This is a genomic window from Pseudomonas fluorescens (assembly GCF_001623525.1).
Taxonomy (GTDB): domain Bacteria; phylum Pseudomonadota; class Gammaproteobacteria; order Pseudomonadales; family Pseudomonadaceae; genus Aquipseudomonas; species Aquipseudomonas fluorescens_Q.
Genome location: NZ_CP015225.1, coordinates 4,329,991 through 4,445,333 on the forward strand (window position 1 = coordinate 4,329,991; position 115,343 = coordinate 4,445,333).

The 115,343-nt window shown below is 61.8% G+C and carries 98 protein-coding genes and 5 pseudogenes (2 of these 103 only partly in view); 46 read left to right on the forward strand and 57 right to left on the reverse strand.

The features are described 5' to 3' along the window. The 15 genes in view from TK06_RS18580 to TK06_RS18650 are tightly spaced (at most 42 nt apart) and all read left to right on the forward strand, a layout consistent with a single transcriptional unit that may run on beyond the window. Positions 1 to 352: the 3' end of a glycosyltransferase family 2 protein gene (locus tag TK06_RS18580; protein ID WP_063323267.1), read on the forward strand. The gene continues 383 nt to the left of window position 1, outside the view; only the last 352 of its 735 coding nucleotides appear in the window; the start codon falls outside the window, past its left edge; the stop codon is at positions 350 to 352. After that, positions 349 to 1,293, forward strand: coding sequence for a glycosyl transferase (locus tag TK06_RS18585; RefSeq protein ID WP_063323268.1), 945 nt, complete (start codon positions 349 to 351; stop codon positions 1,291 to 1,293). Before TK06_RS18580 ends, TK06_RS18585 begins: the two co-directional genes overlap by 4 nt. Continuing rightward, positions 1,274 to 2,818, forward strand: coding sequence for an HAL/PAL/TAL family ammonia-lyase (locus tag TK06_RS18590; protein ID WP_063323269.1), 1,545 nt, complete (start codon positions 1,274 to 1,276; stop codon positions 2,816 to 2,818). The genes TK06_RS18585 and TK06_RS18590 overlap by 20 nt, the downstream gene beginning before the upstream one ends. Further along, positions 2,811 to 3,236 (forward strand): acyl-CoA thioesterase, encoded by a 426-nt coding sequence (locus TK06_RS18595; protein ID WP_063323270.1) that lies wholly within the window; start codon positions 2,811 to 2,813, stop codon positions 3,234 to 3,236. The genes TK06_RS18590 and TK06_RS18595 overlap by 8 nt, the downstream gene beginning before the upstream one ends. Then, positions 3,233 to 3,826, forward strand: a complete 594-nt coding sequence (locus TK06_RS18600; RefSeq protein ID WP_063323271.1) for an outer membrane lipoprotein carrier protein LolA — start codon at positions 3,233 to 3,235, stop codon at positions 3,824 to 3,826. Before TK06_RS18595 ends, TK06_RS18600 begins: the two co-directional genes overlap by 4 nt. After that, positions 3,810 to 6,149, forward strand: coding sequence for an MMPL family transporter (locus TK06_RS18605; protein WP_063323272.1), 2,340 nt, complete (start codon positions 3,810 to 3,812; stop codon positions 6,147 to 6,149). Before TK06_RS18600 ends, TK06_RS18605 begins: the two co-directional genes overlap by 17 nt. Continuing rightward, entirely contained in the window at positions 6,146 to 7,303 is a 1,158-nt protein-coding gene (locus tag TK06_RS18610) for a hypothetical protein (RefSeq protein WP_063323273.1), read from the forward strand. The genes TK06_RS18605 and TK06_RS18610 overlap by 4 nt, the downstream gene beginning before the upstream one ends. After that, positions 7,290 to 8,537: an NAD(P)/FAD-dependent oxidoreductase gene (locus TK06_RS18615; RefSeq protein WP_063323274.1), complete on the forward strand. Its 1,248-nt coding sequence runs from the start codon at positions 7,290 to 7,292 to the stop codon at positions 8,535 to 8,537. The genes TK06_RS18610 and TK06_RS18615 overlap by 14 nt, the downstream gene beginning before the upstream one ends. A 10-nt stretch (positions 8,538 to 8,547) precedes the next feature. Then, the gene (locus TK06_RS18620; RefSeq protein WP_063323275.1) at positions 8,548 to 9,276 is read left to right on the forward strand and encodes a class I SAM-dependent methyltransferase; all 729 of its coding nucleotides are present in this window, start codon (positions 8,548 to 8,550) and stop codon (positions 9,274 to 9,276) included. Then, a complete protein-coding gene (locus TK06_RS18625; protein WP_063323276.1) occupies positions 9,273 to 9,755 on the forward strand; it encodes a DUF3261 domain-containing protein in 483 nt (160 codons plus the stop codon). The genes TK06_RS18620 and TK06_RS18625 overlap by 4 nt, the downstream gene beginning before the upstream one ends. Next, the gene (locus tag TK06_RS18630) at positions 9,752 to 10,948 is read left to right on the forward strand and encodes a beta-ketoacyl-[acyl-carrier-protein] synthase family protein (RefSeq protein WP_063323277.1); all 1,197 of its coding nucleotides are present in this window, start codon (positions 9,752 to 9,754) and stop codon (positions 10,946 to 10,948) included. The genes TK06_RS18625 and TK06_RS18630 overlap by 4 nt, the downstream gene beginning before the upstream one ends. Further along, positions 10,945 to 11,412, forward strand: coding sequence for a hotdog family protein (locus TK06_RS18635; protein ID WP_063323278.1), 468 nt, complete (start codon positions 10,945 to 10,947; stop codon positions 11,410 to 11,412). Before TK06_RS18630 ends, TK06_RS18635 begins: the two co-directional genes overlap by 4 nt. Continuing rightward, on the forward strand, positions 11,409 to 12,137 hold the full coding sequence (gene fabG, locus TK06_RS18640) for a 3-oxoacyl-ACP reductase FabG (RefSeq protein WP_003197011.1): 729 nt from the start codon (positions 11,409 to 11,411) through the stop codon (positions 12,135 to 12,137). The genes TK06_RS18635 and fabG overlap by 4 nt, the downstream gene beginning before the upstream one ends. Continuing rightward, positions 12,137 to 13,363, forward strand: coding sequence for a beta-ketoacyl-ACP synthase (locus tag TK06_RS18645; RefSeq protein WP_063323279.1), 1,227 nt, complete (start codon positions 12,137 to 12,139; stop codon positions 13,361 to 13,363). The genes fabG and TK06_RS18645 overlap by 1 nt, the downstream gene beginning before the upstream one ends. A 42-nt stretch (positions 13,364 to 13,405) precedes the next feature. Beyond that, positions 13,406 to 13,852 carry a hypothetical protein gene (locus TK06_RS18650; RefSeq protein ID WP_063323280.1) on the forward strand — a complete coding sequence of 149 codons (447 nt, stop codon included), beginning with the start codon at positions 13,406 to 13,408 and terminating at the stop codon, positions 13,850 to 13,852. Between the two features lie 75 nt (positions 13,853 to 13,927). Here the strand turns inward: TK06_RS18650 and TK06_RS18655 are convergent, their stop codons facing one another. Continuing rightward, positions 13,928 to 14,560, reverse strand: coding sequence for a PAAR domain-containing protein (locus TK06_RS18655; protein WP_238992555.1), 633 nt, complete (start codon positions 14,558 to 14,560; stop codon positions 13,928 to 13,930). Positions 14,561 to 14,894: 334 nt separating this feature from the next. Here TK06_RS18655 and TK06_RS18660 point away from each other — a divergent pair, with 334 nt between their 5' ends. The 3 genes from TK06_RS18660 to queC all read left to right on the forward strand — a co-directional run bounded on the left by TK06_RS18660 (position 14,895) and on the right by queC (position 21,050). After that, a complete protein-coding gene (locus tag TK06_RS18660) occupies positions 14,895 to 15,854 on the forward strand; it encodes an alpha/beta fold hydrolase (RefSeq protein WP_063325180.1) in 960 nt (319 codons plus the stop codon). A 172-nt stretch (positions 15,855 to 16,026) separates the two neighbouring features. Continuing rightward, positions 16,027 to 20,091, forward strand: coding sequence for a dermonecrotic toxin domain-containing protein (locus TK06_RS18665; RefSeq protein WP_063323282.1), 4,065 nt, complete (start codon positions 16,027 to 16,029; stop codon positions 20,089 to 20,091). Positions 20,092 to 20,354: 263 nt separating this feature from the next. Then, a complete protein-coding gene (queC, locus tag TK06_RS18670; RefSeq protein ID WP_063323283.1) occupies positions 20,355 to 21,050 on the forward strand; it encodes a 7-cyano-7-deazaguanine synthase QueC in 696 nt (231 codons plus the stop codon). Positions 21,051 to 21,100: 50 nt separating this feature from the next. Here queC and TK06_RS33565 read toward each other — a convergent pair. Continuing rightward, positions 21,101 to 21,190, reverse strand: a pseudogene (locus TK06_RS33565) (queuosine precursor transporter); the annotation flags it as partial. Positions 21,191 to 21,418: 228 nt separating this feature from the next. Beyond that, entirely contained in the window at positions 21,419 to 22,324 is a 906-nt protein-coding gene (locus TK06_RS18675; protein ID WP_063323284.1) for a LysR family transcriptional regulator, read from the reverse strand. Between the two features lie 140 nt (positions 22,325 to 22,464). Here TK06_RS18675 and TK06_RS18680 point away from each other — a divergent pair, with 140 nt between their 5' ends. After that, the gene (locus TK06_RS18680) at positions 22,465 to 23,721 is read left to right on the forward strand and encodes an MFS transporter (RefSeq protein WP_428993588.1); all 1,257 of its coding nucleotides are present in this window, start codon (positions 22,465 to 22,467) and stop codon (positions 23,719 to 23,721) included. 219 nt (positions 23,722 to 23,940) lie between these two features. On the opposite strand, the gene gspM is transcribed toward TK06_RS18680, so the two are convergent. The 24 genes from gspM to TK06_RS18800 form a co-directional block, all read right to left on the reverse strand. Then, positions 23,941 to 24,387, reverse strand: a complete 447-nt coding sequence (gene gspM, locus TK06_RS18685; protein ID WP_063323286.1) for a type II secretion system protein GspM — start codon at positions 24,385 to 24,387, stop codon at positions 23,941 to 23,943. Continuing rightward, positions 24,387 to 25,490: a type II secretion system protein GspL gene (gene gspL, locus TK06_RS18690; protein ID WP_063323287.1), complete on the reverse strand. Its 1,104-nt coding sequence runs from the start codon at positions 25,488 to 25,490 to the stop codon at positions 24,387 to 24,389. The genes gspM and gspL overlap by 1 nt, the downstream gene beginning before the upstream one ends. Next, the gene (locus TK06_RS18695; protein WP_063323288.1) at positions 25,487 to 26,335 is read right to left on the reverse strand and encodes a type II secretion system protein GspK; all 849 of its coding nucleotides are present in this window, start codon (positions 26,333 to 26,335) and stop codon (positions 25,487 to 25,489) included. The genes gspL and TK06_RS18695 overlap by 4 nt, the downstream gene beginning before the upstream one ends. After that, positions 26,332 to 26,865, reverse strand: coding sequence for a type II secretion system protein GspJ (locus TK06_RS18700; protein WP_063323289.1), 534 nt, complete (start codon positions 26,863 to 26,865; stop codon positions 26,332 to 26,334). Before TK06_RS18700 ends, TK06_RS18695 begins: the two co-directional genes overlap by 4 nt. Next, complete coding sequence (gene gspI / locus TK06_RS18705) at positions 26,858 to 27,244, reverse strand: type II secretion system minor pseudopilin GspI (RefSeq protein ID WP_063323290.1); 387 nt, start codon at positions 27,242 to 27,244, stop codon at positions 26,858 to 26,860. Before gspI ends, TK06_RS18700 begins: the two co-directional genes overlap by 8 nt. Further along, entirely contained in the window at positions 27,237 to 27,704 is a 468-nt protein-coding gene (gspH, locus tag TK06_RS18710) for a type II secretion system minor pseudopilin GspH (RefSeq protein ID WP_063323291.1), read from the reverse strand. The genes gspI and gspH overlap by 8 nt, the downstream gene beginning before the upstream one ends. Before the next feature lie 2 nt (positions 27,705 to 27,706). Then, entirely contained in the window at positions 27,707 to 28,162 is a 456-nt protein-coding gene (gene gspG, locus TK06_RS18715; RefSeq protein WP_063323292.1) for a type II secretion system major pseudopilin GspG, read from the reverse strand. A gap of 3 nt (positions 28,163 to 28,165) precedes the next feature. Then, a complete protein-coding gene (gene gspF, locus TK06_RS18720) occupies positions 28,166 to 29,374 on the reverse strand; it encodes a type II secretion system inner membrane protein GspF (protein WP_063323293.1) in 1,209 nt (402 codons plus the stop codon). Positions 29,375 to 29,378: 4 nt separating this feature from the next. Then, positions 29,379 to 30,851 carry a type II secretion system ATPase GspE gene (gene gspE / locus TK06_RS18725; protein WP_063323294.1) on the reverse strand — a complete coding sequence of 491 codons (1,473 nt, stop codon included), beginning with the start codon at positions 30,849 to 30,851 and terminating at the stop codon, positions 29,379 to 29,381. Further along, a complete protein-coding gene (gspD, locus tag TK06_RS18730; protein WP_063325181.1) occupies positions 30,848 to 32,770 on the reverse strand; it encodes a type II secretion system secretin GspD in 1,923 nt (640 codons plus the stop codon). The genes gspE and gspD overlap by 4 nt, the downstream gene beginning before the upstream one ends. 8 nt (positions 32,771 to 32,778) lie before the next feature. Then, positions 32,779 to 33,303: a type II secretion system protein N gene (locus tag TK06_RS18735; RefSeq protein ID WP_063323295.1), complete on the reverse strand. Its 525-nt coding sequence runs from the start codon at positions 33,301 to 33,303 to the stop codon at positions 32,779 to 32,781. Continuing rightward, positions 33,300 to 33,845 (reverse strand): cytochrome b, encoded by a 546-nt coding sequence (locus TK06_RS18740; RefSeq protein WP_086936793.1) that lies wholly within the window; start codon positions 33,843 to 33,845, stop codon positions 33,300 to 33,302. Before TK06_RS18740 ends, TK06_RS18735 begins: the two co-directional genes overlap by 4 nt. A 67-nt stretch (positions 33,846 to 33,912) precedes the next feature. Further along, complete coding sequence (gbpA, locus tag TK06_RS18745; protein ID WP_063323297.1) at positions 33,913 to 35,376, reverse strand: N-acetylglucosamine-binding protein GbpA; 1,464 nt, start codon at positions 35,374 to 35,376, stop codon at positions 33,913 to 33,915. Between the two features lie 341 nt (positions 35,377 to 35,717). Continuing rightward, positions 35,718 to 36,785 (reverse strand): uroporphyrinogen decarboxylase, encoded by a 1,068-nt coding sequence (gene hemE, locus TK06_RS18750; RefSeq protein WP_063323298.1) that lies wholly within the window; start codon positions 36,783 to 36,785, stop codon positions 35,718 to 35,720. A 220-nt stretch (positions 36,786 to 37,005) separates the two neighbouring features. Continuing rightward, positions 37,006 to 38,424, reverse strand: coding sequence for an FAD-dependent oxidoreductase (locus tag TK06_RS18755; protein WP_003196992.1), 1,419 nt, complete (start codon positions 38,422 to 38,424; stop codon positions 37,006 to 37,008). A gap of 33 nt (positions 38,425 to 38,457) precedes the next feature. Further along, the gene (gene gltB / locus TK06_RS18760) at positions 38,458 to 42,906 is read right to left on the reverse strand and encodes a glutamate synthase large subunit (protein WP_063323299.1); all 4,449 of its coding nucleotides are present in this window, start codon (positions 42,904 to 42,906) and stop codon (positions 38,458 to 38,460) included. Between the two features lie 350 nt (positions 42,907 to 43,256). Beyond that, positions 43,257 to 44,837, reverse strand: coding sequence for an AAA family ATPase (locus TK06_RS18765; protein ID WP_063323300.1), 1,581 nt, complete (start codon positions 44,835 to 44,837; stop codon positions 43,257 to 43,259). A gap of 9 nt (positions 44,838 to 44,846) precedes the next feature. Further along, on the reverse strand, positions 44,847 to 45,947 hold the full coding sequence (aroB, locus tag TK06_RS18770) for a 3-dehydroquinate synthase (protein ID WP_063323301.1): 1,101 nt from the start codon (positions 45,945 to 45,947) through the stop codon (positions 44,847 to 44,849). 178 nt (positions 45,948 to 46,125) lie between these two features. Beyond that, complete coding sequence (gene aroK, locus TK06_RS18775) at positions 46,126 to 46,644, reverse strand: shikimate kinase AroK (RefSeq protein ID WP_003196983.1); 519 nt, start codon at positions 46,642 to 46,644, stop codon at positions 46,126 to 46,128. A gap of 4 nt (positions 46,645 to 46,648) precedes the next feature. Continuing rightward, positions 46,649 to 48,739, reverse strand: a complete 2,091-nt coding sequence (gene pilQ, locus TK06_RS18780; protein ID WP_063323302.1) for a type IV pilus secretin PilQ — start codon at positions 48,737 to 48,739, stop codon at positions 46,649 to 46,651. Positions 48,740 to 48,752: 13 nt separating this feature from the next. Continuing rightward, positions 48,753 to 49,280 carry a pilus assembly protein PilP gene (locus tag TK06_RS18785; protein WP_063323303.1) on the reverse strand — a complete coding sequence of 176 codons (528 nt, stop codon included), beginning with the start codon at positions 49,278 to 49,280 and terminating at the stop codon, positions 48,753 to 48,755. Then, a complete protein-coding gene (gene pilO / locus TK06_RS18790; RefSeq protein WP_063323304.1) occupies positions 49,277 to 49,900 on the reverse strand; it encodes a type 4a pilus biogenesis protein PilO in 624 nt (207 codons plus the stop codon). Before pilO ends, TK06_RS18785 begins: the two co-directional genes overlap by 4 nt. Continuing rightward, positions 49,897 to 50,463: a PilN domain-containing protein gene (locus TK06_RS18795; RefSeq protein WP_063323305.1), complete on the reverse strand. Its 567-nt coding sequence runs from the start codon at positions 50,461 to 50,463 to the stop codon at positions 49,897 to 49,899. The genes pilO and TK06_RS18795 overlap by 4 nt, the downstream gene beginning before the upstream one ends. Next, positions 50,463 to 51,527 (reverse strand): pilus assembly protein PilM, encoded by a 1,065-nt coding sequence (locus TK06_RS18800; RefSeq protein ID WP_063323306.1) that lies wholly within the window; start codon positions 51,525 to 51,527, stop codon positions 50,463 to 50,465. The genes TK06_RS18795 and TK06_RS18800 overlap by 1 nt, the downstream gene beginning before the upstream one ends. Positions 51,528 to 51,735: 208 nt before the next feature. Between TK06_RS18800 and TK06_RS18805 the strand changes: the two genes are divergently transcribed. After that, entirely contained in the window at positions 51,736 to 54,180 is a 2,445-nt protein-coding gene (locus tag TK06_RS18805; protein WP_170862058.1) for a penicillin-binding protein 1A, read from the forward strand. A gap of 302 nt (positions 54,181 to 54,482) precedes the next feature. On the opposite strand, the gene TK06_RS18810 is transcribed toward TK06_RS18805, so the two are convergent. The 3 genes from TK06_RS18810 to rpmE all read right to left on the reverse strand — a co-directional run bounded on the left by TK06_RS18810 (position 54,483) and on the right by rpmE (position 56,984). After that, positions 54,483 to 55,751, reverse strand: coding sequence for a malic enzyme-like NAD(P)-binding protein (locus TK06_RS18810; protein WP_063323308.1), 1,269 nt, complete (start codon positions 55,749 to 55,751; stop codon positions 54,483 to 54,485). 184 nt (positions 55,752 to 55,935) lie between these two features. Next, on the reverse strand, positions 55,936 to 56,718 hold the full coding sequence (locus TK06_RS18815; RefSeq protein ID WP_063323309.1) for a thermonuclease family protein: 783 nt from the start codon (positions 56,716 to 56,718) through the stop codon (positions 55,936 to 55,938). Between the two features lie 41 nt (positions 56,719 to 56,759). Further along, positions 56,760 to 56,984, reverse strand: a complete 225-nt coding sequence (rpmE, locus tag TK06_RS18820; RefSeq protein WP_003196965.1) for a 50S ribosomal protein L31 — start codon at positions 56,982 to 56,984, stop codon at positions 56,760 to 56,762. Between the two features lie 289 nt (positions 56,985 to 57,273). On the opposite strand from rpmE, the gene TK06_RS18825 reads away from it, so the two are divergent. From TK06_RS18825 to TK06_RS18870, 10 genes are all read left to right on the forward strand, one after another. Continuing rightward, positions 57,274 to 59,493 carry a primosomal protein N' gene (locus TK06_RS18825; RefSeq protein WP_063323310.1) on the forward strand — a complete coding sequence of 740 codons (2,220 nt, stop codon included), beginning with the start codon at positions 57,274 to 57,276 and terminating at the stop codon, positions 59,491 to 59,493. Positions 59,494 to 59,674: 181 nt separating this feature from the next. Further along, complete coding sequence (argS, locus tag TK06_RS18830; protein WP_063323311.1) at positions 59,675 to 61,411, forward strand: arginine--tRNA ligase; 1,737 nt, start codon at positions 59,675 to 59,677, stop codon at positions 61,409 to 61,411. Position 61,412: 1 nt separating this feature from the next. Next, entirely contained in the window at positions 61,413 to 62,108 is a 696-nt protein-coding gene (locus TK06_RS18835) for an SPOR domain-containing protein (protein ID WP_063323312.1), read from the forward strand. A gap of 267 nt (positions 62,109 to 62,375) precedes the next feature. Further along, positions 62,376 to 62,906 carry an ATP-dependent protease subunit HslV gene (gene hslV / locus TK06_RS18840; protein ID WP_003196958.1) on the forward strand — a complete coding sequence of 177 codons (531 nt, stop codon included), beginning with the start codon at positions 62,376 to 62,378 and terminating at the stop codon, positions 62,904 to 62,906. A 56-nt stretch (positions 62,907 to 62,962) separates the two neighbouring features. Continuing rightward, complete coding sequence (gene hslU, locus TK06_RS18845; protein ID WP_063323313.1) at positions 62,963 to 64,300, forward strand: ATP-dependent protease ATPase subunit HslU; 1,338 nt, start codon at positions 62,963 to 62,965, stop codon at positions 64,298 to 64,300. 197 nt (positions 64,301 to 64,497) lie between these two features. Continuing rightward, a complete protein-coding gene (locus tag TK06_RS18850) occupies positions 64,498 to 64,875 on the forward strand; it encodes a gamma-butyrobetaine hydroxylase-like domain-containing protein (RefSeq protein WP_063323314.1) in 378 nt (125 codons plus the stop codon). Between the two features lie 278 nt (positions 64,876 to 65,153). Then, entirely contained in the window at positions 65,154 to 66,833 is a 1,680-nt protein-coding gene (gene phaC / locus TK06_RS18855; protein WP_063323315.1) for a class II poly(R)-hydroxyalkanoic acid synthase, read from the forward strand. Between the two features lie 84 nt (positions 66,834 to 66,917). Then, entirely contained in the window at positions 66,918 to 67,772 is an 855-nt protein-coding gene (phaZ, locus tag TK06_RS18860; RefSeq protein ID WP_063323316.1) for a poly(3-hydroxyalkanoate) depolymerase, read from the forward strand. A 112-nt stretch (positions 67,773 to 67,884) separates the two neighbouring features. Continuing rightward, positions 67,885 to 69,567, forward strand: a complete 1,683-nt coding sequence (gene phaC / locus TK06_RS18865; protein WP_063323317.1) for a class II poly(R)-hydroxyalkanoic acid synthase — start codon at positions 67,885 to 67,887, stop codon at positions 69,565 to 69,567. Between the two features lie 61 nt (positions 69,568 to 69,628). Then, positions 69,629 to 70,249: a TetR/AcrR family transcriptional regulator gene (locus tag TK06_RS18870; RefSeq protein WP_063323318.1), complete on the forward strand. Its 621-nt coding sequence runs from the start codon at positions 69,629 to 69,631 to the stop codon at positions 70,247 to 70,249. Between the two features lie 162 nt (positions 70,250 to 70,411). Here the strand turns inward: TK06_RS18870 and TK06_RS18875 are convergent, their stop codons facing one another. The 3 genes from TK06_RS18875 to TK06_RS18885 all read right to left on the reverse strand — a co-directional run bounded on the left by TK06_RS18875 (position 70,412) and on the right by TK06_RS18885 (position 72,264). Next, the gene (locus TK06_RS18875) at positions 70,412 to 71,293 is read right to left on the reverse strand and encodes a phasin family protein (RefSeq protein WP_063323319.1); all 882 of its coding nucleotides are present in this window, start codon (positions 71,291 to 71,293) and stop codon (positions 70,412 to 70,414) included. A 10-nt stretch (positions 71,294 to 71,303) separates the two neighbouring features. Further along, positions 71,304 to 71,726 (reverse strand): phasin family protein, encoded by a 423-nt coding sequence (locus tag TK06_RS18880; RefSeq protein ID WP_003196940.1) that lies wholly within the window; start codon positions 71,724 to 71,726, stop codon positions 71,304 to 71,306. Between the two features lie 262 nt (positions 71,727 to 71,988). Further along, entirely contained in the window at positions 71,989 to 72,264 is a 276-nt protein-coding gene (locus TK06_RS18885) for a polyhydroxyalkanoic acid system family protein (protein WP_063323320.1), read from the reverse strand. Positions 72,265 to 72,419: 155 nt separating this feature from the next. Between TK06_RS18885 and ubiE the strand changes: the two genes are divergently transcribed. From ubiE to TK06_RS33585, 13 genes and pseudogenes are all read left to right on the forward strand, one after another. Next, positions 72,420 to 73,190, forward strand: a complete 771-nt coding sequence (gene ubiE, locus TK06_RS18890; protein ID WP_003196937.1) for a bifunctional demethylmenaquinone methyltransferase/2-methoxy-6-polyprenyl-1,4-benzoquinol methylase UbiE — start codon at positions 72,420 to 72,422, stop codon at positions 73,188 to 73,190. Further along, positions 73,190 to 73,814: pseudogene (locus TK06_RS18895) on the forward strand (ubiquinone biosynthesis accessory factor UbiJ). Before ubiE ends, TK06_RS18895 begins: the two are co-directional and overlap by 1 nt. Continuing rightward, positions 73,811 to 75,415, forward strand: coding sequence for a ubiquinone biosynthesis regulatory protein kinase UbiB (gene ubiB, locus TK06_RS18900; protein ID WP_063323321.1), 1,605 nt, complete (start codon positions 73,811 to 73,813; stop codon positions 75,413 to 75,415). The pseudogene TK06_RS18895 and the gene ubiB overlap by 4 nt, the downstream one beginning before the upstream one ends. A 112-nt stretch (positions 75,416 to 75,527) precedes the next feature. Beyond that, positions 75,528 to 75,926, forward strand: a complete 399-nt coding sequence (hisI, locus tag TK06_RS18905; RefSeq protein WP_063323322.1) for a phosphoribosyl-AMP cyclohydrolase — start codon at positions 75,528 to 75,530, stop codon at positions 75,924 to 75,926. Further along, the gene (locus TK06_RS18910; protein ID WP_003186671.1) at positions 75,919 to 76,251 is read left to right on the forward strand and encodes a phosphoribosyl-ATP diphosphatase; all 333 of its coding nucleotides are present in this window, start codon (positions 75,919 to 75,921) and stop codon (positions 76,249 to 76,251) included. Before hisI ends, TK06_RS18910 begins: the two co-directional genes overlap by 8 nt. A 24-nt stretch (positions 76,252 to 76,275) precedes the next feature. After that, positions 76,276 to 76,563 carry a twin-arginine translocase TatA/TatE family subunit gene (locus TK06_RS18915; RefSeq protein WP_063323323.1) on the forward strand — a complete coding sequence of 96 codons (288 nt, stop codon included), beginning with the start codon at positions 76,276 to 76,278 and terminating at the stop codon, positions 76,561 to 76,563. A 10-nt stretch (positions 76,564 to 76,573) separates the two neighbouring features. Further along, positions 76,574 to 76,996 (forward strand): Sec-independent protein translocase protein TatB, encoded by a 423-nt coding sequence (tatB, locus tag TK06_RS18920; protein WP_063323324.1) that lies wholly within the window; start codon positions 76,574 to 76,576, stop codon positions 76,994 to 76,996. Further along, positions 76,993 to 77,790, forward strand: coding sequence for a twin-arginine translocase subunit TatC (tatC, locus tag TK06_RS18925; RefSeq protein WP_060739577.1), 798 nt, complete (start codon positions 76,993 to 76,995; stop codon positions 77,788 to 77,790). Before tatB ends, tatC begins: the two co-directional genes overlap by 4 nt. Continuing rightward, on the forward strand, positions 77,787 to 78,494 hold the full coding sequence (locus TK06_RS18930; RefSeq protein WP_063323325.1) for a 16S rRNA (uracil(1498)-N(3))-methyltransferase: 708 nt from the start codon (positions 77,787 to 77,789) through the stop codon (positions 78,492 to 78,494). The genes tatC and TK06_RS18930 overlap by 4 nt, the downstream gene beginning before the upstream one ends. Before the next feature lie 240 nt (positions 78,495 to 78,734). Beyond that, positions 78,735 to 79,667, forward strand: a pseudogene (locus TK06_RS33570) (methyl-accepting chemotaxis protein); the annotation flags it as partial. Between the two features lie 198 nt (positions 79,668 to 79,865). Then, complete coding sequence (locus TK06_RS33575; RefSeq protein WP_409077397.1) at positions 79,866 to 80,570, forward strand: methyl-accepting chemotaxis protein; 705 nt, start codon at positions 79,866 to 79,868, stop codon at positions 80,568 to 80,570. 150 nt (positions 80,571 to 80,720) lie between these two features. Beyond that, positions 80,721 to 81,767 (forward strand): annotated as a pseudogene (locus TK06_RS33580) (methyl-accepting chemotaxis protein); the annotation flags it as partial. Then, positions 81,762 to 82,625, forward strand: coding sequence for a methyl-accepting chemotaxis protein (locus tag TK06_RS33585; protein ID WP_409077398.1), 864 nt, complete (start codon positions 81,762 to 81,764; stop codon positions 82,623 to 82,625). The pseudogene TK06_RS33580 and the gene TK06_RS33585, both read left to right, overlap by 6 nt. Before the next feature lie 80 nt (positions 82,626 to 82,705). On the opposite strand, the pseudogene TK06_RS31025 reads toward TK06_RS33585, so the two are convergent. Then, positions 82,706 to 84,006 (reverse strand): annotated as a pseudogene (locus TK06_RS31025) (IS4 family transposase). A gap of 477 nt (positions 84,007 to 84,483) precedes the next feature. On the opposite strand from TK06_RS31025, the gene TK06_RS18950 reads away from it, so the two are divergent. Continuing rightward, a complete protein-coding gene (locus TK06_RS18950) occupies positions 84,484 to 84,825 on the forward strand; it encodes a DUF6124 family protein (RefSeq protein ID WP_063323329.1) in 342 nt (113 codons plus the stop codon). A gap of 201 nt (positions 84,826 to 85,026) precedes the next feature. On the opposite strand, the gene mdoH is transcribed toward TK06_RS18950, so the two are convergent. From mdoH to hutC, 17 genes are all read right to left on the reverse strand, one after another. Then, a complete protein-coding gene (gene mdoH / locus TK06_RS18955; RefSeq protein WP_063323330.1) occupies positions 85,027 to 87,597 on the reverse strand; it encodes a glucans biosynthesis glucosyltransferase MdoH in 2,571 nt (856 codons plus the stop codon). Further along, positions 87,590 to 89,332, reverse strand: coding sequence for a glucan biosynthesis protein G (locus TK06_RS18960; RefSeq protein ID WP_203417386.1), 1,743 nt, complete (start codon positions 89,330 to 89,332; stop codon positions 87,590 to 87,592). The genes mdoH and TK06_RS18960 overlap by 8 nt, the downstream gene beginning before the upstream one ends. 350 nt (positions 89,333 to 89,682) lie before the next feature. Further along, the gene (dtd, locus tag TK06_RS18965; protein WP_063323331.1) at positions 89,683 to 90,120 is read right to left on the reverse strand and encodes a D-aminoacyl-tRNA deacylase; all 438 of its coding nucleotides are present in this window, start codon (positions 90,118 to 90,120) and stop codon (positions 89,683 to 89,685) included. Beyond that, the gene (gene pip / locus TK06_RS18970; protein WP_063323332.1) at positions 90,117 to 91,088 is read right to left on the reverse strand and encodes a prolyl aminopeptidase; all 972 of its coding nucleotides are present in this window, start codon (positions 91,086 to 91,088) and stop codon (positions 90,117 to 90,119) included. Before pip ends, dtd begins: the two co-directional genes overlap by 4 nt. Positions 91,089 to 91,193: 105 nt before the next feature. Further along, positions 91,194 to 92,105, reverse strand: a complete 912-nt coding sequence (locus TK06_RS18975) for an alpha/beta hydrolase (protein ID WP_238992556.1) — start codon at positions 92,103 to 92,105, stop codon at positions 91,194 to 91,196. Positions 92,106 to 92,249: 144 nt separating this feature from the next. After that, the gene (locus tag TK06_RS18980) at positions 92,250 to 93,197 is read right to left on the reverse strand and encodes a choline ABC transporter substrate-binding protein (protein ID WP_063323333.1); all 948 of its coding nucleotides are present in this window, start codon (positions 93,195 to 93,197) and stop codon (positions 92,250 to 92,252) included. Positions 93,198 to 93,458: 261 nt separating this feature from the next. Continuing rightward, on the reverse strand, positions 93,459 to 94,262 hold the full coding sequence (gene hutG, locus TK06_RS18985) for an N-formylglutamate deformylase (protein WP_063323334.1): 804 nt from the start codon (positions 94,260 to 94,262) through the stop codon (positions 93,459 to 93,461). A gap of 11 nt (positions 94,263 to 94,273) precedes the next feature. After that, a complete protein-coding gene (gene hutI, locus TK06_RS18990; RefSeq protein ID WP_063323335.1) occupies positions 94,274 to 95,476 on the reverse strand; it encodes an imidazolonepropionase in 1,203 nt (400 codons plus the stop codon). Positions 95,477 to 95,612: 136 nt separating this feature from the next. Next, positions 95,613 to 97,145, reverse strand: coding sequence for a histidine ammonia-lyase (gene hutH / locus TK06_RS18995; protein ID WP_063323336.1), 1,533 nt, complete (start codon positions 97,143 to 97,145; stop codon positions 95,613 to 95,615). 129 nt (positions 97,146 to 97,274) lie between these two features. Next, complete coding sequence (hutH, locus tag TK06_RS19000) at positions 97,275 to 98,798, reverse strand: histidine ammonia-lyase (RefSeq protein WP_063323337.1); 1,524 nt, start codon at positions 98,796 to 98,798, stop codon at positions 97,275 to 97,277. A 174-nt stretch (positions 98,799 to 98,972) separates the two neighbouring features. Continuing rightward, a complete protein-coding gene (locus tag TK06_RS19005) occupies positions 98,973 to 99,803 on the reverse strand; it encodes a quaternary amine ABC transporter ATP-binding protein (protein WP_063323338.1) in 831 nt (276 codons plus the stop codon). Next, a complete protein-coding gene (locus TK06_RS19010) occupies positions 99,800 to 100,651 on the reverse strand; it encodes an ABC transporter permease (RefSeq protein WP_041024738.1) in 852 nt (283 codons plus the stop codon). Before TK06_RS19010 ends, TK06_RS19005 begins: the two co-directional genes overlap by 4 nt. Before the next feature lie 69 nt (positions 100,652 to 100,720). Continuing rightward, positions 100,721 to 101,689 carry an ABC transporter substrate-binding protein gene (locus tag TK06_RS19015; RefSeq protein ID WP_063323339.1) on the reverse strand — a complete coding sequence of 323 codons (969 nt, stop codon included), beginning with the start codon at positions 101,687 to 101,689 and terminating at the stop codon, positions 100,721 to 100,723. 70 nt (positions 101,690 to 101,759) lie between these two features. Continuing rightward, complete coding sequence (locus TK06_RS19020; protein ID WP_063323340.1) at positions 101,760 to 103,226, reverse strand: purine-cytosine permease family protein; 1,467 nt, start codon at positions 103,224 to 103,226, stop codon at positions 101,760 to 101,762. A gap of 152 nt (positions 103,227 to 103,378) precedes the next feature. Continuing rightward, positions 103,379 to 105,067 carry a urocanate hydratase gene (gene hutU, locus TK06_RS19025; RefSeq protein WP_063323341.1) on the reverse strand — a complete coding sequence of 563 codons (1,689 nt, stop codon included), beginning with the start codon at positions 105,065 to 105,067 and terminating at the stop codon, positions 103,379 to 103,381. 925 nt (positions 105,068 to 105,992) lie between these two features. Next, positions 105,993 to 106,562 carry a HutD/Ves family protein gene (locus tag TK06_RS19030; RefSeq protein ID WP_063323342.1) on the reverse strand — a complete coding sequence of 190 codons (570 nt, stop codon included), beginning with the start codon at positions 106,560 to 106,562 and terminating at the stop codon, positions 105,993 to 105,995. Beyond that, positions 106,559 to 107,269 carry a histidine utilization repressor gene (gene hutC, locus TK06_RS19035; protein WP_170845945.1) on the reverse strand — a complete coding sequence of 237 codons (711 nt, stop codon included), beginning with the start codon at positions 107,267 to 107,269 and terminating at the stop codon, positions 106,559 to 106,561. The genes TK06_RS19030 and hutC overlap by 4 nt, the downstream gene beginning before the upstream one ends. Positions 107,270 to 107,412: 143 nt before the next feature. Between hutC and TK06_RS19040 the strand changes: the two genes are divergently transcribed. Next, positions 107,413 to 108,777, forward strand: coding sequence for a formimidoylglutamate deiminase (locus TK06_RS19040; RefSeq protein WP_063323344.1), 1,365 nt, complete (start codon positions 107,413 to 107,415; stop codon positions 108,775 to 108,777). Positions 108,778 to 108,898: 121 nt separating this feature from the next. Here TK06_RS19040 and TK06_RS19045 read toward each other — a convergent pair whose 3' ends face one another. Further along, positions 108,899 to 109,468: a lipocalin family protein gene (locus TK06_RS19045; protein WP_063323345.1), complete on the reverse strand. Its 570-nt coding sequence runs from the start codon at positions 109,466 to 109,468 to the stop codon at positions 108,899 to 108,901. Positions 109,469 to 109,574: 106 nt separating this feature from the next. After that, complete coding sequence (locus tag TK06_RS19050; protein ID WP_003196877.1) at positions 109,575 to 109,829, reverse strand: hypothetical protein; 255 nt, start codon at positions 109,827 to 109,829, stop codon at positions 109,575 to 109,577. Between the two features lie 282 nt (positions 109,830 to 110,111). Here TK06_RS19050 and TK06_RS19055 point away from each other — a divergent pair, with 282 nt between their 5' ends. Further along, entirely contained in the window at positions 110,112 to 112,004 is a 1,893-nt protein-coding gene (locus TK06_RS19055; protein ID WP_203417387.1) for a methyl-accepting chemotaxis protein, read from the forward strand. A gap of 113 nt (positions 112,005 to 112,117) precedes the next feature. On the opposite strand, the gene TK06_RS19060 is transcribed toward TK06_RS19055, so the two are convergent. The 4 genes from TK06_RS19060 to TK06_RS19075 all read right to left on the reverse strand — a co-directional run. Next, positions 112,118 to 112,714, reverse strand: coding sequence for a DUF924 family protein (locus TK06_RS19060; protein ID WP_063323347.1), 597 nt, complete (start codon positions 112,712 to 112,714; stop codon positions 112,118 to 112,120). 3 nt (positions 112,715 to 112,717) lie between these two features. Further along, entirely contained in the window at positions 112,718 to 113,728 is a 1,011-nt protein-coding gene (locus TK06_RS19065; RefSeq protein WP_063323348.1) for a class 1 fructose-bisphosphatase, read from the reverse strand. A gap of 235 nt (positions 113,729 to 113,963) precedes the next feature. Next, a complete protein-coding gene (locus TK06_RS19070; protein WP_063323349.1) occupies positions 113,964 to 115,340 on the reverse strand; it encodes a DUF3999 domain-containing protein in 1,377 nt (458 codons plus the stop codon). Then, on the reverse strand, positions 115,337 to 115,343 hold the end of the coding sequence (locus TK06_RS19075; protein ID WP_063323350.1) for a DUF2339 domain-containing protein. Its footprint extends 3,617 nt past the window's final position; the window shows 7 of its 3,624 coding nt (coding positions 3,618-3,624); the start codon falls outside the window, past its right edge; its stop codon occupies positions 115,337 to 115,339. Before TK06_RS19075 ends, TK06_RS19070 begins: the two co-directional genes overlap by 4 nt.

Below are 115,343 nucleotides of genomic sequence, written 5' to 3' on the forward strand. Positions count from 1 at the left end.
CCTGTACGCGCGCTACCTGACCCACGTGATGGTCTGGATCAACAGCCTATCCTTGCAAATCCGCGATTCCATGTGCGGCTTTCGGGTCTATCCCCTGACACCGACCCTGGCGCTGATCGACTCGGCCAATATCGGCAAGCGCATGGATTTCGATTCGGACATTCTCGTGCGCCTGGCCTGGCGCAATCAGCCGATGCGCTGGCTGCACACGCGGGTCCATTACCCCCAGGACGGGGTCTCGCACTTTCGCCTGTTCCACGACAACGTGCTGATTTCCAGCATGCACACCCGGTTGTTCTTCGGCATGCTCGTGCGCTTTCCCCTGATTCTCTGGCGACGGTGGCGAGCATGAGCCCTCAGGAAGACAAGCAACACTGGGCCGACCGCCAGGAGCGCGGCAGTTTCTGGCTGATGAAACTCACCGCAGTCGCTGCCAAAGTGCTAGGCCGGCGCTTGCTGACTCCGGTGCTGTACGGCATCGTCCTGTACTTCTTCATTTTCGGCCGCAGCGCGCGCCAGGCGGCCTGGCAATATCAGCAGCGCCTGACCGACTGGAGCGCACGTCCCGAGCTGCACCCGAGCCACTGGCGGGTGTTCGGCCAGTTCATGGCGTTTGCCGACTCCCTGCTGGACAAGCTCGACGTCTGGAACGGCAAGCTGAGCATCGACCAGATCGAAATCGTCGATAAGGCACTGCTGCGCAATCACTTGCGAGACACCCGCGGGCAAATGCTGGTGGGCGCTCACCTGGGCAACCTGGAAATGTGCCGGGCCCTGGCCGAGCTGGGCGAGAAAGTCACCATGAACGTGCTGGTGCACACCAAGCACGCCGAGCAGTTCAACCGCTTGCTGGGCGAAGCCGGTGCCACGCACCTGCGGCTGATCCAGGTCAGCGAGCTGGACCCGGTGATCATGTTGCAGTTGAGCGAACGCCTGGAGCGCGGCGAGTGGCTGGCAATTGCCGGCGACCGCGTACCGCTGCACGGCGGGCGCAGCGTGACTGTGGACTTCATGGGTCAGCCGGCCGCTTTTCCCCAGGGCCCCTGGCTGCTGGCCGGCCTGCTGAAATGCCCGGTCAACCTGCTGATGTGCCTCAAGCACGAGGGGCGCTATCGCGTCACCCTCGAACCCTTCGCCGATGCCGTGGTGTGGAAACGCAACGACCGCGAGCAAGTGATTGCCCACTGGGCTGGCCGCTACGCCGAGCGCCTGGCGCAATACTGCCTCCAGGCCCCCCAACAGTGGTTCAACTTTTACCCTTTCTGGAAGACCGATGACGATGCCCACTCTTGAGCCGGTAACCTTCGGCGAACGCCCTTTGCGCATCGAAGATGTGCTGGCCCTGGCCAACCGTCAGGCACCGACGCAGTTGCAGGATGACCCGGCGTTCCGCCAGCGCATCGCCAAGGGTGCGCAATTCCTCGATTCCTTGCTGGACAAGGAAGGCGTTATCTACGGCGTGACCACCGGTTACGGCGACTCCTGCGTGGTGGCCGTGCCGTTGCACCACGTCGAGGCCCTGCCGCGTCACCTGTATACGTTCCACGGCTGCGGCCTGGGCAAGCTGCTCGACGCCCAGGCCACCCGTGCGGTGCTGGCGGCGCGTCTGCAGTCGCTGTGCCACGGCGTGTCCGGGGTGCGGGTGGAACTGCTGGAACGCCTGCAGGCCTTTCTTGAACACGACATCCTGCCGTTGATTCCGGAAGAAGGCTCTGTGGGCGCCAGTGGCGACCTGACGCCGCTGTCCTACGTCGCCGCCACGCTGTCCGGCGAACGGGAAGTGATGTTCCGTGGCGAACGGCGATTGGCCGCCGATGTGCACCGCGAATTGGGCTGGACCCCGCTGGTGCTGCGGCCCAAGGAAGCCCTGGCGCTGATGAACGGCACCGCCGTGATGACCGGCCTGGCCTGCCTGGCCTTCGCCCGGGCCGATTACCTGTTGCAACTGGCAACCCGCATCACTGCGCTGAACGTCGTCGCCCTGCAGGGCAACCCGGAACATTTCGACGAGCGCCTGTTCGCCGCAAAGCCGCACCCGGGACAGATGCAAGTCGCCGCGTGGCTGCGCAAGGACCTGGCCATCGACGCGCCGACCGCGCCGTTGCATCGCCTCCAGGATCGCTACTCCCTGCGCTGCGCGCCCCATGTGCTTGGGGTATTGGCCGACAGCCTGGGCTGGCTGCGCGCGTTCATCGAAACCGAACTCAACAGTGCCAACGACAACCCGATCATCGACGCCGAAGCCGAGCGCGTACTGCACGGCGGGCATTTCTACGGCGGGCATATCGCCTTCGCCATGGACAGCCTGAAAAACCTGGTGGCCAACGTCGCCGACTTGCTGGATCGCCAGCTCGCGCTGCTAGTGGACGAGCGTTACAACCATGGCCTGCCGAGCAACCTGTCCGGCGCCAGCGCCGACCGAGCGATGCTCAACCATGGCTTCAAGGCCGTGCAGATCGGCACCAGCGCCTGGACCGCCGAAGCCCTGAAAAACACCATGCCGGCCAGTGTGTTCTCGCGCTCCACCGAGTGTCACAACCAGGACAAGGTGAGCATGGGCACCATCGCCGCCCGGGACGCCATCCGCGTACTGGAGCTGACCGAACAAGTCGCCGCCGCGACCTTGCTGGCCGCCAACCAGGGCGTATGGCTGCGCAGCCGCGCCGAAGACGCCCGCCCACTGCCGCCGGCCCTGGCCGCCATGCACGAGCAACTGGCCGAGGATTTCGCCCCAGTCATCGAAGACCGCGCCCTGGAAGGCGAACTGCGCCTGTGCTTGCAACGCATCGCCGAGCAACACTGGAGGCTGCATGCGTAGCCAAGGTGTTTTGCACGTCGACACACACATCGTGGTGCCGTTCTTCGATGTCGATTCGATGAACGTGGTCTGGCACGGCCACTACATCAAATATCTGGAAGTGGCCCGCTGCGCCTTGCTCGACCTGATCGGCCACAACTACAACGACATGCTCGAATCCGGCCACGCATGGCCGATCATCGACCTGCAACTGCGCTACGTGCGCAGCGCCGTGTTCGGCCAGGCCCTGACCGTGCGTGCCAGTCTGGTGGAGTGGGAAAACCGGCTGAAGATCAATTACCTGATCAGCGACGCAACCACGGGCGAGCGCTTGACCCGTGCCAGTTCGGTGCAAGTGGCCGTGGACCTCGCCAGTCGCGAAATGCTGCTGGCCTCGCCCCGGGTCTTTGTCGAAGCCGTGGAAAGGAAACTGCCATGAAGCGCCTGTCAGTCTGGCTGTTGCTGTGCTGCCTGGCACCCCTGGCCCAGGCGTTCGACTTGCAACAGTTGAGCGACCAACTGGCCCGCCCGGAAGTGATCCACGGGCAGTTTATCCAGGAAAAACACCTGCGCGCCCTGCCCCAGCCCCTCACCAGCAAGGGACGCTTCGTGCTGGCGAAAAACCATGGACTGCTGTGGCTGCTGCAAACCCCGCTGCAACAGGACTACCGCATCACCGCCCAGGGCATCGCCCGGCGGGATGGCAACGCCTGGCAGATGCTGCCGAACAAGAGCGCCGGCGCCGAGCAGAACCGCTTGTTCCTGGCGGTATTGCAGGGAGACAGCACAGGCCTGCAACGGGATTTCGAACTGAGCCTGTCGGGCGAGCCGCAACAATGGAAGCTCACCCTGACCCCGCGCTCGGTGCTGCTCAAGCAGGTTTTCAACCAGATCAACATCGACGGCGGCGAACTGGTGCAGCGCATCGAACTGCTGGAAACCCAAGGCGACAGTACCGTGCTACGCATGCAGGACAGCAACAGCGCACAACCCTTGAGCGAAGCGGAGCAACATGATTTTGCCGAGTGAACGGATGCTGCCCCGGCTGTTCCTGATCCTGCTGCTGGCGGTGCTGGCGCTCGCCGGTTGGCAATGGCGCAACGGCGCGCCGTTGTCGGCCAATCTCATGGAGCTGGTGCCGGGCACGTCGCCCGATGCCCTGGAACTGATCGCCGAACAACGCATGCAGGAGCCGCTCAATCGCGAGATGCTGGTACTGGTCGGCCACACCGATCGCCAGCAGGCCATCGCCTTGGCGCAAACCCTCGGCGAGCAATGGCAGGCCAGCGGTCTGTTCGACAAGGTGCAGTGGACGTTGCAGGCCGACTTGCCGGCGCTGCGCACGCAATTGCTCAACGGGCGGCTGGCGATGCTCTCGGCGGCGGACCGGCAGCAATTGATCGAGCAGCCCCAGGCGTTCATCCAACAACGGGTGCAGGCCCTGTTCGACCCGTTCAGCGGCTTCAGCCTGGTGCCGAACCAGGACGACTGGCTGGGCCTGACCGGGCGCATCCAGAACAGCCAGCCACAACGCGGCGCGATCAAATTCGACATCGGCAGCGGTGCGTTGGTCGCCGATGCCGACGGTAAAAGCTGGGTGATGCTGCGGGCCCGCGCCCAGGGCAACGCCTTCGACATGAACCTGCCGCTGCAAGTGGCCGAGCTGCTGCAACGCAGCCGCGACCAGGCGAGCCAGGCCCAAGGTCAACTGCTGGCGGCGAGCGGCCTGCTGTACGCCGCCAGCGGCCAGCAACAGGCGTCGCGGGAAATCACCTGGGTCGGCGGTGGCGCGACCGTCGGCATCTTGCTGTTGCTGTTGCTGGCCTTCCGGCGCCTGCGAGTGTGGCTGGCGTTCGTGCCGGTGCTGGTGGGCGTGCTGTTCGGCGCGGTGGCCTGCGTGGCCTTGTTTGGCCGCATGCATGTCATGACCCTGGTCCTGGGTTCCAGCCTGATTGGCGTGGCCGTGGATTACCCGCTGCACTACCTGTCCAAGAGCTGGAGCCTGAAGCCATGGCGCAGCTGGCCGGCCTTGCGTCTGACCCTGCCGGGGCTGAGCCTGAGCCTTGTGACTACCTGTATTGGCTACCTGGCCCTGGCCTGGACGCCCTTTCCGGCCCTGACCCAGATCGCGATATTTTCCGCCGCTGGCCTGGTCGGCGCTTACCTGAGCGCCGTCTGCCTGCTACCGGCGCTGCTCAAGGGCGCAGAGTTGCGTCCCGCCCAATGGCCGCTCCAAGTCTGCCAATACCTGCTCAAGGCCCGCGAAGCCCTGCTGAAACGGGTACGCACGCCGGCCCTGCTGATGTTGTTGCTGATGTTCTGCGCGGGTGGGCTCTGGCACCTGACCCCGAAAAACGACATCCGCCAGTGGATCGGCACGCCCCAGCACCTGACCGACGAAGCCCGCGACATCGCGCGCATCACCGGTTTCCAGCCCACCAGCCAGTTCTTCCTGATCCGCGCCGACGATCAATCCCAACTGCTGGAGCGCCAGACCGCCCTCAACGAGCGGCTGGATCAGTTGATCGGCCTGGAAAAGCTCCAGGGCTACCTGTCGCTGAACCAACTGGTCAGCCCACCCGCCGAACAACAGAAAGTGCGTGAGGCCCTGGGGCGCTTGCCAGCCGTCTGGCAACCGCTACTGGACCTGGGCGTCCCGGTCGCTGCGCTGCAAGCGGAACTGGCGCAATTACAGGCCCTGCCGGTGACCGACATTGACGCCGCACTGGCAGGTCCGCTGGCCGAGCCGTATCGCACACTCTGGCTCGGACCAACAGCGCAAGGCGTCGCGGCGGTGGTCAGCTTGCAAGGTTTGAACGATGCGGCGCTGCTGCGGATACAGGCGGTGGATCTGCCAGGCGTACAACTGGTGGATCGCCTGGGCGACCTGAACCGGGTCTTCGCCGCCACGCAGGTCAGCGCCGCCGAGTTGAAACTGGCCTCCTGCGTGCTGATTGTGCTGGTGCTGATCTGGCCGTTTGGCGTCGGCGGCGCCTTGCGCATCGTGGCACTGCCGCTGCTGGCTGCGCTGTGCAGCCTGGCGAGCCTCGGCTGGCTGGGGCAGCCACTGACCTTGTTCAGCCTGTTCGGCCTGTTGCTGGTGACGGCCATCGGCGTCGACTACGCGATCCTGATGCGCGAACAGATCGGCGGTGCCGCCGTGAGCCTGCTGGGCACGTTCCTGGCGGCGGTCACCACCTGGCTGTCGTTCGGCCTGCTGGCGCTGTCCAGCACACCGGCGGTGAGTAACTTCGGCCTGGCGGTGAGCCTGGGGCTGGCCTTCAGCTTCATGTTGGCGCCCTGGGCCGGACAACAAGCCCACGCGGCGACGGTCGCGGAGCCCGCCCAATGATGACCCTGCTGTTCTGGCTCATGGCCCTGGGGCTGTTCGCAGTTGCCACACGCCTGGGCGCTCGCTTCGGGTTGATCCCGATTGTCAGCCAGTTGTTGCTGGCGACCTTCGGCCTGCCGCTGCTGATGTATTTCTGGATCGAGCCGGGCTGGCAGCTCAGCGGCGCGCAATTGGTGTCGCCGGTGTGGCTGAAGAACCTCTACAGCCTCGCGTTCGCGCTGTTGCTGGGGCATATCCTCAGCGACGTGATCGACCTGCGCCTGGACCGCCAGAGCGTGAAAATCGCCCTGCCAAGCTTCGTCGTTCCGTTCGCCTGCGGTCTGGCGACAGCGTTCTGGTTGCTGCCGCCCCAGCCCTGGATCAGCTCCCTGGCGGTGGGACTGCTGTTTGCGATCACAGCGATCCCTGTGCTGTATCTGTATCTGCGTCACATCGATTACCCACCCGCCGCCACTCGGCGACTGGTGCAAACGGCGATCCTGATCGACCTGGCCTGCTGGAGCCTGTTCGGCCTGGCCCAGGGCAGTCTCCACCTGGGCAGCCTGCTGTTGCCGATGGCCGGCGCCTGCGTGCCGCTGCTGTTGCGCCTGGTTGGCCTGCGCCAGCCGTTGCTGTACAGCGGCGTGTTTTTTGCCCTGCTGGTGGTGGCCGAACACTACCGGCTCAATGCACTGATCGTCGGCATCGGCTATCTGCTGTGCATGGCCGCGCTCAAAGTGCCCTTGAGGCTGCCGTTCAATATCGCCTGGATGCAGGGTTTGCAGACGTACCTGGCGATCCCGCTGATTCTCACGTTCGGCATTGTGCAGATCGACGTCCACAGCGCCATGAGCAGCCTCGACTGGGTGCAATTGACGGCGTTGCTGCTGTTGCCCATTGCCAGCAAACTATTGGGCAACTGGCTGGGCCTGGGTTGGGCCGCCGCGTCATTCGCCGGCGCCAGTCGCTGGCGCGAAAGTATCCTGCTGAACATTCGCGGCTTGAGTGAAATCGTGTTCCTCAATCTGCTCTTGCAACAACAGCTCATCAGCCCCGCGTTGTATTTCACGCTGATGCTGATGGGGCTGATCGCCACATTGCTGCCGGCCGTGACCGGTTTGCACAGTATTCCCTCGATTGCCGTCCCGGCCAGGAGCTCCAGTGCCAACAGTTGAAATGGAACGTCGACAGGTCGTCATCATTGGCGCAGGCCCTTCCGGCGCCATCGCCGCCGCGCTGCTCAAGCGCAAGGGCCATGAGGTGCTGGTCATCGAGCGCCAGCATTTCCCCCGGTTCTCCATCGGTGAGAGCCTGTTGTCCCATTGCCTGGATTTCGTCGAAGAAGCCGGCATGCTCGACGCGGTGAATGCCGCCGGGTTCCAGCGCAAGAACGGCGCCGCGTTTGCCTGGGGCGAGCGCTACAGCGCCTTCGATTTCGGCGATACCTTCAGCAACGGCAAGCCCACGACCTTCCAGGTGCAACGCGCCGACTTCGACAAGTTGCTGGCCGACCAGGCCGCCCTGCAAGGCGTGGAGATCCGCTACGGCCAAGCGATCACCAGCGCCGACTTCAGCCTCGCCAAACCACAACTGGGCGTGCAGCGCGAAGATGGCAGCGAGTACTGTGTCGAGGCCGACTTCGTGCTCGATGCCAGCGGCTATGGCCGAGTCCTGCCGCGCCTGCTGGACCTCGAAGCCCCGTCGAATTTCCCGGTGCGCCAAGCAGTGTTCACGCACATCGAGGATCGCATCGACGCCCCAGCGTTCGATCGAGAAAAGATTCTGATCACCACCCACCCGAGCAAGCGCGACGTGTGGTTCTGGACCATTCCGTTCAGCGGCGGGCGCTGCTCGGTGGGCGTGGTCGCGGCGGCGGAACATTTCGCCGGCCGCACCGACGATCTCGATGCCTGCCTGCGCGGTTTCATCGACGAAACCCCAAGCCTGGCCGGCGTGTTGAAGAATGCCGTGTGGGACACCCCGGCGCGGACCATCGGCGGCTACTCGGCCAACGTCAAGACCCTGCACGGCCCAGGCTTCGCCCTGCTGGGCAACGCTGCGGAATTTCTCGACCCGGTGTTCTCCTCCGGCGTGACCATTGCCATGCGTTCGGCGAGCATGGCCGCCGACGTGCTCCACCGTCAGTTGCAAGGTGAGAGCGTGGATTGGCAAAGCGAGTTCGCCGAGCCGCTCAAGCGCGGCGTCGACACCTTCCGCTGCTATGTCGAGGGCTGGTACGCCGGCACCTTCCAGGACGTGATTTTCTACACCGAAGGCTCGGACGACATCCGCCGCATGATCAGCTCGATCCTGGCCGGCTACGCTTGGGATCAGCGCAACCCGTTCGTCAGCGAACCCAAGCGGCGCCTGCGCATGCTCTCGGAAATCTGCGCGAGCCCGGCGCCATGAGTCAGCAACCATGAGCTACTTGAGCGACAACTACGTCGAAGAAACCCGCTTCGGTTTCTGGTTCCTGCGCAGCCACACCTGGCAGCACCATGTGTTGCGCGTGGCGATCAACGACCTGCGCAGCCTGTTCAGCACCCCGCTGCCGAGCAACCCGGTACTGCTGGATGCCGGCTGCGGCCAGGGCAAATCATTCCAGTACCTGCGCCAGGTGTTCGCGCCACACCACCTGATCGGCGTGGATGCCGACCCCCACAGCCTGGACCTGAGCCGGGAGGAGGCCGCGCGCCAGGGCATGACCGTGGAGCTGATCGGCAGCGACTGCGCGACATTGGCAGTGCCGGATGCCAGCGTCGACCTGCTGTTCTGCCACCAGACCTTCCATCACCTGGTGGAGCAGGAAAAAGCCCTCGCCGAGTTCTACCGCGTACTCAAGCCTGGTGGTTACCTGATGTTCGCCGAATCCACCGAGGCCTACATCGATACCTGGGTGATCCGCTGGCTGTTCCGCCATCCCATGCACGTGCAGAAAAGTGCCGCGCAGTACCTGGAGATGATCCGTGGGCAGGGTTTCCAGTTCGAAGCCCGCAACGTGTCCTATCCGTACCTGTGGTGGAGCCGCGCCAAGGACTTCGGCTTGCTGGAGCGTTTTGGCCTGCGCCGGGCCAAACCGTTCGGCGAGCGAGAGGAAACCCTGGTCAATGTGGTGGCGCGCAAGCCCGTCGAAGGGGCCATCGGATGATTCGAGCCCTGCTTATCGGCTGCCTGTTGCTGCTCAGTGCCTGCGCCAGCCATGCGCCGCTGCCCGAGCGCACGCCAACCCTGGCCTTGCCGATGCAACTGCACATCGAGCGGACCCTGGTCGGCCAACGCCAGGACTGGTTGCTGGTGATCCAGCGCGAAGACACCGGCATCCGTTGGTCGATGATGGACCCGCTGGGCATTCCCGTGGCCCGCCAGCGCCTGGTCGCAGGTCAGTGGCAGGCCGACGGTCTGCTGCCGCCCAATGCCGAGGCCCGGGAGTTGTTCGCCGCGCTGTTGTTCGCCCTGACCCCCGAAGCCGAACTGCCGGACAACTACCCGGCCGCCCGGCAACAGGCGTCGCAACGGACCCTCGATAGTCGCTGGCAGGTGCGCTACACGCAGCCGCTGGATTTTGAGATGAGCCTGCCCCAGGGCCCCCGCTACCGCATCACACCGTTGACCGAGAACGCCCCATGACCGCCTATTTGAATGCCCTCGGGGTGATCTGTGCCCTGGGCCGCGACAAGCCCAGCGTCGCGCGCAACCTGTTTGCCGGCGACTGCTCGGGCGTGCGTATCAAGGACGGCTGGGTCGCCGAACGTGCGTTGCCGGTTGCCGCGGTGCCGGGTGAACTCGCCCCCATCCCCCCAACCCTGTTGGCGCACCGCAGCCGCAACAATCAACTGCTGTTGGAAGCCGGGCTGCAGATTCGCGCCGAGATCGACCAGGCCATCCAGGCCTACGGTCGCGCCCGCATCGGCATCGTGTTGGGCACCAGCACTTCGGGGATCGACGAGGCCAGCCAGGGCATTGCCCATTACCTGCGCGAGCAACACTTCCCCGACGGCTACGACTACCAGCAACAGGAACTCAGCGCGCCGGCCAACTTTCTTTCCGACTGGCTCGGCCTGAGCGGCCCGTCCTACGTGATTTCCACGGCCTGCACCTCCAGCGCCCGCGCCTTGATGAGCGCCCGGCGCCTGCTGGACCTGGGCCTGTGCGATGCCGTGCTGTGCGGTGGCGTGGACAGCCTGTGCAAACTGACCCTCAACGGTTTTTCGGCCCTGGAAGCGGTGTCGAACGAACGCTGCAATCCGTTTTCGGTGAACCGCAGCGGCATCAACATTGGCGAAGCAGCCGTGCTGTTTCTCATGAGCAAGACGCCAGGCGACGGGACACCGATTGCCTTGCTCGGCGACGGCGCCAGTTCCGATGCCCACCATATTTCCGCCCCTGAACCCAGTGGTCGCGGCGCCCGCCAGGCCATGGAAAAAGCCCTGCGTTGCGCCGGCCTCGAGGCCAGCCAGATCGACTACCTGAACCTGCATGGCACCGCCACGCAGCACAATGACGCCATGGAAAGCCAGGCGGTGGCCGGGCTGTTTCCGGCGGGCGTGCCCTGCTCGTCCACCAAGCCCATGACCGGCCATACCCTCGGCGCGGCAGGGGCGCTGGAAGCGGCGTTCTGCTGGTTGGCCCTGAGCTCGGAGAATACCGTCCTGGCCCTGCCGCCGCATGTCTGGGACGGCCAGGCCGATCCGGCCCTGCCGGCGCTGAACTGGGTCACCGCCGGCACCCACCTGAGCCCGGCCACCCCGCGCTGCCTGATGAGCAATTCATTTGCATTCGGTGGCAACAACGTCAGCCTGATTATCGGAGACGCCCCATGATTGACTGGCCGCTCGCCGAACTGCTGCCTCATGCCGGCGACATGATTCTCATCGACCGGATCCTGTCGTTCGATGACGAACAGATCCATACCCACGCCACCGTCAAGCCCGGCGGCTTGTTCAGCCGCGACGATGGCACGCTGCCGGCCTGGGTCGGCATCGAGCTGATGGCGCAAAGCGTCGCGGCCTTTGCCGGTTGCCATGCACGCCAACGGGGTGATGCCGTGGCCCTGGGCTTTTTGCTCGGCACCCGCAAGTTCGAATGCAATGTCGAGTGTTTTCCCGTCGGCGTCGAGCTGACCATCCACGGCGTGCGCTCCCTGGAAGACGACAACGGCATGGGCGTGTTCGAATGCCACATCCACGCCCCCGGCATCCATGCCACGGCCCGGCTCAACGTATTCCGTCCGCCCCAGGCCGCCCATTACCTTCATGAACCATCCGCAACAGGAAACCCGTCATGACTGAATCCGTACTGGTCACCGGCTCCAGCCGTGGCATCGGCCGCGCCATCGCCCTGCGCCTGGCCCAGGCCGGGCACGACATCGTGCTGCACTGCCGTAGCGGCCGCGCCGAGGCCGAGACGGTCCAGGCGCAAATCCAGGCCCTGGGCCGCAACGCCCGGGTGCTGCAATTCGACGTGGCCGACCGTGCCGCGTGCAAGGCCATTCTCGAAGCCGATGTCGAAACCCACGGTGCCTATTACGGTGTGGTGCTCAACGCCGGCCTGACCCGTGATGGTGCCTTCCCAGCCCTTAGCGAAGACGACTGGGATGTGGTGATGCGCACTAACCTCGACGGTTTCTATAACGTGCTGCACCCGGTGATGATGCCGATGATCCGTCGTCGCGCCGCCGGAAGGATCGTCTGCATCACCTCGGTTTCGGGGCTGATCGGCAATCGCGGCCAGGTCAACTACAGTGCGTCGAAGGCTGGTTTGATCGGCGCGGCCAAGGCGTTGGCAATCGAGTTGGGCAAGCGCAAGATCACCGTCAATTGCGTCGCGCCCGGGCTGATCGATACCGCCATGCTCGATGAAAACGTCCCGGTGGAGGAACTGATGAAAATGATCCCCGCCCAGCGCATGGGCACCCCGGAAGAAGTGGCGGGTGCGGTAAATTTCCTGATGTCGGCCGAAGCCGGCTACATCACCCGGCAGGTCCTGGCCGTCAATGGAGGCTTGTGCTGATGAAGCGCGTCGTCGTTACCGGCATGGCCGGCATCACCTCCATCGGCAGCGACTGGGACACCATCGCCGCCAACTTCGCCGCCAACCGCAGCGGCATCCGGCGCATGGATGAGTGGGACCGTTTCACCGAACTGAACACCCGCCTGGCCGGTCCCATCGACGACTTCCAGGTCCCGGCCCACTGGACCCGCAAGCAACTGCGCAGCATGGGCCGGGTTTCGCGCCTGGCGGTCGCGTCGGCGGAACAGGCCCTGGCCGACGCCGGCCTGCTGGGCGACGAGTCGATCACAGACGGGCGCATGGGCGTGTCTTGCGGTTCGTCCACCGGCAGCACCGACGAGATCAAGGCCTTTGGCAACATGCTGCTCAACAGCGTGGCCGAAGGGCTGAACGCCAACTCCTACGTGCGGATGATGCCCCACACCACGGCGGCCAATATCAGCATCTTCTTCGGCCTGACCGGGCGCCTGATCCCCACCTCCAGCGCCTGCACCAGCGGCAGCCATGGCATCGGCTATGCCTACGAGGCCATCAAGTTCGGGCGCCTGCCATTGATGCTCGCCGGTGGCGCCGAAGAGTTGTGCCCGACCGAAGCGATGGTGTTCGATGCGCTCTACGCCACCAGCCTGAAAAACGAAGCACCGCAAACCAGCCCGCGCCCCTACGACAAGGACCGCGATGGCCTGGTGATCGGCGAAGGCGCCGGCATGCTGGTGCTCGAAGAACTGGAACATGCCCTGGCACGCGGTGCGCGGATCCATGCCGAAATTGTCGGCTTTGGCAGCAACGCCGACGGCCAGCATGCCACCCGCCCAGAACTGGTCACCATGCGCCGAGCCATGGAACTGGCCCTGGAAGACGCAGGCCTCAGTCCCTCAGCCATTGGCTACGTCAACGGCCACGGCACCGCCACCGAACAGGGCGACATTGCCGAAACCCTGGCCACCAGCAGCCTGTTTGGCGAACACATGCCCATCAGCTCACAGAAGAGTTTCCTGGGCCATACCCTGGGTGCCTGCGGGGCGCTGGAGTCTTGGTTCAGCATCGAAATGATGAACCGCGACCTCTACGTGCACACCTTCAACCTCGATGAGGTTGATCCCCAATGCGGCAAGCTCGATTACCTGCGTAACGAGTTCAGGTCGATGAGCAACGAATACGTGATGAACAACAACTTCGCCTTTGGTGGGGTCAACACCTCGCTGATTTTCCGCCGCTGGCACTGAATCGGATTCAAAACCCTGTTGCCCCTCGTCAAGGAGACCACGATGTCGTTGAAGAAAATCGCTGTGACCACCGCCCTCTTGCTCAGCACCCTGCCAAGCCTCAGCCAGGCCCGTGATACCGCGCTGTTCCTGCCGTTCGACAAAGTCGTGGCCGAAGCCATCCGCACCGGCAAGATCGACGGCAGCGTGAAGTTCTACCTGGCCGGCAATAAACCGGCCGGCAACGTCACCGTCGTCAGCCCGGGTGCCGTGACCAACAAGAAAACCAACGCGTTCAACAAGTCCGATGAAGTCGCCTGCGAATGGGTGCTGCAATCGGCCCTGATCAGCCTGCACCAAGCCGCCAAGAACGCCGGCGCCAACGCCGTCACCAACATTGTCAGCTTCTACAAGAGCAACGAACGCAAGGACCCGACCACCTATGAATGCCACGCCGGCGCGATCATGGCGGGCGTTGCGTTGAAGGGAGATTTGGCGAAGGTGCAATAAGCCCGGAACGGCTGTGGCACCGATCCACCGCAATCGCGAGCAAGCTCGCTCCCACAGTGGATCTATGCTGTACGCTCATTGGATGTTCTCCTTCACCTCACCCGAGCGCAAGTAATGAACATCCGCCAGTTTGAGAGCGGGCAAAAAGTCTTCTGCCATCGGCACGCCTTCACGCACGATGATCAGAAAACGTCTCTGAAGCGTATTGATGATCTCGTCGCCATTGCTCAAACGGCTGCCGACCAGGGCGATATGACTGTTGGCTGCCCCCGCGGCGGTTACGATCCGCGCGGTACTGCCATCGGCATACACAACCTGGTCACCTTTCCGCGCGGCTCGTACTTTCCAGCCATTATCCAAGGTGAACGTCAACGACGATGACACTTGCTGGACCGTTGCGCCGTTACGGGTCTGGCTGCCCTCGGTGGCCACTCGGTAAATAGCGATTGGGGGATGAGCTTTGACGAATGCTTTTTGTCGATTGATAAATGTGATGACTTTTTCGTCAACACCATCGAGTTGCTGTTGCGCCAAGTACAGATCGTCCAAATGACGGAGATAGTCACAGGAGACTTCGTTGGTGTAGGGGGCGTACAAAGATGAGTGCATTTCCAAGGCCTTATTCACGGGCTTCAGGCGGGTCCCCTTTCCGCCGGGAAAGAGCACTGAGCCAGACAATTCGGAATGATGAATAAAACGTTGCAACACAGGCGAATCGCAACCCCAACATCGTGGGCATCTGGAGCGAATAGGAAACATCGCAACTAGAAACGTGACTTTTCCTACAGCCAACAGAAGTCCTGTGCAAGTTCCGCCCTGCTTTTTTTCACCTGCAACTGCTCTGCCGGGGCTCAATCGGAACAATTGCCGTTTGTCGGAACTGTCAACTTCGACAGTATCGATGACATGCGGAAAACCACAAGCTCTAAACGCCTTAAAAACACCTTAGAAGTTAACGCTCGATAAACAGTTCGCCGTTACTTATGAGCTGCACGGCGTAGCTCATGAAATTAACTCGGCTCCCAAAATGGACAAGAAAATGATGGACACAATAGCCTGGTCGGGCGCCATCGCCTTATCTTCTCGACACCAGGCCACATCGCCTTCTGTAGAACAAAATATCGTTGTAGGGGGGGCATCGTTCACACGGGCCTACGTGTACGTGAACGGCATCCGCATGCACTATCTTATAAGCGGTGATGGCGCAAACCCTGTGTTGCTGGTGCATGGGTTCCCGGGAAGCTGGCGCAATTGGACGGTATTGATGGGGCCATTGGTGCGTGCCGGTTATACGCCTATCGTTCCTGATTATCGCGGTGCTGGGGAAACCGATATTTCAGAAAGCGGCTATGATAAAAAAAATATGGCGCATGACCTGCACGAGCTGGTCACCCACCTGAATATCAAACAGGTTGATATTGTCGGCCATGACATGGGCTTAATGATTGCCTATGCCTACGGAGCCCTTTATCCCGATGAAACCAAACGTATTATCCTGATGGACGGATTCATTCCTGGCATCCCAGGGTGGGAAACGGCTTATAACGGAGACCCGCAAGCCCGCATTGCCAGCAAGTGGCATTTCCGCTTCTTTGGCAAGACAGCTCTCAGCATGATCCAAGGTCAGGAAAAAACTTACCTGGACATGTTTTTTGACGACTTTGTATTCCCCGGCAACGACACAATGCCGGACGAGGTGCGTGTGGCTTTGGTGAAAGATTATTCCCAGCCCGGACGCATGGAGGCAGCCTTCAAGCTTTATTCAGCCTGGATAGAGCATGATGTGGGTGATAATCAAGCATACGCCAACAATAAACTGACAGTGCCTGTGCTCACTATCGGCGGGGACCATTCGAGAGGAAGTACCCTGGCCGAGCAAGTCAAATGTATCACCACGCAACCGTACTCTTTTATATTGCACAACACCGGACATTGGGTACTGGAAGAAAGAACACAGGCAACCTGCGAGGCGATCCTGGTATTTCTGCGTGATAAAACATGACCGTTAGCATGCCCCGTCAAGGCGCATCGCGAACAGTCTCGCTGCCACATCGATTATGTATCCACAACACCGGTACACCGCCTGTCGCCGCTCCATGCGGTATCTATATACCGCCCCCTCTTCGCGCACCTTCAATAGGTTGTTCCTTCCGAAAAACTTTCAGGAAGAGAACATGCTGGAGAACACCCCCTTACAAACCGCTAGCGCCCTGCTGATACACCAACTCAATGCCTCGCAGCAGCAGATGATCCGTCTGAACGATGCCGTTCCGCGCGCCTCGGAAGTGGCTGCGCGGCACTTGGATGATGGGTTCAGGCAAGCCTTCCCCACGCTGGTGAACAAGCTGGCCGTCAAAGAAATACGCGTGTGCCGACTGCAAGATGAAGCCGTCCCCCCAACTGAACGCGCAGCCAACGAGCCGGCGTTTAAAAAGGTGGCGCAAACAGTCCCCCTCGACACGCTCTTCTGGCGTGCGGTGGCAGGAAAGATCAATGCCCACGAGTTCTTCGACGATTTGGGCAATATAGACATCGTCACCGAGCTGAACAGCGTCACGGAGATGCCGGCAGCCCTGAATAGCCGTGACGCCAAGCAAGCAATCAAGCAACTGATAAGCGTCACCCCAACGTCGTATGAACAAATGCTGGCGCGGGCACTGGACAACTTCTGGGACACCCCGCCCGACGTTAGCCAGGACCGCAGCGTCAGCCAATGGCTGGCCGATGAATTCGGTAGGCAACTCAAGGCACAGGCCGATCTCCACCAACTGGATGGAACCCTGAGCCCGCCACTGCACAAGGCGCTGACGGAACATGCACTGTCGGCACCGGACGCAACGTCTCGCGCCAGGCTGGCGGAGCGTGACCGGCCCGGGGTCTACAGCCTCAGTATCACCCCCGAAGGATGGGGGTTCAGCGTGCCGGTGTCAGGCGCTGTTGCACTGACCCGACATGACAATACCGACTACCCGGCAAGCGCGGTGCTGTACAGCTTGGGCAAGCCGCTGGAAGTGTACGCGGACCTGACGGCGCTGAAGGCCAGCCTGGAGGCCGACGATAACGTTCAGTATGACGTGACAATCGCCCCCATCGCCGGGGACTTCCTTGCCTACCTGGTTATGGATCTGCGAGCGGCGCAAAAAACCGCCGTGAGCGACGTATTGCTGAACGGGCCGGGAGATGATGAGGAAATCAGCGCCTGGATCGCCAGGCTGGATATCGCGGCGAACCTCAAGGACCAGCTGGACCTGGCGGGCGCCATGGACGAGCGCGCGCTACGGCTCTACCAGAAAAAACTGGACGACTGGCTGCACGCCAACCCGAACGTGATCGGCAGCGACCGCGTGGCCTGGTGGAACGCGCTGCAGGACCTGCAGATAACCCTGGCGGATACCCCACCCCCGCCAGATCCCGTGATGCTGGCGTCCCCTGACGCCCTCCAGGACCGGACCCGCACGTTGCTCGCCGGCTTCATCAAGGACAAATACGCCCCGGTCGATCCTGACCAGGTATCCCTGTGCATCCGCAAGCAGACCATCGACTCGCACGCGCCCACGGGCGAGTCACCGTTCGGGTCCGGGGTGTCGCTAGGCAGTGCGAAGGCGATATTCGACGATTGCCGTTCCATGACGCAGTGGGCAATGTCCAACCTGACACCGGACGAACGCAACGCTTCCCACCACACCGAAGAGGGGCCGCTCAGCTTTGCGCAGATCGTGGAGATCATTGAAAGGGCAAATGTGGGTGCCCGTATCCCGCCCGCGTTGCTGCTTGCGGCCCGGGAGCGCCAGGCACAATGGATGGCTCTGAAAGCCAAACAAATGCGGGCGCAGGCGTGGGCCGCGCATATATCGGGAGACTTTACACACGATAAGGACAACACCGGCCTGAACCTGGTGCTGGCGGCGTTGGACAGCGCAATGCCTGAGGCGCGCCGCAAGGTCAACGGGCACGAGGTGGTGGTGCGGCAGATCCAGTGGGGCGACAGTGTGCTGAAAGAGCTGCTGGCCTTTGGCGTCAGGAAACTATCCAGCCGGCCTTCATTGACGCTGTACACGCCGGGTGCGCCGGACGGAAAAGTGTTCAGGGACATCCACGCAGGAAGCGAAAGGGAGCTGGAAGCGGTCCTGGTCAAGACACTCATCAGCACGCTGGAAATGACCCGCTGGCTGATTTCCCAACTGCCGCTGATGGAACAAGCCGATCAGCTTGCCAGCCTGGTGCCGGCCGCGGAAAACCTGACGCTCAACGAGAAGATAAAGAAAGTCACGCAGTCCACCTTCTCATGGATCAAGCATCGGGTTCAGGATGATTTCGCCTTGAAGGTCGCCTCCCCCGTGGTCAAAGGCGACCTGCTCAAAGCACTGCACGAAACGCAGATCAGCCACGCGCTCAAGACGGCTGACGCACTGATGGTAACGAACGCCGAGCGCGACAGCGCAGCGGCCCAGGAAGGGCGCAGGAATGGCGTCACCTTGCTGGCGGGTGCGATGGCCATGTTCTACGCGGGCCGCCTGGGCGGGGTACTGGGCCGTGCGATCCTGCCGACAATGGCCGGGGGCGCCGCGGTGTCGGCCATAAAAGACGAGGGTGGCAGCTTCAGCCAGTGGGCCAGTGATTTCATCAGCGGGCTGGGTGAGGTCGTGGCAGAGGCCGGGCAGGACCTGATCATGGCGCGCGCGGCACGACGCCGGGACAAGACCCGCCCGGAGCTGTCTTCCCTGCCCCGTATGCCCGACCCCGAGCTAGGCCCTTTTCTCCTGAAAGGTTTTGACAGCAAAGGGCTCGTCCCCGAGGGTCGCAACCTGTACAGGGACGCGTCCGGCCAAGCCTATTTGAAGATGGGGCATGACTACTGCAAAACCGCGATCCAGGAAAGCCTGCGGATTATCTACGCGCCCAACAATCGTACCCATCAACGGACGGTGACGTGGAAAAACGGTCGCTGGCACATCGAAGAACCGCAACGCCTGCTCGGTGGCGGAGTCCTGCATAGTCTGTTCAGTCGGGCCCCGGAAACTGCGCAACAGAAAACCTATAACGCCTTGGTGGAGGGCATCCTGGTCGACCATCACTGGCCTTCTCGACAGGTGGTGAATACGGTAAAGAAGGTCATCCACTCGATGCCCGAGGAGCTGGCCGAACGCACCTTGCGCGAGAGCATGAATGACATCGACGCGCCCGATATAGACACTTACCTTTCACGAATCAACCAGATCAACAAGGGCCTCCACGGCCTCGGGCAACATAAGAAGCCCCACGAAAGCCTGCTGTACAAATTCAACGTATGGCAGGCCGTCGACTACTGCACCCGAGACATCGACTCCCAGGTAAAGGGGATCCAGCTGACGGCCGCGCAAAAAATAAAAGTTTTCGACATGACCCTGCCACTCAAGAAGGAGCTTTTCGACAACGAAGGCAACTTCAAGATGATGATGTCCTCCTTGCCAGACAACCTCACCGGCGCATTATTCATCACCATCGTCCCCGAACAGGGAAAGAAGAAAGCCGCCATGACCAAGATACAGGACGATATTCATGAGGTGGTCAAAGTCGCGGAAAAGCGCGTCTGGGAGGACCTGGGCGTCCGGTTTTCAGGAGAAGGTCCCGAGGTAGAGGCTGCCAGGGAGGACTATAAAACGAACCCTGCAAACTTCGCGGAGTACAAAAAGAAAAAGCTCGGCGCGTTCCGGGACGAGATGAAAAAAAGACACAAACCCGGGCTCCTGACGGAAATCCGCAACAACAAGATTCCTTACGTCATCGCCAACAAGGGCAAGTCGCAGCGCAAGACGTTACTGGTCACCGGAGAGGACATTACCAACTTCGCAAAAAATCTCTCGAACTACGACGCGTTTGATATCGAGGTCGTGACCCAAGTCCCGACGAAGAAGGTCACTGGCACATCACCTACCACCAGCACTTCACCAGTACTGGGGGAAGCATCCACCGCAATAGACAAGTTTACGGTGACTCTCAGCACGCTGGCTGAAACACAGATGTCCTATGACAACTTTCCCGAAGCGGCCCGAGCCAAGATCAACGAAATCATGGATGACATTCGAGCCGGCAGGGCCACGACAAAACGAATCAACAAATATTACTGGTACGACATGGCCCAGCTATCCCCCGGTGGCGGCAGAAGCGCATGGCGCGCCGCGTTCGAACGCAAGGGCGATACCTGGATACTCCAGGGTTTTTATGATTACCACGCCAATAAACCTGCGACGGTCTGGTAAGGCCAAGTGAAAAAATAAAGGATCGAGGTGAGTACCGCCTGCCACGGCAAGCGCCGCCGCGCACGGACAATTCCAATTGGCGAGGATTCTCCGGGTGTGCGGCACCCGCCGTGGCAGCGATCTTCTAGCGGCTTCACTTGCGACTGAAAAACCAAATAGAGAAAGCGGAGCACGTAAATTCGGAAACTTCCCACAACAAGGTGTTGAACTTCGGGCTAGGGTCACTCCTTCAGCACCTATTGGGACAGGTCCAAATGAATGAAATGACAAAAAAAGCAGTCATCGTTTTCAGCGGCGGCCAGGATTCGACTACCTGCCTGATTCACGCCTTACCCCGGTACGACGAAGTTCATTGCATCACGTTCGACTACGGCCAGCGCCATCGTCAAGAAATCGAAGTGGCGCAACAACTCTGCAAGGCCCTTGGCGTGACCGTTCATAAAATACTGGACACCACCCTGCTCAACGAACTGGCCATCAGCAGCCTCACCCGCGACAACATTCCAGTGCCCGCGGCCAACAGCGATGGAGATGGCCTGCCCAGCACCTTCGTGCCTGGGCGCAACATTCTGTTTTTGACCCTGGCGTCTATCTATGCGTATCAGGTGGGTGCAAAAACTCTTATCACCGGTGTGTGTGAAACCGACTTCTCGGGCTATCCGGACTGCCGCGATGCGTTCGTGAAGGCGCTGAACAACGCCATTGAACTGGGCATGGACTATCCCTTGCGCATCGAGACGCCCTTGATGTGGCTGAACAAAGCCCAAACCTGGGCGCTGGCTGATTATCACGGGTGGTTGGAGTTCATCGATCAACAGACACTGACATGCTACAACGGCATCAAGGGCAGAGGCTGCGGTGACTGCGCCGCCTGTCATCTGCGCGCAAAGGGCCTGAGCCACTACCTTGAAAACCGGGTGGAGATCATGAACAGCCTGAAGACAAAACTGGATTTATAGGCACAACGCTCGAAGGGTAATGGGCTATGAGGCAATAGCCCATTGAACTCTTATGCAGGCTGGGCACCGGTTACATACTTCCTAAACAACGCCCTGGCGCCATAGGCGGGTAGTACATTAAAAACAGCAAAACACATTTTTCACCTAAGGCAATCGATACACCCGTGGCGAGGGAGCTTGCTCCCGCTGGGCCGGGAAGCGGCCCCAAAACCTGCCAAATGCGGAGCATCAGACACACCGCACCCGCCGGTTTACGACTGCTTCGCAGCCGAGCGGGAGCAAGCTCCCTCGCCACAGGTCCATCACTTTTCTCATGACCAGCATTAGCCTTGCGGCGCCCCTTCACATATAGGCAAGTTTTTTATTCATCACGCCGACCTGTGGGTGTCTATATTTTCAGTCAACAACTCCACAAACCCCTTCGCCATCGGCGAACGCTGGTCCTTGCGCTGCACCAGCCACACCGCTGACACCGCCGCCGGATCGAGCAGCGGCCGGTAGACCACGCCATCGATTCGCATGCGTTGGTAAGACGCTGGCAAGACCGAAACGCCCAGGCCTGCCGCCACCAGGCCGATGATGGTCATGGCTTCGCCGGCTTCCTGGGCGAAGTGCGGGCTGAAGCCGGCGTCGCGGGCCAGGTTCAGGAGTTGCGCGTACAGGCCGCTGCCGTAGCTGCGCGGGAAGAACACGAACGGTTCCTGGGCCAACGCCGAGAGAAACAGGCCTTCTTCGTTGCCCTGGGCCAGCGGATGTTTGGCGCTGAGCACGGCCACCAGCGGTTCGCGGCTGAGTTCGATTTCCCTCAAGGCGTCGGGCAGTGGCAACGGACGCATGATGCCCACCTCGATTACCTCGTCCACCAGCGCATCGGCCACTTGGGTGCTGCTCATTTCCCGCAGGTTCAGGTGCACCGCGGGAAAGCGCTGGCGGAACGAGAAGATCGCTTGGGGAATGGTGGAGTTGAACGGTGCCGAAGAGGTGAAGCCGATTTTCAGTTCTCCCAGTTCCCCCAGTTGGGCACGACGGGCTACGTCGGCGGCCTTATCGACCTGGACCAAAACCCGTCGCGCCTCCTCGAGAAACAGTCGACCGGCCTCGCTCAGCTCGACCCGACGATTGGTACGCTCGAACAACCGCGCCCCGATCTCCTGTTCCAGGGCCTGGATCTGCTGGCTCAAGGGCGGTTGGGAGATACCCAGGGCCAAGGCGGCGCGGCCGAAATGCAGTTCTTCGGCAACGGCGATGAAGTAACGCAGGTGGCGCAATTCCATGGGCAATCCAATAGGTCGTAAAACGTCTTAAACAGGTCGAACAATATATTGGATAGAAACGTTAGCCGGCTATATGCTTTTTTCATTGCCTGCCTGGCCGTGCTCGTTCGAGGTTCAACGTGAAAACTGCTGTTGCTCCACTGGCCCATGAAATACCACCTCGTGTGCAAGATGAGGTCGTCGCCGAACTGAAGGACATCTACATCGAAAAAGGCACGCCGATGTTCATGCGCACGGTGCTGGCACTGTTCAGCGGCGGCTTTGCAACGTTCGCCCTGTTGTATTGCGTGCAACCGATGATGCCGCTGTTGTCCACGGAGTTCTCCATCAATGCGGCGCAGAGCAGCCTGATCCTGTCGGTCGCGACCGGCTTGCTCGCCATCGGTCTGTTGATCACCGGCCCGATTTCCGACCGCATTGGTCGCAAGCCAGTGATGGTCGCGGCGCTGTTCGCCGCATCGGTGTGCACGATCGCCAGTGCCATGATGCCGACCTGGCACGGCGTGCTGCTGCTACGCGCCCTGGTGGGGCTGTCTTTGAGCGGCTTGGCTGCAGTCGCGATGACCTACCTGAGCGAAGAAATCCATCCCAAGCACATCGGCCTGGCGATGGGGCTGTACATCGCCGGCAACGCCATCGGCGGGATGTGCGGGCGCCTGATCACCGGGGTCTTGATCGACTTTGTCAGCTGGCACACCGCGATGCTGGTGATCGGTGGCCTGGCCTTGATCGCGGCGGCGGTGTTCTGGAGGATTCTCCCCGAGTCGCGCAACTTCCGTCCTCGCTCGCTGCACCCGCGTAGCCTGCTGGACGGTTTCATCATGCACTTTCGCGACGCCGGCTTGCCGCTGCTGTTTCTTGAGGCCTTCGTCTTGATGGGCGCGTTCGTCACCCTGTTCAACTACATCGGTTACCGCCTGCTGGCCGAGCCTTATCACTTGGATCAGGCCTTTGTCGGGTTGCTGTCGGTGGTGTACCTGTCGGGCATCTACAGCTCGGCAAAAATCGGCGCACTGGCGGACAAACTCGGCCGACGCAAAATGCTCTGGGCGACCATCGCGCTGATGCTGGCCGGCCTCGCGCTGACCATGGCCACGCCGTTGTGGTTGGTCGTGCTGGGCATGCTGGTGTTCACCTTCGGCTTCTTCGGCGCCCACTCGGTCGCCAGCAGTTGGATCGGCCGCCGCGCCCTCAAAGCCAAGGGCCAGGCGTCGTCGCTTTACCTGTTCAGCTATTACGCCGGATCGAGTGTCGCAGGTACGGCGGGCGGCGTGGCCTGGCATTTGGGCGGGTGGAACGGTGTCGGTCTGTTCATCGGCACCTTGCTGGTGGTGGCGTTGCTGGTGGCGGTGAAACTGGCGAAGTTACCGTTGTTGCCGGGGAATGTTCAGGTTTAGCCGTCACGAATTCACGACCCAAACCAGGGACAGAGCAAATACTTTGTGGCGAGGGAGCTTGCTCCCGCTGGGTGGCGCAGCCACCCCAGAACCAGACGCCGCGGAGCGACAGGTGAACCCTGCAAACCGCTTTACGACTGCTACGCAGTCGAGCGGGAGCAAGCTCCCTCGCCACAAAAACCCCCATGCTTCAGGCCAAATGGCTGTGTACTCGATCGCTCATTGACGCAACACCACCCGCGCCTCCAACACACTATTGCGTGCTTCCAGAGTCAACGACTGCAGCGTCGCGCCCTCCCGCTCTTGTTGATCCAGCCACTGGAGCAATTGATTGGCATCGCCACTGACGGCCAGTCGCAACGAATCGCCATCGACCTCCATTTCAGCTATTTCCAACCCCGTCGCGGCCGCACTGTCATTGACGCGCACCGACAAGGGCCGTGTGGCGGTGGTTAGATCCCGGGCGGGCTCGGCGCGCTGGATTCGTGCGTGCAGCTCGGCCTGTTGGCGGTACTGTCGCTCGGCGACATCCAGCCGTTGCCGGACAGGTTGCCAGATCGTTGTGTAGACCACGACCACCAGCAGCAGCCCGACAAGGCCCAGCAACAATTGTTGCTCACGGCGTGACAGCCTCCCCCAGGCCTGTATCAAGCTATTGAAGTTCATCAACTGTTCTCCAGGGTGAGGATGGCCTGCACGCGGTTGTTCTGCTTGCTGGCGCTGCCGAGGGTGACGGGCAGTCCGGTTTGCTGCCCCCGCTCGCGCAGTTGCTCAAGCTCGACGAAACTGGTGGCGGTGAGCTGGATTTTCCAACCTTCGTCTTCACGAAAATCGATGCGCTGCACTTCGACGCTGCTCGCACCAATGACCTGCTCCGTCAGACGGACCAGACGAGCGACCTGTGTGTCCTGGCTTCGCCCGCGATGACTTTGCAACGCCTGGAACTGCGCCGCCAGGTCGACAATCCGCGTTTCCTCGGGATACAGCGACCTGAATCGCTGCTCGCCCTGGGCATACAGATGACGGCTTTCGCTTTCAAGAAATCGTATGCGGCCCTCGCTGAATGCCCAGGTGAGCAATAGCAATCCCAACGCAGTAACCGCCACGCCACGCCACGGCAGCGGCTGGCGACGTCGACGGAACTCACCCTGCATCAGGTCGATGGGATGTCCGCCAGCGCAGAGCAGCCAATCATCGATGCCTTCACGATCGCGTCCCTCGTCCAGCCAGTGAATCTCTTCGGGCAAGTCCGGCTTGAGCGTTGCCAGGGCTCGGGCCGACAGCGACACTCGCGCCGGTAATGCCCCGCCCAACAGCCAGCGACCGAACCAACGCACCGCAAAAGCCTTGTCATGGGGAAGCAGGTCCGCGTCGACATGCATTGCCCGTACATCGACGCCTTGCGCAGCCAGCAGCGCCAGCAGTGCCTGGAACCGGCCTCGCTCGGTCACCATCAGCGGGTAGCGCTGCTGTCGGTCCCGCGCGCCAACGCTGATGTGCAACGCCTCCAGATTTTCACTCAGCTGTTCTTCGATGGCGAATGCGAGGGCCTGGGGTCGCGGCTGGCGTCCAGAGGGCCACGGATCGCTGCGCAGCCAACTGCACATTTCCATCGGCAACAGCACATCGACGACTCGCCCATTCAACTCGCGGGCGGCTTCATGCAAGGGCAGGCTGCGTCGTTCGCCCGTGGGCGACCACACGCAACACGGCCAGTTGACGCAAGGCGCATCCATGCCGTCGGCTGTCAGGTAAAGCCAGGTTTTCATCTCAGGGACTCGCTGGGGCTGATGGGTAAAAAACGACGCTGAGCCACCGTCCAGCGTCCGCTAACGGGGTCGCGCTCGATGTCCGAGGCCAGGCGCAGACGGCTATCGGCACGGGTCACGCTCACGGTGATTCGGAACCAGCGGCTGCTCACGCCCAGGCCATGGCTGCCGATGCCCACCCCGGATAAAAGCGGGTCATTGGTGAAGGCCTGCACACTGGCGTATGGCCGATGGCGACGCTGGTTGATCAACACCTTGGCCACCTCATCCTCCATGCCGTCCAGGCTCATCAACACTGGCAGCGGCGCGGTATTGATATTCACCAGGGCGTCCCTGGGCAACACCACCACCCAAGGCTCCAGGCGCCGCAGCGTCTGACCGTCGATGCCCGGCAACAGGCGCAGTTGACTCAACTCCTGCACCGAGCCGACCTGGGGCAATGACAGCGCGGGTAGCTCCAGCAACGCCAACAATCGCGTCCAGCGACCGAGGGTAACTTGATCGGTCTGGCCCTGAGCCAGCAGCGCATTAAGGTTCAGGCGCCCGGACAAATCCTCGATATCGATGTGAACCTCGGCGTCCTCCATCTCGAATGCAGGTTTGAGCCGAGCCCAATCCTGGCTCAGGTCTACCGGCCCGGACGAAGTTATCGCGCTGCCTTCTAACACCGCCTGCGCCCAGGCTTCAGCGGCCAGCCCCAATTGACGCAGTTGGACGTGCTGCAACTGCTGAGCGCTGCTCTGCAACAACAGGCGATGACTGCGCAGCATGCCAGCGGTGAAAAGCAGCGCCAGGCTCAGGACCAACAACACACTGATCAGCGCCACGCCTCGTTGCCGGCTCACGGCAACGCCCCAGGCAACAACAGCACGCGGCGGATCTGCTGGAAACGCCCCGTGGAAATCACCAGCTCCAACGCCAGTGGCGCGTTGCCGCGCACGGTTTCGTCATGCCAGCCTCGTTGCGCATCGAATACACGCCAGCCCAGGCTGCGTACGTCCTCAAGCAATTTCTGCTGTTGCACGATGACCGGCCCTTCACCGCGACTGTCGCGCCACAACACCGCTGCCTCGAGTCGATAGTTCACCGTTTGCCGCTCGCTGCGTGGCTGGTCCAGCGGATTGGGCCAATGGCTACGCTGCAATTGCAGGCGCCCTGACGCGAGCACGGTGGAACCGGCAACGGCCTGCCACACATCCCGTTCGATCACCCCCACCGCACGCTGCAAGGCCCTGACTTCGCGCTCATGCTGCCCGGCGCCCTGCTGGGTACGCACCACGCCGTCGAACAGGCGCCAACTGGCCAGGCCGAGCAAGGCAAAAATGGCGATGGCAATCACCAGCTCCAACAAGGTGAAGCCCGATTGTCTATTCATGACGGTCGCGGACCCATCCCGTGGTGCGGTGCACGACTGCTGGGCTGCCGGCCCGGCTGACCTGGATCTCGACCCGGAGCAGACGCGGGTCGCGGGCCGCGGCGACACGCTGTTGCAAAATCCAATCGCGCTGATCCAGGCGCCGGGCCAAGCGCTGTTGGCCCAGTGGCGTAGCGGCTTGCAGACGGAGCTCGCTGAGCTGGTTGTCCGCCAGCCAGGCGCCGAACAGACGGTCCTCAAGCCCGGAGCTTTGCTTGAGCACGAACTGACTGGCCGACAGCACCGCAGCCGCCAACGTGGCGAAAATCGCCAGCGCGACCATGACTTCCAACAAGGTGAACCCCTGGCAATCGGCGGCCAGCCTGCGAGCGTCAGCCATCGATCAGCGGCTGCGCCAAGCCGTCACTCACGACCTGGGAAATCGTCTGGCCAGCAACTTTGATGAGCAACCTGAACGGACTGATCTCGTCACTGCTGAGCATCAGCAATTGTGGTGGACCTCGGGCATCATCGAGCGCCACGACATGGCCGTCCTGCTCCAACCCAAGCGTCAGGCTTTCAGGCAGCCGTTGCGACGCCGACACCGCTGTCCAACCCTGAGACTCGAGTCGCAACGCCTGATAGCCGCGAGGCTGTACACGTACCCCATATTCCAGCCCATCCAATACCGCGCGTTCGCGCAACTGCTGCACCACGCGGATGAAGTCCTGGGCTTGCTGCCGGGCCTCACGCGTCGGGCTCGGGCCGATAGCCAGGCTGACCATGCCCATCACGCTCCCGATCAACACAATGACGACCATCAGTTCCAGCAAGGTGAAACCCCGAGAATCACGGCTCATGTTCACTCAGCCCAATTGCCGATGTCGGCAGCAAAGCCCTCGCCGCCCAGCAGGCCGTCAGCACCCAGCGAGTACAGGTCGTAACCGCCATCGAGCGCCTTGAGGCCAGGATTGAGGTACTGATAGGGCGTGCCCCAAGGGTCGACCGGCAGGCTCTTCAAATACCCCTGGGGGTTCCAGTTTTTCGCGGCTGGCGTACCGGAAGGACGCTTGCTCAACGCCTCCAGGCCCTGCTGGGTCGAAGGATATTGAGCATTGTCGAGACGGTACATTTCCAGGGCCGTGGCAATCGCCTGGATATCAGTGCGCGCGGCCGTGACCTTGGCTTGGTCAGGCCGGCTCATAAACTGCGGCACGACGATGGCGCCGAGGATGCCGATAATGACCACCACCACCATGATTTCGATCAGGGTGAAACCACGCTGGGGGCGTGCCGGTCGGTTGTTTTGAAGTGTCATGGGTCAATTCACCAATTGGTTGAGGCTCAAGATAGGAAGCAGAATGGCCATGACGATCAGCAGCACGACGCCGCCCATCAGCACCAACATGGCCGGTTCGAAAAGGCTCACCACCAGCGCGATGCGTGCCGCGAGGCTGGCCTCTTGTTGTTCGGCGGCGCGGGCCAACATGCTGTCGAGTTCGCCGGCTCGTTCACCGCTGGCGATCATGTGCAGCATCAGCGGCGGGATATCCCCGCCCAGTTCCAGGCCACGGGTCAGGGTGCCGCCCTCACGGACCGAACGGGCCACGTCGGCCATGCGTGCGCGAATGGTCAGGTTGCCGATCACCTGGGCGGCAATGTGCAAGGCCTCCACCAGCGGCACCGCGCTTTTGCTCAGGATCGCCAAGGTGCTGGCGAAACGGGCCGCTTCCATTGCCCGCAGCACCTCGCCCAACAACGGCAGCCTGAGCAACAAGCGGTGCCAACGCAGGCGCCACGCCGGTTGGCGCAGGCTCCAGCGCCACAGCCCGAGCAGCCCGGCCAGGGCCCCGAGCAACAGCAGACCGTAGCGACGCAAGCCGTCGCTCATCGCAATCAGCGCCTGAGTCAGCCAAGGCAACGGCTGGCCACTGTCGACGAAAATCTTCACCACATCCGGCACCACGTAGCCCAGCAGGAACGCGACAATCGCGACGCAGGCCAGCATCAGAATCAGCGGGTACACCAACGCCAGTTGAATGCGCTGGCGCGACGCCTGGCGCGCCTGGGTGTAGGTCGCCAATTGCTCCAGCACCCGGCCCAAGTGGCCGGATTGCTCGCCGGCGGCCACGGTGGCGCAGAACAACTCGGGAAACGCCTGGGGAAAGGCCCTCAGGGCCGTCGCCAATGCGTGGCCTTCCATCACCCGGCTGCGCACCGCCGCCAGCAGGTGGGCGACACGGCGCTTCTGGCTCTGTTGCGCCACCGCTCCCAGGGATTCTTCGAGGGGCAGGCCGGCCTGGATCAAGGTGGACAACTGCAACGTCAGCAATGCCAGATCTGCCGGGCTCAACCACGTTCCGGCGTGCCACCCGCCCAGGGTTCGCGGTTCCTTCGCTGCAAGCAGTTCGCAGGGCAGCAGGCCGCGCTCGCGCAGCAACTGGCGAGCATGGCGCGGGCTGTCGGCTTCCACACGGCCCTTGCAGCGGCGGCCCTGGGCGTCTTCGGCCCGATAGTCGAAGGTCGGCATGGTGCTAATCCTCCTGGGTAATGCGCAGCAGTTCGTCGACGCTGGTCAGGCCTTCCAGCACCCGCTGGCGACCGTCCTGAAACAGGCTGCGGGAGGTCTTGCGCGCCTCGGCGGCCAGCGCCTGCTCGGTGGCGCCCTGATGAATCAGTTGCGACAGGGCGGCGCCGACATTCACCAACTCATAGATACCAAAGCGTCCGCGATAACCCTTCTGGCATTGCTCGCAGCCCTGGGCCTTGAACAACCGGGGCGCGGCACCGGCATCGAGGCCCAGGCGCCGACACGTAGCGGCGTCGGCCACATAAGGCGTCTTGCAGGACGGGCACAAGGCCCGCAACAAGCGCTGGGCGACGATGCCGGCCAGGGACGACGCCAGCAGATACGCATCCACGCCCATGTCCACCAGCCGCGTGACCGCGCCGACGGCGGTATTGGTGTGCAGGGTCGAGAGCACCAGGTGGCCCGTCAGCGACGCCTGCACGGCGATTTCGGCGGTCTCGCGGTCGCGTATCTCGCCGACCATCACCACGTCCGGGTCCTGGCGCAAAATAGCCCGCAAGCCTCGGGCGAAGGTCATGTCGACCTTCGGGTTGACCGGCATCTGGCCGATGCCCGGCAGGTGATATTCGATGGGGTCTTCGACGGTGAGGATGTTGCGACTCTGGTCGTTGATGCTGCTCAAGGCCGCGTACAGGCTGGTGGTCTTGCCCGAACCCGTGGGACCGGTCACCAACACGATGCCGTGGGGTTTGCCGAGCAATAGCCGCAGGTCGGCGAGGGTGTCGTCGGGCAGGCCCAGGCGATGCAGGTCCAAACGCCCGGCCTGCTTGTCGAGCAAGCGCAACACCACGCGCTCGCCATGGGCCGAAGGCAACGTGGAGACCCGTACATCGACTTCATGGCCGGCCAGGCGCAAGGCCATTCTCCCATCCTGGGGTACGCGCTTTTCGGCGATGTCCAAACGGGCCATGACCTTGATCCGCGACACCAGCAAGTTCGCCAGTTCCCGGCGCGGGCGCAGCATTTCCTGCAACTGCCCGTCGATGCGCATGCGCACCGACAGGTATTGCTCGAACGTTTCCAGGTGCACGTCCGAGGCCTGTTCGCGGACTGCCTCGCTGAGCAGCGCGTTGATCAGCCGGATAATCGGCGCATCACCTTGTTGCTCCAGCAAGTCGGTAGTCTGCGGCATTTGGTCGGCCAGGCTGAGCAGGTCCAGCTCTTCGTCCAGGCCCTGGGCCACCTGCTCGGCGGCACTCTGGCCCTGGCGATAGACGCTGGCCAGGCGCGCGGCGAACAGCGTCGGTTCCAGCACCTGGATGGGCAAATCCCGCCCGCACAGGCGCCGCACTTCGGCCACGGCGGTCAGGGGCGTGTCGCCGCGCATCACCAGGCTCAAGGTCGGCCCCTCGCCTTCGAGCAGCACACCGAAACGTCTGGCGAAACCAAAGGGCAACGGGGCCTGCGGTTCAGTCACAAGGCCCCCGCACGCTGTTGCGAATCGGCCGCTGATGCATCCTTGGATGAGTCGAACAACTGGCGGGCATCCCGGGGCAAGAGCAGCGAGTTGTTTTTCCGCGAGCCGGGCTTGCTCAGTTCCCGGAGCGCGTCGTAGCGCTGGCGACTCACATCGGCCAGGTCTTCGCTGCTACGCACGATGGTCGGGCGCAGGAACACCATCAAGTTGCTTTTGGTCTGGGTGTCGCGGTTCCAGCGAAACAACGCGCCCAAGTAGGGAATACTGCGCAGCAGCGGCACACCGCTTTGCTGGCTGCGGACACTGTCGCGGATCAGGCCGCCGATCACGATGATCTCGCCATCGTCCGCCAGGATCGTGCTCTTCAAGGCGCGCTTGTTGGTGATCAGATCGGAGGAATCGACTCCGGAAACAGACGGTGCGATGTCCGAAACTTCCTGCTCGACTTCAAGGCGCAAGGTCGAGCCTTCGTTGATGTAGGGCTTGACCTTGAGGCTGATGCCGACGTCCTTGCGCTCCACGGTGGTGAACGGATTGTCCGCACCGTTGCCGCTGGTGGCATAGGAACCCGTTTTGAACGGGACGTTCTGGCCCACGATGATTTCCGCTTCCTGGTTATCCAGGGTGAGCAGGCTGGGGGTGGAAAGCAGGTTGCTGTGAGTATCGCTCGCCAGCGCCGAAACCAGTGCACTGAAGCGGTCACCGCCCAGCCGCAGGAATGCGCCTTCAGTCTTTTTATCCAGCTTATTGAAGTCCAGGCCGACGATCGGAATGTCAGTTCCCGGGAAATTGATGCCACCTGTCGCGCTGCCGCTCTTGACTCCCCACTGCACCCCCAGCGCTTCGGAAATATCTCCGCTCACCTCGACGATGGCCGCATGAATGAGCACCTGGGCCCGGGGTTGATCCAGCTCCCGGACGATGTTCTCGATGATGCGGACCTGGGCCGGCTCGGCGATCATGACCAAGGCATTCTGGCTTTCATCGGCCTTGATCCTGAAGGGGCTGGACCCCGCGGTTTCCCGTTGGCCAGCAAGGACCGGGGTGGTTTTCCTATCCTGCCCGACACCTTCCAGGACCTCGGCCAACTGTTTGGCATCGCTGTGACGCAGACGGATGACCCGCGCGTTGTCCTGGGAAGCGGCTGCCGGCACGTCCAGGGTCCGGGCCAGGTCGACCAGGCGTTGACGCACCGCTGGCGCGCCGATGATCACCAGCCGGTTGCTGCGGGCATCGGCGATCACCACGCCCGCCGTTTCCCCCTCGCGCTTGCCGCCGGAGGCTTCCACGAGTGGGGCGATGTCCCCGGCCTGGGCGTGCTTCAAGCGCACCACCACGTGATTGCGGTTGCGTCCTGAATCCAACCGTTGCACCACGCCGGCGATGCGCTGGACGTTGGCCGCCGTGTCGGTGACCACCAAGGCGTTGGACGAGACCGAAGGGCCGACGTAACCATTGGCCGATACCAAGGGGCGGATCAGCCCGGCGACGTCGGCAGCGACACTCGATTGCAGGTCGAGGACCCGGGTGATGAACTGCGACGGTGTGGCGCTTTGTTCGTCGGCGATACCGGCACGCGTCTTGGCATCGCTGACCGGGGTGATCAGGATCCGCTCGCCTTCGTCGATCACGGTGAAGTTGTGTGCATCGAGTACCGAATAGAACAACCGACGTACCCCCTCGCGGTCCAGCGCTTGACGGGACATGACCGTAATGCGCCCTGACACCCGGGGATCGAGCACCACGGTCTTGCCCAGGATCGCCGAGAATTCCTCGACCACGTCGCGCAGTTCCGCGTTGTTCATCGCCAGTTGCCACTGGGCCTCCTCGGCTCGCAGCGAAACGGGAAACGTCAGTGGACACACCACTGCAAGGCCGAACAGGACGCGTGCTACACGGCCCCGGATAAAGCTGTTCATGAATTCGATCACTCTGATTGCCCGGCCACCGGGCGTAGGTATTGCGTGGAAACAAGCGTGGCATGGTGCCCGTCTTCGGGGGTCAATCGGCGCAGCAAGGGCTTGGCGTCTTGTTGCAGGGAAAGGCGCTCTTCACGTCCGTTGCGCCACAACGTCACATGGCCGGCTTCGACCCGACGCAGCACGCTGCCACCGGGCAAGCGCTCACCCACCTGGTAAATGCGCGGGCCGGCGGCGTCCGCCAACAATGCCCGCGACAAACCTTGGCCGGCGACAAAACTGGCCTGCAACGTAATCGGTTCGGCGCTTGGCGCCTGGGCACCTTCAGGCGCCAGGCCAAGCACGGTCGCCACGGCTTGCACGTTGAGCAGGTCACGAACCGGAACCATCGGCGGGTCCGCCGGCACCGGCACATCACGACCCAAACCCTGGTGAAAGCGCCACTCTTGTCCGGCCAGCAATATCCCGTAAAGCAGCGGCACGAGCACCAGCAGCAGTCTCGGCAGGCGGCGGCCAAGGAAAGACAGGCTCACCTTTGCGCTCTCCGGCTCATCGCGCCAGCTGGCTTGGCGAAAGACATTCGTCGTACCACCCTGCGCCCGGAAAACTCATGCCAGAGCACCGCGCACAGGTGCAGCGCAATCAGCATCGAAAGCACCACGCAAGACAGGCTATGGAGGGTGTTGGCCAGTTCGATCAGCGCCGGATCAGCCAATGGTTGAGGAAAGCGAACAAGGCCGAAGACACTGATGGTGCTTTTCATCATCAGTACGCCGGTCACCAGCACGACGCCGATGGTCAGGTAGATCAGCGCATGCACCACCAAGGCCAGCTTCTTGTTCAATGAAAGCGCTGCCCCACGGGGCTCCAGCTCACAAAAAAACAGCCAGGCCCGCCACACGAAAAACGGAATGAACAGCGTGGTCAACGACACATTGAGTGAGCCGATCCAGTGTTCGGTCGAAGCTGACACCGGGTTGAAAGCCACATAAAAACCGGACACCAACGTCCATAAAATAATCACCGCCGACAGCCAGTGCAGCAGCACCCGTCGCTTGGAATAATTGGAATGCATCATCGCGCCCTCGCTTGAAGGCTTCAGGCAACCCCTGCGGGCCGCCTGAAGCCGTGCCTGTCAGGACTTACAGCTTGTCCCAGGCGCTTTGCCAGGAGGCACCGACACCCGGTTCAAAACCGTTCGAGGTCGGGCTGTACTGCTTGCAGTAGCCGGACGCGGGGAACGGCTTGCACGCGAAGACTTCGTCAGTCTTGGGCTGCAGCACTTTCGTACCAACGGTGTATTCGCTGATGCCTTCAGGGAACACGAAGTCGTACTCGATGCCCGCGCCTTCACCGGTCAGGGTGACGGTCTGGGTCTCCTGGCGCGTGGTACGCCCATCTTCGGTGGTGCCCACCAGCGTCAGGGTGTGGGCGCCCGGGGCGCTGCGCACGTCCAGGCTCAGGCCGGTACTGCCTTCACCCACGGCCTGGCTGACGGTACCGACCTGCTTGTTCTTCTCATCGAACAGTGCGGCTTCGAGGTTCATTCGACGGTTTGTCTGCGCGGTGAACGCCATGCTGACCCGACCTTTATCGAGCACGTACTCTGGCTGCAGGGAAGAAATTTCCATGCTGGCGCTGGCGTCTTCCTGCATGTCCAACTGCACTTGATAGCCAGTCACACCGCTTTCTTTCTGGGCGTACAGCCTGTTGGTACCTTTGACCGGCGCGATATTGCCGTCTTCACCACGAATACCGGCACGAATCAGGGCATGGGTGTTAATGGCTTCGGCCAGTTTGAACGACCAATTCTCAGGCTTGCCTTCTTCAGCGTTGTCGATACTGATTTCTACGCTGTACTCAGCATTTTCGCCGGTGGCGGAGAATGCACGGGCCTTGACCTTGTCACCCGCCAGCAACGGAGTCGATGGCGTAATGCTGCCCACCGGCAACCAGCCGCCCGGCAATGCGGCTTCGGCGAGAATGTTCACATCCACCGGGTTGTAGAACGCGTTATCCGTGTCGCCCACTGTCCAGACGGCCAGGATGACGTGATGACCCGATTTACTGTCAGGAATGACGCAGTTGTGCGGGGCACCGCTTACCGGAATTTGATGACCGCCATCCACCGTACAGAACGGCGTGCTGTCGAACGAGGAGCGCTTGAGCGCTTGGTTCGGCTTCCAACCATCGCGGGTAATGAAGTATTCGTGTTTGCTCGTCCGGTGCGCCGCGACGTATTGCCATTGAAAGGCAATGTTGCGGTCCCTGATTTCGGTCAGGTGCCAGCGCGAAGCCGATTGCGCATCAAGAGCGGAGAAGTTGGCGTTGCCGCCGCTGGCGATCTTGCCGTCGATAGGGCCTTGCAGTGGCCCACCACCGGCTCCATTCGGGAAGCCCTTGAAGGTCTCGCCGGTACTATGCGGCTCGTATTGCGCGCCACCGCAGTTTAGGTTGACACCTTTCTGGCACAACAGCGCACGAGAAGGCGGCACTTCGACGAAACCATGTGCATGCACACCTTGGGACGCCACCATGGCCGACAACAGCACTAACGACGAAGCACACCCCGTTAATACATTGCCCTTATTGAAGTTATTTTTCATATAAGTTCCAGACTACTCATCGAGATTGAAAAGACGAATCACCGTCATCTTGAAAGGCGCGCCGGATCGTTCAGCGCCAGACCTAACAAGCGCCGAACCTTATAGAAAGTTGAACAGTTCCTATGTAGGAAAAATCTCTCAAAATAGAAGGAATGATCTCTGAAGCTATTTCTCTTACATAGCTTGAGAAACTTCTTACGAACAGAAATAACTATCAAACAAAAACAAACAGACACATCAGACAAAACAACTGACGCTTTACATTTAACAAATAAAAAACAGGCGAAAAAAAAAGCCTGTCCGGCACGGGTCCGGACAGGCTGGGTGACGCTGGAAAACGATTACTGGTGGTACTGCGCCGACAACTCATGCACCGCCCGCAGGAAGGCCCCAGCGTGTTCCGGGTCGACTTCCGGGGTGATGCCATGGCCGAGGTTGAACACATGACCACTGCCGCTGCCGTAGCTGGCCAGGATGCGCCCGACTTCTGCGCGGATGGCTTCAGGCTTGGCGTAAAGCACGGTCGGGTCCATGTTGCCTTGCAGGGCAACCTTGTGACCGACACGCTCGCGAGCGTTGCCAATGTCGCAGGTCCAGTCCAGGCCCAGGGCGTCGGCGCCGGCATCGGCGATGCTTTCCAGCCACAGGCCGCCGTTCTTGGTGAACAGGATCACCGGGACTTTGCGACCCTCGTGCTCGCGGATCAGGCCACTGACGATCTTGCGCATGTAGGCCAGGGAGAATTCCTGGTACGCCGCCGCCGACAGGTTGCCGCCCCAGGTATCGAAGATCTGCACCGCTTGTGCACCGGCCAGGATCTGCCCGTTGAGGTAGGACGTGACCGACTGGGCCAGCTTGTCCAGCAGCAGGTGCATGGCTTGCGGATTGTCGTAGAGCATCGCCTTGGTCTTGCGGAAGTCCTTCGACGAACCGCCTTCGACCATGTAGGTCGCCAGCGTCCAGGGACTGCCGGAGAAACCGATCAGCGGCACGCGCCCGTTGAGTTCACGACGAATAGTGCTGACCGCGTCCATGACGTAGCCCAGGTCTTTCTGCGGATCGGGAATCGGCAAGGCCTCGATGTCGGCCAGGGTGCTGACGACTTTCTTGAAGCGCGGGCCTTCGCCGGTCTCGAAGTACAAGCCTTGGCCCATGGCATCGGGAATGGTCAGGATGTCGGAAAACAGGATGGCCGCGTCCAGCTGCGGATAGCGATCCAGCGGCTGCATCGTCACTTCGCAGGCGAACTGTGGGTTCATGCACAGGCTCATGAAGTCACCGGCCTTGGCGCGGCTGGCGCGGTACTCCGGCAGGTAGCGACCAGCCTGGCGCATCATCCACACCGGGGTGACGTCAACGGGTTGCTTGAGCAGGGCGCGAAGGAAACGGTCGTTCTTCAGGGCAGTCATGTCGGCATCCGGAAAAAAAGTGCGGGCATTTTCTCAGAGCGCGACGCAAAAGGCACGGCAAGAGCCGTGCCTTTTATCTATCGGGGCAATTTGTCGCGGTTTAACTGATCGTTCCTACGCTCTGCGTGGGAATGTCTCAAGGGACGCTCCGCGTTCCAAGGGGGACGCAGAGCGTCCCGGGCTGCATTCCCACGCAGAGCGTGGGAACGATCAACAGCGGTCAGACTTGCAGGTAATCCAGAATCCCTTCCGCCGCATTGCGGCCTTCGAAGATCGCCGTTACCACCAGGTCGGAACCACGAACCATGTCGCCACCGGCGAAGATCTTCGGGTTGCTGGTCTGGTGCTTGTACTGGCCCTGCTCCGGAGCCACCACGCGGCCCTGGCTGTCGGTCTGGATGCTGAACTGCTCGAACCACGGCGCCGGGCTTGGGCGGAAGCCGAAGGCGATGACCACGGCGTCGGCCGGGATGATCTCTTCGGAACCGGGGATCGGCTCGGGACTGCGGCGGCCACGGGCGTCCGGCTCGCCGAGACGGGTCTCGACCACCTTCACGCCTTCGACCTTGTCTTCGCCGACAATGGCGATCGGCTGGCGGTTGTAGAGGAACTTCACGCCTTCTTCCTTGGCGTTCTTCACCTCTTTGCGCGAACCGGGCATGTTGGCTTCGTCACGACGGTAGGCGCAGGTCACCGACTTGGCGCCCTGGCGGATCGAGGTGCGGTTGCAGTCCATCGCCGTGTCGCCACCGCCGAGCACCACCACCTTCTTGCCTTTCATGTCGACGAAATCTTCCGGCGACTTTTCAAAGCCCAGGTTGCGATTAACGTTGGCGATCAGGAAATCGAGGGCGTCGTAGACACCCGGCAAGTCCTCTCCGGCAAAGCCGCCCTTCATGTAGGTGTAGGTGCCCATGCCCATGAACACGGCATCGTATTCTTCGAGCAGTTGCTCCATGGTCACGTCCTTGCCCACCTCGGTGTTCAGGCGGAACTCGATGCCCATGCCGGTGAAGACTTCGCGACGATTGCTCAGCACGGTCTTTTCCAGCTTGAACTCGGGGATGCCAAAGGTCAGCAGGCCGCCAATTTCCGGGTTCTTGTCGAACACCACCGGGGTCACGCCACCGCGCACCAGCACGTCGGCACAGCCCAGGCCCGCCGGGCCGGCACCGATGATCGCCACGCGCTTGCCGGTCGGCTTGACCTTGGACATGTCCGGACGCCAGCCCATGGCGAACGCAGTGTCGGTGATGTACTTCTCCACCGAACCGATGGTCACCGCGCCAAAACCGTCGTTGAGGGTGCACGCCCCTTCACACAAGCGATCCTGCGGGCACACCCGGCCGCAGACTTCCGGCAGGGTGTTGGTCTGGTGGGACAGCTCGGCGGCCTGGAGGATGTTGCCCTCGGCCACCAGTTTCAGCCAGTTGGGAATGAAGTTGTGCACCGGGCACTTCCATTCGCAATACGGGTTACCGCAACCCAGGCAGCGGTGGGCCTGGTCGGCCGACTGCTGGGGTTTGAAAGGCTCGTAGATTTCCACGAACTCTTTCTTGCGTTGACGCAACAGTTTCTTCTTCGGATCCTTGCGCCCGACATCGATGAACTGGAAGTCGTTATTCAGACGTTCAGCCATTGTTAAAACCTCATCAAACTCTTCAGGCGCATATCACTGCGGGTTGGCACGAGTGCTGGAAAGCAACGACTTCAGGTTGGCAGCCTTCGGCTTGACCAGCCAGAAACGGCGCAAGTAGTCATCGAGGTTCTCGGCGAGCTCACGACCCCACTCGCTGTCGGTTTCCGCGACATACTCGTTCAGCACGTTTTGCAGGTGGCTGCGATAGGCTTCCATCGCCTCGCCGCTGATCCGCTGGATTTCCACCAGTTCGTGGTTGACCCGGTCAACGAAGGTGTTGTCCTGGTCGAGCACGTAGGCGAAACCGCCGGTCATGCCAGAGCCGAAGTTATAACCGGTCTTGCCCAGCACGCAGACAAAACCACCGGTCATGTACTCGCAGCAGTGATCGCCGGTGCCTTCCACCACAGTGTGGGCCCCGGAGTTACGCACAGCGAAACGCTCGCCTGCGGTGCCGGCGGCGAACAGCTTGCCGCCTGTGGCGCCGTAGAGGCAGGTGTTGCCGATGATGGCACTGTCCTGGGTCTTGTAGACGCTGCCCTTGGGCGGAACGATGACCAGCTTGCCGCCGGTCATGCCCTTGCCCACGTAGTCGTTGGCATCGCCTTCCAGGTACATGTCCAGGCCACCGGCGTTCCAGACGCCGAAGCTCTGGCCTGCGGTGCCCTTGAAGCGGAAGGTGATCGGCGCCTTGGCCATGCCCTGGTTGCCGTGCTTGCGGGCGATTTCGCCGGAGATCCGTGCGCCGATGGAACGGTCGCAGTTGCAGATATCCAGGTCGAACTCGGCACCGCTCAGGTCGTTGATCGCCGCAGCGGCCATGTCGACCATCTTCTCGGCCAGCTCACCCTTGTCGAATGGTGGGTTGCGATCAACCTGGCAGAACTGTGGTTTGTCTGCCGGAATGTAATCGCTGCCCAGCAATGGGGTCAGGTCCAGGTGATGCTGCTTGGCGGTCTGGCCTTCGATCACTTCCAGCAGATCGGTACGGCCGATCAGCTCTTCGAGCGAACGCACGCCCAGCTTCGCCAGCCACTCACGGGTTTCTTCGGCCACGTAGGTGAAGAAATTCACCACCATGTCCACGGTACCGATGTAGTGGTCCTTGCGCAGCTTGTCGTTCTGGGTCGCCACGCCCGTGGCGCAGTTGTTCAGGTGGCAGATGCGCAGGTATTTGCAGCCCAGGGCGATCATCGGCGCGGTGCCGAAGCCGAAGCTCTCGGCGCCGAGGATGGCGGCCTTGATCACGTCCAGGCCGGTTTTCAGGCCGCCGTCGGTCTGCACCCGGACCTTGCCGCGCAAATCGTTGCCGCGCAGGGTCTGGTGAGTTTCGGCCAGGCCCAGTTCCCACGGTGCACCGGCGTACTTGATCGAGGTCAGCGGCGATGCGCCGGTGCCGCCGTCGTAGCCGGAGATGGTGATCAGGTCGGCATAGGCCTTGGCCACGCCGGCCGCGATGGTGCCAACGCCCGCTTCCGCCACCAGTTTCACCGAGACCAGCGCCTTGGGGTTCACCTGCTTGAGATCGAAGATCAGTTGCGACAAGTCTTCGATCGAGTAGATGTCGTGGTGCGGCGGCGGTGAGATCAGGGTCACGCCAGGCACCGCGTAGCGCAGCTTGGCGATCAGGCCGTTGACCTTGCCGCCAGGCAGCTGGCCGCCTTCGCCGGGCTTGGCGCCCTGGGCGACCTTGATCTGCAGCACTTCAGCGTTGACCAGGTATTCCGGCGTCACACCGAAGCGGCCGGTGGCCACCTGCTTGATTTTCGAGCTCTTGATGGTGCCGTAGCGCGCCGGGTCTTCGCCGCCTTCGCCGGAGTTGGAACGCGCACCGAGGCGGTTCATGGCTTCGGCCAGGGCTTCGTGGGCTTCCGGGGACAAGGCACCCAGGGAAATACCGGCCGAATCGAAGCGCTTGAGCACCGACTCCAACGGTTCTATTTCACTGATGTCCAACGGCGTGTCGAGGGTCTTGACCTTGAGCAGGTCGCGAATCATCGACACCGGACGGTTGTCCACCAGCGAGGTGTATTCCTTGAACTTGCTGTAGTCGCCCTGCTGCACGGCGGCTTGCAAGGTGTTGACCACGTCCGGGTTGTAGGCGTGGTACTCGCCACCATGGACGAACTTCAGCAGGCCGCCTTGCTGGATCGGCTTGCGCGGACTCCAGGCTTCGGCCGCCAGGGCTTTCTGTTCGGCTTCGATGTCGACGAAACGCGCCCCTTTGATGCGGCTCGGCACGCCACGGAAGCTCAGCTCGCAGACTTCTTCCGACAGGCCGATGGCCTCGAACAGTTGCGCGCCACGGTACGAGGCGATGGTCGAGATGCCCATCTTCGACAGGATCTTGAGCAGGCCCTTGGTGATGCCCTTGCGGTAATTCTTGAAGACCTCATAGAGGTCGCCCAGCACTTCACCGGTACGGATCAGATCGCCCAGCACTTCATAGGCCAGGAATGGATACACCGCCGAGGCACCGAAACCGATCAGCACCGCAAAGTGATGCGGATCGCGGGCGGTGGCGGTCTCTACCAGGATGTTGGAGTCGCAGCGCAGGCCTTTTTCGGTCAGGCGATGGTGCACCGCGCCGGTGGCCAGCGAGGCGTGGATCGGCAGTTTGCCCGGCGCGATGTGACGGTCGCTCAGCACGATCTGGGTACGACCGGCGCGCACGGCTTCTTCCGCCTGATCGGCAACGTTGCGGATCGCCGCTTCCAGGCCGACGCTTTCGTCGTAGTTCAGGTCGATGACCTGGCGCGCGAAGCCCGGACGGTCGAGATTGGTCAGCGAGCGCCATTTGGCCGGGGAAATGACCGGCGAGCTGAGGATCACCCGCGAGGCATGCTCCGGCGACTCCTGGAAAATATTGCGCTCGGCACCGAGGCAGATTTCCAGGGACATCACGATCGCTTCGCGCAGCGGGTCGATCGGCGGGTTCGTCACCTGGGCGAACTGCTGGCGGAAATAGTCGTAAGGCGTGCGCACGCGCTGCGACAGCACGGCCATCGGCGTGTCGTCACCCATGGAGCCGACCGCTTCGTAGCCCTGCTCGCCGAGCGGACGCAGCACCTGGTCACGCTCTTCGAACGTCACCTGGTACATCTTCATGTACTGCTTGAGCTGATCGACGTCGTAGAACGCCGAACCGTGGTCGTTGTCTTCCATGGTCGCCTGGATGCGCAGGGCATTCTTGCGCAGCCATTGCTTGTATGGATGACGGGACTTGAGACGGTTGTCGATGGCGTCGGTGTCGAGGATCTGGCCGGTTTCGGTGTCCACGGCAAAGATCTGGCCCGGGCCTACGCGGCCCTTGGCGATGACATCCTCGGGCTGGTAGTTCCAGACACCGATTTCCGAAGCCAGGGTGATGAACCCGTTGGTGGTGGTGACCCAACGCGCCGGCCGCAGGCCGTTACGGTCCAGCAGGCACACGGCGTAGCGACCGTCGGTCATGACGATACCGGCCGGGCCATCCCACGGTTCCATGTGCATGGAGTTGTATTCGTAGAAGGCCCGCAGGTCCGGGTCCATGGTCTCGACGTTCTGCCACGCCGGCGGCACCAGCATGCGCACGCCGCGGAACAGGTCGATGCCACCGGTCACCATCAACTCGAGCATGTTGTCCATGCTTGAGGAGTCCGAACCCACGCGGTTGACCAGCGGGCCGAGTTCTTCGAGGTCGGGCATCAGGTCGTTGGCGAACTTGGTGCGACGGGCCACGGCCCAGTTGCGGTTGCCGGTGATGGTGTTGATCTCGCCGTTGTGGGCGAGGAAGCGGAATGGCTGGGCCAGCGGCCATTTCGGCAGGGTGTTGGTGGAGAAGCGCTGGTGGAACACGCAGATCGCGGTTTTCAGGCGCTCGTCGCTCAGGTCCGGATAGAAGGCGGTGAGGTCCGCCGGCATCATCAGGCCTTTGTAGATGATGGTCTTGTGGGAAAAGCTGCAGATGTAGTGATCGGTGTCGGCGGCATTGGCCACGGACGAACGACGACGGGAGCTGAACAGCTTGATCGACATGTCCTGGTCGCTCAGGCCTTCGCCCGCGATGAACACCTGTTCGATCTGCGGCAGGCGCTCGAGCGCCAGGCGGCCGAGGACACTGGTGTCGATCGGCACTTTGCGCCAGCCGACCAGTTGCAGGCCGGCGGCCAGGATCTCGCGATTCATGTTTTCGCGAGCCGCCTGGGCCTTCACCGGGTCCTGATTGAAGAACACCATGCCCACGGCGTACTGCTTGGGCAGGGTCACGCCAAACGTTTCCTGGGCAATGGCACGCAGGAACTCGTCGGGCTTTTGAATCAGCAAGCCACAACCGTCGCCGGTCTTGCCGTCGGCGTTGATCCCACCACGGTGGGTCATGCAGGTCAGGGCCTCAATGGCCGTTTGCAAAAGGGTGTGGCTGGGCTCGCCCTGCATATGAGCTATCAGGCCGAAACCGCAGTTATCCTTGAATTCATCTGGTTGGTACAGACCTGCTTTCATAGACACTTTCTCACCAGGCTGCCTCTAATCGAGGCAAATTTCTTTTCAATTCAACCAGTTGCATGCCGCGCCGAACGTACGCCAGCTTTGCGGGGGCAAAAGGGAGGTCATTGTACACACCGACACAGAGGCTCACAAATTTGACGACGAACTGTCGCAAATCCATGTCGCATTTGTGAAAGGTTTAAAGCTATATGCTGTGCTAGTCAAAACTTTTTTGGGTTCGACCGCTACGACTCAAACACTACTGTGACGCAGACACCACAAGGCGCGCGGCCTGAAAGGTCGCCCGCCCCTGCGGAAATTTTGAGGTTGCCGGGAGAGGCGGCCTGGGTAAGGCCGCCGAATCTTCAGCGAGTTGCTGCCAGTTCCTGTTGGACGCTGGCGACAGTGCGAGGCCAAGGTTTACCAGCCTGAACCTTCGCTGGCAAGGCCTTGATGGCGGAAACGGCTGCATCACGGTTGGCAAAGCTGCCGTAGGTGATGACATACAGCGGCTTGCCGTTGAGCACTTTCTTGAAATAACGGTACTCGCCGCCCTGCTCCTTGACGAAGTTCTGCGCCGCGGCTTCGGAGCTGGTGCCGAGGATCTGCACTACGTAGTTGCCCGGTGCCTGGCCAGCGTACCAGCTACCGCCCGCGGTCTTGGCCGGGGCAGCAGCAGGCTTGGCTGCGGGCGCTGGTGCCGCCGGCTTGGCGGCAGGCGCTGGAACCGGGGCAGGCTTGGCGGTGGCCACCTGGGTGGGTGCCGGAGTCGGCTTGGCGGCCGGGGCAGGCGTCGGGGCAGGGCCGGCCGGCACGCCCACAGGCGGTGCGGTGGTGGTCACGGTCGGCGGCACGTCGCTGCTGTCGTCGACCGGTGGCGCTGCGCCGTCGTCGCCTTCGGTGATGCCACCGGCCGCTTCAGCCAACGGGCCGCGCATGACCGGTTGCGACTGGCCGACCAGCGGCAGTGGCATCGGCTGGGTGTTGCCGGCGAATTCCACTGCCGGCGCACCCCCGTTGGGTTGCGGCGTCCCTTGGCCGAGAGGCAGTTGCGCCTGTTCGTTGGCAGGGGCACCCGTGGTGGGCGCCTTGGTGCGCCCCGGCATCAGCCAGGCGGCGGCAACCGCGACCACGACGACGGCGGAAATTGCCAATACGTGTTTCTTCGGCATGTTGAACCCCATACTTGGACGCTTCACCGCTGAGCGGCTGGCAATCATGACTTCAATCAGAGCATCGCGGGCGACCTGGTTGATGTTGCCAGGCCAACCGTCGGAGCTTTCGTGAATCTCAGAGATCTGATCGGCGGTGAAAAGTTCGATACCCCGGCCCGCCCCCTCAAGACGCTGGGCCAGGTATTCACGCGTTTCTTCCTCGGTGTAGGGTGCCAACTCGATGACGTGGAAGCGCTCTTCCTCAAGGTTCAATTGCTCCAGATCAGCGATCAGCGACGACTCACCGAACAGGAACACATGAGGGCGACCCTCCGGCGCTCCGGCCGCCAAGGCCAGCAGGGCCTCGAGGGCCGACTCGTCGAGTTGCTCGGCATCGTCCACCAGCAGATAGACTTCCTGCCCGGTCAGCGCCAGTTGCACGATCTGATCGAGAACTGCACCGATTTCGGCCTGCGCGACGTTCAGCGCCTGGGCCACCTGACGCAATACACCGGCTGCATCGCCGGCGCCACGGGCCGATACCACCACGCTTTGCACGGACTGCTTGTTGGTGCTGGCCACCAGGGCCTGGCGCAGCAAGGTCTTGCCACTACCCTGGGGACCGGTGACCACCAGCAGCAACTGGCTGTAGCGCGCCAGGTGATGCAACTGGCCCAGTACCGGCTTGCGCTGTGCAGGAAAGAACTTGAAGCCCGGGACCCGCGGTGCGAAAGGGTCATGACTCAATTGGAAATGGCCGAGGAAAGCCTCGTCGGCATGCAAACTAGTCATCGGATCTTATTAACCTTTAAGCTGAGCCAGGGCGCGGTAGTCCGCTCCCAGCGTGGCCTGTAGAACTTCTTTCGGATAATCGTCGGTCACCACCGCTTCGCCCATGTGGCGCAGCAGCACCAGACGCAGACGACCGTCGATCACTTTTTTGTCGATTGCCATGTGTTCAAGAAAATCCGCCTCGGTCATTTCTTCAGGCGGAACCACCGGCAGCCCGGCGCGCTGGAACAGACGGATACCGCGATCGCGCTCCTGTTCGCTGATCCAGCCCAGGCGCGCAGACATCTCCAGGGCCATGACCGTACCGGCCGCAACGGCCTCGCCATGCAGCCAGACACCATAGCCCATGTGGGTTTCGATGGCATGGCCAAAGGTGTGGCCCAGGTTGAGCGTGGCACGCACTCCCGATTCACGCTCATCGGCCCCCACCACGGCGGCCTTGGCGGCGCAGGAGCGTTCGATGGCGTAGGTCAGGGCTGCTTGATCGAGCGCGCGCAGGCGGTCGACGTTCTCTTCGAGCCAGCCCAGGAACGGCTCGTCGCAGATCAGCCCGTACTTGATGACTTCCGCCAACCCGGCAGACAGTTCGCGGGCCGGCAAGGTATTGAGGGTGGCGGTGTCGATCAGCACCACATTGGGCTGATAGAAAGCACCGACCATGTTCTTGCCCAGCGGATGGTTGATCCCGGTCTTGCCGCCCACCGACGAGTCGACTTGCGACAGCAGCGTGGTGGGGATCTGGATGAAATCGACGCCGCGCTGATAACAGGCGGCCGCAAAACCGGCCATGTCGCCGATCACACCGCCACCCAAGGCAAGCACCGTGGTGCGGCGATCGTGGCGCGCAGTCAGCAGGCCATCGAAGATAAGTTGCAGGGTTTCCCAGTTCTTGAAGGCTTCGCCGTCGGGCAATACCACGGAAATGACCGAGAAGGCCGACAGGCTGCGGGTCAGACGTTCCAGATACAGGGGCGCGACGGTTTCATTGGAAATGATCGCTACTTGCCGCCCGGCGATATGCGGCGCCAGCAGTTCGGGCTGGTCCAGCAGGCCCTCGCCAATATGAATCGGGTAGCTGCGCTCGCCCAGGTCGACCTTAAGTGTCTGCATGTGTCCCCACAGTGAAGATGGAATCAGGCGTCCTGCCTGCGATTAACGAAATGCCCAACGGGGATAAATCCCCTCGCCACAGGTCCCAAGAGCTTGGCTTGCCGTCATTAATGGCTATCCGCCACGCCTCGGACGGGTTCCGACGGGACGTCGAGGATAGCGCATTTCGCCAAGCGCATTAACGGGGAGGCAGTTGCTGAAGGCGATCGAGAATGTCCAGCACCACCATACGCGGCGGCCGCTCGTCGGTTTCCACCACCAGGTCGGCGATCTCCCGATACAGCGGATCACGCAGCTCCAGAAGGTCCCGCAGGGTCTTGGCCGGGTCGGCGGTGCGCAACAGCGGGCGGTTGCGATCCCGAGCGGTGCGACCCACCTGCTGCTCGACAGAAGCATGCAGATAGACCACTCGTCCGCCGGCATGCAGCGCCCGACGATTGGCTTCGCGCATCACCGCGCCGCCACCGGTGGCGAGCACCACGCCATCGAACGCGCACAGCTCGGCGATCATCGCCTGCTCACGGTCACGAAAGCCCGGCTCGCCTTCCTTGTCGAAAATCCATGGGATATTGGCGCCCGTGCGCAATTCAATTTCCTTGTCGGAATCTTTGAACGGCAGGCGCAGCTCTTTGGCCAGCAAACGGCCGATGGTGCTTTTTCCAGCGCCCATCGGCCCAACAAGAATCAAATTTCGCACAGAATCAACGACTCACAGCAATCGCCTGGTTATTCATGATACGCGGAGTGAGGAACACCAGCAGCTCGGATTTGCTATCCGAAACCACATCACGCCGGAAAAGGCGGCCAAGATACGGCACATCGCCAAGAAATGGCACCTTATCTACAACCTTGCTCTGAGTATTTGAGAAAACCCCGCCAATCACAATGGTCTCGCCATCATTGACCAGGACCTTGGCATTGACCTCGTTTTTCTTGATCGGCGGCACATCATTCACCTTGTTCAGGTAGTCCGGCTCATCCTTGGTGACCTTGACCTCCATGATGATCCGGTTGTCTGGAGTGATCTGCGGGGTCACCTCCAGCGACAGCGAAGCCTCCTTGAACGACACCGACGTCGCACCGCTGGAACTGGCTTCCTGATAAGGAATTTCCGTGCCCTTGAGGATCTTTGCCGTCTCCTTGTCGGACGTCACCACCTTGGGCTGGGAGACGATCTCCCCGTTGCCGGTCTTCTCCATGGCCGTCAGTTCAAGGTCCAGCAATACGTTGTCGGTGATGAAGGCAATGCCAATGCCCGAGGTATTGCCCGAGGCGCCCAGGTCGACGAACGGCTGGTTGGTGCTGGTGCTACCCGGCGTGCCGATAGTGGTTGAATCGCCCGTGGTAACCCCCGAGGAACTCCAGTTGCCCTTGTTTTGAATCGAACCGCCCCAACGCACGCCCAGGCTTTTGTCGTAGTCGACGTTAGCCTCGACAATCCGCGCCTCGATCATCACCTGGCGCACCGGAATATCCAGTTGCGCCACGATCCGGCGCAGTTCGTCGAGACGGTCCTGGGTCTGGTAGGCAATGATGTTGTTGGTTCGCTCATCGACCGTGATCGTGCCGCGCTCATCGGCTTTCGCCTCGGCGCTGGTCACCGACTGGAACAGCTTGGCGATGTCCGTCGCCTTCGCATAGTTGACCTGCAACAGCTCACGCCGCAGCGGCGCCAGGTCGGCAATCTGCTTCTGCGACTCCAGTTCCTGGCGCTCACGGGCGGCAATTTCATCGGCCGGAGCCACCAACAGCACGTTGCCGACCTTGCGTTTGTCCAACCCCTTGGTCTTGAGCACCAGGTCGAGCGCCTGGTCCCAGGGCACATTCTGCAACCGCAGGGTGATGCCACCCTGCACCGTGTCGCTGGCCACGAGGTTCAGGTTGGTAAAATCGGCAATCAGTTGCAGGACCGAACGCACCTCGATGTCCTGGAAGTTGAGCGAGAGCTTCTCGCCACTGTAGGCCGCCCGGTCGGCGTTACGTTTTTGCAGGTCGTCGACGGTCATGGGCCGGACGCTGACGGTGAGCTTGTTGTCGGTCTGGTAGGTCGAGTAGTCGAAAGTCCCGCTGGGTTCGATGCTGATGGTCGCTCGGTCGCTGCCGGCGCTGGCATTGACGAATTGCACCGGGGTAGCGAAGTCCTTGACGTCCAGGCGCACCCGCAGCGGCTCGGGCAACTGCGTCCTGGCGAAATTGAGGATGATCTTGCCTTCGCGCTCCTGGATGTCCGGGGCGATGGACGGATCAGACAGATCGATCACCACGTTGCCTTCGCCCTGGGTCCCGCGCTGGAAGTCCACCCCACGGATCGCCTTGCCCACCGGCCCACTGGCCCTCGCAGGCGCAGCGCTGGCAACCGCCGGGCGCGGGGGCTGAGTGGTGGAGTTCTTCGGGGCAGTGCTCTTCGGGGCGGCGCCCTTGCCAACCACCACGAACAGGTTGTTACCTTCGATCCGGGTGTCATACGGCGCCAGTTGGGTAAGGCCGATGATCAACCGAGTACGATCCCCAGCCTCGACCACAGTGGCGCTGCGTGCATTGCCCCCGCCCAGGTCGTGGCGCTTGCTGGAAAGTTGATTGGTCACGCCCGGCAGATCCAGTGCAATCCGTGCCGGTTGTTCGGTGGTGTAGCCCCGGGGTGGTGGCGGCGGCCCGTCGAAGGTGAGCTTCAACTCGACACGGTCCCCCGGCAACGCCGCCACATCCAGCGTCTTCAGGCTGGCCCCAAGAACCATCGGCGACAACAGCGCTATCCATAGCGAAATACCGAGGGCTGAAAAAAACCTGTTCATTGTTCGAATTCCACTATGAATGCTCTTTCAAAGGAATGGTCCGTGGTCGCTCCAGCCAGGCACCCTCGCCATCGGGAACGATTTCGACCACATCGACCTGGGTGGCACTGATGCTGACGATCCGCCCGTCGTTGCGCCCCAGATAGTCACCGACCTTGAGCCGATGCACCCCGCCCGCGCCCCGCAGGAGCGCGAAGGAGCCACTGACATTGGAGATCGTACCGACCATTTCGAACTGCTCGATGTTGAAGCCTTCCAGGTACTGTTTGACCCGGTTCGGGTCGGGCCGGACATTGCGCGAGCCCCGCTGCCGTTCAGCCTGGTCCACGCGGACCTGCCGGGAAAACGGGCTGCGCAGGTTGGCGGCACTGTAGGTAAAGGTTTCGTAGGGCCTGAACGTCGGCGTCGGCTCGATCTTGCCGGGTGGCCGCAGACGCACTTCGTTCATGTAGGCGTCCAGGTCGCTGAAACCGTTGTCGTTATCGCAGCCCGCCAGCGCAACCAGGCCTGCCAGCAGGCAGATACGACACAGCGGCCTCATGGTTGCGCCTCCTGCTCGTTGTACCGGTAGGTCTTGGCCTGGATGCTCATGCGCAGCTTCGCGCCGGCCTCGGGCTCCATCGGTGCGATCTCGAAATCGTGCAGCGTGACAATCCGGGGCAGCCCCGCCACCCCACTGACGAACGTCGCCAGGTCGTGGTAGCCACCGGTCACGGTGATCTGGATCGGCAACTCGATGTAGAACGGCTGGGTGACTTCCGGCAGCAGCTTGATTTCCTCGAACTCCAGGCCACTGCCCAGGCCGGTGCGAGTAATGTCTTCCAGCAGGCCTGGCACTTCGGTATCGCTGGGCAATTGCCGCAACAGCACACCAAAAGACATTTCCATCTGCTTCATCTGCTCGGTGTAGCGCTCCAGGTTCGCAGCCATGTGGGCCTTGCCCGCGAATTGCGCCTTGAGGGTGTTTTCTTCCTCGCGCACCTGCTGCAACTGGTTCTCCAGGTCGCTCAAGGCAAAGTTATAGCCCAGCCCCAGCACCAGGACCACCAGCAGGACACCCGACAGCCACTTGATCGGTGCGGGCCAGGAACCGATGTTGTTGGTGTCCAGGTCACTGAGATCGATCTTGCGCAGTGCGTCGAACCACTCCCCTGGCTTCATTGGGCGTCCTCCGCATCGGCCGGGCGAGTCTGGCGAACCGTCAGCTGGAAGACGTTGGCCTGGTCGAGCTGCCCAGCGGTGGTGGCCTTGACCTCCGTCAGGCTGGGCGTGTCGAACAGGTCCGACGAGTCCAGGTTGCGCATCAGGTCCGAGACCCGGTTGTTCGATTCCGCGGCCCCCTTGATCAAGAGCGTCCGGTCTTCCATCTTCACTTCAGTGAAATACACCCCGTCCGGTAGGGTCCGCACCAATTGGTCGAAGATGCGCCCGCTGACCGGCCTGTTACCTTGCAAGTCCTGGATGATGCGCATGCGCTCCACCAATTGCTGGCGACGGGCCTTCAATTCGCTGATCTGCTTGATGCGTTCGTCCAGCACGGCGATCTGCTCGGAGAGATGGCTATTGCGAGCGACCTGATGGTCGATGGCGCTATCGAAGTACCGGACCGCGACCAGGACCACGCCGACCGCACCGACCAGCGCCCCCACCAAGGCCAGCAAAAAGCGTTTACGCCGTTCTTCACGCAGCTCTTCGCGCCATGGAAGCAGGTTGATCCGCGCCATCAGTCGAAACTCCTGAGGGCCAGCCCACAGGCAATCATCAGTGCCGGCGCATCACCGGCCAGGGCGCCGGCATTGACCTTGCTGCTCAGGGCCATGTTGGTAAACGGGTTGGCCACCTGGGTCGGCGTGCCCAGGCGCTGCTCGATCAGCCGATCCAGGCCGGCCACCGAAGCCGTGCCCCCGGCCAGCAAAATGTGGTCCACCGCACTGTACTGGCCCGAGGCGAAGAAGAACTGCAAGGACCGCGAGACCTGCTGTACCAGGGCCTCGCGAAAAGGTTGCAGCACTTCGCTGAGATAGTCGTCCGGCAGACCACCCTGCTTCTTTGCCAGGCCGGCCTGTTCGGGTGTCAGGCCATAGCGACGCTGAATTTCCTCGGTCAGTTGGCGACCGCCGAACAATTGTTCGCGGGTATAGATGATGCGCCCGTTGTGCAGCACGCTAAGGGTGGTCATGGTGGCGCCGATGTCGACAACCGCCACAGTCAGCCGTTCCTGAGAGGCAGCCAGTTGCTTGGCGAGCAGGCCGAAAGCACGCTCCAGCGCATAAGCTTCCACATCAACCACCCGGGCCGTCAGCCCGGCGAGCGCCAACGCGGCCTCGCGGACCTCGACGTTTTCCTTGCGGCACGCCGCCAGCAGCACTTCGACGCGCTCGGCACTGCGTGGCGAAACACCCATGACTTCGAAATCAATGGCCACCTCATCCAGGGGATAGGGGATGTATTGATCGGCCTCGATCTTGAGCTGGTTTTCCATGTCATCGTCGGACAGCCCGGCGTCCATCTCGATGGTCTTGGTGATCACCGCCGAACCCGCAACGGCCACGGCCACGCCACGCAAGGGTGTCCGGGCCTTGGCCAACAGACGCGACAACGCCTGCCCCACCCCTTCGAGCTCGGCGATGTTCTTCTCGACCACGGCGTTGGCTGGCAACGGTTCGACCGCGTAGGACTCGACGCGGTATCGGTCGCCCTGGCGGCTCAACTCCAGCAGCTTCACCGACGTCGAACTGATGTCGATCCCCAGAAGCGCATGGGCTTTTTTATTGAAGAGTCGTAGCACTACCAATTCCCTATGACTATCCGTGAGTTACGGACTCTCTAATATGCATTGCGTTCAATCACACCGGTCCGACGGACGTCCGGATGGCATTCCCGACGAAAAAAAATGCTTATAATGCCCAGCGTTTTTTTTCGCTTTGTTGCAAGCACGGGTCCATCCCTGCACCTGGCGCCTTTTTCATTCTTTGCCTGGATATCCAAAAGCCTTGATTCGTCTGCTGAAATTTTTCGGATGGTCCATCGTCGCCGTTTTCTGCGGACTGCTCTTGGGCCTGAGCGGCGCCTTTCTTTACCTTAGTCCGGGATTGCCGTCCGTGGAGGCACTGAGAAGTATTCAGTTGCAGATTCCTTTGCGGGTGTACAGCAGCGACAACAAATTGATCGCCGAATTTGGCGAAATGCGCCGCACGCCGATCCGTTTCGCCGACATTCCCCCCAATTTCATCAATGCGTTACTAAGTGCTGAAGACGATAACTTCGCCAATCACTACGGCGTCGACCCGGGCAGCCTGATGCGCGCCGCCAGCCAGTTGATCAAGAGCGGCCACATCCAGTCCGGCGGCAGCACCATCACCATGCAGGTGGCCAAGAACTTCTTCCTGACCAGCGAGCGCAGCTTCTCGCGCAAGACCACCGAGATCCTCCTGGCCCTGCAGATCGAGCGGCAGCTGACCAAGGATGAAATCCTCGAGCTGTACGTGAACAAGATTTACCTGGGCAACCGCGCCTACGGCATCGAGGCGGCGGCGCAGGTGTATTACGGCAAGTCGATCCGCGACGTGAGCCTGGCACAGATGGCGATGATTGCCGGCCTGCCCAAGGCACCCTCGCGCTTCAACCCGCTGGCCAACCCGGCACGCAGCAAGGAACGTCGCGACTGGATCCTGGGGCGCATGTACAAGCTCGGCAAGATCAGCGAGGCCGACTACACCGCCGCGATCAATGAACCGCTGAACGCCAGCTATCACGTACCGACCCCGGAAGTGAACGCCCCGTATATCGCCGAGATGGCCCGTGCCGAGATGGTTGGGCGCTATGGCAGCGACGCTTACACCGAAGGTTTCCGCGTGACCACCACGGTGCCGAGCAACTTGCAGGAAATGGCCAACACCGCGCTGCACGAAGGCTTGATGACCTACGACCAGCGCCACGGCTACCGTGGCCCTGAATCGCGCCTGCCGGGCAAGACCAAGGAAGCCTGGGCCCTGGAGCTGACCAAGCAGCGCACCATCAGCAGCCTGGAGCCGGCGATTGTCACGTCGGTGGACAAGGACGGCATCAAGGTGCTGACCCGTAACGGCGAACAGGAGGAACACGTGGCCTGGGACACCATGAAATGGGCCCGGCCGTTCCTCAATACCAACAGCATGGGCGCCAACCCACGACAACCGTCCGACGTTGCCCAGGTCGGCGACCTGATCCGCGTCCAGCGCCAGGCGGACAACACGCTCAAGTTCAGCCAGATCCCGGCCGCCCAGGGCGCCCTGGTGTCCCTCGACCCGCAGGACGGAGCCATCCGTTCGTTGGTAGGTGGCTTCGCCTTCGAGCAAAGCAACTACAACCGCGCGTTGCAGGCCAAGCGCCAACCGGGCTCGAGCTTCAAGCCGTTCGTCTACAGCGCCGCCCTGGACAACGGCTACACCGCCGCCAGCCTGGTGAACGACGCACCGATCGTGTTCGTCGATGAATACCTGGACAAGGTCTGGCGACCGAAGAACGACACCAATACGTTCCTCGGCCCGATTCGTCTGCGCGAGGCGCTGTACAAATCCCGCAACCTGGTATCAATCCGCCTGCTGCAGGCATTGGGCGTGGACCGCACCATCGACTACATCAGCAAGTTCGGCTTCAACAAGCAGGACCTGCCGCGAAACCTGTCCCTGGCCCTGGGCACCGCGACCTTGACGCCGATGGAAATCGCCACCGGCTGGAGTACGTTCGCCAACGGCGGGTACAAGATCACTCCGTACATCATCGACAAGATCGAAAGCCGCAACGGCGAGACGCTGTTCGTCGCCAACCCGCCACGCGTTCCCACGGGTGAGCAGGCCAGCGATGGCCTCGCCGCTCCATCCACCGAGACGTTCACGGTCAATGCGACGCCGGGCGAAGCCACCACGGCCCCAGGCCTGCCCCAGGCGCCCGCCATCGCGGAACGCATTGTCGATGGCCGCACCACCTACATCCTCAACAGCATGCTGCAGGACGTGATCAAGCTCGGCACCGGCCGTCGCGCCCTGGCCCTGGGCCGCACCGACCTGGCGGGCAAGACCGGTACCACCAACGAATCCAAGGACGCCTGGTTCTCCGGCTACAACGCCGATTACGTGACCACCGTCTGGACCGGTTTCGACCAACCCGAAAGCCTGGGTCGCCGCGAGTTCGGCGGTACCGTGGCGCTGCCGATCTGGATGAGCTACATGGGCGCCGCCCTCAAGGACAAGCCGCCGCACACCCAGCCGGAGCCGGAAGGCATCCTCAGCCTGCGGGTCGATCCGGTCAGCGGCCGAGCGGCCACGCCGGGCACCCCAGGGGCGTACTTCGAACTGTTCAAGAGCGAAGACACCCCGCCATCGGTCAACGAGCTGGGCAATGGCGTCGCACCGGGCAGCCCGCTGCCAGCGGACGAAGCGGCGCCGATCGATCTGTTCTGACCGGTCTCATCCAAAAGCCCCGCCTTCGAAAGAAGTGCGGGGCTTTTTTTATGCCGCGCAAGGCCCCTGTGGCGAGGGGATTTATCCCCGCTGGGCTGCACAGCAGCCCCAAATCCAGACTGCGCGGAACAATACATGAAACCGCGTCAGCCAAATTACGACTGCTACGCAGCCGAGCGGGGATAAATCCCCTCGCCACAGGTTGTCGGCTTGCCCAGCAACGGGTTTCCATCCATAAAATCCAGACAAAAAAAAACCCGACTCGCAAGAGCCGGGGTTTTTCGTTGAAGCGCTACAACGGCTTAGCCGTTGAACACATCATCCACGCTCTTGAGCGGGTAGTTCTTCGGATACGGCAGGGTCGCCACGCCAGTCTCGATAGCGGCCTTGGCCACGGCGTCGGAGATCAGGGTGATCAGGCGGGCGTCCATTGGTTTCGGGATGATGTACTCACGACCGAATTCCAGCTTGATGCCGCCGTAGGCGTCGCACACTTCCTGAGGCACCGGCAGCTTGGCCAGTTCGCGCAGGGCGTTGGCGGCCGCGACTTTCATTTCTTCGTTGATGCGCTTGGCGCGAACGTCCAGGGCACCGCGGAAGATGAATGGGAAGCCCAGTACGTTGTTGACCTGGTTCGGGTAGTCCGAACGGCCGGTGGCCATGATCACGTCGTTGCGAGTGGCGTGAGCCAGTTCCGGGGCGATTTCCGGGTCCGGGTTCGAGCAGGCGAACACGATCGGGTTCGGCGCCATGCGCAGCAGGTTTTCCGGGCTCAGCAGGTTCGGACCCGACAGGCCGACGAACACGTCGGCACCGTCCAGCGCGTCCGCCAGGGAGCGCTTGTCGGTCGCGTGGGCAAACACGGCCTTGTACTGGTTCAGGTCGTCACGGCCGGAGTGGATCACGCCGGTACGGTCGACCATGAAGATGTTTTCGATCTTGGCGCCCATGCTCACCAGCAACTTCATGCAGGAGATGGCCGCAGCGCCAGCGCCGAGGCAGACGATCTTGGCTTCCGGCAGGGTCTTGCCGGCGATTTCCAGGGCGTTGATCATGCCGGCCGCAGTAACGATCGCGGTGCCGTGCTGGTCATCGTGGAATACCGGAATGTCGCACTGTTCGATCAGGGCGCGCTCGATCTCGAAGCACTCAGGTGCCTTGATGTCTTCCAGGTTGATGCCGCCGAAGGTAATGGAGATGCGCTTGACGGTGTCGATGAAGGCTTGCGGGCTCTCGGAATCGACTTCGATGTCGAATACGTCGATACCGGCGAAGCGCTTGAACAGCACGCCCTTGCCTTCCATGACTGGCTTGGAAGCCAATGGGCCGAGATTACCCAGGCCGAGAATCGCGGTGCCATCGGAAATGACTGCAACCAGGTTGCCTTTACCGGTGTATTTGTAGGCCAGTTCAGGGTCGCGAGCGATTTCGCGGACTGGTTCGGCTACGCCGGGGCTGTAGGCCAGCGACAAGTCGCGAGCAGTAGCGGTGGCCTTGGTGAGCTCGACACTCAGCTTCCCTGGACGAGGATTAGCGTGATATTCGAGAGCGGCAGTTTTCAGATCAGACATGTGGGCATTCCGCTTTTTACTGTGTTGGACAGACGGACCGCCGAGGATACGCGCCTCGCAAAGTCCCCACAAGACTGACCAGTCACTGCTGTCAAGCGCCCTGCCCTACGACTTTGGGCCAAGAGCCACGAAACACAAGGGCCACATGCATACAATCCACCGACTAAATGTCTACAATTTTTTCTCACAAGACCGCTTGCAGCATGGCAGGATCGGTCAGCGGCAACATCCATCGCGCCTGCCCGGCCTTGTGGCCGCCGCGTCGGGCGCGATCGACGACCCAGCCACGGGCCTCGATTTTTCGGCCCTTTAGCCGCTTCAGGGCCGAGGCGTCGAAGCGTCTTTGCACACCGGGCGCAATGTGCAAGACAACTGCCCCCTGCAATTCAATCCAGATGCCTCCGCGATTGCGCTGCACGTTTTCGACACGTCCGCTCATCAGCACAAAACCGGGCGCATTGATTTGCTCCGCTCGCACGACGGGCGATTTTTTCCAGAGGCCGAATCCGGCTTGCCGCGCATGACGTTCAGCCATTTGCTGGCATCTGACCAGGTCGACGTTCGGCGCGACCGCCACCAGAAACCCCAGCCCCTCGGCAATCAACCGTTCCTCGAGGTTCTCGCCCTGGGCGTTGTAGACATGGGCCAGTGTGCGACCGTAATCATCGTGGTCATCCTTGCCAGGCAACACGCCCACCCGGCCATCACTGGCGGCTACCAGGGCTTCGAGTCGCTGACGTGCCGCCACGGCGAACGGTTCGTCGGCGCGGCCTCGCTTGCCCAGCTCAGGGCTGTTGAGACCGATCATCCGAATGCGCCGGCCATCCTCCAGGTACAAGGTATCGCCGTCCACCACCCGTTGCACCGCCACTTGGGGCAGGTTGCCCGGCGAAGGACAGGACGCCTGGGCACCACCGAGGCAAATCGCGGACACAAAAAAGGCGCCCGCAAGGGACGCCTTTTTCATCAATCTGGAGCGGTCGGGACGACCATCCAAAATGATCAGCCTCAGGCTTTTGGAGTAACTTTGCCGAAAGCACCGAAACGATCGGCGAACTTCTGAACACGACCGCCGGTATCCAGAGTCTTTTGCTTGCCGGTGTAGAACGGGTGGCATTCGTTGCAAACGTCGATCGCCAGGGCTTTGCCGTAGGTCGAACGCGTTTCGAACTTGTTGCCGCAGCTGCAGGTTACGGCAATTACTGGGTATTCCGGATGGATATCGGTTTTCATGCTGTTTTCCTCAGGCTAGCGTGCCGCCACCCAACACTATTGTTGAATACCGCACGTAATTAGGCCGCGGATTCTACCAGACAACATCAATCACGCAAGCTATGACTTGTACCAACCGTCTGCTAGGCTCGCGGCCTCAAGCACAATCCCTGTGGGAGAGAGCTTGCTCGCGATAGCGGTGGGCCAGTTGCAGTGATGCTGGCTGTGCCACGGCCATCGCGAGCAAGCTCGCTCCCACATTGAATCGTGTTCAGCCTTGCGAACTTGTCCGCCTATCGAGATCCCCCGCGTGCCCGACGCCATCCTGCGCCTCGCCCTGCCTTCGCCGCTGCGCCGCCTGTTCGACTACCGCGCCCCGGCCGGAGTCCTGCGCGCCCAGTTGCAGCCGGGCATGCGCCTGCGGGTGCCGTTCGGCCGGCGGGAGATGATCGGCATCCTGGTGGAGGTCACCGACCACAGCGAGGTCCCGGTCGACAAGCTCAAACCAGCCCTGGCCCTGCTCGATGCCACGCCACCACTGCCCGCCGCGCTGTTCAAGTTGTGCCTGTGGACGTCCCAGTATTACCAGCACAGCCTCGGCGACACCCTGAGTTGGGCGCTGCCGGTGCTGCTGCGCCAGGGCGAACCGGCCGAGGCGCGCCAGGAGCGGTTCTGGTCGGTGGCGCCCGGCGCCTCGCTGGACGATCCACGCATCGCCCGCGCCCCGCGCCAGCGCGAGGCCTTGGCGACCCTGGCCCAACATCCCCACGGCGTGGCACACCAATTGTTGAGCAAACTGATGCTCAGCAAGGACAGCCTGGACCTGTTGCTGGCCAAGGACCTGGTCCAGGTGGAAATACGCAGGCACGCCCCCGGCGCCCGCCATGAACATTGGCTGGCCCAGCCGGAACTGCCGCTCAACACCGAACAGCGGGCCGCTTGCGAGGCCATTCGCGCAGGCTTCGACAGTTATCACGCCTTTCTCCTGGCGGGCGTCACCGGCAGCGGCAAGACCGAGGTCTACCTGCAACTGATCCGTCAGACCCTGGAGGCCGGCAAGCAGGCGCTGGTGCTGATTCCGGAAATCAACCTCGGCCCGCAAACCCTGGCGCGCTTCGAACAGCGCTTCAACGCCCGGATCGCCCTGGTGCACTCAGCGGTCAACGACCGCGAACGCCTGGAGGCCTGGCTCGCCGCCCGGGACGGCGAGGCCGACATCATCATCGGCACCCGCTCGGCCCTATTCACGCCAATGAAGAACCCCGGCCTGATCATCATCGACGAAGAGCACGACGGTTCCTATAAACAGCAGGAAGGCCTGCGCTACCACGCCCGCGACCTGGCGCTGGTGCGCGCCCGCCAGGAAAACATTCCCATCGTGCTCGGCTCGGCAACCCCGTCGCTGGAAAGCCTGCACAACGCCTACACCGGCCGCTACGGCCTGCTGCGCCTCAATGAGCGGGCCGGCGGCGCCAAGCAACCGCGCTTCCTGCGCCTGGACGTGAAAAGCCGCCCGCTGGACAGCGGTATTTCCGGGCCGATGCAGCAAGCCATCGGCCAGACCCTGGCTGCCGGGCAACAGGTCCTGGTGTTCCTCAATCGCCGCGGTTTTGCCCCGACCCTGTTGTGCCACGACTGCGGCTGGATGTCTGGTTGTGAGCGTTGCGATGCGCGGATGACCGTGCATCAACGCCATGGCGAGTTGCGTTGCCACCACTGCGGCCACGCCGAACGCGTGCCCAGGCATTGCCCGCAGTGCGGCAAAGTGGACTTGCGCCCGGTCGGTGCCGGCACCGAACGTGCCGAAGAACGGCTGGGCATTCTGTTCCCCGATTACCCGGTACTGCGGGTGGATCGCGACAGCACTTCGCGCAAAGATGCGATGAACCAGTTGTTCGCGACGATCCAGAAGGGCCAGCCGTGCATCCTGGTGGGCACGCAAATGCTCGCCAAGGGGCACCACTTCCCACGGGTCACGCTGGTGTCGATCCTCGACGCCGATGGCGGACTGTTTTCCGGTGATTTCCGCGCCAGCGAGCGCATGGCGCAGTTGATCGTCCAGGTCGCAGGCCGGGCCGGGCGGGCCGAGGAGCCGGGCAAAGTGATCATCCAGACCCACCTGGCCGATCATCCGTTGCTGATCCAACTGACCGAGCAAGGTTATTTCGCCTTCGCCGAACAGGCCTTGAGTGAACGGCGCAGCGCCGGCCTGCCGCCTTTTGCCCATCTGGCGCTGTTGCGGGCTGAGGCCCACAAGCCGGGGCAGGCCGAAGCGTTCCTTGATGAAGCCTGCAGCGAGGCCGAGCGTTTGCTGGCGGAGCAGAACCTCACCGGCATCGAACTCTTGGGCCCGGTGCCGGCGCCGATGGAACGGCGGGCGGGACGCTATCGAGCCCAGCTTTTATTACAAGCCAATGCCCGGGCGCCGTTGCATCGGCTATTGAGCGCCTGGCTACTGGTGCTGGAGCAGCTGCCCAGTGGACGCGCGGTGCGTTGGTCGCTGGATGTGGATCCGGTGGATTTGTACTGAATAAGCAGATCGCAAGCTTTGTCCCCTGAGGGACCGAGTGCATCCAGGCCAGCAAGAATAATCACCACTGAGCCCCAACCGACCCGCTACAGTTGGCAAGCTCGTCCGGGCCACGGATAATGCCCAGTTTTTCCACCAGCGCATCGAAGCGCCGCCGCGCCTGCGGTTGAAAGAGAAGACCATGAAAGACACCATTCGCCAGCTCATCCAGCAAGCCATCGCCCAACTCGTCACTGAAGGTGTGCTGCCAGAAGGCCTGTCGCCGGCGATTCAGGTCGAAAACACCCGCGACAAGACTCACGGCGACTTCGCCAGCAACATCGCGATGATGCTCGCCAAGCCGGCCGGCATGAAACCGCGGGACTTGGCGGAGAAAATCATCGCCGCGCTGCCGGCCGACGAGAACGTCAGCAAGGCCGACATTGCCGGCCCCGGGTTCATCAATTTCTTCCAGAACACCCAGGCCCTGGCCTCGCGCCTGGACGCGGCCCTGGCTGACGAGCGCATTGGCGTGCGCAAGGCCGGTCCGTTGCAGCGCACCGTGGTCGACCTCTCGGCCCCCAACCTGGCCAAGGAAATGCACGTCGGCCACCTGCGCTCGACCATCATCGGCGACGGCGTGGCGCGGGTCCTGGAGTTTCTCGGCGACACCGTGATCCGTCAGAACCACGTTGGCGACTGGGGCACCCAGTTCGGCATGCTGATGGCCTACCTGCAGGAAAACCCCATTACCAGCGACGAACTGTCGGACCTGGAGAACTTCTACCGCGCCGCCAAGCAACGCTTCGACGAGTCGCCCGAGTTCGCCGACCGTGCCCGGGGCCTGGTGGTCAAGCTGCAAGCCGGCGACGCCGAGTGCCTGGCGCTGTGGAGCAAGTTCAAGGACATCTCCCTGTCCCACTGCCAGAAAATCTACGAGTTGCTGAACGTCAAATTGACCATGGCCGACGTGATGGGCGAAAGCGCCTACAACGACGACCTGATCAACGTGGTCAACGACCTCAAGGCCAAGGGCATGCTGGTGGAAAGCAACGGCGCCCAGTGCGTGTTCCTCGACCAGTTCAAGACCGCCGATGGCGAGCCGTTGCCGGTGATCATCGTCAAGGCCGATGGTGGCTATCTCTACGCCACCACCGACCTGGCAGCCGTGCGCTACCGTAACAGCGTGCTCAAGGCCGATCGGGTGCTGTACTTCGTCGACCAGCGCCAGGCTCTGCACTTCCAGCAAGTGTTCGAAGTCGCACGCCTGGCCGGTTTCGTGACCCATCCAATGGAGATGGAGCACATGGGCTTCGGCACCATGAACGGCGCCGACGGCCGCCCATTCAAGACCCGCGATGGCGGCACGGTAAAACTGATCGACCTGCTGACCGAAGCCCAGGATCGCGCCTACACCCTGGTCAAGGGCAAGAACCCGGACCTGGCCGAGGACGAACTGCGCAACATCGCCAAGGTGGTGGGCATCGACGCGGTGAAATACGCCGACCTGTCCAAGCACCGCACCAGCGACTACAGCTTCAACTTCGACCTGATGCTCAACTTCGAAGGCAACACCGCGCCGTACCTGCTGTACGCCTACACCCGCGTGGCGGGGGTGTTCCGCAAGCTCGGCAAAAGCTTCAATGAAGTGGACGGCCAGATTGTGCTCGAGGCCCCTCACGAACAGGAGCTGGCGGCGAAGCTGGCGCAGTTCGGTGAAGTGTTGAATAACGTCGCCGACAAGGGCACGCCGCACACCCTGTGCGCCTACCTGTACGATGTCGCCGGCCTGTTCTCCAGCTTCTACGAGAACTGCCCGATCCTCAACGCGCAAACCCCAGAGCAAATGCAGAGCCGCCTGCGCCTCGCCGCGCTGACCGGGCGTACGCTCAAGCAAGGCCTGGAACTGCTGGGCCTGGAAACCCTGGAGCGCATGTAAGTTGGCAGCCAAGAAAAAACCTGCACCCAAACGCGGCGCCAGTCGTTACCAGCCTCCAGCCAAAAAACCGATTCCGGGCTGGTTGTGGATGGCCATCGGCCTGACCGTCGGCGCTTTCATTGTGTTTCTGATGAAGCTGGAGCCGGGCCAGGGCGATGACGTCAAGCGCGTCCGGCAAGAGCAGCAGAAAGCCACGCGGATCGCCGAGGCCAACAAGACTCCGCCGAGCCCAACGCAACCGGTGAAGCCGAAGTACGACTTCTACACCTTGCTGCCGGAATCGGAAGTCATCGTGCCGCCCGAAGCCGTACCGGAGAAAACCCTGCCGACGCCGCAAGTGCCCACCACGCCGGTGACCCCGGCCGAAGCGGCGAAGATCGACACCGCCCGCGCCCAGGCGGCCCTGGCCGGCATCACGCCGCCGCCCGCCCCACCGGTGCAGAAAGCCGCGCCGGTGACGAAGTTCTTCCTGCAGGCCGGTTCGTTCCGCAAGGAAGCCGACGCCGACAAGGTCCGCGCGCAGATCATTCTGCTGGGTCAGTCCGTGGCGGTGGAGTCCGGCACCGTGAAGGACGAAACCTGGTACCGGGTACTGGTCGGGCCGTTCAGCAACCGCGAAGAACTGACCAAGGCCCAGAAACAATTGGCCGGCAGCGGTTTCAGCAACCTGTTGTTACAACAACGCCAGAGCCGCTGATCTCGTCAAGGACACCTGTGGCTGTGGGGCTTTTGTGGCGAGGGAGCTTGCTCCCGCTGGGCTGCGCAGCAGCCCCAACAGCTTGGGACCGCTACGCGCTCCAGCGGGAGCAAGCTCCCTCGCCACAGTGAATGCCTTTGCCACAAACCTGATCGGCAACCCGGGACACCACTCGTCCCCTCCCCCACCCCACAGTTGAAAAACCCCGCGCCACCCCCATATGAGTTCCATCCGGGCATTTTCGCCCCGCTGCGTGGAGACTCTCCCTTGACCACCATCGTTTCAGTCCGCCGTCATGGCAAAGTCGTCATGGGCGGCGACGGCCAGGTTTCACTGGGCAACACCGTGATGAAAGGCAACGCGAAGAAAGTCCGCCGCCTGTATCACGGCGAAGTCATCGCCGGTTTCGCCGGGGCCACTGCCGACGCCTTCACGTTATTCGAACGTTTCGAAGGCCAACTTGAGAAACACCAGGGCCACCTGGTCCGAGCCGCCGTGGAACTGGCCAAGGAATGGCGCACCGACCGCTCCCTGAGCCGCCTCGAAGCCATGCTCGCGGTCGCCAACAAGGACGCCTCCCTGATCATCACCGGCAACGGCGACGTCGTTGAGCCCGAAGACGGCCTGATCGCCATGGGTTCCGGCGGTGCCTACGCCCAGGCTGCGGCCAGTGCCCTGCTGAAAAAAACCGACCTGTCGGCTCGTGAGATCGTCGAGACTGCCTTGGGCATTGCCGGCGACATCTGTGTCTTCACCAACCACACCCAGACCATTGAGGAGCAGGACCTCGCGGAATAAGCCTGCCCAGGCGAACCACGCCACGGCCCATTCTTGCTTGAGGACCACCCATTATTATGTCCATGACTCCCCGCGAAATCGTCCACGAACTCAACCGCCATATCATCGGCCAGGACGATGCCAAGCGCGCCGTCGCCATCGCCCTGCGTAACCGCTGGCGCCGGATGCAATTGCCCGAAGAACTGCGCGTCGAAGTGACCCCCAAGAACATCCTGATGATCGGCCCGACCGGTGTCGGTAAAACCGAAATCGCCCGGCGCCTGGCCAAACTCGCCAACGCGCCGTTCATCAAGGTCGAAGCCACCAAATTCACCGAAGTCGGCTATGTCGGCCGCGACGTCGAGTCGATCATCCGTGACCTGGCCGATGCCGCCATCAAGCTGCTGCGCGAACAGGAAATCACCAAGGTCCGCCACCGCGCCGAAGACGCCGCCGAAGAGCGCATCCTCGACGCCCTGCTGCCACCAGCGCGCATGGGCTTCAACGCCGACGCCGCCGCGACCCAGGACTCCAACACCCGCCAACTGTTCCGCAAGCGCCTGCGCGAAGGCCAGCTGGACGACAAGGAAATCGAGATCGAAGTGGCCGAAATGGCCGGCGTCGATATTTCCGCGCCGCCAGGCATGGAAGAGATGACCAACCAGTTGCAGAGCCTGTTCGCCAACATGGGCAAGGGCAAGAAGAAAAACCGCAAGCTCAAGGTCAAGGAAGCGCTGAAACTGGTGCGCGACGAAGAAGCCAGCCGCCTGGTCAACGAAGAAGAGTTGAAGGCCAAGGCGCTGGAGGCGGTCGAGCAACATGGCATCGTGTTCATCGATGAAATCGACAAGGTCGCCAAGCGCGGCAATGTCGGCGGTGCCGATGTGTCCCGCGAAGGTGTACAACGCGACCTGCTGCCGCTGATCGAAGGCTGCACGGTCAACACCAAGCTGGGCATGGTCAAGACCGACCATATTCTGTTCATCGCCTCCGGTGCGTTCCACCTGAGCAAGCCGAGCGACCTGGTGCCAGAGCTGCAGGGTCGCCTGCCGATCCGTGTCGAGCTCAAGGCGCTGACGCCGGAAGACTTCGAACGCATCCTCAGCGAGCCCCACGCGTCCCTGACCGAACAGTATTGCGCGCTGCTCAAGACCGAAGGCCTGAACATCGAGTTCACCCCGGAAGGCATCAAGCGCCTGGCCCAGATCGCCTGGCAGGTCAACGAGAAGACCGAGAACATCGGTGCCCGTCGCCTGCACACGTTGCTCGAACGCCTGCTCGAGGAAGTCTCGTTCAGCGCCGGCGACCTGGCGAGCGCCCACAACGAAGCGCCGATCCTCATCGACGCCGAGTACGTCAACAGCCACCTGGGTGAATTGGCGCAAAACGAAGATCTGTCGCGGTATATCCTGTAGGCCACACGATGTGTGAGCGGGCTCCTGTGGCGAGGGAGCTTGCTCCCGCTGGGTCGCGAAGCGGCCCCAAAAACCCGACGCCGCCGCTTATCCGGCGGATTATCGGGAGTCTTTTGGGAGGGCTTCGCCCTCCAGCGGGAGCAAGCTCCCTCGCCACGGATCGCTCATGCAAGGCGTCACGAAACGGACGATCTGCCATGACCAAACTCCCCACCGCCATCAACCTGCACAAAGCCTCCAAGACCCTGACGCTCAAATACGCGCCGGACGAGGAGTATCACTTGCCCGCCGAGTTCCTGCGGGTGCACTCGCCTTCCGCCGAAGTCCAGGGCCACGGCAAACCCATCCTGCAATACGGCAAGCTCAACGTTGCACTGATCAAGGTCGAACCGGCCGGCCAGTACGCACTGAAACTGACCTTCGACGACGGCCACGACAGCGGGCTGTTCACCTGGGACTATCTCTACCAGTTGGCGGTGCGTCAGGAAGACTTGTGGAACGATTATCTTGGCGAACTCAAGGCCGCCGGAAAAACCCGCGACCCGGACGAGTCCGTCGTCAAGCTGATGCTCTAACTCAGGGGCTGGCGCTTTAGGGCGATTTTTCTAGACTCATCTGCTTGAATGCCCGCGCAGCAACGTCAATGACTGGCCTGCTTGCGAAAAAAATTAAACTCGGGTAACCAATGGAGCTGGCAAGTTACCTGCAAAGGAACCGCCGAGTTCCTGGCATACGTTTCCTCATTGGCCCTCGATGCGGAATTAATGGTCACCCGAGCAGCGTACCTGGTATTGGCTGTGTGGCTTCATGGCACGATCCGGGTACTCGTCTGAAGGACAATGGAGCGTCGTAGATGAGCAACAAGAACAACGATGACCTGAAGTATCAAGCCTCGGAAAATACCCTGGGGTTGAATCCCGTCGTCGGCTTGCGCAGGAAAGATCTGCTGGCCTCTGCCCGCATGGTGCTGACCCAGGCCATCAAACAACCGCTGCACAGCGTCAAGCACGTCGCCCATTTCGGCGTCGAACTCAAGAATGTCCTGTTCGGCAAATCCGAACTGCAGCCGGCCGGCGACGACCGTCGCTTCGCTGACCCGGCGTGGAGCCAGAACCCACTCTACAAACGCTACTTGCAAACCTACCTGGCGTGGCGCAAGGAGCTGCACGCCTGGATCGACGACAGCAACCTCTCGCCCGCGGACATCAGCCGCGGGCATTTCGTGATCAACCTGATGACCGAAGCCATGGCCCCGACCAACTCGGCGGCCAACCCGGCAGCAGTCAAGCGCTTCTTCGAAACCGGCGGCAAGAGCCTGCTCGATGGCCTGTCCCACCTGGCCAAGGACCTGGTGCACAACGGCGGGATGCCGAGCCAGGTCGACATGGGCGCGTTCGAGGTCGGCAAGAGCCTGGGCGTGACCGAAGGCGCCGTGGTGTTTCGCAACGACGTGCTGGAGCTGATCCAGTACCGCCCCATCACCGAGCAGGTCCACGAGCGACCGCTGCTGGTGGTGCCGCCACAAATCAACAAGTTCTATGTATTCGACCTGAGCCCGGACAAGAGCCTGGCGCGCTTCTGCCTGCGCAGCAACGTGCAGACCTTCATCGTCAGTTGGCGCAACCCCACCAAGGAACAGCGCGAGTGGGGCCTGTCGACCTACATCGAGGCGCTCAAGGAAGCGGTGGACGTGGTCACGGCCATCACCGGCAGCAAGGACGTGAACATGCTCGGCGCCTGCTCGGGCGGCATCACCTGCACCGCGCTGCTGGGCCATTACGCCGCCCTCGGCGAGAAAAAGGTCAATGCGCTGACCCTGCTGGTCAGCGTGCTCGACACCACCCTGGACACCGACGTGGCGTTGTTCGTCGACGAACAGACCCTGGAAGCGGCCAAGCGCCATTCCTACCAGGCCGGTGTACTCGAAGGTCGCGACATGGCCAAGGTGTTCGCCTGGATGCGCCCCAACGACTTGATCTGGAACTACTGGGTCAACAATTATCTGTTGGGCAACGAGCCGCCCGTGTTCGACATCCTGTTCTGGAACAACGACACCACGAGGCTGCCGGCGGCGTTCCACGGCGATCTCATCGAAATGTTCAAGAACAATCCACTGATCCGTCCCAATGCACTGGAAGTGTGCGGCACGCCCATCGATCTCAAGCAGGTCACCGCCGACATCTTCTCCCTGGCCGGCACCAACGACCACATCACGCCGTGGAAGTCCTGCTACAAGTCGGCACAGCTGTTTGGCGGCAAGGTGGAGTTCGTACTGTCGAGCAGCGGCCATATCCAGAGCATCCTCAACCCGCCAGGCAACCCCAAGTCGCGCTACATGACCAGTGATGACATGCCAGCCAAGGCCGAGGACTGGCAGGAGAATTCAACCAAGCACACCGACTCCTGGTGGCTGCACTGGCAGGCCTGGCAGGCCGAGCGCTCGGGCAAACTGAAAAAAGCCCCGACCGTGCTGGGCAACAAGGCCTACCCGGCCGGTGAAGCGGCGCCCGGCACTTATGTGCATGAAAGATAGCTGCAAGCTTCAAGCGCCTTAACTTGCAGCTTGAAACTTGAAGCTTGATGCTGCTTTTCCACTTCTCCACCCCAGGGCTTGAGCATGCCGCAACCGTACATCTTCCGTACCGTCGATCTGGATGGCCAGACCTTGCGCACCGCGGTACGTCCCGGCAAGCCTCACTTGACGCCGCTGCTGATTTTCAACGGCATCGGCGCCAACCTCGAGCTGGTGTTCCCGTTCATCCAGGCCCTGGACCCGGACCTGGAAGTCATCGCCTTTGACGTACCCGGTGTCGGCGGCTCATCGACGCCCAACCGGCCGTATCGTTTTCCTGGCCTGGCCAAACTCACCGCGCGAATGCTCGATTACCTGGACTACGGGCAGGTCAATGTGATCGGCGTGTCCTGGGGGGGCGCCCTGGCCCAGCAGTTCGCCCATGACTACCCCGAGCGCTGCAAGAAGCTGGTACTGGCGGCCACGGCGGCCGGGGCGGTGATGGTGCCGGGTAAACCGAAGGTGCTGTGGATGATGGCCAGCCCCCGGCGCTACGTTCAACCTTCCCATGTGATACGTATCGCCCCACTGATCTACGGCGGTTCGTTCCGTCGCGACCCGAGCCTGGCGGCCAGCCATGCGGCCAAGGTTCGTTCGGCGGGCAAGCTCGGTTATTACTGGCAACTGTTCGCCGGCCTGGGCTGGACCAGCATCCACTGGCTGCACAAGATCCACCAGCCGACCCTGGTGCTGGCTGGCGACGATGACCCGCTGATCCCGCTGATCAACATGCGCATGCTGGCCTGGCGCATTCCCAACGCCCAATTGCACATCATCGATGACGGCCATCTGTTCCTGATCACCCGGGCCGAGGCGGTGGCGCCGATCATCATGAAATTCCTGGAGGAAGAACGTCAGCGTGCGGTGATGCATCCGCACCCCTCACCACTGGGCGGCTGAAACCGCCCATTAGCGCCTGGCAGGACGCCGGACCGCGCAGCGACCCGAAACAGCGACTATGTTGTCTGGTTCGGTGTGTTTGTTTTTAGCCTGATGACGAAGGAGTTGACTCATGCGCGACAAACCGGCGAAGGGTTCCATGCCCGCCCCTGCCAGCTTCATCAACGCACAAAGTGCGGTCACCGGCCTGCGTGGCAGGGACCTGCTGTCCACCTTGCGCAGCGTTGCCGTACACGGCTTGCGCAACCCGGTGCACAGTGCCCGGCATGCGCTGAAGCTGGGCGGTCAACTGGGCCGAGTGCTGCTGGGGGAGACCCTGCACCCCACCAACCCCAACGACCAGCGTTTCGCCGACCCCACCTGGCAGCTCAATCCGTTCTACCGCCGCAGCCTGCAGGCCTACCTGAGCTGGCAGAAACAGGTGACGAGCTGGATCGACGAAAGCACCATGAGCCAGGATGACCGCGCCCGCGCCCACTTCGCCTTCGCCCTGCTCAACGACGCCGTTTCGCCGTCCAACACCTTGCTCAACCCGCTGGCGGTCAAGGAGCTGTTCAACTCCGGCGGCACCAGCCTGGTTCGAGGCCTCAGCCATCTGGTGGATGACCTGCTGCACAACGACGGGTTGCCGCGACAAACCACGCCCCATGCCTTTGAAGTCGGCAAGACCCTGGCAACCACCCCTGGCGCGGTGGTATTTCGCAACGAATTGCTCGAGCTGATCCAGTACCGGTCCATGAGCGAAAAGCAATACGCCAAGCCGTTGCTGATCGTGCCGCCGCAGATCAACAAGTTCTATATTTTCGACCTGAGCCCTTCCAACAGCTTCGTCCAGTACGCCCTGAAAAACGGTTTGCAAGTTTTCATCATCAGTTGGCGCAACCCTGACGTACGCCACCGTGAATGGGGCCTGTCCAGCTACGTCGAGGCCGTGGAAGAGGCCATGAACGTCTGCCGGGCGATCACCGGCGCCCGCGAGGTCAACCTGATGGGCGCCTGCGCCGGAGGCATGACCATCGCCGCCCTGCAAGGCCACCTGCAAGCCAAGCGCCAGTTGCGTCGGGTCGCCAGTGCCACGTACCTGGTGAGCCTGCTGGACAGCCAGATCGACAGCCCGGCCACGCTGTTCATCGACGAGCAGACTCTCGAAGCCGCCAAGCGCCGTTCCTACCAGAAAGGCATCCTCGATGGCCGCGACCTGGCCCGGGTGTTTGCCTGGATGCGCCCCAACGATCTGATCTGGACTTACTTCATCAACAACTATCTGCTGGGCAAGGAGCCGCCGGCCTTCGACATCCTCTACTGGAACAACGACTGCACCCGCCTGCCGGCGGCTTACCACGGCGACCTGCTGGACTTCTTCAAGCACAACCCACTGACCCATCCCGGCGGTCTGGAAGTGTGCGGCACACCTATCGACCTGCAGAAAGTGACGGTGGACAGCTTCAGTGTGGGCGGCATAAATGACCACATCACACCGTGGGACGCGGTGTATCGCTCGACCCTGTTGCTCGGTGGCGAAAAACGCTTCGTGCTCTCCAACAGCGGCCACGTCCAGAGCATCCTCAACCCGCCGGGCAACCCCAAGGCCAACTTCATCGAAAGCGCAAAATTGAGCAGCGACCCACGGGCCTGGTACTACGACGCCAAACACGTCGAAGGCAGCTGGTGGACCCAATGGCTGGGCTGGATCCAGGAGCGTTCCGGCGCCCAGCACGAAACCCAGATGACCTTGGGCAACGCGAACTACCCGCCTCTGGACGCAGCTCCCGGTACCTATGTTCGCGTGCGCTGAAGCACCTTACCCCACGGCCAGGCGATTGGCCGTGGCATGACTTGATCATTAAGAAGACCGGATGAAAACCCGCGACCGCATCCTTGAATGTGCCCTGCAATTGTTCAACGAAAAGGGCGAGCCGAACGTCTCCACCATGGAAGTTGCCAACGAAATGGGCATCAGCCCGGGCAACCTCTATTACCACTTTCATGGCAAGGAACCGCTGATCCTCGGGCTATTCGAGCGATTCCAGGGCGAACTGGCGCCGCTGCTGGACCCTCCGGCGGACGTGCAGTTGGCGCCAGAAGACTACTGGCTGTTCCTGCACTTGATCGTCGAACGCCTGGCCCAGTACCGCTTTCTGTTCCAGGACCTGTCGAACCTGGCCGGGCGCCTGCCGAAGCTGGCCAAGGGTATCCGCCAGTTGCTCAATGCCCTGAAGCGCACCCTCGCCTCACTGCTGGCGCAGCTCAAGGCCCAGGGTTTGCTGATCAGCGATACCCAGGCCCTAGGGCAGCTGGTGGAGCAGATCACCATGACCTTGCTGTTCTCCCTGGACTATCAGCGGATCCTCGACCGTGAAGGCGAGGTTCGGTTGGTGGTCTACCAGATCATGATGCTGGTGGCCCCGCACCTGCCGCCCGCGACCAAGGTGGCGACTGAGCAACTGGCGTTGCGCTACCTGGAAGAACACGAGTAACGCAGTGTGACGCTCGCCCCATGCTCTGCGGGGGATGCAGCCCGAGACGCTCCGCGTCTCAAACAGCGGAACGCAGAGCGTCCCTGGAGGCATTCCCACGCGGGAGCGTGGGAACGAACGCCCGGCCTTCACAGGCCGGGCGTTTTTGCATGTCCCGCAGAATCAGGACTGGGTGGTAGGCGTCGTTGGAGCCGGCGCTGGAGTTGGCGTGGCGACCGGGGTCGGAGCGGCGGCGGAGTTCGCCGTGCTCGTCGGGGTCGCCGGTTTGGCGGCCGCGGTTGGCGCCTTCGGTGCAGCGGCTTTCGGCGCGGCCGGTTTTTTCACGGCCGGTTTTTTCGCCGCAGCAGGTTTGGTCGCTTTTGCCGCAGGCTTGGCCGCGGGTTTCGCTGCCGGTTTGGCCGCTGCCGTTTTAGCCGCGGGTTTGGCCGCAGGCTTGGCTGCCGCTTTGGCCGCTACCGGTTTGGCCACCGCCTTGGCAGCAGGCTTGGCCGCAGCAGTTTTAGCCGCGGGCTTGGCTGCTGCTTTCGCCGCAGGTTTGGCGGCGGTTTTTGCCGCAGCCTTGACCAATGGCTTGGCCGCCGTTTTAGCGGCCGGCTTGGCCGCTGCAGTCTTGGTCGCCACGGGTGCGACTTTGGCGCCGGTGAGTTTTTCGATCTGCTTGGTCAGGGTGTCGACCTTGCTGTGCAGTGCCTTGACTTCATTACGGCTCGGCACACCCAGGCGCGAGATCGCACTGTTCAGGCGCTTGTCGAAAGCCCCCTCCAGTTCGTCCCATTTGCCCAGTGCACGATCCTTCACGCCACCGATTCGCGACTTGGCGGACTCGGCAGAGCCCTTGGCTGCATCGACTTGTTTGCCGACGGCCGTCTTGGTGAGTTTTTCGGCCTTTTCGCCGTCCTTAACCAGGGACTCGAAGAGCTTGCTGCCGTCAGTGTCGATCTTCGAGTACACGCCTAAACCAGCAAGCCAGATTTTGCGGGAATACTTTTCAATCTTCCCGGCCCACGAGCTGCCCTCTTTTTCTGTGATTTTTTTGCCAGCCATCCCGTTCTCCTTAATGTTTACGCGCGACACGTTCGAGCAATGCTGTCAGCTCATCGAGCTTAGCAGAGAGTGTCTCAACGTCATGTTTAGACGGAATGCCGATACGATTCAAGGCACTTGCAACACGGGCATCGAATACCTTCTCGACTTTATCGAGTTGTACTTCAACCCGGGCCTTGAAAGTATTGACGTCGCTCTTGGCTTCAATCAATTCGCTGTTGGCCGCTTCAAGTTTTCCGGCAATTTTCTTTTTGCCTTTGGTTTCAATAACTTCGCCAGCCTTTACCAACTCCTGAAAGTACTCGCTGCCTTCCTGGCCGACCTTCGTGTAGGCGCCCAGGCCCGCCAGCCAGATCTTGCGCGCGTACGTTTTCACGTCGCTGAGCGTGGAAGATTCAACGTCGGTTTTTTTCTTCAGAATAACTTTGGCCATGGTGCACCTCACTCGAAAATGGTTTGAGGAACTGCCCGCACACGGTCGGGCTCAGGCACAAAGTAGTGACAATAATTAGAAACGGCACCCTAACAACTGACACAAACCTGAGGGCGATGACTTTCCCTGTGGTAGCGAGCTTGCTCGCGATTGCATTGGGTCAGTCACATCGACGTTGACTGATACTGCGTAATCACGAGCAAAGTCGCTCCCACAGGGAAAGGTGGTGATCTTGAGTGCTGTACTTCCCTTCTTTCGTCGATCAAGCCAACGCTTTATCCAGCGCCTTTTCGATTTCCGTCTTGATCGTGCCGCTCATGGCCGACATCAACATGCCCAGTTCCACATCGACGCGGATCGAGTCCTCGCCAACATGCACTTCGCCCTTGACCCCGGAACGCTTGAGTTTCAGGGTGTCGCCCTCCCACTGCGGCTCCAGGCCATAGCTATCGGACAACTTCTGCGCCAGCTTGTCGGCTTTCTCTCGTGCCGCTTCCTTGCCCAGGCCATGGGCACGCTCAACCGTTATACGGGCCATCGGGTGACTCCTGTTTTATCGGGACTTGCCTGAACGTTTCAGACCCTGCCTGCGTCAAAACGTCCCGGCGGTCGCCCATCTTACCTTCAGCCTTGCCAAGACAAAGCCCTCCACCGGGATTAGAATGTCCCGCATTCTTTTTTGGTGACCGCGATATGACTGATCAGCGCAAAGGCAGCGATGCCGAACCCACCACTCACTTCGGCTTCAAGAACGTGCCGGAAAGCCAGAAAGCGGAAAAAGTCGCTGAGGTTTTCCACTCCGTAGCCGCCAAGTATGACTTGATGAACGACCTGCTCTCGGGCGGCATGCACCGCCTGTGGAAGCGTTTCGCGATCGAACTGTCAGGCGTGCGCAGTGGTAATCGCGTACTGGACATCGCCGGCGGCACGGGCGACCTGACGAAGAAGTTTTCCCACATCGTCGGGCCGACCGGCCAAGTCGTCCTGGCCGACATCAACGAATCCATGCTCAAGGTCGGTCGCGACCGCCTGCTGGACCTGGGCGTGGCCGGCAACGTCGAGTTCGTCCAGGCCGACGCTGAAAAGCTGCCGTTCCCCGACAACCATTTCGACTGCGTAACCATCGCCTTCGGCCTGCGCAACGTCACCCACAAGGAAGATGCCCTGCGCTCGATGCTGCGCGTGCTCAAGCCCGGTGGCCGCCTGCTGGTGCTGGAGTTCTCCAAACCGACCAACGCGCTGATGTCCAAGGCCTATGACGCCTACTCGTTCGCCTTCATGCCGCTGATGGGCAAGCTGATCACCAACGACTCGGAAAGCTATCGCTACCTGGCCGAATCGATCCGCATGCACCCGAACCAGGAAACCCTGAAGTCGATGATGGTCGAGGCCGGTTTCGACCGCGTGACCTACCACAACATGACCGCAGGCATTGTCGCCCTGCACCGCGGTATCAAGCCCTGATGCTGCTCACCGGCCTGCTTGCCAGCGTTGAACTCGGCCTCAACCGGGTGTTGCGCCTGGACAGCACGGCGCTCGCGCGCCTGGCGCACTTGAGCGGCAAGGTGATTGCCGTGGACTGCCGCAGCCCGACGTTGCGGTTGTTCATCCTGCCCAGCGACGAGGGCCTGATGCTCGCTGCGCACTGGGAGGCCGAGGCCGACTGCACGCTGCGCGCACCGGCGTCGAGCCTGCTGAACCTGGCCCTGGGCAAGGACAAGACCGCGGTGCTGCACAGCCCCGACGTGGAGCTCGACGGCGACAGCGGCGTACTGCTGGAGCTGGCGGCGATTCTCCAGGACCTGGAACTGGACTGGGAATACGAAGTGTCTCGCTGGATCGGTCCGGTGGCGACCCAATTGCTCAGCGGCCATTTGCGCAGCCGCAGCCGCTGGTATCGGCAAGGGTTCGCCAGCCTGGGGCAGAATCTGAGTGAATACCTGGCCGAAGAATCGCGTACCCTCGTAGGCCAACGCGAAGCACAAGCCCGTTTTAATGAACTGGACCAGATCAAACTTGACCTGGAACGTCTCGAGGCGCGTTTCGAGCGCCTTTCCCGATCCCTTGAAACCAAGCGATAACGCATGAAGCTGCTTGCCGTCCGCCGTTTGTTGCGCATCCAGCGCGTCGTGATCCGCTACCGCCTCGATGACCTGCTGTTCGCCCTGCCGTTGCCCTGGTTTCTCCTGGCCCTGCGCTTCGTGCTGCCGTGGCGCTGGTTTCCCCGGCGAACGCTGGACTTGAGTCGCGGTGCGCGCTTGCGCCTGGCCTTGCAGGACCTGGGGCCGATTTTCATCAAGTTCGGGCAAATCCTTTCGACCCGTCGCGACCTGTTGCCCGAAGACATCGCCGATGAACTGATGCGCCTGCAAGACCGCGTGCCGCCGTTCGATTCCAAGGTGTCGGTGGCGCTGATCGAGGAACAACTGGGCAAGAAGATCAGCGAAGTCTTCAGCCGTTTCGACGTCGAACCCCTGGCCTCGGCCTCCGTCGCCCAGGTTCACGCCGCACAACTCAAGAGCGGCGAAGAAGTGGTGGTCAAGGTCATCCGCCCAGGCCTCAAGCCGATCATTGCCCAAGACCTGGCGTGGCTGTTCATCCTCGCCCGCGCCGCCGAGCGGTTGTCAGCCGATGCCCGCCTGCTGCACCCGGTGGACGTGGTCCAGGACTACGAAAAAACCATCTACGATGAACTTGACCTGCTGCGCGAGGCCGCCAACGCCAGCCAGCTGCGTCGTAACTTCGAGGGCTCGCCGCTGCTCTATGTGCCGCAAGTCTATTGGGACTGGTGCCGGCCGAAAGTATTGGTGATGGAGCGTATCTACGGCATCCAGGTCACCGACCTGGCGACCCTGGCCGACCAGCGCACCGACATGAAACTGCTGGCCGAACGCGGCGTGGAAATCTTCTTCACCCAGGTGTTTCGCGACAGCTTCTTCCACGCCGACATGCACCCAGGCAACATCTTCGTCAGCACCGTGCAGCCGTGGAGCCCGCAGTACATTGCCATCGACTGCGGCATCGTCGGTAGCCTGACCCCTGAAGACCAGGACTACCTGGCGCGTAACCTGTTCGCCTTCTTCAAGCGTGACTACCGTCGCGTCGCCCAGCTGCACATCGATTCGGGCTGGGTGCCGGCCGAGACCAAGCTCAACGAATTCGAAGCGGCGATCCGTACCGTGTGCGAACCGATCTTCGAAAAACCGTTAAAAGACATTTCCTTCGGCCAGGTACTGATGCGCCTGTTCCAGACCGCGCGACGCTTCAACATGGAAGTCCAGCCACAGTTGGTGCTGTTGCAGAAAACCCTGCTGAACATCGAAGGCCTCGGCCGCCAGCTATACCCGGACCTCGACCTGTGGAACACCGCCCAGCCGTTCCTCGAACGCTGGATGCGCGAGCGCGTCAGCCCCAAAACCTTGCTGGGCAACGTGCAAAGCCAGTTCGAGCAGCTCCCGCACCTGGCCAACATGACCCGCGACCTGCTCGAACGCATGTCACAGCCCCACGCCCACGACCCGGCGCCCCCGTGGCAACGACGCAAGGACGATTGGCTGTTGCGCCTGCTGGGCGCAGCTCACCTGGGTGGCGGCGCCGTGCTGGCGACCGGCGGGCCGCTGAGCCAGCTGGGTCACTGGCCCGCCGGTATCATGATGGTGGTCGGTCTGTATCTGGTCGTTCGCCGATAGCAGGAATCAGCCGCAAGCTTTAAGCTGCAAGCCACAAGCTCCATACATACATAAATCTGCTTTTTACTTGCAGCTTGAAGCTTAAAGCTTGCCGCTGCCGTCAGGACTCAAGATGAAAAACTGGCAGGACGAGATCAAATGGGACGCTGACGGCCTGGTGCCGGCCATCGCCCAGGATCACAAGACCGGGCGTGTGCTGATGATGGCCTGGATGAACCGCGAAGCGCTGGCCCTGACCGCCGCCGAGAACCGCGCCATCTATTGGTCACGTTCCCGTGGCAAGCTGTGGCGCAAAGGTGAAGAGTCCGGGCACGTGCAGCACCTGCATGAGATGCGCCTGGACTGCGACGGCGACGTCATCATCCTGATGGTCGAGCAAGTCGGTGAGATTGCCTGCCACACCGGCCGTCAAAGCTGCTTCTATCGCGTCTTCGAGAACGGCGACTGGAAAATCGTCGACCCGGTGCTCAAGGACCCGCACGCCATTTATTCAGGACATACGCATGAGTGACACCCTGACCCGCCTGGCCCAGGTGCTGGAAGAGCGCAAGGGCGCCGCGGCCGACAGTTCCTATGTCGCCAGCCTGTACCACAAGGGCTTGAACAAGATTCTGGAGAAAGTCGGCGAAGAGTCGGTCGAGACCATCATCGCCGCCAAGGACGCCGCCATCAGTGGCGATTGCAGCGACGTGATCTATGAGACCGCCGACCTGTGGTTCCACAGCCTGGTCATGCTGGCCCAACTGGGGCAGCATCCGCAGGCCGTACTGGATGAACTGGACCGTCGCTTCGGTCTGTCCGGGCACGTCGAGAAAGCCTCGCGCCCGTCCGCCTGATCAATTTTTGAGAGGAGTAGCCACATGGGTATCTTTGACTGGAAACACTGGGTCGTCATCCTGGTCGTCGTGGTGCTGGTGTTCGGTACCAAGAAACTGAAAAACCTCGGCACCGATGTCGGCGAGTCGATCAAGGGCTTTCGCAAGGCTATGAACGACGACGAAAAACCGGCCGACCCGTCGGCGGCTGCTAGCCAACCGGCGCAGCCGACCCAACCGGTACACCCCCAGGCCAGCCAGCCTGTGAACGCGCCGCACACCATCGACGTGCAGGCACAGAAAGTCGAAGAGCCCGTCCGCAAAGACTCGTGAGCACTGACTAATGTTTGGGATCAGCTTCACTGAACTGCTGCTCGTCGGCCTCGTCGCCCTGCTGGTACTGGGCCCCGAGCGTCTGCCGGGTGCTGCGCGCACCGCCGGCCTGTGGATCGGCCGCCTGAAGCGCAGCTTCAATGCGATCAAACAGGAAGTTGAACGTGAAATCGGGGCCGACGACATCCGTCGGCAACTTCACAACGAACATATTCTGTCCCTGGAGCAGGAAGCGCGGAAAATCTTCACGCCGACCCAACAGGAACCGACGCCGGTTCAGCCCGTGGCCGAACCGACGATTGCGCCACAGGCGCCGGTGGATGGTGCGCAGCCACTGGCTGAACCGGCACCAGTGACACCGACGGTAACGGATATAGCGTCCCCTGCTGTCCCTGCGCCTAACGACCCTACTTTGCCGCCGCGAGCCCCATGAGCGATATCCCTGAAAACGACCAGCCGATGCCGCTGGTATCGCACCTCACCGAGTTGCGCACACGCCTGCTGCGTTGCGTCGCGGCGGTTTTCATCATCTTCGCCGGGCTGTTTTCCTTCACCCAGCAGATCTACACCTTCGTCTCCACGCCGCTGCGCCAGTACCTGCCGGTAGGGGCGACAATGATCGCCACCGACGTGTCGTCGCCGTTCCTGACACCGCTGAAGCTGACGATGATGGTCTCGCTGTTCCTGGCGATCCCGGTGATCCTGCACCAGATCTGGGGCTTCATCGCACCGGGCCTGTACAAGCACGAAAAACGCATCGCCGTGCCGCTGCTGGTGTCCAGCATCCTGCTGTTTTACACCGGCATGGCCTTCGCCTATTACCTGGTGTTCCCGCTGATCTTCAAATTCTTCGCCGCCGCCACCCCGGCGGGCGTGGAAATGATGACCGACATCAGCAGCTACCTGGATTTCGTCATGACGCTGTTCTTCGCCTTCGGCGTGGCGTTCGAAATCCCCGTGGCCGTGGTGCTGCTGGTATGGATCGGCGTGGTCGACGTGGCCTACCTGAAGAAGATCCGTCCTTACGTGATCATTGGCTGCTTCGTGGTCGGCATGATCCTGACCCCACCGGACATCTTCTCCCAGACCCTGCTGGCGGTGCCGATGTGGCTGCTGTTCGAGATCGGCATCCTGTTCGGTGGCCTGGTGCGCAAGCGCCGGGAAGAAGAACCCGAGGACCAGCCGGTCGATGACCACAACGACCAGCCGCCAGCGACCCAAGCGTGAACCTGCTGCTGCTCGAAGAGGCCGATTTCATCGGGCCTGACCGGGTAATCCTGAGCGATCGCCGGTTGACCCATATGCAGGAAGTCCATCGCAGCGCCGTCGGTGACAGCCTGCGCGTCGGGCGCATCGGCGGGCTGATGGGCACCGCCCAGGTGCTGCGCCTGGAAGCCCGCGAGGCCGAACTGCAAGTGACCCTCGACCAGCCGCCGCCGGCCAAGTTGCCGCTGACCCTGGTGCTGGCCCTGCCTCGCCCGAAAATGCTCCGTCGCGTGTTCCAGACCATCGCCACCATGGGCGTGCCGCGCGTGGTGCTGGTCAACAGTTATCGCGTGGAAAAGAGCTTTTGGCAGACGCCGTTCCTGGAGCCCGAGGCCATCCGCGAGCAATTGATCCTGGGCCTGGAGCAGGCCCGGGACAGCGTGCTGCCGGAAATCATCATCGAAAAACGCTTCAAGCCCTTCGTCGAGGACCGCTTGCCAGCCATGGCGGATGACACCCTGGGGCTGGTCGGCCATCCTGGCAACTATCCGCCCTGCCCGCGAGCGCTAACAGAGCCGGTGACCTTGGCCATTGGCCCCGAAGGCGGTTGGATTCCCTACGAGATCGAACTGCTGGGCAAGGCCGGCCTGCAACCGGTTCAACTGGGCGAGCGAATCCTGCGGGTCGAGACTGCGGTAACTGCCTTGCTCGCGCGATTGTTCTGATCCTCGTAGCTTGTGCAACGTGACCACAGGCGATTCATCCTCGCTGGCTGCAACGCTTGCCCTCTCCACCGCTAGACTCCCTGACGATTTCTACAGATCCCTGTCATATGGTCGATACTCTCTTCATAAGGCCTATAACAGGTTTGAGGGAGTATCGGCATGTTCAGTTGGTTAACCGAAAAGCTGGGAAACGTCAGCGTCAATCGCAAGCTGGGTTTCGGTTTTGGCCTGGTCCTGCTCATGACCCTCTTGAGCACTCTCGCCGGCTGGAACAGCCTGAGCAGTGTGATCAGCCGCTCAGATAAACAAGCTTCCATCGCCAGTATCAACGAGGCGGCCAAGGATTTGCGCGTCGCCCGTCTCGACTACGAGATGCGACGCGGCGAACAAGGGCCGACAGCCGTCAACGAGCTCCTGGGCAAACTTCAAGAGAGCATCCAAGCTGCCCTCAAACGATTTGTGCGCCCGGCAGACCAGGAGTTGCTCAATCAGCAATTGGCTAATGTCGATGAATACAAGCGCGCCTTTGTCGACCTCACTCAAGCGACGCAGAACCGCGAGTCGGCCCGGTCCAAGCTTGGCGCCAACGCCGACAACGCCGTGGCCAAGGTGACAGACGTCGAAAATGCCTTGCGACAAGGCGACAGCGTCCCGCAATTCAACAACGTGGTCGAGCTGAGCAAACTGCTCCAGCAAGCGCGTTACCAAGTTCGCGGCTACACCTACAGCGGTAAGGCCGACGCCGAGCAGCCGGCGCTGGATGCCATCGAAAACGTCCTGAAAAACTTCGAGAGCCTGCCGGGCAAGTTACCGGAGCAGCACGCAACCAACTTGCAACAAGCCGCCGAATCAATGAAAGCCTATCGCGCAGCCGTCAACCAGTTCCGCGATTCGCAGGTCGCCAGCGCCTCAGCCCTCAAGAGAATGGTCGACCAGGACACCCATTTGCATGAGCTGAACAAACATTTGACGGCCTCACAGATTGAGAAGCGCGACCTGGAGACGATTCATGCGAAAGAGGCCCTGATTACCGTTGCCGTCCTGGCGTTAGCGTTTGGTCTGCTGGCTGCGTGGATCATAACCCGCCAGATCGTCGTGCCTCTGCAACAGACCCTGGTGGCCCTCGAACGTGTCGCCTCGGGCGATTTGAGCCATAACCTGGTGGTTACCCGCCGTGACGACATGGGCCAATTGCAAGCCAGCCTGCAGCGAATGGTGATCAGCCTGCGGCAACTGATCGGGGGTATCAGCGACGGCGTCACGCAAATCGCCAGCGCCGCCGAACAGCTCTCGGCCGTTACCGAACAGACCAGTGCCGGGGTCAACAGCCAGAAAACGGAGACCGACCAGGTCGCCACTGCCATGCACGAAATGACCGCCACCGTGCAGGAAGTGGCGCGCAATGCCGAGGAAGCCTCCGAAGCGGCAGTTGCCGCTGACCAGCAGGCTCGCGAAGGCGAAAAAGTGGTCGGCGAAGCCATCGCCCAGATCGAACGCCTGTCCAAGGAAGTGGGCATCTCCACCGAAGCCATGGGCCACCTCAAGCGCGAGAGCGACAAGATCGGCAGCGTGCTGGACGTGATCAAGTCTGTCGCCCAGCAAACCAACCTGCTGGCCCTAAACGCCGCCATCGAAGCAGCCCGGGCCGGTGAAGCCGGGCGTGGTTTTGCGGTGGTGGCCGACGAGGTGCGCAGCCTGGCCCAGCGCACCCAGAAGTCCACCGAAGAAATCGAAGACCTGATCCTCGGCCTGCAATCGGGTACCGAACAGGTTGCGACCACCCTGGACAACAGCCGCAACCTGACCGACAGCAGCGTCGAACTGACCCGCCGGGCCGGTGGCTCACTGGAAAACATCACCCGCACGGTTTCGGCGATCCAGTCGATGAACCAACAGATCGCCGCCGCCGCCGAGCAGCAGAGCGCCGTGGCCGAAGAGATCAACCGCAGCGTCGTGAACGTTCGCGATGTCTCCGAACAAACCGCCTCCTCCAGTGAGGAAACCGCCGCCTCCAGCGCCGAACTGGCACGGTTGGGGGTTCATTTGCAGACGCTGGTAGGTCGCTTCAAGGTCTAACCAGAAGGCAGGTATTAAAAACCGTGGCCGGAGATTGCTCGCGCTTGGGCGCGAAGCGGCCACTACGGTGACATCTATTCTCTACAGATCCCTTCCAAACGGTCGATATAGCTCCCAGCACATAAACTCAGCGCTGCAGGGAGTAACAGCATGTTCCGATGGCTAGGTAATGTAGGCGTTAATCGCAAACTCGGTTTCGGCTTCGGCCTGGTGCTGTTCCTGACCGTGATAATCGCCTTCACGGGCTGGACCGGCCTGGGTAACGTCATCAGCCGTGGCGACAAACTGGGGTTCATCGCCAGCCTGAACGATTTGACCAAGGACTTGCGCCTGGCACGCATGAACTACGACACCTCGCGGGGCGAGAATGGCCCCCAACAAGTCAACGACCTGATTGGCAAACTCGACGCCGGGCTGAAAACCGCCCGCCAACAGATCGAACAACCGGCCGATGCCGCACTGATCGATAAACAATTGGCCGCCGTGGCCGAGTACAAAAAAGCCTTCGCCGAGATGACACGCGCTACCGCCAGCCGAGAAGATGCCCGCAGCAAACTCGGTGCCAGTGCAGACAATGCCGTGGCTCGCGTCGCTGAAGTAGAAAAGTCGTTGCTGCAAGGCGACAGCGTCGCCCAGTTCAACAACGCTGTGACCCTGAGCAAGGCGATCCAGCAAGCACGCTATCAAGTTCGCGGTTATACCTACAGCGGCAAGAACGAAGCCCAGCAACCGGCCCTTGAGGCCATCGACAATGTCCTCAAGCTTCTCGCACGCTTGCCAGAGCAGTTACCCGAAGAACATGCCGTCAACCTGCAACAGGCCAACGACTCGATCAATGTCTATCGCGCAGCGGTCAGCCAGTTCCGCGACTCCCAGATCGACAACGCCGCCGCACTCAAGCGCATGGCAGAGCAAGGCGACGTATTGATCGACGCCAGCCAAAAACTGACGGTCTCCCAGACCGCTGTGCGCGACCTTGATGCCGCCAAGGCCAAGACCTTCCTGGTCTCGGCTGCCGTACTGGCCCTGTTGTTCGGTGTCATCGCCGCCCTGGTCATCACCCGGCAGATCGTCGGTCCTCTGGGCCAGACCCTCAAAATCGCCGAACGCGTGGCTGCCGGCGACCTGACCCACAACCTCACTTCCGAGCGCCGCGACGAACTGGGCCAGCTACAGCGCGCCATGCAGAACATGACCGTGGGCCTGCGGCAATTGATCGGCGGCATCAGCGAAGGCGTCACGCAAATCGCCAGCGCCGCCGAACAACTATCGGCCGTTACCGTACAGACCAGCGCCGGGGTCAACAGCCAGAAAGCGGAAACCGACCAGGTCGCCACCGCCATGCACGAAATGACCGCCACGGTGCAGGAAGTGGCCAGCAATGCCGAAGAGGCTTCCGAAGCGGCCGTCGCCGCCGATGCCCAGGCACGCGAAGGCGATAAAGTCGTCGGCGAAGCGATTGCCCAGATCGAGCGCCTGGCACTCGAAGTGGGTAATTCCACCACCGCCATGGGCGAGCTGAAGCGAGAAAGCGACAAGATCGGCAGTGTGCTGGATGTGATCAAGTCCGTCGCCCAGCAAACCAACCTGCTGGCCCTCAACGCCGCCATCGAAGCGGCCCGGGCCGGTGAAGCCGGGCGTGGGTTTGCGGTGGTCGCCGATGAAGTCCGCAGCCTGGCCCAGCGCACCCAGAAGTCCACTGAAGAGATCGAGGAACTGATCCTTGGCCTGCAGTCGGGCACTGAGCAGGTCGCGGCGACCTTGGACAACAGCCGCAGCCTGACCGACAGCAGCGTCGAGCTGACCCGTCGTGCCGGTGCGTCGCTGGAAAACATCACACGTACCGTCTCGGCGATCCAGGCGATGAATCAGCAGATCGCCGCTGCGGCTGAGCAGCAGAGTGCTGTGGCTGAGGAGATCAACCGTAGCGTACTGAATGTGCGTGATGTGTCAGAGCAAACGGCGTCATCCAGTGAGGAGACTGCCGCTTCGAGTGCTGAATTGGCGCGCTTGGGGGTGCATTTGCAGACGTTGGTGGGGCGGTTCCGGGTTTGATGCGTTTGACTTGGGTCTTGTGTGTATATCCATTTTTTGGGTAACGGCGGCTTATGGTTCCGCTCTTACAGCCAGCCCTTTCAAGGTCTTTTGGCTTTAGCTGCCTTGAGCACCCGATCCGTTGACACATGGGCATTCGCAGCTTTGCCTTCAAGCCACTCCTTTGACTGGGCACTTTCGGGCCTCGTTTGCTCTTGGCGACCGCTTTGGGCTGGATATTTCGAGCGAGTGCAAGCAGGTACTGAGTCAGTCCGGCAGCGGGGATCAGGATACATAGATATTCTGGCAAGGCTATTTGCATCCCCTCGTAACTGCTGCGTACCTGTACCGCTAGGTGAAAAATCGATGCTTCCCAATCATCGGGCAGGTTCTGGCGATGAGCCTGCTCGACGCTGCGTTTGAGCACGGACAGAACGTTGTAAGCCAACACGGCCGACGCAAATCCCAACAGGGCTGCTTTAGGGTTGCCCAAGGTTTCGATTTCACTGTCCAACACCGCTTCCAGGCGCTGGAACATCCCTTCGATGCTCCAGCGACGGCGGTACAAATCGGCGATTTGCTCAGCACTGATGGAGTCGGGCAAGTTGCTCCAGAACAGCAGCGTGGCATCGCCGGATTCGGTGGGGGTTTGCAGGTTCAGTTCGACTCGCCGCCACTGGCGTCCACCTTTTACTTCAATGATTTGCTCGCGCACGCTGCCTGCCGCGACCGCGACAGGCCCCTGCCAGTCGCTTTCCTTAAGCAGGCGTGGATGTTTGCTCTGTTCGCGAATGATGAACGAGCCCCCGGTGTCTTCGCAGGCCTCCATGACCGGGAGCGTGCAGTAGAGTCGATCAGCCATCCACAGTTGCCCCGCACTGGCCTTTTCCAGCAACGGCAGCACGCTGACGCGTTCGCTGGCATAGGCATCTTCACAAGGCTGAAGATCAACGACCTGGTCCAGATCGGGGTCGTAAACCACAACGGAAAAACCAGGCCGGGCGGCGCCCCGTTCACGGCGCAAAGCGCCCAGACGCTTTTCGCTGGAAGGCAGGTGGTTACCGTCAACGACCCGTAGTTGCCAGCCAGGCAAAATGGCTGAGTGCCCCAGTTCTTTTATCGTTGGTACCAAGCGCTCTGCGCTGCCGGTGACCAGGGCGCGCAGTAGCGCAGGCTCTGTACGACTGACCTTGTCATACAGCGCCGCCAAGCTGACAGGAAGATCTTCCATCTGCCGCGCGGCGGCATGCAGCGAAGGTCGCAAGCCCAATGAAACAAGGGACATCAGTTCAACGATGGTTGAAAACAAAAGCTCACGTGGGTACTGCCGCTGACGGTGCTCTTCGAACACCTGATCGATCCATTCAGCAGGAACAGCCTGTTCCAATACCACTCTGGTCATGACACTGGCCGGTGCTTTTTTCTCAAACCGCGCTAGAACTTCTGCCCACACTGCTTTCGTCACCCTGACTGGTTTTGGGGGATTTTATCAAAGACCTTGAAAGGGCTGGCTGTAAGAGCGGAACCGTAAGCAGCCGTTACCTAAATAACGGATATACATACAAAAATACCTGAGCCCCACAATCCGTCATCCCAAGGCTACGGAGCCTTGCGCCATTGCCTACAACTACGCCAGAATCCGCCGGCTTGTGCGCCTTGCCCCCGGGCTCTAACGTTTGCAGGTCGCTGTCAGTTCAGCGATCGGGTTTAGCAGCTCGGCACAATATCAAGGCACGCAGGTCCGCTTTATGGCGGCTGTGCGTGGGGCACTTCGGTGCGCCGGGTTCCTTGATTCCTGGTCTGCTAACCCGCGCACAGTCGCCACCCTTTTCGTTTAGCAGCGATGTCTGGCGGCTCCATCAATCAAGGAGCGTCAACCATGTTCAAGGCCACACCCAACCCACCAGAACCCGAAACCGACCCCAAGAAACTCCAGGAAGCCACCGACCGCGCGCTCGATTACTACCTGAAGCCCAAACAGCCCAACCCCGAAGAAAAACAGCCATCGGGCCAGCTCTTCACCATCGTGGACGGCATCGACACTGAAAGCCTGTTGGCCAACCTCAGCGAAAACCTGGCCTCAGCCGACGCCATGGTCAGTGACCTTGCGTTCGACCTGGAAGGCTCGCGACGCCACATCGCCCTTGGTATTCAGCAACTGATCGAGCTGAGTGCTTTGTTGGCGAATCGGGCGCTGGACAACGTCAACATACAACCCTAACCGCACCACGAAATGTGGCGAGGGAGCTTGCTCCCGCTGGGTGGCGCAGCCGCCCCCGCTTTTTGGCGTCCGCTGCGCGGCCGAGCGGGAGCAAGCTCCCTCGCCACAGGTGTTAACCCTGTCCCCGGACCAAACAGTCGTGTTCACAACAGCGCCCAACAAAAAGCCCCGCTTCCTTTCAGAAGCGGGGCTTTTTGCGTATCAGGCCACTTGAGGCTGCACGCTCACCGGCTGTAGCGGTAGCAGCGGTGCATGAGGATCGGCCTTGACCGACTCACGCCACGCCGCCAGCCACTCGGGATGCCCCTCGCTCCAGACCTGCTCATGCAGGCGGGACAAGGCCACCGGGTCGCTCAGCAGAGCCAGTCGCTCGGCGTTGCTGAGACCGGCCGGGCCGGTCTTCAAGGCGTGACGAACGCGTTCGACCCGCAGCCATTCGATCGGCTCGGCCTTGCCGTGACGCGAGGTTGCCAACGCATACGCCAAGGCGTTCTGTTGTGGATCGACCACCGCCCGGATGAAACCGTCTTTGAGCGCATGCCAACGGTTTTCATGGGTGTACTGGTCCGTCGACAGCAGTTCCTGTGGCGGTGCGTATTCCTCAGGGATCAGGAACAGGCTTTCATCGCGGGACTTCAAGCCCAGGCCCACGCGGCTGGAAATCACCGATACCGGAATCGACAGCATCAGCGAGCCGACAATCGGCACCAGCCACCACAGGAAGCTCGGGTTCAGCCAGATCACCAGCAAGGCCCAGAAGAAGCCCAGCAAGGTTTGCGGACCGTGGCGCTTGACCGCTTCGCTCCATGGCGTGGAGTCGTCGTCACGTTGTGGCGAGTTCCAGGTTGCAGCCCAGCCCAGGAATGCGGCAAGCACGAAACGGGTGTGGAAAATCATCCGCACTGGCGCCAGCAGCATGGAGAACAGCATCTCCAGGAGCATCGACAGCGTCACCTTGAACTTGCCACCGAACTCCTTCGCACCCTTGGCCCAGATCAGCACGATACTCAGCAACTTGGGTAGGAACAGCAGCACGATGGTGGTGGAGAACAGGGCGATGGCTTTTTCCGGGTGCCATTGTGGCCACAACGGATAGAGCTGACGCGGCTCGAGGAAGTACTGCGGCTCCATCAGCGTGTTCACCGCCAACAACGCAGTGGACAGCACCAGGAAGAAGAACCACAGCGGCGCCGACAGGTAGGACATCACGCCAGTCAGGAACACCGCACGGTGCACCGGGTGCATGCCCTTGACCAGGAACAGCCGGAAGTTCATCAGGTTGCCGTGGCACCAGCGACGGTCACGCTTGAGTTCGTCCAGCAGGTTCGGCGGCAGTTCTTCGTAGCTGCCCGGCAGGTCATAGGCAATCCACACGCCCCAGCCGGCACGGCGCATCAGCGCCGCTTCGACGAAGTCGTGGGACAGGATGGCACCGGCGAACGCGCCTTTACCGGGCAGCGGCGCCAGCGCGCAGTGCTCGATGAACGGCTTCATGCGAATGATCGCGTTGTGGCCCCAGTAGTGGGATTCACCCAACTGCCAGAAGTGCAGGCCGGCGGTGAACAGCGGGCCGTACACCCGGGTGGCGAACTGCTGCATGCGCGCATACAGCGTGTCCATGCCCGAGGCACGTGGCGCGGTCTGGATGATGCCAGCGTCCGGCGTGGCTTCCATCAGGCGCACCAGGCTGGTCAGGCACGTACCGCTCATGACGCTGTCAGCGTCGAGCACGACCATGTACTTGTAGTCGCTGCCCCAACGACGGCAGAAGTCGTCGAGGTTGCCGCTCTTGCGCTTCACGCGACGGCGACGGCGGCGATAGAAGATCTTGCCGAAGCCCCCGGCTTCACGGCAGACATCCAGCCAGGCCTGCTGCTCGGCTACGCAAATATCGGTCTCGTTACTGTCGCTGAGCACGAAGAAGTCGAAACGATCCAAGTCACCGGTGGCAGCCACCGACTCGAAGGTTGCGCGCAAACCGGCGAATACCCGCGGTACGTCTTCGTTGCAGATCGGCATCACCAGTGCGGTGCGGGCGTCCTTGGGAATCGGCTCGTTGCCGGCGCTGGCACCGGAGATGCGGTACTTGTCGTGACCGGTGAGCAATTCGAGAAAGCCCATCAGCGCCGTCCAGAAACCCGCCGACACCCAGCAGAACAGGATCCCGAACAGGATCAGGATGCTGGTTTGCAACGCATACGGCAGCACTTGCGTGGCCGTCTGCAACAGCGGTTGGTGCAGGACTTCGTCCAGGTCCACCAGCGACCAGCCTTGGTACGGCATGATGCCTTTCATGTACCAACCGGCAACGATGGTCTGGCCGAGCATCAGGATCAACAGGATGTAGCGGCGGATCGAACCCACGGTACGCCAGCGTGCATGGGGCAGCACGCGCTCATCCTTGGGCGGCTTCGGCGGGTTGGTACGCCCGGTCAGGCGCCGCCAACCGCGCACCAGGATATTGGTGCGCCACGGTTCCGGCACGACCTTGGTCCGGCGAATCGGCGGCGTCGCCTTCAAGCACACCCGGCCGTTGGCATCGAGGGCCAGCATTTCGGCGTCCTCGAGTTCCTCGGCGGTGCTCAGCGTCAGGCGTCGGCCCACCGAGGCTTGCGCCGCCTCGTTGGGTGCGTCGAATGTCGAGGAAGCCAAGCGTTCATGCAATTGGCTGAATGACGTGCAGCCCGCCAGCTCGGCGCGCTGCTCGTCGGTCATCGGCAAGTGGGCCAGATACTCACTGAGAGTCTCTGGTCGTACGGACGTATTACTCATCGGCAGGCAACTGGTAGCTCCAGGTCTCAGTCAGGACTTGTTCAGTCTGTTCCGGTTCCTGTTGGGTTGGGATCGGCTCGGCGACGGCGGTGGATGCCTTGACGGCCTTGGTTTCTTTCTGCTCGCCGGCTTGCTCGTTGGCTTGCTCTTTTTCGCTCTGCTGCTTGGCGACCTTGTCGGCCTTGGCCAGCGTGGCCACGGAATGCGCGGTGGCTGGGAGTTCGACAGGAACAAGCGGCCTGACCAAGGCGGCACGCATCTCGGTCGCTTTGCTCGGGTCCTTGATCTTCAGGCGCAGCGTCAGGCGCCAGCCCTTGGTTTCAGGGTTGTAGCGCACACTGTTCTCGACGATCTCGGCGTTGTCACCAACGCTCACCTGGCTACGCACTTCGGCTTCTTCAGGCAGCGCTTGCAGGGACGGCCCTTCGAAATCCACCAGGTAGGCCACGCTACCGTCCGGTTGACGGATCAGGTTGGACTGCTTCACGTCACCGGTCGAACGCAGGGTCTGCTTGACCCAGGCGCTGTCTGGCGAGTGCAGGTTGGCTTCGTCGAGGGTCCAGTGCAGACGGTAGGCGAAGTCCAGTGGCTGGCCTGGTTCAGGCAGTTTTTCCGGGCTCCAGAACGCAACGATGTTGTCGTTGGTTTCGTCGGCGGTCGGGATTTCAACCAGATCGACAGTCCCTTTGCCCCAATCGCCTTTCGGTTCGATCCAGGCGCTTGGACGTTTTTCGTAACGGTCATCCAGGTCTTCGTAGTGGCTGAAGTCACGACCACGTTGCAGCAGACCGAAACCACGCGGGTTTTCTACCGAGAAGTTGCTCACGGCCAGGTGTTTCGGGTTGTTCAGCGGACGCCAGATCCACTCGCCGTTGCCGGCATGGATGGACAGGCCGCTGGAATCGTGGAGTTCACGACGGTAGTTCAGCACCTTGGACGGCTGGTTGGCGCCGAACAGGAACATGCTGGTCAACGGGGCGATGCCCAACTTGTTGACACGATCACGCAGGAACACCCGTGATTTCACGTCGACAACGGTGTCGGTGCCGGGACGCACGATCAGGCGATAGGCGCCAGTGGCCCGTGGCGAATCCAGCAGGGCGAAGATCACCAGGTGCTTGTCGGTCGGTTTCGGACGCTGGATCCAGAACTCGCGAAAGCGCGGGAATTCCTCACCGGAAGGCAACGCGGTGTCGATGGCCATGCCTCGAGCGGACAAACCGTAGACCTGGCCCTTGCCGATGACGCGGAAATAACTCGCGCCCAGCATGGTCATGATTTCGTCTTGCTTGTCAGCCTTGTTGATCGGGTACAACACGCGGAAACCGGCGTAGCCCAGCTGTTCGGTGGCCTTGGGATCGAACTTCACGTCGCCGAAATCGAAACGTGTCGGGTCGTACTTGATCTCGTCGACGGTGGTCGCGGTGATTTCGTTGATCTTCACCGGCGTGTCGAAATGCATGCCCTGGTGATAGAACGACAGCCGGAACGGGGTCTTCTGGTCGGCCCATTCAGCTTTTTCGGTGCGGAAACGAATTTTCTGATAATCGGCGAATTTCATTTCGCGGAATTCGTTCGGCAAATTGCTGCGCGGGGCTTCGAACTTTTGCCCGGCCAATTCTTGTGCCTTCGCCGATACATCATCCAGGCTGAATGCCCACAGTTGGCCCGCGCCGAACAGGCACAGCAGGGCCGAGCCCGCTACCAGAGCGTTTCTAAACCGTTTGGCAGTCATTTTTGGTGCATTACAGGGACTAACAATCACGAGCAACCCTCGCCGAAAACTGATCAAAAAACCAACGGCCAGATAAAGTATCTGCACGGTAACGGCACTGAAAAACCGTCCCTGCGGACCACTCTTGCCAAGTTGGCGAGCATTGTTCCGACTCCGATGGGACAAAATGATTCCCCAAACGGTCCAGGACAAGTCTCTACCTAAGTCAAATGGACCAGCGAACGCTGATCCCCCGTAGCGCGCGATTATCTAGTAGCCCGCGTGACAACGCATCAGGGGTAGCAAAGTATTTATCGAGAAAACTCCCAGTTTTTCCTCGAAACAGGTCCGAAAAGATGTTTCAAGCGCTTTCAAACCTGTAACAGGAACGTTACCGGGCCATCATTGACCAAATGCACCTGCATGTCGGCGCCGAATCTACCTGATGCCACAGTGCCATGCACCTGTTTTGCCTGGGTGAGCAAATAGTTGAACAACTCTTCTCCCAGGGCCGGAGGTGCGGCTGTCGAAAAACTCGGGCGCAAACCACTTTTGGTGTCGGCCGCCAAGGTGAACTGCGACACCAGCAACAACCCACCACCGACATCCGCCAGGGACAGGTTCATCTTGCCGTCGGCGTCGCTGAACACTCGATAGTTAAGCAGCTTATGCAGCAGTTTGTCGGCGCTGGCCCGGGTATCCCCGGGCTCGACGGCCACCAACACCAGCAAGCCCTGGTCCACGGCGCCGACGATCTCACCTGATACTTCGACCCGTGCGCAGCGAACTCGTTGCAACAGCCCCTTCATGCTTCTTCAGGCGGCAGGTCGAGCAGGCGCCGGGCCATTTGCGCAGCGGCGCGCACCAGTGCGTCGGTGATCCCCGGCTCCGAAGCGGCGTGGCCGGCGTCGCGAATCACCTGCAGTTCGCTGTTGGGCCAGTTCTGATGCAGCTCCCAGGCATTGTCCAGCGGGCAGATGACGTCGTAACGGCCATGCACGATGACGCCCGGCAAATGGGCGATCTTGCCCATGTCGCGAATCAACTGGTTGGGTTCGAGGAAAGCGTTGTTGGTGAAGTAGTGGCATTCGATCCGGGCGATCGACAGCGCCCGCTGCGGCTCGGAGAAGCGATCGACCACCAGCGGGTTCGGACGCAGGGTCGCGGTACGACCTTCCCAGGTGGACCAGGCCTTGGCCGCATGCATCTGGGCGATCTGGTCGTTGCCGGTCAGGCGCTTGTGGAAAGCGCTGAGCAGGTCGTCGCGTTCGTCCAAAGGGATGGGTGCGATGTAGTCCTGCCAGTAGTCGGGGAACAGGCGACTGGCGCCGGTCTGGTAGAACCACTCGATTTCCTGCGGACGGCAGAGAAAGATCCCTCGCAGGATCAGGCCGTGTACCCGCTCGGGATGGGTCTGGGCGTAGGCCAGGGCCAGGGTCGAACCCCAGGAACCGCCAAACAGCACCCACTTCTCGATGCCCAGGTGTTTGCGGATGCGCTCCAGGTCTTCGACCAGATCCCAGGTGGTGTTGTTCTCAAGGCTGGCATGGGGGGTGGACCGACCGCAGCCGCGCTGGTCGAAAGTGACGATGCGGTACAGGTTCGGATCGAAGTAACGCCGGCTCTGCGCATCGCAGCCGGCACCCGGGCCGCCGTGAATGAACACCACCGGCAGGCCTTCGGGGGAACCGCTTTCATCGACATAGAGCGTGTGGGTGTCATCGACAGCCAGATCGTGCCGGGCATGGGGTTTGATCTGCGGGTACAAAGTCTGCATTGCGCGCTCCGTAAGGGGTCGAGTCATCCCTGTGGGGACGTCTATTTAGTCTGCCGTCCGGCATCATAAACCCGAATTACCTTAATGAGCATGTCCCCTGCGCAGTCAAAGCATGTCAGCCAGGTACGCCAGCAGCGTGCGATACATCTGATCGACCTCTGGCACCTGGCCGCGGCCACGCAGGCAACCGTGGACCAGCCCATTGCCGACATACAGCACGGCGTCTCCCCCTGCGGCGTTCAGCCGCTCGCAATAAAGGACGCCGTCGTCGCGTAGCGGATCCCATTGCGCGACGGCAACCAGCGCTGGCGGCAAGCCGTCCAGGCTGTCGGCGAGTAACGGCATGGCATAAAGCGAGGGGCGAGCGCCACCCAGGTACAGCGCCTCATAGCGCTCCAACTCGCGACGGCTCAGGAGCGGGGCATCGAAGCACTCGTGACGCGACGGCAGATCCGCAGGGCCACCGAGCGCCGGATAAATCAAGACCTGGGCCCGCGGCAACGGTTGCCCGGCATCGCGCAAGGCCAGGCATAACGCGGCGGCGAGATTGCCGCCGGCGCTGTCACCGACCACCAGCCGTCGACGGGGGTCGATGGCAAACGGGGCGTCCGCCAAGTGGCGCCACACTGCCAGGCAATCTTCGAAACCGGCCGGAAACGGATGCTCCGGGGCCAGCCGGTAATCCACCGCCACCACCAACGCGCCCAACTCAGCGGCCAGCTCCATGCAGATGAAGTCATGGGAATCCAGGTCCCCCACGACCCAACCGCCACCGTGCAGGTAAAACATGCATGGCCAGCCGGCAAGCGGTGCCGCACGTTGCGGGTAATAGGCCCGCACCGCCACGCCGGCCAGTTCGAAATCCTCGACGGCCAGCGTCGGCGGGCAAGGCGCCGTGAACGCCCGGCACATCTGGCTGTAGGCCTGGCGCGAACCGGCAAGGCTGTCGTCCAGGCTGGTGAAGCTCAGGGTTTTGTCGATGAAGGCTGACATTGCCTGGGAGAGTGGGTAGGTCATCGTGGTGTGGCTCAAAGGCTTCTGTGGCGAGGGAGCTTGCTCCCGCTGGGCTGCGCAGCGGCCCCAAAATTTTGCGAGCGCTACGCACTCGAGCGGGAGCAAGCTCCCTCGCCACACAGGGTTATCAGTGCCCGGAAAATGCCCTCAGTTCTTGAGACTGGCCTGCACCGCCGCCACGCCATCCTTGCCATCGAAGCTCATGACACCAGCCAACCAGCGCTGAAGATCCTCGGGATGCTCGCGCAGCCATTGCCGGGCGACGTCCTGGGGCGTCTTGCGCTCCATGATCGGCACCATCAACTGACTCTCCTGGGCGGCGGTGAAGGTGAGGTTCTCCAGCAAGCGGTTCACGTTCGGGCAGCGCTGGGCATAGTCCGGCGCGGTCACGGTGGAGACCGTTGCGGCGCCTTCGTTCGGGCCATAGACATCTTCACTGCCGGTCAGGTAGGTGATGTGCATGTTGATGTTCATCGGGTGCGGGGTCCAGCCGACGAAGACCACGAACTCCTTGCGATTCACCGCGCGCTGCACCGCCGCCAGCATGCCTGCTTCGCCGGATTCGATCAGCTTGAAGTCCTTGAGGCCGAAGTGGTTGGTCTCGATCATGGTCTTGATGGTGGTGTTGGCACCGCTGCCCGGCTCGATGCCGTAGATCTTGCCGCCAAGCTGATCCTTGAACCGGGCGATGTCGGCAAAGGTCTTGAGCCCTGCCGCCGCCACGTAGTCGGGTACCGCCAGGGTGGCCTGGGCATCGGCCAGGCTTGGCTTGTCCAATACCTTCACTTGGTTGGCGGCCAGGAATGGCGCGATGTTCTTGTCCATCGCCGGTTTCCAGTAGCCCAGGAAGATGTCGAGGCGCTTGTCGCGGATGCCGGCAAAGATGATCTGCTGCACGGCGCTGGTCTGCTTGCTGTCGTAGCCCAGACCGGTGAGCAGCACATCGGCCATGCCGCTGGTGGCGATCACATCGGTCCAGTTGACCACGCCCATGCGCACGGTCTGGCACGACGCAGGCTCGGCGGCCATCGCCCCGGCGCTCAAGAGGGTGGTACCGCAGAGGATCGACAGACAGCGTTTGAACAGTCTTTTCATCGGGAAGGTCTCGTGCGGCAGCGGATTATTGTAGGTCGGTGTCTTGCTGCACCGTGCCCAAAACATTACGCAGCGCCGAGGGGCTGAAGATGAACTGTGGCGACTCGGTTTTGCACGGTGGCGACAGGTTGAGGGCACTGAAGACCTCTGTGGCGAGGGAGCTTGCTCCCGTTGGGCTGCGCAGCGGCCCCAAAAACTTGCGAGCGCTACGCACTCGAGCGGGAGCAAGCTCCCTCGCCACAGAAGCTGCCTCACCACAGGTTAATGCTTGTAAGCCTGCCGCCCCCACGCCAACAAGCCTTCCAGCAATTGCCTGAGCACCACTTGCGTCGGCTCCGCCAGGTCGGCGCGATAGTTGAACGGTTCGTACTCTTCCATGTAGGTGCTCTGGCACAGTTCCAGTTGCACCGCGTGGATGTCTTCGGCCGGATTACCGTAGTGCCGCGTAATGTGTCCGCCCTTGAACCGCCCGTTGAGCACGTGGGTGAACTGACCATGGCGAGCGCAGATGGCTTCGAGCTGGCTGGCCAGGGTCGGGTCGCAACTGGCACCGTTGAACGTGCCGAGGTTGAAGTCCGGCAGCTTGCCGTCGAACAGGTGCGGGATCACCGAACGGATCGAATGGGCGTCGAACAGCAAGGCATAGCCGAACTCGGCCTTGAGCCGCGCCAGTTCCTGCTGCAGCGCCTGGTGGTAAGGCATCCAGATCTGTTGCAGATACCTCGCCCGCTCCTCGGCCGACGGTTCCAGCCCTTGGCGAAACAACGGCACGCCATCGAACAGCGTCGCCGGGTACAAACCGGTGGTGGCGCCGACGTACATCGGCTTGTCATCGGAGGGGCGGTTCAGGTCGACGACGAACCGTGAGTACTCGGCGGCCAGGGTGCTGGCGCCCAGCTCAGCGGCGAACTCGTAGAGCCTGGGAATGTGCCAATCGGTGTCTGGCAGGCTTTGCGCCTCGGGGATCAGCCCGGCCTGTACCGCCGGAGTCAGGCGCAGGCCGGCGTGAGGCATGCTGATCAACAGCGGCACGCGCCCTTGCATGAAATTCAGGACCTTCTCCACAACCGTTCTCCTCAATCGATTTCCACGCCGTGACGCACGACGCGTTTTTCCAGATCGCCACCGAGCCAGTACGCCAGATCGGCCGGCCGGTCGATGTGCCAGGCGACAAAATCCGCCACTTTGCCGGCCTCCAGCGAACCATGGGTTTGCGCCATGCCCAGGGCCTGGGCCGCATGAATGGTTACCCCGGCCAGGGCTTCTTCCGGGGTCATCCGAAAGCACGTACACGCCATGTTCAACATCAAGCGCAGCGACAGGGCCGGCGAAGTGCCGGGGTTGAGGTCGCTGGCCACGGCGATTTTCACACCGTGCTTGCGCAGGGCTTCCATGGGCGGCAGCTGGGTTTCCCGCAGGAAATAAAACGCCCCCGGCAGCAGCACCGCCACGGTGCCGGAAGCGGCCATGGCCTTGGCATCGTCCTCGGTCATGAACTCCAGGTGATCGGCCGACAGCGCCTGGTAACGCGCCGCCAGGCTGGAACCGTGCAGCGACGACAATTGCTCGGCGTGCAGCTTCACCGGCAGCCCAAGTTGTTGCGCCGTGATAAACACCCGCTCGACCTGCGCCGGGGAAAACGCCAGGTATTCGCAAAAGGCATCCACCGCATCCACCAGTCCTTCGGCTGCCAAGGCCGGAAGCATCTCGCTGCAGATGTGTTCGATGTAGTCGTCGGCGCGATCCTTGTATTCCGGCGGCAAAGCGTGGGCCGCCAGACAGGTGCTGCGTACGCTGACTGGCAGCTCAGCGCCGAGGCGGCGGATGACGCGCAGGATCTTGCGCTCGCTGGCCAGGTCCAGGCCGTAACCGGATTTGATTTCCACCGTGGTCACGCCGTCGCGCATCAAGCTTCCCAGGCGCTTGGCGGCGCTGGCGAACAGCTCGTCTTCACTGGCGGCGCGGGTGGCGCGTACGGTGCTGGCGATGCCGCCGCCGGCTGCGGCAATCTCGGCGTAGCTGACGCCTTGCAGGCGCTGCTCGAACTCACCGCTGCGGTTGCCGCCAAATACCGTATGGGTGTGACAGTCGATCAGCCCCGGCGTGACCCAGGCGCCCTTGAGGTCGTTGACCGCCGGGTAGTCACCCGTCGGCAATTCGGCACGCGGGCCGATCCATTGGATGTGCTTGCCCTGGGTGACGATGGCGGCGTCTTCGATGATCGAGTAGACGCCCTGGGCCATGGTGGCGGCGTGGCAGTTTTGCCAGAGGGTTTTCATTGATGTCCTCCGTCAGGATCATTCCCACGCTCCGCGTGGGAATGCAGTCCGGGACGCTCCGCGTCCCTCGTAGAGCGGAACGCAGAGGGTCCCATGAGGCGTTCCCACGCAGAGCGTGGGGACGATCGAATCAGCCTTACAGGCTCGGCAACAACTGCGCCGTGACCAGCTCGTTCAGGCACCGACTCGCCAGCAATTCACTGGCCGCATTGATGTCCGGCGCAAAGAAGCGGTCCTTCTCGTAAAACGGCACTTGCGCACGCAACAGCCCCCGGGCCCGCTCCAGCTTCGTGGAGGTCTTCAAGCCGCCACGCAGGTCCAGCCCCTGGCAAGCCGCAAGCCATTCCACTGCGAGGATCCCACGGGTGTTTTCGGCCATTTCCCACAGACGCTTGCCGGCAGCCGGGGCCATGGAAACGTGGTCTTCCTGGTTGGCCGAGGTCGGCAGGCTGTCCACCGAATGGGGATGGGACAGCGCTTTGTTTTCACTGGCCAGGGCCGCCGCGGTGACCTGGGCGATCATGAAGCCGGAGTTCACCCCGCCATTGGCCACCAGGAACGGCGGCAACTGCGACATGTGCTTGTCCATCATCAACGAAATCCGGCGCTCGCTCAGGGAGCCGATTTCGGCAATCGCCAAGGCCATGTTGTCGGCGGCCATCGCCACCGGTTCGGCGTGGAAGTTGCCGCCGGAAATCACGTCACCCTCGGCGGCGAACACCAGCGGGTTATCCGACACCGCGTTGGCCTCGATCACCAGCACTTCGGCGGCCTGGCGGAACTGGGTCAGACAGGCACCCATCACTTGCGGTTGGCAGCGCAGGGAGTACGGGTCCTGGACCTTGTCGCAGTTCTGGTGCGAATCGGAGACTTCGCTGCGCTCGCCCAGCAGATCGCGGTAGGCAGCGGCGGCGTCGATCTGGCCTTTCTGGCCACGGGCGGCATGGATGCGTGCATCGAATGGCGAACGCGAGCCGAGCACCGCTTCCACCGTGAGGCCACCCAGGGCCAGGGCACCGGCAAACAGGTCTTCGCCTTCGAACAGGCCACGCAGGGCAAACGCGGTGGACACCTGAGTGCCGTTGAGCAGCGCCAAGCCTTCTTTCGCGGCCAGGGTCAGCGGCGCGAGGCCGGCCACTTTCAGTGCCTCGACAGCCGGCAACCATTCGCCTTTATAGCGCGCCTTGCCTTCGCCCAGCAGCACCAGGGACATGTGGGCCAGCGGGGCCAAGTCGCCGGAAGCACCGACCGAACCTTTAAGCGGTATGTGCGGATAGACCTCGGCATTGATCAGCGCGATCAGCGCATCGATCACCTGCCGACGGATGCCGGAGAAACCCCGGCTCAGGCTGTTGACCTTGAGCACCATGACCAGCCGCACCAGCGCATCGCTGATCGGCTCGCCCACGCCGGCGGCATGGGACAGCACCAGGGAACGCTGCAGGTTTTCCAGGTCTTCGCTGGCGATGCGGGTCGAGGCCAGCAGGCCGAAACCGGTGTTGATGCCGTAGGCGGTACGGTTCTCGGCGAGGATCTGTTCCACGCAGGCGACGCTGGCCTCGATCTGCGCCGACGCGCTGGCGTCGAGGCTCAAGGTCACCGGTTGCTGATAGATGTCACGCAATTGAGCCAGGCTCAATTGGCCGGGAATCAGGTTTAAGGCAGTCATGTATTGCTCCTTTTGAGAGTTTTGTTTTTACCCGCCAGTCGCTCCGGAATGTTCCGTTATCCGTCACCTTCGCCTTTTGGGCGATGCTTTATGGGCAATAGGTGCCTTGGCACGCTGGCGCTATTTTGATCAATTCAAATTCGGTAATACGCGGTGCAGCACGCTCGGGTCTTTAAGCAAGCCGGCGGCACTGGCGATGTCCGGCGCCAGCCAGCGATCCTGGTCGTAGGCCGGCACGCGCTCGCGCAGCAGTTTCCAAGCGATGTCGGTGCCGGTGCCGAAGCGCTGGGCCTTGAGAAATTCAAAGGCTTGGGCCGCCAGCAGGTATTCGATGGCGAGGATCTGCGTGCAGTTTTCCAGCGCCCTGTGCAGCTTCAAGGCCGCGTTGGTGCCCATGCTCAAATGATCTTCTTGCAGGCCCGAGGTGACGAAGTTGTCGAGCACCGCCGGTTGCGCCAGTTGCTTGTTTTCCGCGCACAGCGACGCGGCGACGTATTGCACGATCATCATCCCCGAGTTCACCCCGGGGTTGGCTACCAGGAAGGCCGGCAGGCCGCTGACGTGGGGGTTGATCAAGCGGTCGAGACGACGCTCGGCGATGGAGCCGATCTCAGCCATGGCAATCGCCAGCAGGTCCGCCGCCATCGCCACCGACTGACCGTGGGGGTTGGCCTGGGACATCACCCGGAAATGCTCAGGCGTGCCGAGCAACAGCGGGTTGTCGGTGGCGGCGTTGAGTTCGGTTTCGATCTGTTGCCGCGCATGCGCCAGCTGATCGCGAGCGGCACCGTGCACCTGCGGAATCGAGCGGATACTCAAGGCGTCCTGGGTACGAATGCCCAAGCTCGAGGCGATGACTTCGCTGCCGTCGAGCAAGGCCCGCAAGTTGACCCCGACCTGCTGCATGCCCGGGTGCGGCTTGAGGGCGATGATCTCGGCATCGAACGCGGCAATCTGCCCGCGCTGGGCCTCGAAGCTCATGGCGCCGATCACGTCGGCCCATTGCACCAGCCGCGTCGCATCGGCCAGGGCCAGGCAACTGAGGCCGGTCATGCACGGGGTGCCGTTGACCAGGCACAAACCGTCCTTGGCGCCCAACTGCACCGGTTGCAAGCCTTCGGCGGCCAAGGCCTGCTGAGCTGGCATGATTTGCCCGCGATAGCTGACCTGGCCAACGCCCAGCAGCGCGATGCTGATGTGGGCCATGTGGGTCAGGTAACCCACCGAACCCTGGGACGGCACTTGCGGTGTGATACCCCGGTTGAGCAATGCCAGCAACGCCTCGACCACCCGGCGATGGATGCCGGACTTGCCTTGGCTGTAGTTGAGAATGGCGGCGCAGATAATCGCCCGGGTCTGTTCATCGGAAAGCGGCGCACCGACGCCACAGGCATGGCTGAGCAGGGTGTTGCGCGACAGTTGGCTGAGCTGTTCGTCCTTGAGCGAAACATTGCACAAGGCCCCCAGGCCGGTGTTGACGCCATAGGCGCGCTCGCCGCTTTCGACGATGCGCTGGACGATGGCCTGGGCATTGTCGATCCGCGCCCAGGCCTGGGCCGACAGCTCAAGCTCGGCACCGAAGCGGGCGACGGCGACCACATCCTGCCAACGCAACGGGGCGTCGGCGATTACGATTTTTTCAGCCTGGGACATCTTCAACCTCATGGAAAATTCATCTCAGCAGCACATCTGGCTCAAGGCATAGCCCTTGTGGCGAGGGAGCTTGCTCCCGCTTGAGTGCGCAGCGCTCACAAGATTTTTGGGGCGGCTGCGCCACCCAGCGGGAGCAAGCTCCCTCGCCACAAAAGCACACCGACCACCACAGCCTCACACCACCGCCGCTCGCCGCTGCACAAACCGATCGACATACTCATCCGCCGGCGAATGCAGGATCTCCCGGGGCGTGCCGACCTGGATCAGCTTGCCGTCCTTGAGAATCGCGATGCGGTTGCCGATGCGCACGGCCTCGTCGAGGTCGTGGGTGATGAAGACGATGGTCTTGTGCAGGGTCTTTTGCAGCTCCAGCAACTGGTCCTGCATTTCCGCGCGGATCAGCGGGTCGAGGGCGCTGAAGGCTTCGTCCATCAGGATGATGTCGGTGTCCGCCGCCAAGGCCCGGGCCAGGCCCACGCGCTGGCGCATGCCGCCGGAGAGCTGGTGCGGGTACTTGTTCTCGTAGCCCTTCAGGCCCACGGTGTTGATCCAGTGCAGCGCCCGTTCGGCGCACACCTGTTTGCTCTCGCCGCGCACTTTCAAGCCATAGGCGACGTTGTCCAGCACGCTCTTGTGGGGCAGCAGGCCGAAGCTCTGGAACACCATGCTGATCTTGTGCCGGCGAAACTCGCGCAGGGCGTCCATGTCCAGTTGCAGGATGTCTTCACCGTCCACCAGGATCGCACCACTGGTAGGATCAATCAGCCGATTGAAATGGCGCACCAACGTGGACTTGCCGGAACCGGACAGCCCCATGATCACGAAGATCTCACCCGTGCCGATACTCAGCGACAGGTCGTTCACGCCGACCACGCAGCCGGTTTCGGCCAGCACTTGGTCCTTGGTCTTATTCTGGCGGATCAGCTCCAGGGCTTCCTTGGAGCGATTGCCGAAAATCTTGAAGACGTTCTTGACTTCGATTTTGCTGATGGCTGCGTTGTTCATTTGCTCACCTCATGCCGAGGACGACCATAGGCCTGGGTAATACGGTCGATGACCACGGCGAGAATCACGATCGCCAGCCCGGCTTCCAGGCCGCGGCCGACGTTGAGGGTCTGGATGCCCACCAGCACGTCTTCACCCAGGCCACGGGCGCCGATCATCGAGGCGATGACCACCATCGACAGGGCCATCATGGTGGTCTGGTTGATCCCGGCCATGATGCTCGGCAGGGCCAGGGGCAGTTGCACGCCGAACAACTGTTGCCAGCGGTTGGCGCCGAAGGCGTTGATGGCTTCCATCACTTCGCCGTCTACCTGGCGGATGCCCAGGTCGGTCAGGCGGATCAATGGCGGCGCGGCATAGATCACCGTGGCGAAAATCGCCGGGACCTTGCCCAGGCCGAACAGCATCAACACCGGAATCAGGTACACGAAGCTCGGCATGGTCTGCATGATGTCCAGCAGCGGCATCAGCACCGAACGCAGGCGATTGCTGCGCGCCGAGAGGATGCCCAGGGGAATGCCGATCAACACCGAGATCAGCGTCGCCACCAGCATCAGGGCGAGGGTCTGCATCAGTTTGTCCCACAGGCCCACCGCGCCCACCAGGAACAGCAGGCCGACGATCACTGCCGTGGCCACGACCTTGCGGGTGGCGTGCCAGGCAATGCCGCCGACGATGGCCAGCATCAGCCACCAGGGCGCCATGCGCAGCAGGCCTTCGAGGTTGACGATGGCCCACAGCAAGGTGTCGGAGATGTGCCGGAACACATCGCCATAGTTGGTCACCAGGGCGTCGACCCAACCGTTGACCCAGTCGGCGATGGAGAAGGTAAAGCTTTCGGGAAACATAAGAGACTCTCGATCAGGTGGATGCAGTGAACGTCCCGGCCAACCCTAGGATTGGCCGGGGGATTCGACCTACAGAGCCGCGTCGATTTTCTTGGCAGCGTCTTCACTGACCCAGGCGTGCCAGACTTCAGGATGTTCCTTCAGGAAGATCTTCGCCAGTTTCGGCGACTCGATCCGCTCCTTGGCCATGCGCCCGAGGTTCTGGTTCAGGATATCGATGGGCAGGTTGACCTTTTCCAGCACCGTCACCAATTCAGGTGCCTCGTCGTGGAAGGTCTTGGACAGGCCGACCTTGATGCTCACGCTTTTATCCACGCCCGGTTTTTCTTCCAGTTTCACCAGGTCCACCTGGCCCATCAGCGGCGTCGGCGACCAGTAGTAGAACAGGATCGGCTCGCCACGCTTGTAGCTCGACAGCACCGCCGCATCCAGGGCCGGGCCGGTGCCTGGACGGAAGTTGGTGTAGGTTTTTTCCAGGCCATAGCTTTTCAGCATTTCGCTGTTGTCCAGCTCACAGGTCCAACCGGCCGGGCAGTTGTAGAAACGGCCCTTGGACGGCTCTTCCGGGTCCTTGAACACGGCAGCGTATTGACCCAGGTCGGCGATGTTCTTCAGGCCCGGGGCCTTGGCTTCGAGCTTGCGCTTGGCGTCGCCCTCAACCACGTAGCGCGGCACATACCAGCCTTCGATGGCCCCCACCACCGGGGCGCCGACGCCGACCACCTTGCCGGCCTTCTCGGCCTTGTTCCACACCTCGCTGCGGCCGACCCACTCTTCGGCAAACACCTGGATGTCGTTGCTGCTCAGGGCATTCTCCATGGTGATGGAGTTGCCTGGCAGGCTGTCGGTCTTGCAGCCGTAGCCTTTTTCCAGCACCACTTGCAGGACGTCGGTCAGCAGCATGCCGCTTTCCCAGTTCAGGCCGGCGAACTTCACCGGTTTGCCCGACTCGCACCAACCCGCCGCTTGTGTGGCGCCGGCGCCGGCCAGCAGGCCCATGGAAAGCAGTGTGGTCAGCAGGGTCTTGTTCGACTTCATTATGTGACGCTCCTAATCAGTTGGATTGGCTTACGGCAGTCAAGAGGCATCCAGCCCTGTCAACGTCCCATCAGACCGCTTGGATGCGGCCCGCCCTGCTCGGTTGTGCGTCAACCGCGTCCTGCTCGAGCGGCAGGATCAATTGATCGGGTACAGCGCTGTGCCATTTCTTGGCGGCGACGTAATACAGCCCCGCCGGGACCACCAGACCGATGATCCAGGAAATGTCCACACCGCCCATGGCTCCCACCAGCGGACCGGTATAGAACTTGGTGGCGATAAATGGCAGTTGAACCAGTACACCGAAGACATAGACGCTGATACCCAAGGCGTTCCAACGACCGTAGCGGCCATTCGGATCGGCCAGTGCCGGCACGTCATAGCGCTCGCGGGTGATGCAGTAGTAGTCCACCAGGTTGATCGCGCTCCAAGGCGTAAAGAACGCCAGCAAGAACAGGATGAAGGACTTGAACGCACCGAGGAACGAGTGCTGGCCGAGCAGCGCGATCAGCGTCGCAGCGCCGACGATGACCAGCACGAAGACCAGACGCTGCAAGCGCGTGACGTTCAGGTGACCACGAAAACCGCTGATGATGGTCGCGATGCACATGAAGCTGCCGTAGGAGTTCAGCGTGGAGATGGTGACCTTGCCGAATGCGATGCTGAAGTACAGCAGCGCAGCCGTGGCGCCGGCACCGCCCAGGCCCACGATGTAGGCCACTTCGTGACCGGCGAACTGCCCATTGGCCGAGGCCGCGGCAAACACGCCGAGGATCATCGCCACCTGCGCGCCGATGACTGAACCTGCGCCTGCGGCAAAAAAGGTTTTCACCGAGGAAGTTTGGCTCGGCAGGTAACGCGAATAGTCCGCCACATAGGGGCCGAAAGCGATCTGCCAGGAGGCCGCGAGCGACACCGCCAGCAGGAAGCTGCTCCAACTGAAATGGCGGATTTGCAGGAGTGCGCCAACGTCCGTCTGGCTGATCAGGCGAGCGAACAGGTAAACGAAGGCGATCACACCCAGGATGCTGGCGACACGGCCAATGAAGTGAATCACCCGATAACCAAGCACCGTGACCAACACGATGACACTGGCGAAAATGAGGATGCCGACACTGTCGCTGACATCAAACAACTGGCCCAGCGCCTGACCGGAAAGCACGGTGCCCGTCGCGGTGAAACCCAGGTACATCAGGCACACCAGCACGATCGGGATGGCCACGCCATACACACCGAACTGCACCCGACTGGAGATCATCTGCGGCAGGCCAAGCTTGGGCCCTTGCGCGGCATGCAGGGCCATGACGCCACCGCCGAGCACTTGGCCGATCAGCAAACCGATCAACGACCAGAACACATCACCGCCAAGCACCACCGCCAATGCACCGGTGACAATGGCAGTGATTTGCAGGTTGGCCCCCATCCAGAGGGTGAACTGGCTCAACAGCCGACCGTGTCGCTCCGCTTCCGGGATGTAGTCGATCGAACGTTTCTCGATCAACGGCTTGCTGCTTGCGCGTGTGCTACTGACAGCCATGGTTCAACCTCTGTGGATTGTTCTGGAATTCATTTTCGCCGCTGCTTCCCTGTGGGAGCGAGCTTGCTCGCGATAGCGGTGGGTCAGCAGACAATGCTGTTGACTGACACGCCCTCATCGCGAGCAAGCTCGCTCCCACAAGGGGGCCGGGGTTACTTGCCGGTGATCATCGGCAAGTTCAGCCCCTGTTCCTTGGCACAATCGATCGCGATCTGGTAACCGGCATCGGCATGGCGCATCACCCCAGTACCCGGATCGTTGTGCAGTACGCGAGCAATGCGCTCGGCCGCCTCGTCGGTACCGTCGCAGACGATCACCATGCCCGAGTGCTGGGAGAAGCCCATGCCGACGCCGCCACCGTGGTGCAGCGACACCCAGGTCGCGCCGCTGGCGGTGTTGAGCAAGGCGTTGAGCAACGGCCAGTCGGAGACCGCATCGGAACCGTCCTGCATGGATTCGGTTTCACGGTTGGGGCTGGCCACGGAACCGGAGTCCAGATGGTCGCGACCGATCACGATCGGTGCCGACAATTCGCCGCTGCGCACCATCTCGTTGAACGCCAGGCCCAGCTTGGCGCGCTGGCCCAGGCCGACCCAGCAGATCCGTGCCGGCAAACCCTGGAAGCTGATGCGCTCGCGGGCCATGTCCAGCCAGTTGTGCAGGTGAGCGTCGTCGGGGATCAGTTCCTTGACCTTGGCGTCGGTCTTGTAGATGTCCTGCGGATCACCGGACAGCGCGGCCCAGCGGAACGGGCCGATACCGCGGCAGAACAGCGGACGGATATAGGCCGGGACGAAACCAGGGAAGTCGAAGGCATTTTCGACGCCCTCTTCCTGGGCCATCTGGCGGATGTTGTTGCCGTAGTCGAAAGTCGGCACGCCCATTTTCTGAAAGGCCAGCATGGCTTTGACGTGGATGGCCATCGATTGCTTGGCGGCCTTCACCACGGCGGCAGGTTCGGTCTTGGCGCGGGCACGGTACTCGTCCCAGGTCCAGCCGGCCGGCAGGTAGCCGTTGAGCGGGTCGTGGGCGCTGGTCTGGTCGGTGACCATGTCCGGACGCACACCACGACGGACCATTTCCGGCAGGATCTCGGCAGCGTTCCCGCACAGGGCGATGGAAATCGCCTTGCCTTCGGCGGTGTATTTCTCGATGCGCGCCAGGGCGTCGTCGAGGTCGGTGGCTTGCTCGTCGACATAGCGGGTTTTCAGGCGGAAATCGATGCTCACCTGCTGGCACTCGATGTTCAGCGAGCACGCACCGGCCAGAGTCGCGGCCAAGGGTTGCGCACCGCCCATGCCGCCCAGGCCGGCGGTCAGGACCCAGCGCCCCTTGAGGTTGGAGTCGTAGTGCTGGCGACCAGCCTCGACGAAAGTTTCGTAGGTACCCTGCACGATGCCCTGGCTGCCGATGTAGATCCAGCTGCCGGCGGTCATCTGGCCGTACATGGCCAGGCCCTTGGCGTCGAGTTCGTTGAAGTGCTCCCAACTGGCCCAGTGCGGCACCAGGTTGGAGTTGGCGATCAGGACGCGAGGGGCGTTGCTGTGGGTCTTGAACACACCCACCGGCTTGCCGGATTGCACCAGCAGGGTTTCGTCGTCGTTCAGGTTGGTCAGGCTTTCGACGATCTTGTCGTAGCACTCCCAATTGCGCGCCGCGCGACCTATGCCACCGTAGACCACCAGTTCCTTGGGGTTCTCGGCCACTTCCGGGTCGAGGTTGTTCATCAGCATGCGCAGCGGCGCTTCAGTCAGCCAGCTCTTGGCGGTCAGCGTGTTACCGCGAGGGGCACGGATTTCAACGTCACGGTATTTTTCAGGTTTGCGGGTAGCGTCGGTCACAGCAAAAACTCCTCAGCGATCAATCCAGACCAGCCCGGGCAGTGGGCAGCGATTTAGCGAACGTTGCGTTGAATATCAGTGACTCATACGCATACGTCTTTACTTGTATGTACAAGCATATGCAATCAAGCGGCCAACTTGTTGGAGGTGGTGTTCAGAAACGGTTGGGGAATTGGCTGAAAGCCTTGTGATTTCAGGGCTGCTGAGCGGCATGAAATTTTTTAAGAGGGTTTTCGAGGGGAGAATCGGAGGTTCACAGAAGCATGGTGTTGCGCCACGCTGGGGCATTCGGTAACAAATTGGTGCGAAAAGAGGAAACAGCGAGGACGAGGCTTTTTGTGGCGAGGGAGCTTGCTCCCGCTGGGCTGCGCAGCAGCCCCCTCTCAAGCTCACTCAATCAACCTGATCCACCGCGTCGCCGGGTTTTAGGGCCGCTTCGCGCCCCAGCGGGAGCAAGCTCCCTCGCCACGGGAATTGGGCATGGCGCGGGTTAGGGGAATGCCTCGAATCAGTGTCAGTTTCAAGAGCTAATCGGTTGGTTGACCGGGATGCTTTTGTGGCGAGGGAGCTTGCTCCCGCTGGGCTGCGCAGCAGCCCCCTCTCAAGCTCATTCAATCAACCTGTTCCACCGCGTTGCCGGGTTTTAGGGCCGCTGCGCGCCCCAGCGGGAGCAAGCTCCCTCGCCACGGGGAATTGGGCACGGAGTGGGTTAGGGGAATGCCTTGAATCGGTGTCAGTTTCAAGAGCAAATCGGTTGGTTGACCGGGATGCTTTTGTGGCGAGGGAGCTTGCTCCCGCTGGGCTGCGCAGCAGCCCCTCTCAAGCTCACTCAATCAACCTGATCTACCGTGTCGCCGGGTTCTAGGGGCGCTGCGCGCCCCAGCGGGAGCAAGCTCCCTCGCCACAAGAGTGTGTTAGCCGGAAATCAATGGGCCGTCAGCTCAATCACGCAGCATTGACCGTGAGTGGAGACATCCACCAACCCGGTGTTACCGCTCAGTTGCAAACAGTCGTAGAGGCCCAAGTCCACAGCGGACTCACCGAACTTGATAGCCAGCCCCGGGGCGGCACTGAACACCAGCACCGTTTCCGCGTCACTGAAAAACCGCTGCTGGCCGCCCAACCACTGCAACCGCGCCCGGTAACGTTGCGGCGCGTAGATCAGGTTGAAGTCACGAATCGGTCCGCCCAGCAGCGTGCAAAACACATGGCTCTCGCCGCTGAACGCAAAAGGGTCCAGCGGATGCAGAGGTCGCGTGGCCTGGCCATCGACGTTCAGCGTCATGCCGCTCCCCTGCAAGACACTGATGACCCGCTCGTAACCGGCGAAGGTGGAGAAACCGCCCGACTCACCGATGTCGGCAATCGACAGCCGCCAGCCGAAACCTTCCAGGCCGGTGCCGGCATCGCGAGTGATTTCTTCGGTGCTGCCGCCACCGTTTTTCCACGGCATGCGTGGGTAGTCTGTCGCGCGTAAAACCTTCAAATGGCTCATTTATGAAAGCGCCCTTCCAGACTGTGACGGGAACCCGGATGGATCAGGCGCGCAGCGGTCACCGGCTGGCGCCCGGACCAGGTACGGCGGCGGATCAATAGACACGGCTCGCCCCTTTCGATCTGCAACAGCTTGCATTCACTTGGCTCGGCCAGGATCGCCTCGACCACATGCTCGCCCTCGGTCAGCGGCGCGACCTGGTTCAGATAGGCGTAGGGCGTTTGCACGGTGAAGTCCTGCTTGAGGTAGTCAGGCGCCACCAGCGCGTTGACGAAACGGTCCTCGATTTGCACGGGGATGTCGTTCTCGAAATGCACGATCAGCGAATGGAACACTTTCTGGCCTTCGCGCATATCCAGGGCCAGTGCCCGCTCGGAACCGGCCGCCTCTTCTTCCAGGGTGATGACCTTGCACGTGTGGCGATGACCGCGGGAGGCGATTTCGTCGGCGATGTTATGCACTTCGAACAACGCGGACTGACTCTTGGGCTCGGCCACGAAGGTGCCGACACCCTGCATGCGCACCAACAGGCCGTCGGCGGTCATTTCCCGCAGCGCACGGTTGATGGTCATGCGACTGAAGCCCAGTTGGCTGACCAGTTCGCTTTCCGACGGCACGCGGTAATGCGGCGGCCAGTTTCCACTGTCGATCTGCTGGGTGATCATCTGTTTGACGCGGGCGTACAGGGGTGCCGGACTGTCACCCATGTTTGCGGCCAGCGGCGGTTTGGCAGGCGGAGTCGACACGGCGGTTCCTTGTTCTGCGGATAAGAATGCTAGCTTGCCGGAGTTTACCGGCCAGGCAAACGTCTGTATATGTATATACAAATTACGCACGATGAGGTTGAACCATGTCCGCCTTCTTTGCCGAACGCGCGCTGCTGCCTAGTGGATGGGCCCATGATGTACGTCTTGAGGTCGATGCCGAAGGCGTCCTGACCCATATCCAGGCCGGTTCCCACGCAGACGGCGCCGAACGGCTGGGCGGCCCGCTGTTGCCGGGTATGCCGAACCTGCACTCCCATGCCTTCCAACGGGCCATGGCCGGGCTGGCGGAAGTGGCGGGCAATCCCAACGACAGTTTCTGGACATGGCGCGACTTGATGTACCGCCTCGTCGGAAAAATCAGTCCCGACCAACTCGGCATCATTGCCCGCCAGCTGTACATCGAAATGCTCAAGGCCGGCTACACCTCAGTCGCCGAATTCCACTATGTGCACCACGACACCGATGGCGCACCCTACGCCGACCCGGCGGAGCTGGCCCTGCGCATCAGCCACGCCGCCAGCGCTGCTGGCATCGGCCTGACGCTGCTGCCGGTGCTTTACAGCCACTCGGGGTTTGGTGGCCAGGCGCCCAATGACGGGCAACGCCGGTTCATCAACAGCACCGAAAACTACTTGAAGCTTCAGTCGCGCTTGCAGCCGATCCTGGCCGGGCAGCCGTCCCAGGCGCTGGGTCTGTGCTTCCACTCGCTGCGTGCCGTGACGCCCGGGCAGATCCAGGATGTGCTGGCCGCCAGTGACCGCGAGTGCCCGGTGCACATTCACATTGCCGAGCAGCAGAAGGAAGTCGACGACTGTCTGAGCTGGAGCGGCGCCCGTCCGCTGCAATGGCTATACGAAAACACCGAAGTCGACCAGCGCTGGTGCCTGGTCCACGCTACCCACGCCAACGCCCAGGAAGTCAGCCTCATGGCCAGGAGCCGGGCGATTGCCGGCCTGTGCCTGACCACCGAAGCCAACCTGGGGGACGGGATTTTCCCCGCCGTGGATTTCCTCGCCCAGGGCGGGCGCCTGGGAATCGGCTCTGACAGCCATGTCTCGCTGAGCGTGGTCGAAGAATTGCGCTGGCTGGAATATGGCCAGCGCCTGCGGGATCAACGGCGCAACCGCTTGTATCGGGCGGATCAGCCTATGGTCGGTCGCACCTTGTTCGATGCGGCGCTGGAAGGCGGCGCCCAGGCCCTGGGGCAACCGATCGGCGCCCTCGACATCGGCAAGCGCGCCGACTGGCTGGTTCTCGATGGCAGCGACCCATATTTGGCCACGGCCCAGGGCGACGCAATCCTCAATCGCTGGCTGTTTGCCGGTGGCGATCGCCAGGTACGCGATGTGATGGTCGGCGGCCGGTGGGTGGTGCGCGATGGGCGGCATGCCGGCGAAGAAGAAAGCGCCCGCGCGTTTACCCAGGTCTTGCGCGAGCTCTTAGGCTGACGCAGATAAAAAGTGTGGGAGCGGGCTTGCTCGCGAAGGCGGTTTGTCAGCTAACGATTATGTCGGCTGATACACCGAATTCGCGAGCAAGCCCGCTTCCACATTGAATACTTGCAGGCAGTCAGTCCGAAGTCTTGGCCATCTGTCGATCCGACGCGCGCCAGATCAGTCGTGTCGTGTCATAGCCCTGCTGGCGTGCCATGCTCAGCAGTTCCTCGCGCACGACGCTATTGACGGTCGGTGTACGGGACAGCAGCCACATGTAGCGACGGCTCGGGTCGCCGACGATGGCGGTCTTGTAGTCATCGCTGACGTACAACACCCAGTATTGCCCTTTCGCCACGCCCGGCACGATCCGCGAAAACCAGTTGTCGAACTCGACCCAGAGCTTGTCGGTCTTGCCCGGCACCTGCGGCGTGGCAGTGCCCCTGGCTTCTTCCCACTGCCAGTCCGAGGTCAGGCAGCGATTGAGCACGCCCACGCTGCCGTCTGGCTTGAGGGTGTAGTGAGCTTCCGATTGCGCGCAATTGCGCTGGAAATACATGGGCAGGCGGGCCAACTCATACCAGGTGCCTTGGTAGCGCTTGAGATTGACGCTGTTGACCGTCTTGGGTGCCAGCGGATCTTCGCCAGAAGTGGCACAGCCAGCCAAAATCAGGCCAGCCAAAAGCACAAAAACTAACCGCATCATTATTTTTCTCCCGCGGGCACTGTGGCCAGCATGGTTAGTTCGTCAGTTCTACTTCTGGCGCCGAAGTAGAACTGACGAACTAACCATACTGGCCACCATCCCCGGTTTACTTCAGGCCTTGGCCGGAAAACATCAACACTTTGTCACCGGCGTACTGCACGCTGATAAAGCTTTTCTGGTCGCCCCAGGTGCAACTGGACATGCCGAGCGCGCCCGAGCAATCGGTCGGTTTCCCCAGTAACGTTTCGACTTCGGACTTGGGCATGCCAGCCGACAGCTTCGAATAGTTTTCCTGGTTGACCTTGCTGCATGCAGTCAATACGACACACACAAACAACAAGGCGATAGATCGCAGCGACATGGTGTACTCCTGGAACGGAAGGGGGGTGGCAGGTGCCAACCAGAAGCTTAGAAGAGAAAACCCCTATCTGGTTCCCCGACACCCCCGGTATTTATTGGGTCTGGCCTGGTGTTTCATCGGTGAAACACTCACTTTGTGACAGCGTCGTGCATTTCGTCGGAATTGAACCGCTACCGGCTGATGGGGCGCTCTGGCACGCCGATAAAAAGAAACAGCGCAAAGGAACGCGCTATGGCAAATTGACAGCCCGTCCTGACCCGTCCCTCCGCGGTAGTGTTATTAATGACCAGAAACATGAAATTCAGCCATAAAATCCTGTTGGCTGCCGCCCTCGTGGTGGCCGTTGCATTCGCCTGTTTCATCCTGTTCAACGACTATCGTCAACGCCAGAGCTTGAACGCCAGCACCGAAACCTCCATGCAGGAACTCGGCAGCCTGACCAGTCGCAACATCCAGACGTGGGTCGACGGTCGCATCCAGTTGCTGCAATCGCTGGCCCAGCAGATTGCAGCGGACGGCAGCAGTGCCGACAGCCTCAAGCGCGCAGTTGGCTTGCCGGCCTACACCAGCAATTTCCAGCTCAGTTATTTTGGTGGCACCGACGGCGTGATGTTTTCGGTACCGGCCGGCAATCGCGCTGCCGATTACGACCCGCGCGCCCGTGGCTGGTACAAGGCCGCCAACAGCGCACAGCAAACCATCGTCACCGAACCCTACATCGCCGCCTCGTCGGGCAAGCTGGTGATCACCGTCGCCACCCCGGTGCAGCACCAGAACCAGATGATCGGCGTGGCCGGTGCGGACATCGACCTGTCCAGCGTCAGCGCCATCATCAATTCGCTGAACTTCGGCGGCCACGGCCACGCGTTCATCGTCAGTGCCGACGGCAAGATCCTGATCCACCCCGACAGCAAGCGCGTGCTCAAGACCCTGGCCGAGGCCTACCCTAACGGCGCGCCTCAAATCAGCCCGGGCGTGAAAGAAGTCGACCTCGACGGCAAAACCCAATTCATCTCCTTCACCCACGTCAACGGCGTGCCGGGAGCCGACTGGTACGTGGCGCTGGTGCTCGACAAGGACACCGCGCTGGCGATGCTCAGTGAGTTCCGTACTTCGGCGCTGATCGCCATGGTCATCGCCGTGGTGTTCATCATCGCCTTGCTCGGCATGTTGATCCGCGTGCTGATGCAACCGCTGCTGACCATGGGCCGCGCCATGCACGACATCGCCGAAGGCGAAGGCGACCTGACCCGGCGTCTGGTCATCCACGGCCACGATGAATTCGGCGCGCTGGGGACTTCATTCAACCGCTTTGTCGAACGCATTCATACCTCGATCCGTGAAGTGGCCTCGGCCACCGGCCAGGTCAACGAAGTAGCCCTGCGCGTGGTCAGCGCGTCCAACTCGTCGATGTTCAACTCCGACCAGCAGGCTTCACGCACCAGCAGCGTAGCCGCTGCCATCAACCAGCTCGGTGCCGCCGCCCAGGAAATCGCCCAGAACGCCGCCCTCGCCTCGCAGCATTCCAGCGATGCGCGCAGCCTGGCTGAAGATGGCCAACAAGTGGTGGATAAAACCATCGCGGCCATGCAGCAGTTGTCGGCCAAGATCAGCGATTCGTGCGGCAACATCGAAACCTTGAACAGCAACACGGTGAACATCGGCCAGATTCTTGAGGTGATCACCAGTATTTCCCAGCAGACCAACCTGCTCGCCCTCAACGCCGCCATCGAAGCGGCCCGTGCCGGTGAAGCCGGGCGCGGCTTCGCGGTGGTCGCCGATGAAGTGCGCAACCTGGCCCACCGCACACAGGATTCGGCGCAGCAAGTGCAGAAGATGATCGAAGAACTGCAAGTGGGCGCCCGGGAAGCGGTGCTGACCATGACCGACAGCCAGCGCCAGAGCGAAAGCAGCGTCGGCATCGCCAACCAGGCCGGCGAACGCCTGGGCAGCGTGACCCAGCGTATTGGTGAAATCGACGGCATGAACCAATCCGTGGCCACCGCCACCGAAGAACAGACCGCCGTGGTGGAGTCGATCAACGTCGACATCACCGAGATCAACACCCTGAACCAGGAAGGCGTGGAAAACCTGCAAGCCACCTTGCGCGCCTGTGCCGATCTTGAGCAGCAGGCGGCGCGGTTGAAGCAGTTGGTGGGTAGTTTCCGGATCTAGTGCCTGGACTGCCCCCGTCGCGAGCAAGCTCGCTCCCACATTAATGATTGCGAACGGGGTCAAATGTGGGAGCGAGCTTGCTCGCGATAGCGGCGTCAGCTACACCGAAAGAATCAGAACCTGGACCCAGGCCTGTTCAAAAATTCCATTTCCTCAGCCGTGGACTCGCGCCCCAACACCGCATTGCGATGGGGAAACCGTCCAAACCGCGCAATGATCTTCTGGTGCCGCTCGGCATAATCCAGGTTGTCTTCAAACACCGCCCGCTGCGCCTCCGGTTGCTCTCGAACCAGGTCGATGAAGCGCGACACGGCCTCGTTCTGTACCGCAAGGTTTTCGCAGTGTTCAAGCACGAGGTAGATGAATACGCGCTGGATCGGTTTGAGTTGCCGGTCGAAACCTGCTGCCATGCCCTGGGCTACCAGCGCTTGGGCACGCAGGTCACCGGAGAAGGCTTTGGGGGTGTCGCGAAAGATCATTCGCGGGAGTTGGTCGAGGAGCAGCACCAGGGCCAGCCAACCTTCCGGGCGTTGCGCCCAGTCGGACAATTCGCCAGCCAGTGCCAGCTCGACCAGATCGCCGAAGCGCTCGTTGGCCTGGCGATCATGGCGTTTGCCGAACCACAGCTTGCCTCTGTCAGCCGATATTTCGTCCGGTGTCTTGGCTGAACCAAACCACCAATCGAGCAACGGCTGCCAGGGCTCGGCCATGATTTATTCCTTGTGGTAGGCCGTAACGCGCGCCACTTCTTCCTTCGAACCGAGGAACACCGCCACGCGCTGGTGCAGGCCTTCGGGCTTGATATCAAGGATGCGCTGGTGGCCGTCGGTGGAAGCGCCGCCCGCCTGTTCCACCAGGAACGACATCGGGTTGGCTTCGTACATCAGGCGCAGTTTGCCCGGCTTGGACGGCTCACGGCTGTCGCGCGGATACATGAACAGACCGCCACGGGTCAGGATACGGTGCACATCGGCCACCATCGCGGCGACCCAGCGCATGTTGTAGTTCTTCTTCAGCGGGCCTTCTTCGCCTGCCAGCAATTCTTCGACGTAGCGTTTTACCGGAGCTTCCCAGTGACGCTGGTTGGACATGTTGATGGCGAATTCCTGGGTGGTTTCAGGAATGGTGATGTCTTCGTGGGTCAATACGAAGCTGCCCATCTCGCGGTCCAGGGTGAAGCCTTTGACGCCGTCGCCCAGGGTCAGCACCAGCATGGTCTGAGGGCCATAGATGGCATAACCGGCGGCAACCTGTTCGGTGCCTGGCTGCAGGAAGGCCTTTTCATTCAAGGCTTCGTTCTGGCTCAGGTATTCGTTCGGGCAACGCAGTACCGAGAAGATGGTGCCAACCGGTGCGTTGATGTCGATGTTCGACGAACCGTCCAGTGGGTCGAACACCAGCAGGTAGGCACCCTTGGGGTATTTGCCCGGGATCTGGTAGGCATTGTCCATTTCCTCGGACGCCATGCCGGCCAGGTGACCGCCCCATTCGTTGGCTTCGAGGAGGATTTCGTTGGACAGCACGTCGAGCTTCTTCTGCACTTCGCCCTGCACGTTTTCGGTGCCCATGCTGCCCAGGACACCACCCAGCGCGCCTTTGGAGACGGCGTGGCTGATTTCCTTGCACGCACGCGCCACCACTTCGATCAAAAAGCGCAGATCGGCAGGGGTGTTGTTGCTGCGGGTCTGCTCAATCAAATAGCGACTCAAGGTAACGCGGGACATGGACGGCTCCGAAGAATAGGGGACGGAAAAACCAGCGCAGTTTAGCGCGAGTCGGGACTTAATTCCTCCTATGAGACGGGGAATGGCGGATTGAGTTCACGGGGTGGCGGCTCGCTTGTGGATTTTGGGTCGCTGGGAGACCGAATCGCGAGCAAGCTCGCTCCCACAGTTTGACCGAGTTGTTTCGACGAACGCGGCCTACTGTGGGAGCGAGCTTGCTCGCGATGAATTCACCTCAACCCTTGACCGGTGGCTTGCGCAGCAAGCTGAACGCCATCGCCGCGAGGAACAGTACGCTCAGCAGCAGCACCGCCCACAAGCCGATTTTCTTCCAGTTGGTCCCGACCGTCGCAGGCGTGGCTGCCGTGGCCGCAACCGGGGTTGACGTGGCCGCGCCGTTCACGGTCGCCGTACCCAGCGTCGCCAGGCGCGACGGTTTGTAATCGGGCACCAGCGTGGTCAAGGGCAAGCTGGCCGCTTTCACTGTCGCGCTGCCCAGGGCCAGGCGGTAAGGCCCTTCGCCGCGCGCCAGGAACACCACCTGCGTCGGACGCACGGCAAAGCGCAGGGCCGGGGCTTCGCTACCCAGGCCACCGCCACGCTCGTCCACGGTCAATTTCAATTGCTGCACGGTCTGGCCGGACAGTTGCAATTGGTTTTGCAGCACATCCTGGCCGTTCTGGGTCAGGCGATAGAGCAAGCCACTGCCCAGCGGTTGCCACGGATGGCTGCTTTCACGGCGACCGGCCAGGGTCACCGGCGCCAGGCTGTTGGCCTGGCTCAGCTCGACCTGCACCTGCTCGATGTTCAGCCCCATGGGCAACTGCCAGGTGTATTCACCGGCCTTCGTGATGCTGCCGGCCAACGGCTGCGACCAGGCCAGCGGCAACGGCAGGCTTTCGCGGCTGGCGCTTTGCAACTGGGCCGCGGTCAGGATCGGCGCGGAGGATGGCGAATCCCACAACAATCGCAGGTAACGCGCCGATTGCCCCGGCAAGCTCACTTCATGCTGCTCGACTCGCTCATCGGCAAAGGTCAAGCGCGCCACCTGGCCTTCACCCCACGACTGCCAGTGTTGCAAGTCATCACTGGCTTCGATGGTGAACCGCTGGAAGCCGTCGCGCTCACTGGTCCAGTCGAGGACCAACTGCTGCAACGGCGCCTTGATCGCACTGGCATCCAACAACCAGCCACGCAGCTCCTCCTCCCCAGCTTCGAGCCGGCTGGAGGGTTGGACTTCCACCAAGGTGCCGTTGGCGTTCGATTGCACCCGCACACTGGGCGCGCGTTCATTGTCATCGGCGGCGTTGTACAGCGGGAACCACTTCACGTCGGTGAGGGTGCGGTTTTCCCGGCTCTGGGCCGACTCACGGACCAAGGCGTAGGCCTGGGCCTGACCGGCCGCGTTGAAGACCCGCAGATCGCTCAGGTCGGTCTGCCGCGCCTGCAACTGCACGTCCAACGGCAACGGCAAGCGATACCACGGCCCCTCGCCGCTCAAGGCCAATGGCACCTGATGGGCGAAATCCGCCGGTTGCTCCTGGGCCACGGCCGACAATGCCGCCCATAACCCCACCACGCCCAGCCCGATCCGACTCAACTTGCGACTCAAGAC

Bases quoted from the DNA above. Each gene is read 5' to 3' on its own strand.
- TK06_RS18585 (WP_063323268.1), top strand. From the start codon at position 349: ATGAGCCCTCAGGAAGACAAGCAACACTGGGCCGACCGCCAGGAGCGC.
- TK06_RS18590 (WP_063323269.1), top strand. From the start codon at position 1,274: ATGACGATGCCCACTCTTGAGCCGGTAACCTTCGGCGAACGCCCTTTG.
- TK06_RS18595 (WP_063323270.1), top strand. From the start codon at position 2,811: ATGCGTAGCCAAGGTGTTTTGCACGTCGACACACACATCGTGGTGCCG.
- TK06_RS18600 (WP_063323271.1), top strand. From the start codon at position 3,233: ATGAAGCGCCTGTCAGTCTGGCTGTTGCTGTGCTGCCTGGCACCCCTG.
- TK06_RS18605 (WP_063323272.1), top strand. From the start codon at position 3,810: ATGATTTTGCCGAGTGAACGGATGCTGCCCCGGCTGTTCCTGATCCTG.
- TK06_RS18610 (WP_063323273.1), top strand. From the start codon at position 6,146: ATGATGACCCTGCTGTTCTGGCTCATGGCCCTGGGGCTGTTCGCAGTT.
- TK06_RS18620 (WP_063323275.1), top strand. From the start codon at position 8,548: ATGAGCTACTTGAGCGACAACTACGTCGAAGAAACCCGCTTCGGTTTC.
- TK06_RS18625 (WP_063323276.1), top strand. From the start codon at position 9,273: ATGATTCGAGCCCTGCTTATCGGCTGCCTGTTGCTGCTCAGTGCCTGC.
- TK06_RS18630 (WP_063323277.1), top strand. From the start codon at position 9,752: ATGACCGCCTATTTGAATGCCCTCGGGGTGATCTGTGCCCTGGGCCGC.
- TK06_RS18635 (WP_063323278.1), top strand. From the start codon at position 10,945: ATGATTGACTGGCCGCTCGCCGAACTGCTGCCTCATGCCGGCGACATG.
- fabG (WP_003197011.1), top strand. From the start codon at position 11,409: ATGACTGAATCCGTACTGGTCACCGGCTCCAGCCGTGGCATCGGCCGC.
- TK06_RS18645 (WP_063323279.1), top strand. From the start codon at position 12,137: ATGAAGCGCGTCGTCGTTACCGGCATGGCCGGCATCACCTCCATCGGC.
- TK06_RS18650 (WP_063323280.1), top strand. From the start codon at position 13,406: ATGTCGTTGAAGAAAATCGCTGTGACCACCGCCCTCTTGCTCAGCACC.
- TK06_RS18660 (WP_063325180.1), top strand. From the start codon at position 14,895: ATGGACACAATAGCCTGGTCGGGCGCCATCGCCTTATCTTCTCGACAC.
- TK06_RS18665 (WP_063323282.1), top strand. From the start codon at position 16,027: ATGCTGGAGAACACCCCCTTACAAACCGCTAGCGCCCTGCTGATACAC.
- queC (WP_063323283.1), top strand. From the start codon at position 20,355: ATGACAAAAAAAGCAGTCATCGTTTTCAGCGGCGGCCAGGATTCGACT.
- TK06_RS18675 (WP_063323284.1), bottom strand. From the start codon at position 22,324: ATGGAATTGCGCCACCTGCGTTACTTCATCGCCGTTGCCGAAGAACTG.
- gspM (WP_063323286.1), bottom strand. From the start codon at position 24,387: ATGAACTTCAATAGCTTGATACAGGCCTGGGGGAGGCTGTCACGCCGT.
- gspL (WP_063323287.1), bottom strand. From the start codon at position 25,490: ATGAAAACCTGGCTTTACCTGACAGCCGACGGCATGGATGCGCCTTGC.
- TK06_RS18700 (WP_063323289.1), bottom strand. From the start codon at position 26,865: ATGAATAGACAATCGGGCTTCACCTTGTTGGAGCTGGTGATTGCCATC.
- gspI (WP_063323290.1), bottom strand. From the start codon at position 27,244: ATGGCTGACGCTCGCAGGCTGGCCGCCGATTGCCAGGGGTTCACCTTG.
- gspH (WP_063323291.1), bottom strand. From the start codon at position 27,704: ATGAGCCGTGATTCTCGGGGTTTCACCTTGCTGGAACTGATGGTCGTC.
- gspG (WP_063323292.1), bottom strand. From the start codon at position 28,162: ATGACACTTCAAAACAACCGACCGGCACGCCCCCAGCGTGGTTTCACC.
- gspF (WP_063323293.1), bottom strand. From the start codon at position 29,374: ATGCCGACCTTCGACTATCGGGCCGAAGACGCCCAGGGCCGCCGCTGC.
- gspD (WP_063325181.1), bottom strand. From the start codon at position 32,770: ATGAACAGCTTTATCCGGGGCCGTGTAGCACGCGTCCTGTTCGGCCTT.
- TK06_RS18740 (WP_086936793.1), bottom strand. From the start codon at position 33,845: ATGCATTCCAATTATTCCAAGCGACGGGTGCTGCTGCACTGGCTGTCG.
- gbpA (WP_063323297.1), bottom strand. From the start codon at position 35,376: ATGAAAAATAACTTCAATAAGGGCAATGTATTAACGGGGTGTGCTTCG.
- hemE (WP_063323298.1), bottom strand. From the start codon at position 36,785: ATGACTGCCCTGAAGAACGACCGTTTCCTTCGCGCCCTGCTCAAGCAA.
- TK06_RS18755 (WP_003196992.1), bottom strand. From the start codon at position 38,424: ATGGCTGAACGTCTGAATAACGACTTCCAGTTCATCGATGTCGGGCGC.
- gltB (WP_063323299.1), bottom strand. From the start codon at position 42,906: ATGAAAGCAGGTCTGTACCAACCAGATGAATTCAAGGATAACTGCGGT.
- TK06_RS18765 (WP_063323300.1), bottom strand. From the start codon at position 44,837: ATGACTAGTTTGCATGCCGACGAGGCTTTCCTCGGCCATTTCCAATTG.
- aroB (WP_063323301.1), bottom strand. From the start codon at position 45,947: ATGCAGACACTTAAGGTCGACCTGGGCGAGCGCAGCTACCCGATTCAT.
- pilQ (WP_063323302.1), bottom strand. From the start codon at position 48,739: ATGAACAGGTTTTTTTCAGCCCTCGGTATTTCGCTATGGATAGCGCTG.
- TK06_RS18785 (WP_063323303.1), bottom strand. From the start codon at position 49,280: ATGAGGCCGCTGTGTCGTATCTGCCTGCTGGCAGGCCTGGTTGCGCTG.
- pilO (WP_063323304.1), bottom strand. From the start codon at position 49,900: ATGAAGCCAGGGGAGTGGTTCGACGCACTGCGCAAGATCGATCTCAGT.
- TK06_RS18795 (WP_063323305.1), bottom strand. From the start codon at position 50,463: ATGGCGCGGATCAACCTGCTTCCATGGCGCGAAGAGCTGCGTGAAGAA.
- TK06_RS18810 (WP_063323308.1), bottom strand. From the start codon at position 55,751: ATGTCTGATCTGAAAACTGCCGCTCTCGAATATCACGCTAATCCTCGT.
- TK06_RS18815 (WP_063323309.1), bottom strand. From the start codon at position 56,718: ATGAAAAAGGCGTCCCTTGCGGGCGCCTTTTTTGTGTCCGCGATTTGC.
- rpmE (WP_003196965.1), bottom strand. From the start codon at position 56,984: ATGAAAACCGATATCCATCCGGAATACCCAGTAATTGCCGTAACCTGC.
- argS (WP_063323311.1), top strand. From the start codon at position 59,675: ATGAAAGACACCATTCGCCAGCTCATCCAGCAAGCCATCGCCCAACTC.
- hslU (WP_063323313.1), top strand. From the start codon at position 62,963: ATGTCCATGACTCCCCGCGAAATCGTCCACGAACTCAACCGCCATATC.
- TK06_RS18850 (WP_063323314.1), top strand. From the start codon at position 64,498: ATGACCAAACTCCCCACCGCCATCAACCTGCACAAAGCCTCCAAGACC.
- phaC (WP_063323315.1), top strand. From the start codon at position 65,154: ATGAGCAACAAGAACAACGATGACCTGAAGTATCAAGCCTCGGAAAAT.
- phaZ (WP_063323316.1), top strand. From the start codon at position 66,918: ATGCCGCAACCGTACATCTTCCGTACCGTCGATCTGGATGGCCAGACC.
- phaC (WP_063323317.1), top strand. From the start codon at position 67,885: ATGCGCGACAAACCGGCGAAGGGTTCCATGCCCGCCCCTGCCAGCTTC.
- TK06_RS18870 (WP_063323318.1), top strand. From the start codon at position 69,629: ATGAAAACCCGCGACCGCATCCTTGAATGTGCCCTGCAATTGTTCAAC.
- TK06_RS18875 (WP_063323319.1), bottom strand. From the start codon at position 71,293: ATGGCTGGCAAAAAAATCACAGAAAAAGAGGGCAGCTCGTGGGCCGGG.
- TK06_RS18880 (WP_003196940.1), bottom strand. From the start codon at position 71,726: ATGGCCAAAGTTATTCTGAAGAAAAAAACCGACGTTGAATCTTCCACG.
- TK06_RS18885 (WP_063323320.1), bottom strand. From the start codon at position 72,264: ATGGCCCGTATAACGGTTGAGCGTGCCCATGGCCTGGGCAAGGAAGCG.
- ubiE (WP_003196937.1), top strand. From the start codon at position 72,420: ATGACTGATCAGCGCAAAGGCAGCGATGCCGAACCCACCACTCACTTC.
- ubiB (WP_063323321.1), top strand. From the start codon at position 73,811: ATGAAGCTGCTTGCCGTCCGCCGTTTGTTGCGCATCCAGCGCGTCGTG.
- hisI (WP_063323322.1), top strand. From the start codon at position 75,528: ATGAAAAACTGGCAGGACGAGATCAAATGGGACGCTGACGGCCTGGTG.
- TK06_RS18910 (WP_003186671.1), top strand. From the start codon at position 75,919: ATGAGTGACACCCTGACCCGCCTGGCCCAGGTGCTGGAAGAGCGCAAG.
- TK06_RS18915 (WP_063323323.1), top strand. From the start codon at position 76,276: ATGGGTATCTTTGACTGGAAACACTGGGTCGTCATCCTGGTCGTCGTG.
- tatB (WP_063323324.1), top strand. From the start codon at position 76,574: ATGTTTGGGATCAGCTTCACTGAACTGCTGCTCGTCGGCCTCGTCGCC.
- tatC (WP_060739577.1), top strand. From the start codon at position 76,993: ATGAGCGATATCCCTGAAAACGACCAGCCGATGCCGCTGGTATCGCAC.
- TK06_RS33575 (WP_409077397.1), top strand. From the start codon at position 79,866: ATGACCGCCACCGTGCAGGAAGTGGCGCGCAATGCCGAGGAAGCCTCC.
- TK06_RS33585 (WP_409077398.1), top strand. From the start codon at position 81,762: ATGACCGTGGGCCTGCGGCAATTGATCGGCGGCATCAGCGAAGGCGTC.
- TK06_RS18950 (WP_063323329.1), top strand. From the start codon at position 84,484: ATGTTCAAGGCCACACCCAACCCACCAGAACCCGAAACCGACCCCAAG.
- mdoH (WP_063323330.1), bottom strand. From the start codon at position 87,597: ATGAGTAATACGTCCGTACGACCAGAGACTCTCAGTGAGTATCTGGCC.
- TK06_RS18960 (WP_203417386.1), bottom strand. From the start codon at position 89,332: ATGACTGCCAAACGGTTTAGAAACGCTCTGGTAGCGGGCTCGGCCCTG.
- dtd (WP_063323331.1), bottom strand. From the start codon at position 90,120: ATGAAGGGGCTGTTGCAACGAGTTCGCTGCGCACGGGTCGAAGTATCA.
- pip (WP_063323332.1), bottom strand. From the start codon at position 91,088: ATGCAGACTTTGTACCCGCAGATCAAACCCCATGCCCGGCACGATCTG.
- TK06_RS18975 (WP_238992556.1), bottom strand. From the start codon at position 92,105: ATGACCTACCCACTCTCCCAGGCAATGTCAGCCTTCATCGACAAAACC.
- TK06_RS18980 (WP_063323333.1), bottom strand. From the start codon at position 93,197: ATGAAAAGACTGTTCAAACGCTGTCTGTCGATCCTCTGCGGTACCACC.
- hutI (WP_063323335.1), bottom strand. From the start codon at position 95,476: ATGAAAACCCTCTGGCAAAACTGCCACGCCGCCACCATGGCCCAGGGC.
- hutH (WP_063323336.1), bottom strand. From the start codon at position 97,145: ATGACTGCCTTAAACCTGATTCCCGGCCAATTGAGCCTGGCTCAATTG.
- hutH (WP_063323337.1), bottom strand. From the start codon at position 98,798: ATGTCCCAGGCTGAAAAAATCGTAATCGCCGACGCCCCGTTGCGTTGG.
- TK06_RS19005 (WP_063323338.1), bottom strand. From the start codon at position 99,803: ATGAACAACGCAGCCATCAGCAAAATCGAAGTCAAGAACGTCTTCAAG.
- TK06_RS19010 (WP_041024738.1), bottom strand. From the start codon at position 100,651: ATGTTTCCCGAAAGCTTTACCTTCTCCATCGCCGACTGGGTCAACGGT.
- TK06_RS19015 (WP_063323339.1), bottom strand. From the start codon at position 101,689: ATGAAGTCGAACAAGACCCTGCTGACCACACTGCTTTCCATGGGCCTG.
- TK06_RS19020 (WP_063323340.1), bottom strand. From the start codon at position 103,226: ATGGCTGTCAGTAGCACACGCGCAAGCAGCAAGCCGTTGATCGAGAAA.
- TK06_RS19030 (WP_063323342.1), bottom strand. From the start codon at position 106,562: ATGAGCCATTTGAAGGTTTTACGCGCGACAGACTACCCACGCATGCCG.
- hutC (WP_170845945.1), bottom strand. From the start codon at position 107,269: ATGGGTGACAGTCCGGCACCCCTGTACGCCCGCGTCAAACAGATGATC.
- TK06_RS19040 (WP_063323344.1), top strand. From the start codon at position 107,413: ATGTCCGCCTTCTTTGCCGAACGCGCGCTGCTGCCTAGTGGATGGGCC.
- TK06_RS19045 (WP_063323345.1), bottom strand. From the start codon at position 109,468: ATGATGCGGTTAGTTTTTGTGCTTTTGGCTGGCCTGATTTTGGCTGGC.
- TK06_RS19050 (WP_003196877.1), bottom strand. From the start codon at position 109,829: ATGTCGCTGCGATCTATCGCCTTGTTGTTTGTGTGTGTCGTATTGACT.
- TK06_RS19055 (WP_203417387.1), top strand. From the start codon at position 110,112: ATGACCAGAAACATGAAATTCAGCCATAAAATCCTGTTGGCTGCCGCC.
- TK06_RS19060 (WP_063323347.1), bottom strand. From the start codon at position 112,714: ATGGCCGAGCCCTGGCAGCCGTTGCTCGATTGGTGGTTTGGTTCAGCC.
- TK06_RS19065 (WP_063323348.1), bottom strand. From the start codon at position 113,728: ATGTCCCGCGTTACCTTGAGTCGCTATTTGATTGAGCAGACCCGCAGC.